General features: G+C 66.2%; 119 protein-coding genes, 2 tRNA genes and 2 pseudogenes (1 of these 123 cut by a window edge). 35 read left to right on the forward strand and 88 right to left on the reverse strand.

Going from position 1 to position 109492, the window contains the following annotated elements; genetic code table 11:
- Positions 1-136 precede the first annotated feature (136 nt).
- Entirely contained in the window at positions 137-331 is a 195-nt protein-coding gene (locus BMZ69_RS31215; protein ID WP_139219094.1) for a hypothetical protein, read from the forward strand.
- A 59-nt stretch (positions 332-390) separates the two neighbouring features.
- Here BMZ69_RS31215 and BMZ69_RS18915 read toward each other — a convergent pair whose 3' ends face one another.
- Positions 391-828: a DUF1489 family protein gene (locus BMZ69_RS18915; RefSeq protein WP_092159460.1), complete on the reverse strand. Its 438-nt coding sequence runs from the start codon at positions 826-828 to the stop codon at positions 391-393.
- Between the two features lie 260 nt (positions 829-1088).
- Here BMZ69_RS18915 and BMZ69_RS18920 point away from each other — a divergent pair, with 260 nt between their 5' ends.
- Entirely contained in the window at positions 1089-1868 is a 780-nt protein-coding gene (locus BMZ69_RS18920; RefSeq protein ID WP_092159462.1) for an SDR family NAD(P)-dependent oxidoreductase, read from the forward strand.
- Between the two features lie 105 nt (positions 1869-1973).
- Complete coding sequence (locus BMZ69_RS18925) at positions 1974-2813, forward strand: aminoglycoside phosphotransferase family protein (protein WP_092159464.1); 840 nt, start codon at positions 1974-1976, stop codon at positions 2811-2813.
- Positions 2814-3005: 192 nt separating this feature from the next.
- Here the strand turns inward: BMZ69_RS18925 and BMZ69_RS18930 are convergent, their stop codons facing one another.
- Together BMZ69_RS18930 and BMZ69_RS31660 are read right to left on the reverse strand one after the other, a co-directional pair.
- Positions 3006-4991, reverse strand: coding sequence for an acetyl/propionyl/methylcrotonyl-CoA carboxylase subunit alpha (locus tag BMZ69_RS18930; protein ID WP_092159466.1), 1986 nt, complete (start codon positions 4989-4991; stop codon positions 3006-3008).
- A gap of 27 nt (positions 4992-5018) precedes the next feature.
- Entirely contained in the window at positions 5019-5702 is a 684-nt protein-coding gene (locus BMZ69_RS31660; protein WP_092159468.1) for a cation efflux transmembrane domain-containing protein, read from the reverse strand.
- Between the two features lie 218 nt (positions 5703-5920).
- Between BMZ69_RS31660 and BMZ69_RS18940 the strand changes: the two genes are divergently transcribed.
- Positions 5921-7324, forward strand: a complete 1404-nt coding sequence (locus BMZ69_RS18940; RefSeq protein WP_092159470.1) for an alanine/glycine:cation symporter family protein — start codon at positions 5921-5923, stop codon at positions 7322-7324.
- A gap of 51 nt (positions 7325-7375) precedes the next feature.
- On the opposite strand, the gene BMZ69_RS18945 is transcribed toward BMZ69_RS18940, so the two are convergent.
- Together BMZ69_RS18945 and BMZ69_RS18950 are read right to left on the reverse strand one after the other, a co-directional pair.
- Positions 7376-8137 (reverse strand): SDR family oxidoreductase, encoded by a 762-nt coding sequence (locus BMZ69_RS18945; RefSeq protein ID WP_092159472.1) that lies wholly within the window; start codon positions 8135-8137, stop codon positions 7376-7378.
- Between the two features lie 115 nt (positions 8138-8252).
- The gene (locus BMZ69_RS18950) at positions 8253-9512 is read right to left on the reverse strand and encodes a DUF2254 domain-containing protein (protein ID WP_092159474.1); all 1260 of its coding nucleotides are present in this window, start codon (positions 9510-9512) and stop codon (positions 8253-8255) included.
- A gap of 106 nt (positions 9513-9618) precedes the next feature.
- Between BMZ69_RS18950 and BMZ69_RS18955 the strand changes: the two genes are divergently transcribed.
- Positions 9619-10704, forward strand: a complete 1086-nt coding sequence (locus BMZ69_RS18955) for a Kelch repeat-containing protein (RefSeq protein WP_092159476.1) — start codon at positions 9619-9621, stop codon at positions 10702-10704.
- On the opposite strand, the gene BMZ69_RS18960 is transcribed toward BMZ69_RS18955, so the two are convergent.
- Positions 10691-11659, reverse strand: a complete 969-nt coding sequence (locus BMZ69_RS18960) for a nucleoside recognition domain-containing protein (RefSeq protein WP_092159478.1) — start codon at positions 11657-11659, stop codon at positions 10691-10693. The two genes, BMZ69_RS18955 and BMZ69_RS18960, sit on opposite strands and share 14 nt — an antisense overlap.
- A 114-nt stretch (positions 11660-11773) precedes the next feature.
- Here BMZ69_RS18960 and BMZ69_RS18965 point away from each other — a divergent pair, with 114 nt between their 5' ends.
- Together BMZ69_RS18965 and BMZ69_RS31665 are read left to right on the forward strand one after the other, a co-directional pair.
- Complete coding sequence (locus tag BMZ69_RS18965) at positions 11774-12226, forward strand: Lrp/AsnC family transcriptional regulator (protein ID WP_092159480.1); 453 nt, start codon at positions 11774-11776, stop codon at positions 12224-12226.
- Between the two features lie 72 nt (positions 12227-12298).
- Positions 12299-12442: a hypothetical protein gene (locus BMZ69_RS31665; protein ID WP_175506870.1), complete on the forward strand. Its 144-nt coding sequence runs from the start codon at positions 12299-12301 to the stop codon at positions 12440-12442.
- 107 nt (positions 12443-12549) lie between these two features.
- On the opposite strand, the gene BMZ69_RS18970 is transcribed toward BMZ69_RS31665, so the two are convergent.
- Positions 12550-12972: a GNAT family N-acetyltransferase gene (locus tag BMZ69_RS18970; protein ID WP_092159482.1), complete on the reverse strand. Its 423-nt coding sequence runs from the start codon at positions 12970-12972 to the stop codon at positions 12550-12552.
- A gap of 220 nt (positions 12973-13192) precedes the next feature.
- On the opposite strand from BMZ69_RS18970, the gene BMZ69_RS18975 reads away from it, so the two are divergent.
- Positions 13193-14158 carry a tripartite tricarboxylate transporter substrate binding protein gene (locus BMZ69_RS18975; RefSeq protein WP_175506871.1) on the forward strand — a complete coding sequence of 322 codons (966 nt, stop codon included), beginning with the start codon at positions 13193-13195 and terminating at the stop codon, positions 14156-14158.
- A 131-nt stretch (positions 14159-14289) separates the two neighbouring features.
- Here the strand turns inward: BMZ69_RS18975 and BMZ69_RS18980 are convergent, their stop codons facing one another.
- From BMZ69_RS18980 to lipB, 3 genes are all read right to left on the reverse strand, one after another.
- The gene (locus BMZ69_RS18980; RefSeq protein ID WP_244543441.1) at positions 14290-15888 is read right to left on the reverse strand and encodes a carboxyl transferase domain-containing protein; all 1599 of its coding nucleotides are present in this window, start codon (positions 15886-15888) and stop codon (positions 14290-14292) included.
- A 116-nt stretch (positions 15889-16004) separates the two neighbouring features.
- A complete protein-coding gene (locus BMZ69_RS31670) occupies positions 16005-16202 on the reverse strand; it encodes a hypothetical protein (RefSeq protein ID WP_175506872.1) in 198 nt (65 codons plus the stop codon).
- Positions 16203-16269: 67 nt separating this feature from the next.
- The gene (lipB, locus tag BMZ69_RS18990; protein ID WP_092159500.1) at positions 16270-16974 is read right to left on the reverse strand and encodes a lipoyl(octanoyl) transferase LipB; all 705 of its coding nucleotides are present in this window, start codon (positions 16972-16974) and stop codon (positions 16270-16272) included.
- A gap of 136 nt (positions 16975-17110) precedes the next feature.
- On the opposite strand from lipB, the gene BMZ69_RS18995 reads away from it, so the two are divergent.
- From BMZ69_RS18995 to BMZ69_RS19010, 4 genes are all read left to right on the forward strand, one after another.
- Positions 17111-17380, forward strand: a complete 270-nt coding sequence (locus tag BMZ69_RS18995; RefSeq protein WP_092159516.1) for a FliM/FliN family flagellar motor switch protein — start codon at positions 17111-17113, stop codon at positions 17378-17380.
- A 123-nt stretch (positions 17381-17503) separates the two neighbouring features.
- A tRNA-Leu gene (locus tag BMZ69_RS19000) sits at positions 17504-17588 on the forward strand.
- Between the two features lie 181 nt (positions 17589-17769).
- On the forward strand, positions 17770-19176 hold the full coding sequence (gene mgtE, locus BMZ69_RS19005; protein WP_092159524.1) for a magnesium transporter: 1407 nt from the start codon (positions 17770-17772) through the stop codon (positions 19174-19176).
- Positions 19177-19263: 87 nt separating this feature from the next.
- Positions 19264-20199 carry a glycoside hydrolase family 25 protein gene (locus BMZ69_RS19010; RefSeq protein ID WP_244543436.1) on the forward strand — a complete coding sequence of 312 codons (936 nt, stop codon included), beginning with the start codon at positions 19264-19266 and terminating at the stop codon, positions 20197-20199.
- A gap of 4 nt (positions 20200-20203) precedes the next feature.
- On the opposite strand, the gene BMZ69_RS19015 is transcribed toward BMZ69_RS19010, so the two are convergent.
- Positions 20204-20923, reverse strand: a complete 720-nt coding sequence (locus BMZ69_RS19015; RefSeq protein WP_092159527.1) for a CDP-alcohol phosphatidyltransferase family protein — start codon at positions 20921-20923, stop codon at positions 20204-20206.
- Between the two features lie 105 nt (positions 20924-21028).
- On the opposite strand from BMZ69_RS19015, the gene BMZ69_RS19020 reads away from it, so the two are divergent.
- From BMZ69_RS19020 to BMZ69_RS31230, 3 genes are all read left to right on the forward strand, one after another.
- On the forward strand, positions 21029-22012 hold the full coding sequence (locus BMZ69_RS19020) for a glycoside hydrolase family 25 protein (protein WP_092159528.1): 984 nt from the start codon (positions 21029-21031) through the stop codon (positions 22010-22012).
- A 66-nt stretch (positions 22013-22078) separates the two neighbouring features.
- On the forward strand, positions 22079-23080 hold the full coding sequence (locus BMZ69_RS19025; protein WP_092159529.1) for a CorA family divalent cation transporter: 1002 nt from the start codon (positions 22079-22081) through the stop codon (positions 23078-23080).
- A 289-nt stretch (positions 23081-23369) separates the two neighbouring features.
- Positions 23370-23855, forward strand: coding sequence for a hypothetical protein (locus BMZ69_RS31230; RefSeq protein ID WP_139219098.1), 486 nt, complete (start codon positions 23370-23372; stop codon positions 23853-23855).
- A 45-nt stretch (positions 23856-23900) separates the two neighbouring features.
- On the opposite strand, the gene BMZ69_RS19030 is transcribed toward BMZ69_RS31230, so the two are convergent.
- Entirely contained in the window at positions 23901-25151 is a 1251-nt protein-coding gene (locus tag BMZ69_RS19030; protein ID WP_175506873.1) for an OmpA family protein, read from the reverse strand.
- Between the two features lie 186 nt (positions 25152-25337).
- Between BMZ69_RS19030 and BMZ69_RS19035 the strand changes: the two genes are divergently transcribed.
- From BMZ69_RS19035 to BMZ69_RS19045, 3 genes are all read left to right on the forward strand, one after another.
- Complete coding sequence (locus BMZ69_RS19035) at positions 25338-26510, forward strand: isovaleryl-CoA dehydrogenase (RefSeq protein WP_092159533.1); 1173 nt, start codon at positions 25338-25340, stop codon at positions 26508-26510.
- Between the two features lie 138 nt (positions 26511-26648).
- Positions 26649-27197 carry a gamma-glutamylcyclotransferase family protein gene (locus BMZ69_RS19040; protein WP_092159535.1) on the forward strand — a complete coding sequence of 183 codons (549 nt, stop codon included), beginning with the start codon at positions 26649-26651 and terminating at the stop codon, positions 27195-27197.
- A 144-nt stretch (positions 27198-27341) separates the two neighbouring features.
- Positions 27342-27851, forward strand: coding sequence for a DUF3592 domain-containing protein (locus BMZ69_RS19045; protein WP_092159537.1), 510 nt, complete (start codon positions 27342-27344; stop codon positions 27849-27851).
- 59 nt (positions 27852-27910) lie between these two features.
- On the opposite strand, the gene BMZ69_RS19050 is transcribed toward BMZ69_RS19045, so the two are convergent.
- The 4 genes from BMZ69_RS19050 to BMZ69_RS19060 form a co-directional block, all read right to left on the reverse strand.
- The gene (locus BMZ69_RS19050; RefSeq protein ID WP_092159539.1) at positions 27911-29707 is read right to left on the reverse strand and encodes an ABC transporter ATP-binding protein; all 1797 of its coding nucleotides are present in this window, start codon (positions 29705-29707) and stop codon (positions 27911-27913) included.
- A 329-nt stretch (positions 29708-30036) separates the two neighbouring features.
- Entirely contained in the window at positions 30037-31080 is a 1044-nt protein-coding gene (locus tag BMZ69_RS19055) for a linear amide C-N hydrolase (RefSeq protein ID WP_244543442.1), read from the reverse strand.
- Positions 31081-31168: 88 nt separating this feature from the next.
- The gene (locus BMZ69_RS31675) at positions 31169-31342 is read right to left on the reverse strand and encodes a hypothetical protein (RefSeq protein ID WP_175506874.1); all 174 of its coding nucleotides are present in this window, start codon (positions 31340-31342) and stop codon (positions 31169-31171) included.
- Between the two features lie 9 nt (positions 31343-31351).
- The gene (locus BMZ69_RS19060; RefSeq protein WP_092159540.1) at positions 31352-31762 is read right to left on the reverse strand and encodes a rhodanese-like domain-containing protein; all 411 of its coding nucleotides are present in this window, start codon (positions 31760-31762) and stop codon (positions 31352-31354) included.
- A gap of 111 nt (positions 31763-31873) precedes the next feature.
- Here BMZ69_RS19060 and BMZ69_RS19065 point away from each other — a divergent pair, with 111 nt between their 5' ends.
- From BMZ69_RS19065 to BMZ69_RS19090, 5 genes and pseudogenes are all read left to right on the forward strand, one after another.
- A complete protein-coding gene (locus tag BMZ69_RS19065; RefSeq protein ID WP_092159541.1) occupies positions 31874-32569 on the forward strand; it encodes a DUF599 domain-containing protein in 696 nt (231 codons plus the stop codon).
- A 30-nt stretch (positions 32570-32599) separates the two neighbouring features.
- Positions 32600-32884 (forward strand): DUF3253 domain-containing protein, encoded by a 285-nt coding sequence (locus BMZ69_RS19070; protein WP_092159542.1) that lies wholly within the window; start codon positions 32600-32602, stop codon positions 32882-32884.
- 13 nt (positions 32885-32897) lie between these two features.
- Positions 32898-33101: pseudogene (locus BMZ69_RS19075) on the forward strand (transposase); the annotation flags it as partial.
- Between the two features lie 260 nt (positions 33102-33361).
- Positions 33362-33581 (forward strand): annotated as a pseudogene (locus tag BMZ69_RS19085) (transposase); the annotation flags it as partial.
- Between the two features lie 290 nt (positions 33582-33871).
- Entirely contained in the window at positions 33872-35104 is a 1233-nt protein-coding gene (locus BMZ69_RS19090) for a glycosyltransferase (protein WP_092159544.1), read from the forward strand.
- A gap of 98 nt (positions 35105-35202) precedes the next feature.
- Here the strand turns inward: BMZ69_RS19090 and BMZ69_RS19095 are convergent, their stop codons facing one another.
- The 10 genes from BMZ69_RS19095 to BMZ69_RS19140 form a co-directional block, all read right to left on the reverse strand.
- Positions 35203-36012, reverse strand: a complete 810-nt coding sequence (locus tag BMZ69_RS19095) for a YdcF family protein (RefSeq protein ID WP_092159545.1) — start codon at positions 36010-36012, stop codon at positions 35203-35205.
- Between the two features lie 178 nt (positions 36013-36190).
- On the reverse strand, positions 36191-36718 hold the full coding sequence (locus tag BMZ69_RS19100) for a lysozyme inhibitor LprI family protein (RefSeq protein ID WP_139219102.1): 528 nt from the start codon (positions 36716-36718) through the stop codon (positions 36191-36193).
- A 45-nt stretch (positions 36719-36763) separates the two neighbouring features.
- A complete protein-coding gene (locus tag BMZ69_RS19105) occupies positions 36764-37384 on the reverse strand; it encodes a glutathione S-transferase family protein (RefSeq protein ID WP_092159548.1) in 621 nt (206 codons plus the stop codon).
- A 211-nt stretch (positions 37385-37595) separates the two neighbouring features.
- Positions 37596-39596 (reverse strand): acetyl-CoA carboxylase biotin carboxylase subunit, encoded by a 2001-nt coding sequence (locus BMZ69_RS19110; RefSeq protein WP_092159550.1) that lies wholly within the window; start codon positions 39594-39596, stop codon positions 37596-37598.
- A 147-nt stretch (positions 39597-39743) separates the two neighbouring features.
- On the reverse strand, positions 39744-40184 hold the full coding sequence (locus tag BMZ69_RS19115) for a hypothetical protein (RefSeq protein ID WP_092159552.1): 441 nt from the start codon (positions 40182-40184) through the stop codon (positions 39744-39746).
- A gap of 378 nt (positions 40185-40562) precedes the next feature.
- A complete protein-coding gene (locus BMZ69_RS19120; RefSeq protein WP_092159554.1) occupies positions 40563-41237 on the reverse strand; it encodes an HAD-IA family hydrolase in 675 nt (224 codons plus the stop codon).
- 72 nt (positions 41238-41309) lie between these two features.
- Positions 41310-41807, reverse strand: a complete 498-nt coding sequence (locus BMZ69_RS19125; protein WP_092159556.1) for a hypothetical protein — start codon at positions 41805-41807, stop codon at positions 41310-41312.
- A gap of 106 nt (positions 41808-41913) precedes the next feature.
- Positions 41914-43230 (reverse strand): RluA family pseudouridine synthase, encoded by a 1317-nt coding sequence (locus BMZ69_RS19130; RefSeq protein ID WP_092159558.1) that lies wholly within the window; start codon positions 43228-43230, stop codon positions 41914-41916.
- Positions 43227-43610 carry a fluoride efflux transporter CrcB gene (crcB, locus tag BMZ69_RS19135; RefSeq protein ID WP_092159563.1) on the reverse strand — a complete coding sequence of 128 codons (384 nt, stop codon included), beginning with the start codon at positions 43608-43610 and terminating at the stop codon, positions 43227-43229. Before crcB ends, BMZ69_RS19130 begins: the two co-directional genes overlap by 4 nt.
- 78 nt (positions 43611-43688) lie before the next feature.
- Complete coding sequence (locus tag BMZ69_RS19140; protein WP_092159572.1) at positions 43689-44324, reverse strand: TetR/AcrR family transcriptional regulator; 636 nt, start codon at positions 44322-44324, stop codon at positions 43689-43691.
- Positions 44325-44423: 99 nt separating this feature from the next.
- On the opposite strand from BMZ69_RS19140, the gene BMZ69_RS19145 reads away from it, so the two are divergent.
- Both BMZ69_RS19145 and BMZ69_RS31680 read left to right on the forward strand, forming a co-directional pair.
- Positions 44424-45086, forward strand: a complete 663-nt coding sequence (locus BMZ69_RS19145; RefSeq protein WP_175506875.1) for a DUF998 domain-containing protein — start codon at positions 44424-44426, stop codon at positions 45084-45086.
- A gap of 140 nt (positions 45087-45226) precedes the next feature.
- Positions 45227-46555: a hypothetical protein gene (locus BMZ69_RS31680; RefSeq protein ID WP_175506876.1), complete on the forward strand. Its 1329-nt coding sequence runs from the start codon at positions 45227-45229 to the stop codon at positions 46553-46555.
- A gap of 132 nt (positions 46556-46687) precedes the next feature.
- On the opposite strand, the gene BMZ69_RS19160 is transcribed toward BMZ69_RS31680, so the two are convergent.
- On the reverse strand, positions 46688-47995 hold the full coding sequence (locus BMZ69_RS19160; protein WP_092159577.1) for a replication-associated recombination protein A: 1308 nt from the start codon (positions 47993-47995) through the stop codon (positions 46688-46690).
- A 1-nt stretch (position 47996) separates the two neighbouring features.
- The gene (locus tag BMZ69_RS19165) at positions 47997-49427 is read right to left on the reverse strand and encodes a DegQ family serine endoprotease (protein ID WP_092159578.1); all 1431 of its coding nucleotides are present in this window, start codon (positions 49425-49427) and stop codon (positions 47997-47999) included.
- A 156-nt stretch (positions 49428-49583) separates the two neighbouring features.
- Between BMZ69_RS19165 and BMZ69_RS19170 the strand changes: the two genes are divergently transcribed.
- Positions 49584-50003 carry a BLUF domain-containing protein gene (locus BMZ69_RS19170; protein WP_175506877.1) on the forward strand — a complete coding sequence of 140 codons (420 nt, stop codon included), beginning with the start codon at positions 49584-49586 and terminating at the stop codon, positions 50001-50003.
- Positions 50004-50006: 3 nt separating this feature from the next.
- On the opposite strand, the gene BMZ69_RS19175 is transcribed toward BMZ69_RS19170, so the two are convergent.
- The 6 genes from BMZ69_RS19175 to BMZ69_RS19200 form a co-directional block, all read right to left on the reverse strand.
- Positions 50007-50963 carry a tripartite tricarboxylate transporter substrate-binding protein gene (locus BMZ69_RS19175; RefSeq protein ID WP_092159582.1) on the reverse strand — a complete coding sequence of 319 codons (957 nt, stop codon included), beginning with the start codon at positions 50961-50963 and terminating at the stop codon, positions 50007-50009.
- Positions 50964-51178: 215 nt separating this feature from the next.
- Positions 51179-51598: a 50S ribosomal protein L17 gene (rplQ, locus tag BMZ69_RS19180; protein ID WP_092159583.1), complete on the reverse strand. Its 420-nt coding sequence runs from the start codon at positions 51596-51598 to the stop codon at positions 51179-51181.
- Positions 51599-51712: 114 nt separating this feature from the next.
- Positions 51713-52729 (reverse strand): DNA-directed RNA polymerase subunit alpha, encoded by a 1017-nt coding sequence (locus BMZ69_RS19185; RefSeq protein ID WP_091842218.1) that lies wholly within the window; start codon positions 52727-52729, stop codon positions 51713-51715.
- Positions 52730-52821: 92 nt separating this feature from the next.
- A complete protein-coding gene (gene rpsK, locus BMZ69_RS19190) occupies positions 52822-53211 on the reverse strand; it encodes a 30S ribosomal protein S11 (RefSeq protein WP_043237079.1) in 390 nt (129 codons plus the stop codon).
- Between the two features lie 122 nt (positions 53212-53333).
- The gene (gene rpsM, locus BMZ69_RS19195) at positions 53334-53702 is read right to left on the reverse strand and encodes a 30S ribosomal protein S13 (RefSeq protein WP_092159584.1); all 369 of its coding nucleotides are present in this window, start codon (positions 53700-53702) and stop codon (positions 53334-53336) included.
- A gap of 275 nt (positions 53703-53977) precedes the next feature.
- Positions 53978-55174, reverse strand: a complete 1197-nt coding sequence (locus BMZ69_RS19200; protein ID WP_092159585.1) for an ABC transporter substrate-binding protein — start codon at positions 55172-55174, stop codon at positions 53978-53980.
- A 276-nt stretch (positions 55175-55450) separates the two neighbouring features.
- Here BMZ69_RS19200 and BMZ69_RS19205 point away from each other — a divergent pair, with 276 nt between their 5' ends.
- Both BMZ69_RS19205 and BMZ69_RS19210 read left to right on the forward strand, forming a co-directional pair.
- Positions 55451-55687, forward strand: a complete 237-nt coding sequence (locus BMZ69_RS19205; RefSeq protein ID WP_092159586.1) for an antitoxin — start codon at positions 55451-55453, stop codon at positions 55685-55687.
- The gene (locus BMZ69_RS19210; RefSeq protein WP_092159588.1) at positions 55684-56085 is read left to right on the forward strand and encodes a type II toxin-antitoxin system VapC family toxin; all 402 of its coding nucleotides are present in this window, start codon (positions 55684-55686) and stop codon (positions 56083-56085) included. The genes BMZ69_RS19205 and BMZ69_RS19210 overlap by 4 nt, the downstream gene beginning before the upstream one ends.
- Before the next feature lie 11 nt (positions 56086-56096).
- On the opposite strand, the gene BMZ69_RS19215 is transcribed toward BMZ69_RS19210, so the two are convergent.
- From BMZ69_RS19215 to BMZ69_RS19405, 39 genes are all read right to left on the reverse strand, one after another.
- Positions 56097-56399, reverse strand: coding sequence for an alkylphosphonate utilization protein (locus BMZ69_RS19215; RefSeq protein WP_092159590.1), 303 nt, complete (start codon positions 56397-56399; stop codon positions 56097-56099).
- A 76-nt stretch (positions 56400-56475) separates the two neighbouring features.
- Entirely contained in the window at positions 56476-57057 is a 582-nt protein-coding gene (locus BMZ69_RS19220) for an adenylate kinase (protein WP_092159592.1), read from the reverse strand.
- Positions 57057-58394 (reverse strand): preprotein translocase subunit SecY, encoded by a 1338-nt coding sequence (gene secY, locus BMZ69_RS19225; RefSeq protein WP_092159593.1) that lies wholly within the window; start codon positions 58392-58394, stop codon positions 57057-57059. Before secY ends, BMZ69_RS19220 begins: the two co-directional genes overlap by 1 nt.
- A 223-nt stretch (positions 58395-58617) precedes the next feature.
- Positions 58618-59091, reverse strand: a complete 474-nt coding sequence (gene rplO / locus BMZ69_RS19230; protein WP_092159595.1) for a 50S ribosomal protein L15 — start codon at positions 59089-59091, stop codon at positions 58618-58620.
- Positions 59092-59104: 13 nt separating this feature from the next.
- The gene (gene rpmD, locus BMZ69_RS19235) at positions 59105-59299 is read right to left on the reverse strand and encodes a 50S ribosomal protein L30 (protein WP_092159754.1); all 195 of its coding nucleotides are present in this window, start codon (positions 59297-59299) and stop codon (positions 59105-59107) included.
- Positions 59300-59309: 10 nt separating this feature from the next.
- The gene (gene rpsE, locus BMZ69_RS19240; protein ID WP_092159597.1) at positions 59310-59870 is read right to left on the reverse strand and encodes a 30S ribosomal protein S5; all 561 of its coding nucleotides are present in this window, start codon (positions 59868-59870) and stop codon (positions 59310-59312) included.
- A 134-nt stretch (positions 59871-60004) separates the two neighbouring features.
- Entirely contained in the window at positions 60005-60367 is a 363-nt protein-coding gene (gene rplR / locus BMZ69_RS19245; RefSeq protein WP_092159598.1) for a 50S ribosomal protein L18, read from the reverse strand.
- An 11-nt stretch (positions 60368-60378) separates the two neighbouring features.
- The gene (gene rplF, locus BMZ69_RS19250; protein WP_092159599.1) at positions 60379-60912 is read right to left on the reverse strand and encodes a 50S ribosomal protein L6; all 534 of its coding nucleotides are present in this window, start codon (positions 60910-60912) and stop codon (positions 60379-60381) included.
- A 35-nt stretch (positions 60913-60947) separates the two neighbouring features.
- Positions 60948-61346 (reverse strand): 30S ribosomal protein S8, encoded by a 399-nt coding sequence (rpsH, locus tag BMZ69_RS19255; RefSeq protein WP_092159601.1) that lies wholly within the window; start codon positions 61344-61346, stop codon positions 60948-60950.
- Between the two features lie 12 nt (positions 61347-61358).
- The gene (gene rpsN, locus BMZ69_RS19260) at positions 61359-61664 is read right to left on the reverse strand and encodes a 30S ribosomal protein S14 (RefSeq protein ID WP_092159603.1); all 306 of its coding nucleotides are present in this window, start codon (positions 61662-61664) and stop codon (positions 61359-61361) included.
- Positions 61665-61700: 36 nt separating this feature from the next.
- Positions 61701-62267: a 50S ribosomal protein L5 gene (gene rplE / locus BMZ69_RS19265; protein WP_092159605.1), complete on the reverse strand. Its 567-nt coding sequence runs from the start codon at positions 62265-62267 to the stop codon at positions 61701-61703.
- Positions 62260-62577: a 50S ribosomal protein L24 gene (gene rplX / locus BMZ69_RS19270; RefSeq protein ID WP_057193254.1), complete on the reverse strand. Its 318-nt coding sequence runs from the start codon at positions 62575-62577 to the stop codon at positions 62260-62262. Before rplX ends, rplE begins: the two co-directional genes overlap by 8 nt.
- Positions 62577-62945: a 50S ribosomal protein L14 gene (gene rplN / locus BMZ69_RS19275; RefSeq protein ID WP_057193256.1), complete on the reverse strand. Its 369-nt coding sequence runs from the start codon at positions 62943-62945 to the stop codon at positions 62577-62579. Before rplN ends, rplX begins: the two co-directional genes overlap by 1 nt.
- A 111-nt stretch (positions 62946-63056) precedes the next feature.
- Complete coding sequence (rpsQ, locus tag BMZ69_RS19280) at positions 63057-63299, reverse strand: 30S ribosomal protein S17 (RefSeq protein WP_091842255.1); 243 nt, start codon at positions 63297-63299, stop codon at positions 63057-63059.
- Positions 63300-63312: 13 nt separating this feature from the next.
- Positions 63313-63525 (reverse strand): 50S ribosomal protein L29, encoded by a 213-nt coding sequence (gene rpmC, locus BMZ69_RS19285; RefSeq protein WP_092159607.1) that lies wholly within the window; start codon positions 63523-63525, stop codon positions 63313-63315.
- 10 nt (positions 63526-63535) lie between these two features.
- Positions 63536-63949 (reverse strand): 50S ribosomal protein L16, encoded by a 414-nt coding sequence (rplP, locus tag BMZ69_RS19290; RefSeq protein WP_057193262.1) that lies wholly within the window; start codon positions 63947-63949, stop codon positions 63536-63538.
- Between the two features lie 18 nt (positions 63950-63967).
- On the reverse strand, positions 63968-64684 hold the full coding sequence (rpsC, locus tag BMZ69_RS19295) for a 30S ribosomal protein S3 (RefSeq protein WP_092159609.1): 717 nt from the start codon (positions 64682-64684) through the stop codon (positions 63968-63970).
- A 10-nt stretch (positions 64685-64694) separates the two neighbouring features.
- A complete protein-coding gene (gene rplV, locus BMZ69_RS19300) occupies positions 64695-65078 on the reverse strand; it encodes a 50S ribosomal protein L22 (protein ID WP_091842262.1) in 384 nt (127 codons plus the stop codon).
- Between the two features lie 3 nt (positions 65079-65081).
- Positions 65082-65360 (reverse strand): 30S ribosomal protein S19, encoded by a 279-nt coding sequence (rpsS, locus tag BMZ69_RS19305; RefSeq protein ID WP_092159618.1) that lies wholly within the window; start codon positions 65358-65360, stop codon positions 65082-65084.
- Positions 65361-65368: 8 nt separating this feature from the next.
- Positions 65369-66211: a 50S ribosomal protein L2 gene (rplB, locus tag BMZ69_RS19310; RefSeq protein WP_092159636.1), complete on the reverse strand. Its 843-nt coding sequence runs from the start codon at positions 66209-66211 to the stop codon at positions 65369-65371.
- Between the two features lie 14 nt (positions 66212-66225).
- The gene (locus BMZ69_RS19315; protein WP_092159641.1) at positions 66226-66534 is read right to left on the reverse strand and encodes a 50S ribosomal protein L23; all 309 of its coding nucleotides are present in this window, start codon (positions 66532-66534) and stop codon (positions 66226-66228) included.
- Positions 66531-67151, reverse strand: coding sequence for a 50S ribosomal protein L4 (rplD, locus tag BMZ69_RS19320; RefSeq protein WP_092159652.1), 621 nt, complete (start codon positions 67149-67151; stop codon positions 66531-66533). Before rplD ends, BMZ69_RS19315 begins: the two co-directional genes overlap by 4 nt.
- On the reverse strand, positions 67151-67885 hold the full coding sequence (gene rplC / locus BMZ69_RS19325) for a 50S ribosomal protein L3 (RefSeq protein ID WP_092159653.1): 735 nt from the start codon (positions 67883-67885) through the stop codon (positions 67151-67153). Before rplC ends, rplD begins: the two co-directional genes overlap by 1 nt.
- A 69-nt stretch (positions 67886-67954) precedes the next feature.
- Positions 67955-68263: a 30S ribosomal protein S10 gene (gene rpsJ, locus BMZ69_RS19330; RefSeq protein WP_043237115.1), complete on the reverse strand. Its 309-nt coding sequence runs from the start codon at positions 68261-68263 to the stop codon at positions 67955-67957.
- A 67-nt stretch (positions 68264-68330) separates the two neighbouring features.
- A complete protein-coding gene (gene tuf / locus BMZ69_RS19335; RefSeq protein ID WP_092159654.1) occupies positions 68331-69521 on the reverse strand; it encodes an elongation factor Tu in 1191 nt (396 codons plus the stop codon).
- A 50-nt stretch (positions 69522-69571) separates the two neighbouring features.
- On the reverse strand, positions 69572-71647 hold the full coding sequence (gene fusA, locus BMZ69_RS19340) for an elongation factor G (protein WP_092159656.1): 2076 nt from the start codon (positions 71645-71647) through the stop codon (positions 69572-69574).
- Positions 71648-71683: 36 nt separating this feature from the next.
- Positions 71684-72154: a 30S ribosomal protein S7 gene (gene rpsG / locus BMZ69_RS19345; RefSeq protein ID WP_092159657.1), complete on the reverse strand. Its 471-nt coding sequence runs from the start codon at positions 72152-72154 to the stop codon at positions 71684-71686.
- A 71-nt stretch (positions 72155-72225) separates the two neighbouring features.
- Positions 72226-72597, reverse strand: coding sequence for a 30S ribosomal protein S12 (rpsL, locus tag BMZ69_RS19350; protein WP_057189964.1), 372 nt, complete (start codon positions 72595-72597; stop codon positions 72226-72228).
- A 396-nt stretch (positions 72598-72993) separates the two neighbouring features.
- The gene (locus BMZ69_RS19355) at positions 72994-74991 is read right to left on the reverse strand and encodes an ABC transporter ATP-binding protein (RefSeq protein ID WP_244543437.1); all 1998 of its coding nucleotides are present in this window, start codon (positions 74989-74991) and stop codon (positions 72994-72996) included.
- A 55-nt stretch (positions 74992-75046) separates the two neighbouring features.
- Positions 75047-77134 (reverse strand): FAD-dependent oxidoreductase, encoded by a 2088-nt coding sequence (locus BMZ69_RS19360; RefSeq protein ID WP_092159658.1) that lies wholly within the window; start codon positions 77132-77134, stop codon positions 75047-75049.
- Between the two features lie 298 nt (positions 77135-77432).
- Positions 77433-78515 (reverse strand): helix-turn-helix transcriptional regulator, encoded by a 1083-nt coding sequence (locus BMZ69_RS19365; RefSeq protein WP_092159659.1) that lies wholly within the window; start codon positions 78513-78515, stop codon positions 77433-77435.
- Positions 78516-78774: 259 nt separating this feature from the next.
- A complete protein-coding gene (gene rpoC, locus BMZ69_RS19370) occupies positions 78775-82959 on the reverse strand; it encodes a DNA-directed RNA polymerase subunit beta' (protein WP_092159660.1) in 4185 nt (1394 codons plus the stop codon).
- 129 nt (positions 82960-83088) lie between these two features.
- On the reverse strand, positions 83089-87207 hold the full coding sequence (gene rpoB, locus BMZ69_RS19375) for a DNA-directed RNA polymerase subunit beta (RefSeq protein ID WP_092159661.1): 4119 nt from the start codon (positions 87205-87207) through the stop codon (positions 83089-83091).
- Positions 87208-87446: 239 nt separating this feature from the next.
- Positions 87447-87830 carry a 50S ribosomal protein L7/L12 gene (gene rplL, locus BMZ69_RS19380; protein ID WP_092159662.1) on the reverse strand — a complete coding sequence of 128 codons (384 nt, stop codon included), beginning with the start codon at positions 87828-87830 and terminating at the stop codon, positions 87447-87449.
- A 51-nt stretch (positions 87831-87881) separates the two neighbouring features.
- Positions 87882-88397 (reverse strand): 50S ribosomal protein L10, encoded by a 516-nt coding sequence (rplJ, locus tag BMZ69_RS19385; RefSeq protein WP_092159663.1) that lies wholly within the window; start codon positions 88395-88397, stop codon positions 87882-87884.
- Between the two features lie 504 nt (positions 88398-88901).
- Entirely contained in the window at positions 88902-89600 is a 699-nt protein-coding gene (gene rplA / locus BMZ69_RS19390) for a 50S ribosomal protein L1 (RefSeq protein WP_091843782.1), read from the reverse strand.
- A 13-nt stretch (positions 89601-89613) separates the two neighbouring features.
- Complete coding sequence (rplK, locus tag BMZ69_RS19395) at positions 89614-90045, reverse strand: 50S ribosomal protein L11 (RefSeq protein ID WP_057189972.1); 432 nt, start codon at positions 90043-90045, stop codon at positions 89614-89616.
- A gap of 155 nt (positions 90046-90200) precedes the next feature.
- Positions 90201-90617 carry a ribbon-helix-helix domain-containing protein gene (locus BMZ69_RS19400; RefSeq protein WP_092159664.1) on the reverse strand — a complete coding sequence of 139 codons (417 nt, stop codon included), beginning with the start codon at positions 90615-90617 and terminating at the stop codon, positions 90201-90203.
- A gap of 78 nt (positions 90618-90695) precedes the next feature.
- Positions 90696-91298, reverse strand: coding sequence for a DJ-1/PfpI family protein (locus BMZ69_RS19405; protein WP_092159666.1), 603 nt, complete (start codon positions 91296-91298; stop codon positions 90696-90698).
- A gap of 198 nt (positions 91299-91496) precedes the next feature.
- Here BMZ69_RS19405 and BMZ69_RS19410 point away from each other — a divergent pair, with 198 nt between their 5' ends.
- Positions 91497-92171, forward strand: coding sequence for a hypothetical protein (locus tag BMZ69_RS19410; protein ID WP_092159667.1), 675 nt, complete (start codon positions 91497-91499; stop codon positions 92169-92171).
- Between the two features lie 12 nt (positions 92172-92183).
- Here the strand turns inward: BMZ69_RS19410 and BMZ69_RS19415 are convergent, their stop codons facing one another.
- The 8 genes from BMZ69_RS19415 to BMZ69_RS19450 all read right to left on the reverse strand — a co-directional run bounded on the left by BMZ69_RS19415 (position 92184) and on the right by BMZ69_RS19450 (position 98271).
- Positions 92184-92708, reverse strand: coding sequence for a cytochrome b (locus BMZ69_RS19415; RefSeq protein WP_175506878.1), 525 nt, complete (start codon positions 92706-92708; stop codon positions 92184-92186).
- Positions 92709-92710: 2 nt separating this feature from the next.
- Positions 92711-94309, reverse strand: coding sequence for a methyl-accepting chemotaxis protein (locus BMZ69_RS19420; protein WP_139219106.1), 1599 nt, complete (start codon positions 94307-94309; stop codon positions 92711-92713).
- Positions 94310-94436: 127 nt separating this feature from the next.
- On the reverse strand, positions 94437-94970 hold the full coding sequence (gene nusG, locus BMZ69_RS19425; protein WP_092159670.1) for a transcription termination/antitermination protein NusG: 534 nt from the start codon (positions 94968-94970) through the stop codon (positions 94437-94439).
- A 16-nt stretch (positions 94971-94986) separates the two neighbouring features.
- Positions 94987-95181, reverse strand: coding sequence for a preprotein translocase subunit SecE (secE, locus tag BMZ69_RS19430; protein ID WP_092159672.1), 195 nt, complete (start codon positions 95179-95181; stop codon positions 94987-94989).
- 157 nt (positions 95182-95338) lie between these two features.
- A complete protein-coding gene (locus BMZ69_RS19435) occupies positions 95339-96070 on the reverse strand; it encodes a class I SAM-dependent methyltransferase (protein WP_092159673.1) in 732 nt (243 codons plus the stop codon).
- A 19-nt stretch (positions 96071-96089) separates the two neighbouring features.
- A tRNA-Trp gene (locus tag BMZ69_RS19440) sits at positions 96090-96165 on the reverse strand.
- 282 nt (positions 96166-96447) lie between these two features.
- Positions 96448-97638 (reverse strand): elongation factor Tu, encoded by a 1191-nt coding sequence (gene tuf, locus BMZ69_RS19445; RefSeq protein WP_092159654.1) that lies wholly within the window; start codon positions 97636-97638, stop codon positions 96448-96450.
- 126 nt (positions 97639-97764) lie between these two features.
- A complete protein-coding gene (locus BMZ69_RS19450; RefSeq protein ID WP_092159674.1) occupies positions 97765-98271 on the reverse strand; it encodes a DUF2165 family protein in 507 nt (168 codons plus the stop codon).
- Positions 98272-98458: 187 nt separating this feature from the next.
- Here BMZ69_RS19450 and BMZ69_RS19455 point away from each other — a divergent pair, with 187 nt between their 5' ends.
- On the forward strand, positions 98459-98770 hold the full coding sequence (locus tag BMZ69_RS19455; RefSeq protein ID WP_092159675.1) for an Rdx family protein: 312 nt from the start codon (positions 98459-98461) through the stop codon (positions 98768-98770).
- Positions 98771-98849: 79 nt separating this feature from the next.
- Here the strand turns inward: BMZ69_RS19455 and cysE are convergent, their stop codons facing one another.
- Positions 98850-99698, reverse strand: coding sequence for a serine O-acetyltransferase (cysE, locus tag BMZ69_RS19460; protein WP_092159676.1), 849 nt, complete (start codon positions 99696-99698; stop codon positions 98850-98852).
- Between the two features lie 173 nt (positions 99699-99871).
- Positions 99872-100639: an alpha/beta fold hydrolase gene (locus BMZ69_RS19465; RefSeq protein WP_092159677.1), complete on the reverse strand. Its 768-nt coding sequence runs from the start codon at positions 100637-100639 to the stop codon at positions 99872-99874.
- Positions 100640-100770: 131 nt separating this feature from the next.
- On the opposite strand from BMZ69_RS19465, the gene BMZ69_RS19470 reads away from it, so the two are divergent.
- The 4 genes from BMZ69_RS19470 to BMZ69_RS19485 all read left to right on the forward strand — a co-directional run bounded on the left by BMZ69_RS19470 (position 100771) and on the right by BMZ69_RS19485 (position 103759).
- On the forward strand, positions 100771-101748 hold the full coding sequence (locus BMZ69_RS19470; protein ID WP_175506879.1) for an acetyltransferase domain-containing protein: 978 nt from the start codon (positions 100771-100773) through the stop codon (positions 101746-101748).
- Positions 101749-101866: 118 nt separating this feature from the next.
- On the forward strand, positions 101867-102121 hold the full coding sequence (locus tag BMZ69_RS19475) for a zinc-finger domain-containing protein (RefSeq protein WP_092159679.1): 255 nt from the start codon (positions 101867-101869) through the stop codon (positions 102119-102121).
- A gap of 38 nt (positions 102122-102159) precedes the next feature.
- On the forward strand, positions 102160-103356 hold the full coding sequence (locus BMZ69_RS19480; RefSeq protein ID WP_092159680.1) for an FAD-dependent monooxygenase: 1197 nt from the start codon (positions 102160-102162) through the stop codon (positions 103354-103356).
- A 91-nt stretch (positions 103357-103447) separates the two neighbouring features.
- Positions 103448-103759 carry a hypothetical protein gene (locus BMZ69_RS19485; RefSeq protein WP_092159682.1) on the forward strand — a complete coding sequence of 104 codons (312 nt, stop codon included), beginning with the start codon at positions 103448-103450 and terminating at the stop codon, positions 103757-103759.
- Here the strand turns inward: BMZ69_RS19485 and BMZ69_RS19490 are convergent.
- From BMZ69_RS19490 to BMZ69_RS19510, 5 genes are all read right to left on the reverse strand, one after another.
- Positions 103756-104388 (reverse strand): pyridoxamine 5'-phosphate oxidase family protein, encoded by a 633-nt coding sequence (locus tag BMZ69_RS19490; protein WP_092159684.1) that lies wholly within the window; start codon positions 104386-104388, stop codon positions 103756-103758. The genes BMZ69_RS19485 and BMZ69_RS19490 overlap by 4 nt on opposite strands.
- Positions 104389-104492: 104 nt before the next feature.
- Positions 104493-105038 (reverse strand): carboxymuconolactone decarboxylase family protein, encoded by a 546-nt coding sequence (locus BMZ69_RS19495; RefSeq protein WP_092159686.1) that lies wholly within the window; start codon positions 105036-105038, stop codon positions 104493-104495.
- A 123-nt stretch (positions 105039-105161) separates the two neighbouring features.
- The gene (chrA, locus tag BMZ69_RS19500) at positions 105162-106559 is read right to left on the reverse strand and encodes a chromate efflux transporter (RefSeq protein ID WP_092159688.1); all 1398 of its coding nucleotides are present in this window, start codon (positions 106557-106559) and stop codon (positions 105162-105164) included.
- A gap of 34 nt (positions 106560-106593) precedes the next feature.
- Complete coding sequence (locus BMZ69_RS19505) at positions 106594-107388, reverse strand: chromate resistance protein ChrB domain-containing protein (RefSeq protein WP_092159690.1); 795 nt, start codon at positions 107386-107388, stop codon at positions 106594-106596.
- Positions 107389-107628: 240 nt separating this feature from the next.
- Positions 107629-108891 (reverse strand): hemolysin family protein, encoded by a 1263-nt coding sequence (locus BMZ69_RS19510; RefSeq protein WP_175506880.1) that lies wholly within the window; start codon positions 108889-108891, stop codon positions 107629-107631.
- Between the two features lie 108 nt (positions 108892-108999).
- On the opposite strand from BMZ69_RS19510, the gene BMZ69_RS19515 reads away from it, so the two are divergent.
- Positions 109000-109492, forward strand: the 5' portion of a protein-coding gene (locus tag BMZ69_RS19515; protein WP_092159694.1) for a DUF938 domain-containing protein. The gene runs 116 nt beyond the window's last position; only the first 493 of its 609 coding nucleotides appear in the window; the start codon lies at positions 109000-109002; the stop codon falls past the right edge of the window.

The raw sequence follows: 109492 nt of genomic DNA on the forward strand, positions 1-109492 counted from the left end.
ATTGCTCGTCATTCAACCAAAACAAGCGGCTCATGGAACTTACCTCTCCCATGACCTGCTTGAATCACAAACTGGCCGTTGAGTTTAGACCCTAGTGGGCGGCGATAGCGGTCTTGCCCCGGGGCAGCGCCTTGAGATGACCGACAGCAACTGGCCGGGCGCCGGCGAGAGCCGTCAGCCCAGCCAATCGCCGGCCGCGGATCTCGACGCCGCGTGTCAGGCGCGCGTTGAGGCGTTTGGCGAAAGCGGCAATGCGAGCAAAAATCCTGAACATGGTGGTTCACGTCACATGCGCCTGACCGCGATGGGTGGCGCTTCCACCATGATGTAGGAACCTCGGCATAAGGCTTCGAAGCGTTTCGCAGCCGCCAGCCTAAGCGTTCCGTAAAGTTACAGCAGCCCCAGCTCCGCCAGCTCCCGGCGCATCTGCTCCGGCATGACGCCGAGATCGCCGCCGCGCTCGGAGATGTCGCGCGGCGCGTCCTTGTCCTGCAGGTAGCGCCAGCCCTGGAACGGCCGGAACGGCCTCGGCTCGACCGGCACCACCACCGGCTCCATCACCAGATGGCAGCGCCCGATGCCCTCGCCGTCGGTGAAGGGGCGGATGTCGATCAGGCGCTGGCGCGCCGAGACCTGGCCCTTGATCACCCAGTAGAGCGAGCCGCCGTTGACGATCTCCTCGATCCGCTTCGGCACCATGCGGGTGGTGTGCAGCTGCTCCAACGGCTCGCCGCGAGCGCGGCGCTGCGTCTGCCGCTCGACGATCCACGCTTCGAGATCGCTGATCGATTCGGCGCCGACGCAGAGCTTGAGGATATGGAGCGGCATGGCGGGCAACCTAATCCTCACTGAGGCGCCTCGCCAGAGCCCGGAGCCTTTCTCCACAAGCCGACGAACCCTTCCCCGTCATGGTCGGGCTTGTCCCGACCATCCACGTCTTTCCTGATGCAACGCGGTGTCCGAGACGTGGATGCTCGCCACAAGGGCGAGCATGACGGCAGAGACGCCGGGGTGGCCCGCGCCAGCGCGGCCATGACGGCGCCGCTCGCGCAGGCTACTAAGGCCACCGACCCGAACGGAGGCACGACATGCGCGGACTGCAAGGCAAGGCCATTCTCGTCACCGGCTCCTCGACCGGCATCGGCTATGCGATGGCCGAACGCTTGATCGCCGAGGGCGCCAAGGTGTTGATCCATGGCCGCGAGCAGAACGAGGTCGATACCGCCTGCCGCAAGCTCGGCCCCGCGACCTCTGGCGCGATCGGCGATCTCGCCGAGCCGGCGACGGCCCAGACACTGGTCGATGCGACGCGAAAGGCCTTCGGCCGCATCGACGGCCTCGTCAACAATGCCGGCATCTATCCGCGCGGCGTGCTGGGCGAGACGACGGCTGCGTTCTTCGACCATATGTTCGCGATCAACACCCGTGCGCCGCTGCTCTGCGCCGAGGCGGCGATCCGCGCCTTCCGCCTGCAGAAATCCGGCGGCTCGATCCTCACCGTCGGCTCGATCAACGCCTGGTGCGGCAATTCCAATCTCACCGTCTATTCGATGTCGAAGGGAGCGCTGATGACGATGACGCGCAACCTCGCCAACACGCTCGGGCGCGAGCATATCCGGGTCAACCAGCTCAATGTCGGCTGGACCTTCACCGCCAACGAAGATGCAACCCAGCAGCGCGAGGGCAAGAAGCCGGGCTGGGAGAAGGAGGTGCCGCTCGAATTCGCCCCCTTCGGAGAGATCATGCAGCCGGCCGAGATCGCCGCCCACACCGCCTTCTGGCTGTCGGAGGAGAGCGGCCATGTCTCCGGCCAGATCTACGAGGTCGAGCAATACCCGCTGCTGGGCCGCGGACGGGCGGCGGACTAAGCTCTGACGTCATTGCGAGGAGCGCAGCGACGAAGCAATCCAGAGCGCCCGCACAATCCCTCTGGATTGCTTCGCTTACGCTCGCAATGACGGAATAGGCAGACGATGCCGACCGACGCCTTTTCGCCCTGGCTCACCCGCTGGACCCTCGAACCCGCCGGTGAGCCGATCAGAACCCATGCCAGCCGGCTGTTGCCTGTCCTGCAGGATGGCCGGCCGGCCATGCTGAAACTGCCCGAGGTCGAGGATGAGCGCCGCGGCTACCTGCCGCTCGAATACTGGAACGGCGACGGCGCCGCCCGCCTCCTCGCCCGCAGCGAACATGGCGAGGCGATGCTGATCGAGCGCGCAACCGGTACGCACTCGCTCGCGGCCATGGCCCGCGGCGGCGCGGCCGGCGACGACGAGGCCACCGCCATCCTCTGCGACGCCATCGCCGCCTTGCAGAAGCCGCGCGGCCCGGCGCCCTCAGGCCTGATCCCGCTGGAGACTTGGTTCAATGACCTGTTCCCGGCGGCAGCCCAGCACGGCGGCATCCTTGCGCGCTCCGCCATACTGGCAAGCGAACTCCTGCCCACGCAGCGCGAGATCATGCCGCTGCATGCCGACCTGCACCACGACAATGTGCTCGATTTCGAAGGGAGGGGCTGGCTCGCCATCGACCCGAAATCGGTGATCGGCGACCGCGCCTTCGAATACACCATCCTGTTCTGCGATCCTGATCTCGCCGATCCGGAGCCGCCCGTCGCGACCGTGCCGGGCCGCTTCGAGCGCCGGCTGGAGATCGTGCTGGCCAAATCCGGCCTGGAGCGCGAGCGCCTGCTCAAATGGGTCCTGGCCTGGTGCGGGCTCTCGGCCGCCTGGTTCGCCGAAGACGAGGACCCATTGGCGCAGATCAACCTCAGCGTGGCCGAGCGGGCCATCGTGGCGTTGGACAGCCCGTAGCCGGCAGCCGAAACAGGCGCGGGATCCCCTCTCCTGGAAGGAGAGGGGTAGGGGTGAGGTGTTCGGCAGCTGAATCGTTGGCTGGAACGTAACAACGCGACCGCTCGCGGAACTGGTCAAACGGCCTACACCTCACCCTGCCCTCTCCTTCCAGGAGAGGGTTCCCCGCGCCTCCGCTGTCAGGGGGAGCGCTCACTCCCCGAGCACCACCACCTTCGCGCCCTCGGCCACCTGCGCCCCCGGCTCGGCGCCGAGTTCGGTGACGGTGCCGTCGCGCGGGGCGGTCAGGACGTGCTCCATCTTCATCGCTTCGACGATGGCGAGCCGCTGGCCCTTCACCACCGCCTCGCCAGCCGTGACGAAGAGCGCGATCAGCTTGCCGTGCATCGGCGCCTTGATCACGCCGCCCGCCCCCGCCTCCGCATCGAGATCGACGCTGAACGGGTCGAACAGCGCGACCGCCGTCTGCCGGCCGCGATGCAATGCGAGATAGGTTCCGCCTTCGGCCCGGGCGAGCGTCACCTCATGCTCGCCCTCATCGAGCGGATGGCCCGGCAAAGAGACGCGCGCATCGTCGCCGTTCCACTCGATCTTGGCCTCGATCCGCTCGCCATCGACCAGCAGCGGCAGGCCGAGCGCCGGGCGCGGCATCAGCGAGAAAGCATCGGCGTCGAGCCAGGGCGACTTGGCCTCGTCGCCGGTCCGCTCTACGGCAAGGTCTAGTACAGCCACCTGGCGCTCCTCCTCAAGCTGCAAGGCTGCCGCTGCGACCGCCGCCGCATCGAGCGGCTGCGGCTCGGCCCCGAGCGCCGTGATGTTGCGCTCGATGAAGCCGGTATCGAACGGCCCCTTCCGGAAGCCCTCCGCCTCGGCCAGCTTCTTCAGGAAGGCGAGATTGGTACGCGGCCCGGCGACGATGGTCTCGCCGAGCGCGAAGGCGAGATGGTCGAGCGCCTCGTCGCGGGTGCGGCCATGCGCGATCACCTTGGCGATCATCGGGTCATAATACGGCGTCACCGAATCGCCGGCCTCGACGCCGGTATCGATGCGGATGTCCTCGCTCTGCGGGAATTGCAGCGCCCAGAGCTTGCCGGTCGAGGGCAGGAAACCCTTCTCCGGGTCCTCGGCATAGAGCCGCGCCTCGACGGCATGGCCCTCGGCCCGGACATCCTCCTGCGTGAAGCCGAGCGGCTCGCCGGCGGCGACCTTGAGCTGGAGCTCGACCAGATCGAGCCCGGTGATCGCCTCGGTGACGGGATGCTCGACCTGGAGGCGAGTGTTCATCTCCATGAAGTAGAAGCGGTCGGCGCGCAGGCCGTCGCGCCCGTCGGCGATGAACTCGACCGTGCCGGCGCCGACATAGCCGACCGCCTTGGCCGCTTCCGTCGCCGCCTTGCCCATGGCGGCGCGCACCTCCGGCGTCATGCCTGGTGCCGGCGCTTCCTCGATCACCTTCTGGTGGCGGCGCTGCAGCGAGCAGTCACGCTCGTAGAGGTGGACGACATTGCCGTGGCTGTCGCCGAACACCTGGATTTCGACATGGCGCGGCGAGAGCACGTATTTCTCGACCAGCACGCGCGCATCGCCGAAGGCGTTCTTGCCCTCGCGCTGGGCGCTCGACAGAGCGTCGGCGAAGTCCTCGGGCCGATCGACCTTCTTCATGCCCTTGCCGCCACCACCGGCGACCGCCTTGATCAGCACGGGATAGCCGATGCGCTCGGCCTCCTGGCTTAGGAAATCGACGCCCTGCTCGGCGCCGTGATAGCCCGGCACGACCGGGACATTGGCCTTCTCGACCAGCGCCTTGGCCGCGTCCTTCAGGCCCATGGCGCTGATGGCGGAGGCCGGCGGGCCGACGAAGACGATGCCGGCGGCCGCGCAGGCCTCGGCGAATTCGACATTCTCGGAGAGGAAGCCGTAGCCCGGGTGAATGCAGGCGGCGCCAGACTCCTTCGCCACGGCGAGAATTTTCTGCGCATCGAGATAGCTCTCGCGCGCCGGCGCCGGGCCGATCCGATAGGCCTCGTCCGCCATCTCGACGAACAGCGCCTCGGCATCTGCGTCGGAATAGACCGCGATGGTGCGCAGGCCGAGCCGCTTGGCGGTGCGGATCACCCGGCAGGCGATCTCGCCGCGATTGGCGATCAGAATGGAGGGCAGTTTGGCGGCAATCGACATGAGGGCATCCTTCGACCGATGCCCTCGTTATAGCCCGGCTTGCGCGCCTGTCTCTGCCTTGTTGCGCACGTCGGACTTCGCATCGGCACGCGTCGCCCGCCAGATCGCCCAGCTCGCCTGGAAGCAGAGGAAGGCGACGAAGACGTCGAACAGGTATTCGGGCCAGCGTACCGGCAGCAGCCGCGCGGCGAGGCCGAGCAGCGCAAAACCCGTCGTCGAGATCGCGTCGTTGCGCGAGGACAGCCAGGTCGCCTTGATCACCGGATTCGTCTCGGCCCGGAAGCGCCAGAGTACGCCGATGATGAGATAGGCGATCAGGATCGCGCTCGCCGCCGAGAAGCCGAGCGTGAAGAGCTCGATCGGCCGCGGCCGCAGGATCTTGTCCCAGAGATCGTAGAGCGTGTGGAAGCCGGCGACGGCCATCACCGCGCCGATGCCGAGCGCCGCCAGCTTCTCGGCCCGCTCGTCGCGGCCGAAGACCAGCGCGGCGATGCCGTAGAGCGCGACGTCGTAGACCCAGTCGACGCCGTCCTTGAACAATTGGTTGTTGCTGACGGCAATCGCCCAGAGCACGACATTGCCGGCGAAGATCAGGATGCCGAGCGCGATGCCCCAGATCGTCAGGCGATAGGCTCGCCCGACCTTGGGATCGACCGGTGCGGCATGGCCCTGCTCGCTCTGAATCTCTGCTGAACGCTCAAGGCTCGCCACTGGAAGCTCCGCACCGCGTCACGGCCACTCTCGCCCAATCAGCCTGCACAGCAAGCCAAACTTCCTTTCCAACGCACCGGGCGCATGTTTAGCTGGCACGACGCAACCTCAGGGAGAAAGTCACTTAGGCACCGCTTATCGAGCGCGACGCTGTAGGCGGCCGCGACGAGACGATCGGATCGAACTTTCAGAACATTCTTTGGCGGGGGCAAATCGGCATGACTGCGATCATTGGATTCCTCAACACCGTCTTCTGGGGCTACGTGCTGATCTACGGCCTGCTGGCGGTCGGCATCTTCTTCACCCTGCGGCTGAAATTCGTTCAGATCCTGCATTTTCCAGAGCTCTTCCGCTCGGTGCTCAATGCCCCCGTCGAGGACAAGAGCGGCATCACCCCGTTCCAGGCGCTGTGCACCAGCCTCGCCTCGCGCGTCGGCACCGGCAATCTCGCCGGCGTCGCGGTCGCTCTCTATCTCGGCGGCCCCGGCGCGATCTTCTGGATGTGGATGGTCGCCCTCGTCGGCATGGCCACCGCCTATTCGGAAAGCACGCTCGCGCAGCTCTACAAGATCCGCGACGAGAACGGGCAATATCGCGGCGGCCCGGCCTTCTACATCGCCAAGGGGCTGAACGCGCCCTGGGCGGCCGTGTTGTTCTCGCTCTGCCTGATCCTGGTCTTCGGCCTGGTCTTCAATGCTGTGCAGGCCAACTCGATCGCCGACGCCATGCAGGGCGCCTTCGGCTTCGACAAGATCTATGTCGGCGTCGCGCTCGCGGTGCTCTCGGCCGTCGTCATCTTCGGCGGCATCAGCACGATCGCCCGCGTCGCCGAATATGTCGTGCCGTTCATGGCCATCGCCTATCTCCTGGTCGCGATCTACGTGCTGGTCGTGAACATCGCCGAGGTGCCGGCGATGTTCGCCCTCATCGTCAAGAGCGCCTTCGGGCTGGAGGCCGCTGGCGGCGGCATCGCCGCGGCGATGCTGAACGGCGTCAAGCGCGGCCTGTTCTCCAACGAGGCCGGCATGGGTTCGGCCCCCAACATCGCCGCGGTGGCGACGCCGAACCCGCACCATCCCTCGTCGCAAGGCTTCGTCCAGGCGCTCGGCGTCTTCATCGACACGATCCTGATCTGCACAGCGACGGCGATCATGATCCTGCTCTCGCAAAAGCTGGTGCCCGGCTCCGGCATCACCGGCACGCCGCTGACCCAGGAGGCGATGACGGTGCATATCGGCGCGGCCGGGCGCTATTTCATCGCGGTGGCGATCTTCTTCTTCGCCTTCACCTCGATCATCGGCAACTACGCCTATGCCGAGAACGCGATGACCTATCTCGGCGCCAATGGGCCGACCGGACTGACGATCCTGCGGCTCGGCTCGCTGGCGATGGTGATCTGGGGCGCCTATGAAAGCGTCGCGACCGTGTTCGACGCCGCCGATGCGGTGATGGGCCTGATGGCCTCGATCAACCTGATCGCGATCGTGCTGCTCTCGGGCACGGTGGCGAAGCTGACCGCCGACTTCCTGGCCCAGCGCAAGACCGGAACGCCGCGCTTCGATGCGGCGCAGTATCCCGAGCTCGCCGGCAAGATCGACCGCCAGATCTGGGACGAGAAATAGGCGCGAAACCAGCCGGCGCCGCCCTGGCGGCGCCGGTTGGCGATGAGCGTCTCAGCCGCGGCCGACGAGCGGGGCCTTGGTCGCCATCACCGTGACGAACAGAATGTTGGCGTCGAGCGGCAGGCCGGCCATGTGCAGCACCGTGGTGGCGACATGGCCGACGTCCATCACCGGCTCGACCTTGATCGAGCCGTCCGGCTGCGGCACGCCGGTGGTCATCTTCTTCGCCATCTCGGTCAGCGCATTGCCGATATCGACCTGACCGACGGCGATGTCGTATTTGCGTCCGTCGAGCGAGGCGGTCTTGGTCAGGCCGGAGATGGCGTGCTTGGTCGCGGTATAGGCGGCCGAATTCGGCCGCGGCACCTGTGCCGAGATCGAGCCGTTGTTGATGATCCGCCCGCCGCGCGGCTCCTGCGACTTCATCGCCTTGAAGGCTTCCTGCGTGCACAGAAACGGGCCGGTCAGATTGGTGTCGACCACCTTCTGCCAATCCTCCAGCGAGAGGTCCTCGAGCAGCACGCCGCCCGGCGCATTGACGCCGGCATTGTTGAACAGCACGTCGACGCGGCCGAACTTGTCCTTGGTCTTGGCGAACAGCGCCTCGACGGACTTCTTGTCGGTGACGTCGGTCGAGACCGCGAGCGCCTGCTCGGCCGGCGCGCCCGAGAGCTTGATCGTCTCTTCCAGCGCATCGATGCGGCGCCCAGCCAGCACGGTGCGGTAGCCATCCTTCAGGAAGGCGATGGCGACGGACCGGCCGACGCCCGAGCCGGCACCGGTGATGATCGCGACCTTGTTATGCCCAGACATGCGCTTCCTCGTCTTTTTGCAATTTCAACCGTTTCAAGTGCCGCACGATAACAGCGCATGCAGTATGCTGAAGCGGACCCGCCGCGCAACCGCGATGCCCGCGCTGCGTGCCGGCTCAGTCGCCCAGCTTCGCCGCAGCGCGCACCCTTGCGGAAAGTTCGACCACTGCGCGCCGGTCCGGTTCGAACGTCAGCGCCGCCACGGCACGTGCCGCCGCGAGTTCGGCGTGGCGCAGCGCAGCCGGCGTCAGCCGGCCCGAGCCGGCGGCTGCCAGGATGGCGAGCGCCTTCTGCACCCTGATGCCGACTTCGACCAGCGCTGCCCCGTCGCGCGCCAATGGCGTGAACACGTCGTCGAGCAGGTCGTGCTCGTCGAGGCCGGGGACCGTGACATGCCGGCAGGCCGGCGCCTCGTCCGCGCCCTCCCCGGCCCAAATCGACAGGATCCGCACTGCGCGCCCGATCACGTCGATCGCGGTACCCGGATCGTTGACCGCCGGCGACAACGCCCGCGAGGCGATCTCGGCGAGGACCGACAGGCCGAAGCGCGGGTCCTGGTCGAAGGAGCGCATGTCGCCGATGCTGAAAGCTTTTTGCACGGCCCCGAGTTGCTCCTCTTCCAGCCGGCGGCTCGAGCGGGCGAGGATGCTCTCGCGCGCCACGAATGCGCCCGGCAGTACCAGCACGTCGATGCGCCCGCCGGCCGCCTGCGCCAGCTTGTCGAGCGCCGCGACGTCGAGATGCTGGAGATAGCCGGTCTCGCTCGCAAGGATCGGCACGCCCTCCGGCATGCCCCCGGCTGGCGGCGGCAAGGCACCCAGATGCGGCTTTCGCCGGCGCTCGCGCAACGCCTCGGCTGCGGCCTCCTCGACCCGCCGGGTCGTTTCCCCGAGCCGCCCGAGGCGCGACAGGTATTCGATCCAGCGCAGCAGGGTGACCACCACGAGGGCGATCACAGCGATGGTCGCGATGAAGAGGACGGCGCGCCCCTCGCCGCCATAGACGCCGGTGCTGAGCGCCACGATGCCGACGATGCTGAACAGGAAGGCGCCGATGAACGTCGAGAGCGCGTTCTGGGCCTTGGTGTCCTGCAGCAGCAGCATCGTCGCCCGTGGCGTGACGCCGGTCGCCGCAGCGGCGTAGGCCGAGACCATGGCGCCGAGCGAGAAGGTCGTCACCGCCAGCATGCTCGATGCCATGATGCCGAGCACATTATCGACGGCGTCGGCGCCGATCCGGACCGAGAGGGCCGGCGGAATGAACGGCTTCAGCCAGATCGCCACGAGCGCCGTCAGCGCGCCAAGCAGCGAGAACAGGGCCGAGCGCACCCAGAGCCGTCGCGTGAACTGCGCCAGAAGCCATTGCCAGCGCGTCATGCGGCTCGCCTTTCACCAGGTCGTGATTCCATCGCCAGCTTGCACGCCGGCGGGACCCATTGCCAACGCCCGTGCGGGCCGTAGGTTCACCATGGGAGGACGCATCATGACCAGCCTGAGCCGCCGCAGTTTCATCGCCGCCGGGGCCGCCGGTCTCGCCGCCCAGGTCTTCGCCCAGCAACCGGGCCACGAGCATCATGGCGGCCATTACGAGCGGCTGAACCAGCCCGGCCGCATCGGCAAGCCCGAGCTCGCCGCCTCGCAGAACGTCTTCGATTCACCGGTGCCCAAGGCCGCCAATCCGGGACGCTGGAGCACGAAGGCGCTGCTGCCGCTGCCGCGCTCGGAAATGGCCTGGGCGGCGGCGCATGACGACCGCATGCACATCGTCGGCGGCTATGGCGAGCAGCGCACCGACCGGGCCTACCACCATGTCTACGATCCCAAGGCCGACAAATGGAGCGACGGCGCGCCGTTGCCGCAGGGCGCCAACCATGTCGGCGTAGCCTTCCTCGACGGAAAACTCTACGCCATCGGCGGCTTCCTGGAGCAGAACCGCAAGCCGCATCCGCAATGCTTCGTCTACGATCCCAGGGCGGACAAGTGGGCGCAGATCGCCCCGCTGCCCCGCCCGGTCGGCTCGGCCGCGATCGTCGGCCTGAACGGCGTGCTGCACGCCATCGGCGGCGCGATCGGCGACACCACCGACACCAAGACCTCGGTCGCCTGGCACCGCGTCTACGATCCGAAGGCCGATGCCTGGAGCGAGCGCACGCCGATGCCGACGGCGCGCGACCACACCGGCACGCTCGTGATCGGCAATCTGATCCACGTCATCGGCGGCCGCGTCGACTCGTTCCACACCAATTCGAACCTGCACCACGCCTATGACCCGGCGACCGACAAATGGGCGCCGCGCAACCCACTGCCGACCGCCCGCTCCGGCCATGGCGCCGTGCTCTATCGCGGCAAGGTCTTCATCATGGGCGGCGAAGGCACCAACCGCGTCTTCGGCCAGATGGAGGCCTATGACCCGGCGAGCGACGGCTGGGAGCAATACGCCCCGATGCTGACGCCGCGCCACGGCCTCGGCGCCGCCTTGGTCGGCGACGCCATCCACGTCGCCGGCGGCGGCCCGGTCATGGGCGGCGGCGTGCAGAGCGCCGTGCACGAGGCGTTCAGTTTGGGTTAAAGCGGCTCGCAGTGTCACCCTGCGCGACCGGAGCGCTGGAAAACCTGTCGAGGACGAAGGCGATGGCCGCCGTCGCCACGATCGCGAACAGCAGTCGTCCGAACAGGACGGTGGTCAGGTCCGCCCCTAGCGCGACCACGACCAGCGTGTCCTCGATCAGGCTGTGGGCGAAGCCCATGAAGACGCTGGCAAGAAAGATCTGGCGCGGCTCGATCGGCTGCCGGCGCACCTCGGCCAGCATCAGCCCGCTGCCATAGGAGATGCCGAGCAGCAGGCCGACGGTGGTGAAGGGCAGCGCCTCCTGGCGCAGGCCGACCAGCCGGAACAGCGGCGCGAGCGCCTTGTAGAGCAGATCGAGGATACCGGCCGCCCTGAGCAGCTCCATCGCCCAGGACAGAGCGAGCAGGACGGCGAGCATCACGACCAGCGTCTTGGCCAGCCCGTAGAAGAAACCGAGCCAGCCGGCCTCGCCCACTGCGGGCGTCCAGACCGGGGCCATCGGCTGCGACAGCCAGCCGGTCGCGGCAAAGAGCTGGTGCAGCAACGCGGCGAAGACAATCGCCCCGGCGATGCGGATGATCGACGTCGCCCAAAAATTCGGCCCAGCCCTGGCGACGATGCGCTGCTCGACCGGGATGGCATGCGCCAGCAGCAGCAGGGCCGAGAACACCGTCATGTCGGCGCTGCTGAGCGTCAGCGTCGGGATCAGCGTGAACAGCACGACGATGCCGCCCCACATCCCGACCAGCAATCCGGTCAGCCAGGCCAGGGCCAGCTCCGGCGGCAGGCCGAAAAGCTGCATCGCCGGCGCCAGCCAAGGCGAGACGGCCTTGATAACCCCGAACTCGGCCAGCGCCTGGGTCGCGATCGCGATCGGCACCATGACCACGACGAGCTCGCGGTAGACGACAAAGGTCTCGATCGTCTTGCGCTGGAATTGGGTCTGGAGCGGCATCGGCGGCAATCCTCGCTTGGTGCCGGGACGCTAGCGCCGATGCATGCGCGGCAGTGGTCAAAATCGCCGACTTCGTGCAATTTTATTGCACGACGCTCACCGAGGTTCGCCGTGATGGATCGCATCGACAGAAAGCTGCTGAACCTGCTGCAGGCCGATGCCTCGCGCACCAATGCGCAGCTGGCCGACGAGGTCGGGCTCGCCCCGTCGAGCTGCTTGCGGCGGATCAGGCGCCTGGAACAGGCCGGGCTGATCCTGCGCACCGTCGCGATCCTCGATCCCGTCAAGGCGGGCAAGAATCTGAAGGTGATCATCGCCGTCGAGCTCGCGCGGCATGACGAGCCGAGCCGGCGACGTTTCCTCGAATTGGCGGCGCGCCAGCCGGCTGTCGTCCAGGCCTATGGCGTCACCGGCCAGACCGATGTGATGCTGATGCTGCGCGTCGCCGACATGGACGAGGTGACGGCGCTGTGCGAGCTGCTGTTCGGCGAAGGCAGCAATGTCACGCGCTACTACACCATGGTCGTGAACAAGACCGCGAAGGAGACGACGGCGGTTCCGCTATGACCCGAGGACAAGCTCGCGCGACGATCCGGACTCTCCGAGCCTGATGAGAACGACCAGACCAGGAGTGACGGGGTGAAGATCTGGATGATCGGCATTGCGATCGTTGTTTTCATCTGCCTCGCGGCGATCGCACTGACTATGCTCGCGGACTTCGCGGACGTTCCCTGCCAGGATGGTGTCTGGGACAATGTCAGGAAGACCTGCGTGCCCACGTGAGACCAGGCCGCTCAGCCCCTCGCGAATGGCCGCACCCGGCCTGCGATCGGTGCGATGCGGTTCCCGGTGGCACACCATTGCGGCCGGGTTACCGCAGTCCGGCAGCCTCACCCCCGCCCGAGCAGCTTCTTCATCGACGGCGCGGGATGGAAGGCGTAGCGCTCGCGCTCGTAGAACGGGATCGCCTCGCGGCGTGCGTCGAGAAAGACGGCGGTAAGGCCGCGCGCTCGCGCATCCTCCTCGGCGAAGGCGAGCAGCGCCTTGCCGATCCCGCCACTGCGGACCCGCTCATCGACCACGAGATCGTCGACATGCAGATGCGGCCCGCGCGCCAGCGTATGGACCGGGCGCATGCCGAGCACCCCGACCAGCGCGCCATCGTGAAAGGCGCCGACGAGTTCATAGCCGGAGAAGGATTGCCGCTGCACGCGGCTCAGGAACTCGGCCTCGTCGAGTGCGGCCCGCAACTGCGCGACGACGGGAAAGGCCTGTGTCCATTCCGCCGGAACCAGCCGTCTGACTGAAACCATCGTGGTCCCCCATGCCATTGGCAGCGCTGCGCCTGCTCTTTTGGTGCTGAATTTCGTATCGCGCCGGCCGGCGGCGCGCCATTGCGACCAGGCGATCGCCGCCATGCGAGGACGCTCTGCGATATCCTGCATACAAAATTCCGCATACACTCTTGCCGCAGAGACAGGAGCGCTCTACTCCTTGCATGCAAGAGACAATGACAAGCACGGGAGGAGTAAGATGAAGGGATTCCGCACGCTCGCCTTGGCCCTGGGCGCGCTCGCCATCGGCGTTGCGCCGGCCTACGCCTTTCCGGACCGGCCGGTGCAGTTGATCGTGCCCTGGGCCGCCGGCGGCGGCATGGACGCGGTGATGCGCATTTTCGCCAACGGGCTGGAGGCGGAGCTGAAGCAGCCGGTCAACGTCATCAACCGCACCGGCGGCGGCGGCGTCACCGGCCATACCGCGATCGCGACCGGCGCGGCGGACGGCTACACCATCGGCGGCGTCAGCCCGGAGCTGTCATTCTTCAAGACGCTAGGCCTCGGTGACCTGACAGTCGACAGCGTCGACATGTTCTCGCGCGTCTCGCTCATTCCGGCCGGCGTCACCGTCAAGGCCGACGCGCCCTACAAGACCATCGCCGACTTCATCAAGGCGGTGAAGGACAGCCCGAAGGGCACCTTCACTTCATCGGGCACCGGCACCGGCGGTTCCTGGCACATCGCCTCCGGCGGCCTGATGAAGGCGGCCGGCCTGCCGGCCGACCAGATCCGCTGGGTGCCCAGCAATGGCGGCGCCCCGGCGCTGCAGGACCTCGCCGCCGGCGGCATCAGCGCCTTCACCGGCTCGCCGATCGAGGCCAAGGCGATGCTCGACGGCGGACGGGTCCGCACCATCCTGATGATGACCGAGGAGCGTCATCCGAACTTCCCCGACGTGCCGAGCGCCAAGGAGGCCGGCCTCGACTGGACCTATCAGAACTGGTTCGCCATCGCCGCGCCCAAGGGCGTGCCGGCCGACCGGCGCAAGATCCTCTACGAGGCGGCCGAGCGCACGATGAAGCGCGAGGATGTCCGCAAGGGCATGGCCGACCGCGGCATCACCCCGGTCTGGGACACGCCGGCGCAGCTGCAGGCTTATGTGAAGAGCTTCGGCGAACGCGGCAACGGCGTGCTGAAGGATCTCGGCCTGGCCAAGAACTGACGGCCTGGCCGTCATTCTCGGGCGAAGCGCAGCGCAGACCCGAGAATCTCATGACGAGAAGGCACCTATCGGAGCCTTCTCCTGCCTGAGATGCCCGGGTCTAGCCCGGGAATGACGCCTGTGGGGCGCGCTCACATCCGGAACACGCCGAAGCGGGTCTCCGGCACCTCGGCGTTGAGGCAGGCGGAGAAGGCGAGCGCCAGCACCCGGCGCGTCTCGGAGGGCAGGATGATGCCGTCGTCCCAGAGCCGGGCGGTGGCGTAATAGGGGGAGCCCTCGGATTCGATCTTGTCGCGGATCGGCGCCTTGAAGGCCTCCGCGTCTTCGGCGCTCCAGGGCTTGCCCTCGGCTTCGAGATTGTCGCCGCGCACGGTCGCGAGCACGCTCGCCGCCTGCTCGGCACCCATCACCGAGACCTTCGAATTCGGCCAGGCAAACAGGAAGCGCGGCGAATAGGCGCGCCCGCACATGCCGTAATTGCCGGCGCCGAACGACCCGCCGACCAGCACGGTGATCTTCGGCACCCGCGCCGAGGCGACCGCCGTGACCAGCTTGGCGCCGTCCTTGGCGATGCCGCGCGTCTCCGCCTCGCGCCCGACCATGAAGCCGGTGATGTTCTGGAGGAACAGCAGCGGGATGCGGCGCTGGCAGCAGAGCTCGATGAAATGCGCGCCCTTGAGCGCGCTCTCCGAGAACAGGATGCCGTTATTGCCGATGATGCCGACCGGGATGCCGTGGATGCGGGCAAAGCCCGTCACCAGCGTCGAGCCGTAGAGCGGCTTGAACTCGTCAAGCTGCGAGCCGTCGACCAGCCGGGCGATGACCTCGCGGATGTCGTACTGCTTCTTCAGGTCGGTCGGCACGACGGCATCGAGTTCGTCCGCGCCGTAGAGCGGCTCGACCGACTCGGCGAGATCGATATCGGGCCGCTTGACGCTGTTGAAATTGCTGGCGATGCGCCGCGCGATCGCGAGCGCATGGGTGTCGTCGCCGGCATAATGGTCGGCGACGCCCGAGAGCCGGGCATGGACGTCGGCGCCGCCGAGATCCTCGGCCGAGACGACCTCGCCGGTCGCAGCCTTCACCAGCGGCGGGCCGCCCAGGAAGATCGTGCCCTGGTTACGGACGATCACCGTCTCGTCCGACATCGCCGGCACATAGGCGCCGCCGGCGGTGCAGGAGCCCATCACCACCGCGACCTGCGGGATGCCGAGGCCCGACAGCGTCGCCTGATTGTAGAAGATCCGGCCGAAATGCTCGCGGTCCGGGAAGACCTCGGTCTGGTGCGGCAGGTTCGCGCCGCCCGAATCGACCAGGTAGATGCAAGGCAGCTTGTTCTCGCGCGCGATTTCCTGGGCGCGCAGATGCTTCTTCACCGTCATCGGGTAATAGGTGCCGCCCTTGATGGTGGCGTCGTTGCAGACGACCATCACCTCGCGCCCGGAAACCCGGCCGATGCCGGCGATCATACCGGCGCCGTGCACATCCTTGTCGTACATGTCGTATGCGGCGAGCGAGCCGATTTCGAGGAAGGCCGAGCCGGGATCGAGCAGGCGCAGCACGCGCTCACGCGGCAGCAGTTTTCCGCGCGCCGTATGGCGTTCGCGCGAGCGGGCATTGCCGCCGAGCGCGGCTGTGGCGCGCCTTTCCAGCAGTTGATCGCGGAGCGTGCTCCAGGCCGCGACATTGGTGCGCGCCTCGGCCGAATTGAGATCGACCTTGCTCTCGATGACCGCCACGGCGCGCTCCCTCACGACAATTCTTCAGTGCGGGTTATGGCGCGCCGGGCGCAAAAGGCAAACAGGCGACGGCGCGCAGATGCGCCGTGCGTGTTTCTGCGGAAGTGCTACTCCCGCATCCGCTTGACCGAGCCGGTCACGGTCGGAGCGGCGAAGGCGCCGACCGCACCGCCCGCGACGGCGCCGATCGGCCCGCCGATGATCGCGCCCGTTCCTGCCCCGGCGGCAGCGCCCGCAATGCGTTCCTCGGTGGTGGAGCAGGCTGAAAGCAGGGCTGCCAGGCAGCCCGCGAAGATGAGCTTCATCGTCATCGTCCCCGTGGTTTCGTCACGGGGAAAAGCATCCCGGCCGATGGTCAATGCGAGGTAAACGTCAGGAAACGGCGATAGTCGGCCCGAAAATCTGCTCGAATTCGGCCCGCAGCGCGCTGTCGACCTCCGGCATCGTCAGCGGCAGGCCCAGATCGACCAGTGAGGTCACGCCCTGGTCGGAGACGCCGCAGGGCACGATGCCGTCGAAATGCGCCAGCTCCGGCTCGACATTGAGCGAGATGCCATGAAACGAGACCCAGCGGCGGACGCGGATGCCGAGCGCCGCGATCTTGTCCTCGGCGCCCTCACCCTTCTCCGGCCGGCGCACCCAGACGCCGACGCGCTCCTCGCGCCGCTCACCGCGGACGTTGAAGGCGGCGAGCGTGCCGATCAGCCAGGCTTCCAGCGCCGAGACGAAGCGGCGCAGGTCCGGCTCGCGTCGCTTCAGGTCGAGCATGACATAGGCGACGCGCTGGCCGGGGCCGTGATAGGTGAACTGCCCGCCGCGCCCGGTGCGATGCACCGGAAAGCGCTCCGGCGTCAGCAGGTCCTCGTCCCTGGCCGAGGTCCCGGCCGTGTAGAGCGCCGGATGCTCGACCAGCCAGACGCGCTCGCGTGCCTTGCCGTCGGCGATAAGCGCGGCGCGCGCCTCCATCTCGGCGACGGCCGCCTCATAGCCGACCGGCTCGTCGGCGATCACCCATTCGACCGGCTCGGAACCCGCCTCGGGCAGGAACGAGACCGCAAGCGCCTCGCGCGTCTTCACGTTGGCTTAACCTAGTTTGTTCAAGTCTTGGAAACTGGTGTCGCGCCCGTTTCGCTTCGCCGCTGCTCATGCGCCGGTTTCCGCGTCGCTGGCAAGTTCGTGGAATTGTTTTCAGGTAAGTCTGCGGAGGCAGGTTTTGAAGGCCGATCTCGACAACGTCGCGGTAGAGCTCACGGTGGTGCTCGGCTCGGCGCAGATGCCGATCTACAAGCTGCTGCGCATGGGTCGCGGCGCGATCATCGAGCTCAACGCCACCGAGAACGACGAAGTCCAGATCCTCGCCAACAACCACCCCTTCGCCAAAGGCCATGTCGTCGTCGCCGGCACGCGAATCTCGGTCGAGATCACCGAGATGCTGATGCGGCCGACTGTCTACACCCTCGAAACCGTCGCCGACGCCGCCTGAGCCGGGCCTTCCCACAGCCCTGACGATTTTCCTGACTGCGGCTCTTGTAGCCGGGAACTCGATTTGCTAGACCCGCGCCGCTCCGGAGTTCTCCGCCACAGTGCGGCGGCCTTCAGAGCCGCTGCGGTCATGGCGGAATTGGTAGACGCACTACCTTGAGGTGGTAGCGGGGAGACCCGTGGAGGTTCGAGTCCTCTTGACCGCACCAGTTTAGGACGCAGGTCCGCGAAACGGCGATCCCCTCGGGATCGCCGTTTTTCATTGCGGATGCATCGAATCCGCTCCCGGCGCGTTGCCATGAAGCCGGGGCGCTGACACAAGGGCGCTGACGCGTTCCGGCGCGAATCCCCTGCCCCCGAACTCCCTGCCCTCGAATCGCGGAGCGACCCATGGTGGAAGCCGAGCCCGCTCCGGACGGGACGCTGGAGCGCAAGATCCGCGACGACGACGGCGCGATCGACGCCGGATTCGTCGAGCAGGTCTCGCAGGCTGTGCTGCTCTCCGATGTCACCGCCTTGCGGGAGCTCGTCGCCGAACTCCATGAAGCCGATCTCGGCGACCTGATCGAGGCGCTCGACGCCGATGAGCGGCCCAAGCTGATCTCGCTGCTCGGCAACGATTTCGACTTCGCCGCTTTGACCGAGGTCGACGACGCCGTCCGCGAGGAGATTCTCGACGAGCTCTCGCCCGAGACCGTCGCCGAGGGCGTGCGCGATCTCGACACCGACGACGCGGTCTACATCCTCGAAGACCTCGACGAGGCCGACAAGCGCGAGATCCTCGACAAGCTCACGCCGGCCGAGCGCACGGTGCTGCAGCAGGGTCTCGATTATCCCGAAGGTTCGGCCGGGCGGCGCATGCAGCCCGAGGTGATCGCGGTCCCGCCCTTCTGGACCGTCGGCCAGACCATCGATTTCCTGCGCGAGACCGAGGACCTGCCCGAGCGCTTCTTCGAGATCTTCGTCGCCGACCCCAGCCATCATTTCGTCGGCACGGTCCCGCTCGACCGCCTGCTGCGCACCAAGCGCCCGGTCAGCGTCGTCGACCTCGTCGAGGATGATCGCCGCGTCGTCCAGGCGACCGACGATATCGAGGACGTGGCGCGCATGTTCCAGCGCTACAATCTCGTCGCGGCTCCTGTAGTGGATTCGGCCGGACGCCTCGTCGGCGTCATGACCATCGACGACATCGTCGACGTGATCGAGGAAGCCGGCGACGACGACGTCAAGCAGCTCGCCGGCGTCGACGCGGAAGAAGAGATCTCGGATTCGGTGCGCCAGGTCGCGCTCGGCCGCTTCCGCTGGCGCTTCATCAGTCTGATCGCCGCCTTCATCAGCGCCTCCGTGATGGCGATGTTCGAGCAGCAGCTCGGCAAGCTCGTCGCACTCGCCGTGCTCGCCCCGATCGTCGCCAGTCAGGGCGGCAATGCCGCGACCCAGACGATGACGGTCGCGGTGCGCGCGCTCGGCACCGGCGAGCTCGGCGGCTGGAACATGGGCCGCTTCTTCCGGCGCGAGATGATCGTCGGCGTGCTCAATGGCTTCGCCTTCGCGCTGATCACCGCTCTGGTCGCCGGCTTCTGGTTCGGCAATCCGATGCTCGGCGTGGTCATCGGCCTCGCCATGATCGCGACCCTGATCATCGCCGCGCTGGCCGGCGTCGCCGTGCCATTGGCGCTCGACAAGGCCGGCATCGACCCGGCGATCTCGTCGGGCACCTTCGTCACCACCATCACCGACGTGGTCGGCTTCTTCTCCTTTCTGGGCATCGCGACATTGTTGTTGCGGCTGACCTGATAAGACCTGACAGCCAGGGAAAAACCGGTAACGTAAACCGGGCGTCAAGCTTTCTCCATAATTGTTCGAGAAATGACCGCCCGCCGCATGAAATCCTTTTCCCTGGCCCCCTTCGCGCTGCTCGCCGCCCTGACGGCTCTGGGTGGCTGCGTTGCATTGGACAACTACCCCTCCAAGGGCGATGCCCGGCCGCATCCTGGGGTCGAGGCTGCCAGGAGCTATCCGATCCAGGGCATCGACATCTCGCGCTGGCAGGGCGAGATCGACTGGGCCTCGGTCAAGGCCGCCGGCACGCGCTTCGTCTATATCAAGGCGACCGAGGGCGGCGATCACATCGATCCGGCCTTCCTCAGGAACTGGGAAGGCGCCCGCCGCGCAGGCATCCCGCGCGGCGCCTACCATTTCGTCTATTGGTGCCGCCCGGCCCATGAGCAGGCCGTCTGGTTCAAGCAGCACATCCCGAACGATCCCGACGCGTTGCCGCCGGTGCTCGACCTCGAATGGAACGGCCACTCCAAGACCTGCCCGAAGAAGGTCGAGCGCTCGCTGGCGCTGGAGAAGATCCGGCTGATGCTGACCGAACTCGAGCAGCTCACCGGCAAGAAGCCGGTGATCTACACCGACATCACCTTCCACAAGGACATCCTGGAAGGCGAGTTCAACGACTACCCCTACTGGATCCGCTCGACCGCTGCGAAACCCGAGGTCCGCTACCACAACCGGCCCTGGGCCTTCTGGCAGTTCACCACCACCGGCCGCATTCCCGGTATCAAGGGCGATGTCGACCGCAATGCCTTCTATGGCAATGAGGGCGAGTTCGCGGGCTGGCGCGAGGGCCGTTTCGACATCGGCACCAGGACCTGGACCCGCGAGCGCAAGGTGCCACCGCAACCGAGCCCGGGCCCCGAGCACACGCCGGTAGCGACCATGCCGGGCGCCAGCAGGACGGTGGCCGCAGCTGCCTTCCAGCCGGCGCCGCTCGGCCAGGTCGTCGAGGACGAGACGACGCCGGAATCCGAGTGAGCGCCTATCCGCGCGGCACCCTGGCGCGCGCCAGCCCGAGCCCGACGAAATAGCAGGCCGCCAAGGCAAGGCCGGCCTTGCTCCAGATATCCGGCACCATGCCCTGCCAGAGCGTCGCCCCCGCCGCGATCGCCCATACCCCCAGCATCGCCATTGTCAGCCCGCGCCAGCGCCGCACGCGCACCGGGTGCACGAACACGACCGGCAGGAACATCAGCGCGGTCGCGATCATGATGACCGCCAGCGCCAGCGAGGACGGCGGCGCGAAGGCGACGATGTAGAACACGACGATGTTCCAGACCGCCGGGAAGCCGCGGAACCACCAGTCATCGGTCTTCATGCCGGTGTCGGCGAAATAGAGCGCGCTCGCCAACGTCACGACGAGACCGGCGATCACGCCATAGGGCTGCGTCATCACCTCCGGCCGCAGCAGCATCGCCGCCGGCACGAAGACATAGGTGACGAAATCGACGACGAGGTCGAGCTGCGCTCCGTCATAACGCCGCGCCCGCTCCGTCACGGCGAAGCGCCGTGCCAGCGGCCCGTCGACCGCATCGACCACCAGCGCCACGCCGAGCCAGACGAAAGCCTGGGTGAGATCGCCCGTGAACACCGCCTGCAACGCCAGGAAGCCGAGCGCGGCACCGAGTGCGGTCAGCACATGCACACCATAGGCCAGGATCTTGCTGCCTTTGCCTTCCCCCTCTCCGCCGGAATCGTCCATCGCCAGCCTCCCGCCGGTTAACCAAGCCTGAAGCCGGTCGCTCGAATGCTAACCACCTCTTAACCTGGCGGCCGCCTATCGTTGTCTCGCGAACAGGAGACAAGCATGGCGCCCCGCGCTGAGACCAGACCAGAAGCGCGGCGCATGGCGAAATCCACCGGTCGGCTGGCGATCTGCGCCCTGCTCGGCCTGTTCGGCGCCGAGCCGGCCTTGGCGCTCTATCCCAAGAAAGGCGATTCGGACCCCCATGGCGGCGTACGCGATGCGCGCCGCCGCGTCATCCAGGGCATCGACGTCTCGCGCTGGCAGGACGAGATCGACTGGCAGAAGGTCAAGGACGCCGGCACCCGCTTCGCCTTCATCAAGGCGACCGAGGGCGGCGACCATCTCGACCCGATGTTCCGCAAGAACTGGGCCGGGGCGAAGGCGGCCGGCGTGCCGCGCGGCGCCTACCATTTCGTCTACTGGTGCCGCCCGGCCAAGGACCAGGTTCGCTGGTTCAGGCGCCACATCCCGCGTGATCCCGACGCCCTGCCGCCGGTGCTCGACGTCGAGTGGAACGGCGAATCCGCCAAATGCGGCAAGAAGATCCCGCGCGAGAAGGCGCTCGCCAAGATCCGCGAGATGCTGAAGGGCCTGCAGGAGCACACCGGCAAGAAGCCGATCATCTATACCGACATCACCTTCCACGAGGACGTGCTGGAAGGGCAGTTCAACGACCATCCCTACTGGCTGCGCTCGACCGCCGCTCCGCTGCACCACCGCTATGAGCGCAAGCAGTGGGAGTTCTGGCAATTCACCACCACCGGCCGCGTTCCCGGCATCACCGGCGATGTCGACCGCAACGCCTTCTTCGGCTCCGAGCACGAATTCGCCGCCTGGCGCGACGGCCGCTATGACATCGGCGCCCGCAAATGGCGTGGCGGCGAGCCCAAGGTCGCGACCACGCCCAAGCCGCCGGCCACCCCGGCCGGCCTGCGCACGCCGAAGGCAGCTGGCGCCACGCCGCTCAAATTCCTGCCGCCGGGCAGGATCCCGCGCTCGGCGCGCGCCGAGGTTGCGACCACCGGATCGATCGCCCGAGACTGACGCCGTCGCAAAACCGTCATCTGCCGGTGCTGATGCAGACGGATGTTTCTTTGAATTGGACGCCCCGTGCCGCTCCCGCCGGATATCCAGTCGCAGACCGGCATCGTCTGGGCCTATCGCTTCGCCGCCGACGGCACGCCGACGCTGATGCCGCGCAACGAAGCGCCGACGCTCACGCCGGAAGACGGTTTCGTCTGGCTGCACCTCGACCTCGTTCACACCAGGGCGCAGGCCTGGATCGACGAGCGCAAGGAGCTGCCTCCGGCGGCGCGTGAGCTCCTGCTCTCGCGCGAGACGCATCAGCGGCTCGACCATACCGGCAGCCTGGTCTGGGGCATCGCCCATGACCTGACCCGCGACATAGTCGACCGCACCGACACGATCGGGACGCTGGCCTGGGCCGTCGGCGAGCGCTTCCTTTTGACCGGACGGCGCGAGGCGCTGCAATCGGTGCGCAAGGCGGTCGAGGCGCTCAATGCCGGCGAGCGGATCGCTTCGCCGGCCGAGCTCTTCGAGCATCTGATCGAATATCTGATCGACGACGTCACCGACGCGGTCGTCAGGCTCTCGGACGAGACCGACAGCGTCGAGGACCAGATCCTGCTCGACCGGCTCGAGGACGGCCCGCAGCGGGTCGGCGCCGTGCGCCGCTCGGCCGTGCAGCTGCACCGCCAGCTCGCCGGTCTGCACCTGCTGTTCCGGCGTTTCGCCGAGACGCCTTCCGGACGCTCGGCGCCGGAAGCGGTGCGGGCGAGCGCGCTGCGGCTGCTGCTGCGGGTCGACACGCTGCGCCAGGACATCCAGTCGGTACAGGACCGCGCCCGCCTGCTCCAGGACGAGATCGCCGTGCGCTCGGCCAACCAGACCAACCGGCAGCTTTATGTGCTCTCCATCCTGACGGCGCTGTTCCTGCCGGCGACCTTCATCACCGGCCTGTTCGGCATCAATGTGAAGGGATTGCCCTGGGTTGAATGGGACCTCGGCGCCGGCTTCGTCGCCCTCGCCTGCCTCGCCGCCTCGATGCTGACCCTGTTCCTGCTCAGGCGGCGCGGGGTGATCGGGCGGTAGGGCAGACGGCGAGCCTGCGGCTCTGGCTACGCGACGCGAACAATCTCATCCTCGCGGCATGGAACCCGTAGATCGCTGCCACGCGGCGCTCACTGACTCGGCATCAGGCGTACCCGATCGACGTGCTCGACTCACCATCGGACATCACCTACCGTCACCAGGCACGAATTTGTACGCAGGCACGGTGCGAGACGACGCCGGAAGCGACAGCAAGTACAGCGATTTGCCGGATAATGATTTTACTCGGGAGACAGGACCGCCTGCGGCGCGCGTAATCTTGGAGGAACCAATGTATACTTTGGCTGGATGCATCGAAAACCGATCACTCCTTGGCATATATTGCGCCTACTCGGCTCCAAACCCTAATGGCGGCGACGATATTTGGAAGGTTTCAATACTCAATCCAGGCCGGGCTTCCGATGGAGTTGATATTGATTACATTCGTACAACAGACGACAGGAACTATCTCTGTTGGGCCGGGGGGTTCGGCGGAATTGTCAAAAACCCTGCCTGGAAATCGAACAACTGGATTAAAGTTCGTCAACTCGTGACGACGGAAATTCAACTTGATCGAAACCGACCAAAACTTGGCTTTCTCTATATGATGGTTACCATCTTCGGCACGCCCGCAGACGCATTGCGGGAAGCGAAATCATATGATGGCGGCTGGAGAGAAGCATCTCGCGGAACAGCTGCCGTTAAAGGCGCAATTTCAGAATGGGAAGATTTGATCAAAAACGGACCGATTTCACAATTGCCGACTCGATATCTTTAGATCGCGACATGATCCAACGAATCATAGCGCTCGATCCGAGGACGCTCACGGTTTCTTTGTGAGCGTATCGGCACGATCCAGAACTGAGACTATGCTGTCATGAATCTTCGGTTGCGCCAGCTTCGAACAGTCACGGTGCATATCGTTTACATCCGTACTGATGATCGAAATTGTCAAATCAACATCGACCATTCCGTCAATCGAGCCATGAATTTCCTTTTGATCCATTTTACTACTGTATATTGTGACATTTCTGAACAATAGATCTTCTTTGTCATTACCTTTGGTTTGAAAAAAATTCTGCGTTTGACCGGCAGCTATTTTTCCCGCATTGAATGCGGGGGTTGGAAGCTTGGCCGTTCCTTTCGGAAAGGTCATCGGTCTGGCGTCAGGAGGGAAGAACGCCGCGTCCGAGACCGCGAGATAGGTGATGCCGAAACCCGCTGCATCCATCTCCTGTGCCATCTCGATCGCATTGCGACCGCCGGAACTCGCCCCGAAAATGCAGACCACACCGAGATCGTCGGCGCCGCGCAGCTTCCGGATCTCATCCAAAAGATCGGAGCGGGTTTTGGCGGTAGCTTTTCCGAATCCTGTCGTCTGGTGGCCGAGCCGGTGAAGCTTACGGTTCGGCAAGGCCTTGTATTTCTGAGCAGTTGCAATCACCTTATCGGGGACCACATTGTCCGGATCTATTTTCTTTGGATTATCAAGAACGCCGGAAAATCGAACAATGAAATCGGCAATGTTCTTTTGCGGCGCCGGTTTTGGCGGTGCTTTTTGGATCTGAATGATCACGCCGCGAAAAGTCTCGTCATTGGTATCGTTCTTGATGCCTGCGCCGCGCGCCAAGGCTTCGCCATGCCCGGAAGACCCGATCAGAGTGAATTTGTTCGGAGACTCTTTGCGGAGAAAATCGAGAACATTAGCGACACGGCGATCCGACAGAGCGATGTTGTGCTCGTCTGAGCCGGTCGTATCCGTTATCCCCTGGATCGCAATGCTGGCTCCTGCTTTGAGTTCGGAGACGACATTGCGCCGCAGGAAGGTTTGATGCTCGCTCTTCAGCTGGTCCCCGTCGATGTCGAAGTTGAAGATCAGAAATCCGTCGAATCCCGACAGGGGGCGCCCCTTGCCTGGCCCGGTTGGCTTTGCTGCCATCGTCGTACCCTGCGGAAGATGCGGGATTGGGCAATTCAAATCGGTGGCCGGCATAGGCAGACGGCGACTATGTGAGGACGCAGACGCGAAGTAAACTGCAAGCGCGCCCTGCAAACGGCCGTTCGGCGCAGCCATTGGCGGGCGAACTCGGTACAACCCAGTCGGCACAACGCAGAAGGCTTCTGCGGGCGCGTCACAGCTTTGCCATGCCGATGCGAGCATGGGCATCCGCGCAGGGCGGAGATCGAGTCTCACCCGCTGACTTGGCCGCCAACCGCGCTATAACCGGGCAAACGCTCCGATCCGAGCCGGGAGGACATCATGCTCGCCAACGCGCCCCGCCCCTTCAATTTCGACCTCGGCGAGACCGCCGACGCGATCCGCGACACCGTCCATGCCTTCGCGCAGGAGAAGATCGCCCCGCGCGCCGAGGAGATCGACCGAACCAACCAGTTCCCGCGCGATCTCTGGCCTGAGATGGGTGCGCTCGGCCTGCACGGCATCACCGTCCCGGAGGAATATGGCGGCGCCGGCCTCGGCTATCTCGAGCATTGCGTCGCGATCGAGGAGGTCAGCCGCGCCTCCGCCTCGGTCGGCCTCAGCTATGGCGCCCACTCCAATCTCTGCGTCAACCAGATCGCTCGCAACGGCAACGATGCGCAAAAGCGGAAGTATCTGCCCAAGCTGATCTCCGGCGAGCATGTCGGTGCGCTCGCCATGTCGGAGCCGGGCTCGGGCTCCGATGTCGTCTCGATGAAGACCAAGGCGGTCAGGAAGGGTGACCGCTATGTCCTGACCGGCAACAAGATGTGGATCACCAACGGCCCGATCGCCGAGACTTTGGTGGTCTATGCCAAGACTGATCCGGAAGCCGGTCCCAAGGGCATCACCGCCTTCCTGATCGAGAAGGGCATGAAGGGTTTCTCGACCCATCAGAAGCTCGACAAGCTCGGCATGCGCGGCTCCGACACCTGCGAGCTCGTCTTCGAGGACTGCGAGGTTCCCGAGGAGAACGTGCTCGGCTCGGTCGGCCGCGGCGTCAACGTGCTGATGAGCGGGCTCGACTATGAGCGCGTCGTGCTCTCGGCCGGCCCGCTCGGCATCATGCAGGCGGCGATGGACATCGTCCTGCCCTATATCCACGAGCGCAAGCAGTTCGGCCAGTCGATCGGCGAGTTCCAGCTCGTCCAGGGCAAGGTCGCCGACATGTATGTCGCGATGAACTCGTGCAAGGCCTATGTCTACGCCGTCGCCAAGGCCTGCGACCGGGCCGAGACAACCCGCGAGGACGCCGCCGGCGCCATCCTGATCGCCGCCGAGAAGGCGACGCAGCTCGCCCTCGACGCGATCCAGCTGCTCGGCGGCAACGGCTACATCAACGACTACCCGACCGGGCGCCTGCTGCGCGACGCCAAGCTCTACGAGATCGGCGCCGGCACCAGCGAGATCCGCCGCATGCTGATCGGGCGCGAATTGTTCAACAAGACGAGGTGACGCGCTCGCAGGGCGCGTCATGCTCGGGCTTGACCCGAGCATCTCGGGACGAGAAGCCTGCGCGGACAACAAGCGCCCTCCCGTCCTGAGATTCTCGGGTCTGCGCTTCGCTCCGCCCGAGAATGACGTGGTGCCGACATGCCCCTCTACTTCGCCTATGGCGCCAATATGGACGTCGCCGGCATGCGCGAGCGCTGTCCGCGCTCGACGGCGCTCGGCCTCGCCCGCCTGCCGCGCCACCGCTTCATCATCACCACGGACGGCTATGCCTCGGTGCTCCGCGACCCGCGCGAAAGCGTCCATGGCGTGCTCTGGGATTGCGCGCTCGGCGATATCCGCACGCTCGACAAGTTCGAGGAGCTCGCCAGCGGCCTCTATATCAAGATCAACCAGCCGGTCGTGGTCGAGGGTGGCGCCAAGCGCGCGCTGATCTATGTCGGGCGCAGCGCGCAGATCGGAAAGCCCCGCCCAGGCTATCTCGAAAGCGTCATCGCCAGCGCCAGAAACTGGGCTTTGCCAGAGACTTACCTTACCGGCATGACTCGCTTTCTGAGCAAGCCGATTCCGGATGGCAAGTCGTTGAATCAGGACATGAGCGAACAGCCGCCGGCCGGCCCGGTCGCCGGCGTCAGGCCGCGCGCCGCCGCGCCGAGCTCGGCGATCCGGGCCGGAAAAGCCTCCGAATAGTTCGACTTTCGAAAGATTGACGCTCGCGCATGCACGCCATGCGCGAGGCCTTCCTACCTGCGAAAATCGCGCTGGCCCGGACAGGCGGCAGCGTCCGGAGGCAGCTCCGGGCTCCTTTCTCGAACTGTCTCGATGGAGGCCCCAATGAGCGGAATCGTCGGCTGGATCACCGGCAAGATCAAATGGCTGCTGCTGATCGCAGCGATTGGAGGACCAGTCCTCGCCTTCTTCAGCTGGCAGGATGGCGAGCGCGTCAGGACGATCGCAGCCAAGGGCATCGAGGCGCAGGCCTCGGTCGAGGGCGCGACCCGCACCAAGCGCCGCCGCGGCGGCACCAGCTACAGCGTCGACCTCGCCTGGAAGGATGCCACCGGCAAGGATCGCACGGCCGAGAAGATCTCGGTCTCGACCCAGTTCGCCAACCGCATCATCAGCAACGACAAGCTCACCGTCGATACGCTGAAGATCAAGTATCTGCCGGACGAGCCCGGCAAGGATGCGGTAATCATCGCCGACGATGCCGCCAAGCAGGCCGACCAGGACAGCGAGATGATCTATGTCGGCGCCGGAGCCGGCGCGATCGGCATCCTCGGCTCGGGCCTGTTCTTCTTGCTCGGTCGCCGTCGCTCGGACAGCGAAGAGCAGGCCGCCTGATCGTAACGATCTCGACATGAAAAAGGGCCGCTCGCGCGGCCCTTTCCGTTTGCGTGGGGTCAGTCCACCAGCCCCTTGGCCAGCTCGCTGACCTGCTTCTCGAACAGTGCCCGGTAGATGCCGCCGTCATGGCTCAGCAGCGCCTCATGCCGGCCCTCTTCCACGACCTTGCCGCGGTCGAAGACCAGGATGCGGTCCATGGCGCGCACCGTCGAGAGCCGGTGGGCGATGACGATGGTGGTGCGGCCTTCCATCAGCCGCTCCATCGCCTCCTGGATCAGCGCCTCCGATTCCGAATCGAGGCTCGAGGTCGCCTCGTCCAGGATCAGGATCGGCGCATCGGCCAGGAAGGCCCGCGCCAGCGCCACCCTCTGCCGCTCGCCGCCCGAGAGCTTGACGCCGCGCTCGCCGACGAGCGTGCCGTAGCCCTTGGGCAGGCGCATGATGAACTCATGCGCATTGGCGAGCTTCGCCGCCTGCTCGATCTGCGCCAGGCTGGCGCCGGGCCGGCCATAGGCGATGTTCTCCGCCAGCGAGCGGTGGAACAGCACCGGCTCCTGCTGGACGATCGCGATCTGCGCCCGCAGACTGGCCTGCGTCGCCGAGGCGATGTCGCGCCCGTCGATTGCGATGCGCCCGTCGGTGACGTCGTAGAGACGCTGCACTAGCTTGACGAAGGTGGTCTTGCCGGAGCCGGAGCGCCCGACCAGGCCGACCTTCTCGCCCGCTTTGATCGTCAGCGAGAAATCGCGATAGAGCGGTTCGATGTGGCCTCCATAGTGGAAGGTCACCCGCTCGAAGGCGATCTCGCCGGCGGTCACGTCCATCGCCGAAGCACCCGGACGATCCGGCACGCCGAAGGGCAGCGCATGCATCGCGACCAGCTCCTCCATGTCGTTCACCGAACGCTGGAGGTTGTGCACGTGCTGGCCGACATCGCGCAGATAGCCATGCACCACGGCATAGCTGGTCAGCACGAAGGCGACGTCGCCGGGCGAGGCCTGGCCATTGGCCCAGAGCCAGATCACCAAGCCGATCACCGCGGCCCGCAGGGCCAGCAGCACGACCTGCTGCGCGGTACCCGACCAGGTTCCACGCACCCAGGTTCGCCGCGTCCGCCCGGCCCACTTCGCCAGCACGCCCGAGAGACGGCTGTCCTCGCGGGTCTCGGCGCCAAAGGCCTTGACCACCGGGTTGCACGAGATCGAGTCGGCCAGCGCGCCGCCCAGCCTGGTGTCCCAGCTGTTGGCGAGCGTCGCCGCCGGCGCGACGAAGCGCAGCGACAGCACCATCGTCACGGCGCAGTAGATCACCGCGCCGGCAAAGACGACCGCGCCCATCGCCGGCCAATGCCAGGCCAACAGCACCGTCGTGCCAAGCAACACGATCAGCGAGGGAAGCAACGCGATCACGATCGTGTCGGTCAGCAGGTCGAGCGCCCACATGCCGCGTGTGATCTTGCGTACTGTCGAGCCAGCAAAGTTGTTGGCGTGCCAGTCGGTAGAGAAGCGCTGCAGGCGAGCGAACGCCTCGCGCGCCACGTCGCTCATGGTGCGCAGCGTCATCGCGGTGATGCCGATGAAGGACAGGTGCCGGAAGAACACCGTGCCTGCCCCGAGCGCGATTATCATGGCGAGCGCGACGAGCGCGGCATTGAGCCCGCTCACCTTCTCGCCTGCGACGGCATCGACCAGCCGCCCGGCATAGAGCGGCATGAACAGGTCGGCCGCGGTCGCCGCCATCACCGTGAAGACGACCCCTGCGACACGCCAGCGCTGGCGACCCCAATGCGAAAATGTGAAGCCGAGAACGGCACGGAACGGCTCCTGCCGCTCCGTCTTGGGAGAAAGAGACATGAAAGCATCCGGTCCCGAGAGACCGGCTCCAAATTCAGGCGAAGCGCAGCAAAGGCCGCGGCTTCAGAAAACAAGTTTGGAAATGATGGCTCGGGCCGCCGAAGAGGCGGGCCTCGTGCTGATCCGACCTAGTGGCGGCGGGACCGCATGGCGGGAGCGACGATGGTTGCGAATTCCATTCAGCCCTCCCTTTCCTGAGTTGGAGCCAAGGCAGGCAAGATGCCCGATGCCCGCCTATTGTGCAAGCCGCGTCCGATGCATGGGGTGGTTGCAACCGAAACCGATCGAACTTCGCAATGCGGTCACAATGGATCGGGCTGAAGCTTCGGCTATGGCAATCCGAGGAACTGGAACGGAACAGCGTCCTGGAAACTCCCGCTCGCTTCACCGGCGAAGGTGCGGGTCTGGTTCTCGCCGAGATCGAGCTTCATCACCTTGCCGCGCTCAGGTGAGAAGTCGATCTTGCGCAGATCGACCCAGAACGTGTTCGGCGTCAGCGCGGACTCGAAGAAGTAGAGCTTGCGCTTGTGGTCGATCACCGTGCGCCAACGCGTCGAGGAAATATTGGGCTCCTCGGCCGTGGTGATCCCAAAAGGCACCGAGGCGTTGCGAATCACGCTGAAGACGCTGGCCACCGCGATGTTCGGATCGTCGAATTTGGGAATGGCGTTGATGTAGAAGGACGCTCGCGCGAAGCGATCGGCCGCGCGATTGGTTCCCGGCAGCATGACCGTGCCGCCGATCTGCTTCCAGTATGCGTTCAGCGCCAGCTGCTCGTCGAAGATCGGCGAGTTGGTCATCACCTGATAGGCCGGGCCGTGATGGATGACGAGCTTGCCCGCGATGTATTCGAAGATGGCGCTGTCACCGCGCGCGTCGGACAGCGAGAGATGCAGGGTGGCGAGCCGGTTCTCGCCCGGAACCTTGTCGGTCACGATGACGAATGGCTCGGCGCGCAAAGCGGCGACCGCTTCCTCGACCGTCGCGAAGTTGTCGAGCGCATATTGGGCCCAGGCGGCAATGCTAAGCCCCGGCTTCGATTTGTCGAAGACCGGATATTGCGACTCGACCAGCCACAGCACATTCGCGGCCAGACCCGCCTCGTTGAGACCGTCGGTCGTCGAGATGTCGTAGCCGGAGGCGATCACACTGCCATAGCGCGACCTCCAGCGCAGCGAGTTAGGACCGGCCTCGCCACTCCGCTCCATGCCCCTCGGGAAAATCCAGAGATTGGTCGCGATGTCGTTGCGCCAATCCATCGAGCGGGCGGTGATCACAATCCCGTCGCGGCCGAGATAGACCGCACGCGTGCAGGCTTCAGCCTGGGCCGAAGCCGCGATCGCCAGCGCTAGCGACAGCGCCGCGGCGCGCATGCCCTGCCAAGACCTAACGAACATGGCGTGATCTCCTGCGATCCCGTCGGCGATCATAGCGTCCGGACGCTTGATCGGCCACGGACAGCTACCACAGCAGCGCCAGCAGCCTCATCCCGATCACCAGCAGGAACGCAGCGATGATCGTGCCGAGCACGCGCTGGCGTTTGACCCGGTCCGGGAATTGTTTCGCCAGCAGCCGGCCGAGCGGCTTGCGGAAGACAAAGCAGATGACGAGAAAAACGATGACGAAATGGGACAAGCGGCGCGCTCAGCCTTGCTTCGGCGCCGGCGCATCCACCGGCGCGCCGGCCTTCTTCCAGGCGCTAAAGCCGCCTTCGACATGCGCGACCGGCTTCAGCCCCATATCCTGCGCCGTCTTCGCCGCCAGCGCCGAGCGCCAGCCGCCGGCGCAGAAGAAGACGAACTGCTTGTCCTCCTGGAAGACCGGCTTGGCATAGGGGCTGTCCGGATCGATCCAGAATTCGAGCATGCCGCGCGGGCAATGGAAGGCGCCGGGCATGCGCCCTTCCCGCTCCAGCTCGCGCGGGTCGCGCAGATCGACGAAGACGATGTCGTCGCGCCCGACCATGCTTTTCGCCTCCTCGACCGAGAGCGTCTTCACCGCCGCTTCCGCCTCGGCCAGCAGCGCCTTATAGCCCTTGGTGATCGTCTGCGGCATGGCCGGCCCTTCCCTTGCGAGGCCGGCAAGGTGGCGGCTGTGACGGCTCGCGTCAATCGATAGGCTTGCAGGCGCAGGCCGGCCTCGCCAATCTGCCGCCCGGAGGGGCACATGGCTGGATTCGGACCACTCGACCTGATCGCGATCGCCTTCTTCGCCGCCGCCTGGATCGGCTATCTCCTCGCGGTCGAGATCGGCCCGCATTCGAAGCGCAGCCTCAACACGCTGATGAACGAGCGCCGAGAGCGCTGGATCATGGAATCGGTCAAGCGCGAGAACCGGATCATCGACACGCAGGTGATGAACGGCCTACAGAACGGCACCGCCTTCTTCGCCTCGACCTCGCTGATCGCGATCGGCGGCTCGCTGACGCTGCTGCAATCGGCCGATCGCGTCGTCCAGATCTTCGCCGACCTGCCCTTCGCCACGCAGACGACGCGCACCGCCTGGGAGATCAAGGTCATCGGGCTCGCGGTGATCTTCGCCTATGCCTTCTTCAAGTTCGGCTGGGCCTACCGGCTGTTCAACTACTGCGCCATCCTGATCGGCGCGATCCCGCCCCATACCGAGGCCGACAAGCCGGAGACGATCGCCGCGGCGCGCGAGGCGGTGAGGATGAACATCGTCGCGGGCCTGCACTTCAACCGTGGCCAGCGCGCCTTCTTCTTCGCGCTCGCCTATCTCGGCTGGTTCATCTCACCCTGGCTCTTCCTGATCGCCACCGCAGCGGTGCTGACCGTGATGTGGCGCCGGCAATTCGCTTCGGATTCGGCGGCGGCCGTCGGCGCAGGCAGCAAGGCCGCTTGACGCAGCCTGCCTGGCAGCTCAGCAAGCGACATGACCAGACCGACAGACGACGACCTCGCTGAGACGATCCTGCGGCTAGCGGCCGAGCGCGGCGACGAGCGCACCCTCGGCCCGATGGATGTCGCCCGCGCCCTCGGCGGTGACCATCCCGATGGCTGGGGCCCGCTGATGCAGCCGATCCGCCGCGTCGCCGTGCAGTTGATGAAAGACGGCCGACTTGTGATCACCCGCAAGGGCCGCCCGGTCGACCCCGACGATTTCCGCGGCGTCTATCGGCTGCGCCTGCCGGGCAACGATGCGGCCGGCCAGGATTAGGGTCAGGCAGCGCGGCGCTTTCGCCAATATCCCGCCGAAGGCAAACCGGACGTGGAAGAACTGCTTCTCGCCATATCGCTATCGGAACCGCAACGCCATCGAGCGCATGTTCTGCAGGCTCAACGACGTCCGCCGCATTGCAGCCGGACACGATCGACTGGCTACAAACTTCCTCGCAGCGGTCTGCATCGCAGCAACCGTCAGCTACTGGTTATGAGTCCGGCCCCTCGGACTGGGGAGGTTTCAAGCGTCCCCTGAACAGTGCGCGCAGGATCAACCAAATCACTACGATACAGAAGATCGAAATCGGCCACGTGTAGTAGATCATCCCCACAGCGAATAGTCCGTACGCCGGATCGATGGCCGACGCTATGCCAAGCCCGACTACGTAGAGGATGATTGCGAGAATGAAGTACATTGTGTGACGTTTTAGCGGATGCTGATTGACATGAAAACGACGAACCTGTCGCCGAAGATCAGGTCAAAGAGCGCGGCGCTTTCGCCAACATCCCGCCGAAGGCAAACCGGACGTGGTAGAACTGCCTCTCGCCGCACCTCTACCGGAACCGCAACGCCATCGAGCGCATGTTCTGCAGGCTCGAGGACGTCCGCCGCATCGCCCCTCCGATACGATCGACTGGCTACAAACTTCCTCGCAGCGGTCAGCATCGCAGCAACCGTCAGTCACTGGTTATGAGTCCGGACCCCAGGCCGTCCGCCCAGCATCCGGATCGGCCCGCTGCGACCGCCATCATCGGGCAGCGACAAGCCACGGCCGTCACACGATGTCTGTGATGCTTGAAGCTGTGTTCGGGGCGCCAGCCACCTCGCCAGGAGCGGTCTCGACTGCAACAAAAAAGGCAGGGGAACGCCCCTGCCTCTTGCCATGATCATCGTCTAACGCACCCCGGGGCTTGCGGCAAGTCCCCCTCCATGTCCTAGGAACGCTGCCCTCGGCCTGACCCCCAGGCCAAAGGGAGTAGAAAAATGCGCATCTTGTTATCGACTTACGGCTCGCGCGGCGATGTGGAGCCTATGGCGGCGCTGGCCGTTGAGTTGCAGGCGCTCGGCGCAGAAGCCGTGGTCTCCGCCCCGCCGGACGAAGAATTCGCCGAGTTGCTGGCGCGGGTTGGCGTGCCCCTCGCGCCGGCCTTCACGCCGGTTCGCCAATGGATCGAAGCGGCCAGACGCTCACCGTTCGATCTGCCCACACTCGCAGCCCGGATGATCGCGGCGCAATACGAAGCCATCGGTGCGGCCGCCGCGCGCTGCGATGCGATCGTCGCGACCGGCCTCATGCCATCGGCCGGCGCAGCGCAATGCGTGGCCGAGATGCGAGGAATCGCCTATCTGCATGCGAGCTTCTGCCCGCTGTTCCTGCCGTCGGAGCACCATCGGCCCTATCCCTATCCCGGCCATCCCCTCCCGCCGGACGTGACCGACAATCGCGCCTTGTGGGATCTGAACATCGGCGTGATGAACGCCCTGTTCGGCGGAGCGATCAATGGCCAGCGCGCTGCGATCGGCTTGCCGGAGGTGACGAACATCCGCGATCACATCTTCACAGGCCGGCCATTGCTGGCCTCCGACCCGGTGCTCTGGCCCTGGCGGCCGACGGAACTCTGCGACGCCGCGCAAACCGGCGCCTGGATCCTGCCGGATGCCCGTCCGCTGCCGGCCGGGCTGGAGGCGTTCCTCGCAGCCGGCGCGCCGCCGATCTATGTCGGCTTCGGCAGCATGGCGATGGATGCGGCAAGAGAAGCAGCGCGGGTGGCGCTCGCGGTTGTTCGCGCGCAAGGGCGTCGCGCCGTGCTGTTGCGGGGCTGGGCCGAGCTGGCGCCGATCGATGATGCGGACGACTGCCTCGTCATCGGTGACGTCAACCAGCAGGTCCTCTTCCCGCGGATGGCGGCCGTGATGCACCATGGCGGCGCCGGCACGACGACAGCGGCGACCCGCGCCGGCGCGCCGCAAGTGATCGTCCCGCAGGTCGTCGACCAGCCCTTCTGGGCCGCCCGGGTGGCACGGTTGGGCATCGGCGCGGCACATGATGGCCCGACGCCGACTTTCGACTCGCTGTCCGCAGCGTTGGCGATCGCCCTGTCTCCGCAGACCCGGGCGCGAGCCATCCAGGTCAGCGAGACGATGCGCTCCGACGGGGCAATGGTCGCCGCGAGAGGGGTCCTCGACGCGATCGGCCAGGAAGGGCGGCAGCTCTAGCGCATTTTCGAGTGAAGTGGACACCGGTCCGCGTGAAGAGAATGCGATAAAACAAGGACCTAGAACATTTCCGCGATTCGAAGAATTGCGGAATTGCTCTAGCGCGGCGTCGCCGCCTGCGCCGGTCCAGGGAACAGCGCGTCGGTATACCCCGCGAGGTAATAGGCGACGAGCCCGGCCCATTCCTTGAAGCCGTCATCGGCGATGTCGAGCCCGCGCGCCGCCTTGCGATAGGGCCGGACATAATCGGCCGGGGTGCCGGCGGAGAGGAAATCGACGGGAAAGGCCTCGACCTGGAAACCTGCCTTGCGGAACACGCCCATCGCCCGCGGCATATGCCAGGCCGAGGTCACCAAGAGCCAGCGCTCGCCGGGCTTGGGATCGACCAGGCGACGGGTGAACACCGCATTCTCGACGGTGTTGCGCGACTTGTCCTCGAGGACGAGGCGATGTTCCGGCAGGCCGAGCCCGAGGAAAAGCAGCCGCGCCCCGTCGGCCTCGGTCTTCACCACCGACGAGAGCAGATTGCCGCCGCCACCGGCGAAGACCAGCTTGGCCTCCGGATGGGCCCGGGCGAGCTCGACCGCCTTGGTCATTCGCGCTGCGGCATTGTTGAGCACGATGTCCTCGCGCGCCACGCCGATCGCGCCGCCGAGCACGATGATGCCGTCGACCTTGCCTGAATTCACCGCCTGCTGCGGGAAACGATCCTCAAGCGGCCGAACGATGATGCGCGCCAGCGGGCTGAAGGCGAGCAGGCCGAGAACGAAGACGCAGATCAGGCCCAGCCAGCGCCCCGGCCCGGAAAAGCGCGTGAAGGCGAGCAGGCTCGCCAGCACCAGGCCGGCAATGGCGAGGTTCACCGGTGAAGCCAGGAACCAGAGGATCTTTGAGAGTGCGAAGAACATGATTTTCTTGAACAGACCCGCCTCCCCTTACGCGCAGAAAGCTGACAGGCCGTTAGGAAACGGCTGGGGGCGGCCCAGGTTCGATGCAGGATTGCGTTCACGTTGCGGTGAAGGCGCCGACCGGTGCTTCCTGCGGCCAGAGATGCTCGGGTCAAGCCCGAACATGACGAGCCATGCGCTACCGGATGATCTGCGGCGGCTGTGCCGGCGGACGGCGCGTCTGCCGCGCTGCGAAGCGCTCGACTTCGAGCGCCCGCTCGGCGACCTCGCGCAGTTCGCAGCCGGCCTGCAGCCCGGCCGAGCGCGCCGGCGGCTGGGCAGAGCCGTAGAAGGCGCATTTCTGCACGGCATAGCTCTGCCAGGCGAGCTGCAGTGCGGCGAACTGGCTGCGCGCGCCGGCATCGAGCGTCCGGCCCAACGCCGCGCCCGCCAGCGTCAGCCGCTCGCGCCAGACCGCCTCCTCGCGCCGCGCACAGCTGATCTCGGCCTGGGCCCGATCATTCACCGAGGCGGCACTGACGCAGGGCACGGCGACGAGGCCGATGCAGGCCGGGCTCGACGTCAGTCCCTGCCGCACGCAATTGGCCACCTGCATCCGATCGGCCGATTGGACCGGATTGCTCGGCGCCTGCGCAAGCGCTGCCGCACAGCCGAACTGCGCCCAAACGACGGGAATGACGAGGAAACCGCGCATGGCGGCGATCATGACGGCCAAATCGGCCGGGTCAAGCGCGGCTGGCCGTTGCCGTCCTCACGAGATCGGCAACGGCATGGCCGGACCGGCAGCGGGCCGCGCCGAGACCTGTGCATACCAGCGACGGATATTGGGCCAGTCCTTCAGCTGCACCGGCATGTGCAGCCAGCGATGTGCGCCGAGCGCCACCGTGATGTCGGCCATGCCGAAGCGCTCGTTGGCGAGGTAGGCTCGCCCCGCCAGATGCGCCTCCAGGATATCGAGCTTGGCCTGCGCCTTCGCGACCGAAGCCGCGATCACCGCCTCGTCGGTATAGCCTGGCGTCTTGCGGATCAGCCCCCAGAAGGCAGGGGTCATCGACGGCTGCAATTCGGACAGCATCCAGTCCATCCAGCGATCGGCTTCGGCCCGCCTCGCCGGGTCCTCCTCCCAGATCCAGCCGGCGCCGTAGCGAGCGGCGAGATAGCGCACGATACTGTTCGATTCCCAGATGACGAGCTCGCCATCCTCCAGCGTCGGAATCTGCCCGTTCGGATTCTTGGCGAGATAGGCCGGTTCGCGATTGCCGCCGAACTGGCCGCCGACATCGATGCGCTCGAAGGGCTGGCCGACCTCGCCGGCGGCCCAGACCGCCTTTTGCACATTGATCGAGCTGATCCGCCCCCAGATCGTCAGCATGTCCGCCACCTTCCCATGATAGGGCGGCGACAATCATCCGGCCGCCCCGCGAAGGCAAGCGCCTCAGCCAGCTGAGGCTGCTCGAGACTTCGCTGGGGAGAGCCGATTGGCGTGGCTGTCGAGAACCGGAGCGGAGCGTACATCAGTACGTGAGCAACGGAAGCGCAGACGGCCGCGTCAGGCGGCCGCCCCAGTAGAAGTCTCGCGCGCCTCAGGCGAATTCCATGATGACGGCGTCCACCGCCAGCGAATCGCCCTCTTTCGCCAGAATCTTGGCGATGGTGACGTCCTTCTCGGCGCGCAGCACGTTCTCCATCTTCATCGCCTCGACCATGGCGAGCGGCTCGCCCGCCTTGACCTCCTGGCCGACGCTGACGAGCAGCGCCTTGACCAGGCCGGGCATCGGGCAGAGCAGCACCTTGCCGGTGTCGGCCGCAGCCTTCTCCGGCATCAGCGCCGCCAGCTCCGCCTCGCGCGGCGTATAGACATGCGCATTGGCATAGGCGCCGGCATGGCCGAGCGAAACGCCGTTCAGGATCGGCCGGACCTGCGCCGCAATCGCGACGCCGTCGACCGTACCACGCCAGACCGGCTCGCCCGGGCGCCAGTCGCTGGCGATCGTCAGGCTGCGCTCGGGGAACGCGATCGTCACCGCCCCGCCCTGCTCCGAGACCTGCCCTTCGAAACGCTCGCCGCCGAGCGAGACGATGCGGGTGCGCTCGAACTCGACCTTGCGCCAGCCCTCCATCTGCGCCGAGACGTGGCGCTTGCGGCTGTTCAGGCGATGGTCGCAGGCGATCGCGATCGCCGCCATGCGCAGCGCGATCTCGCCTTCCGGCTGCGGCAGGGAGAAGCCCTCGGGGAACTCCTCGGCGATGAAGCCGGTCGAGAGATTGCCCGAGATCCAGCGCGGATGCTGCATCACCGCCGCGACGAAGGGGATGTTGTGGCGGATGCCGTCGATGGCGAAGGCGTCGAGCGCCCGCGCCTGCGCCTTGATCGCCGCCTCGCGCGTCGGCGCGTGCGTCACCAGCTTGGCGATCATCGGGTCGTAGTAGATCGAGATCTCGCCGCCCTCGAACACGCCGGTGTCGTTGCGCACGGTGGCGTCGCCATCCGGCCCCTCGCTCGGCGGGCGATAAGTGACGAGCCGCCCGGTCGACGGCAGGAAGTTGCGGGTCGGGTCCTCGGCATAGACTCTGGATTCCACTGCCCAGCCATTGAGCTTCACGTCGGCCTGGCTGATCGCGAGCCTCTCGCCATAGGCGACGCGGATCATCTGCTCGACGAGATCGATGCCGGTGATCATCTCGGTGACGGGATGCTCGACCTGCAGCCGGGTGTTCATCTCGAGGAAATAGAAAGACTTGTCCTGGCCGGCGACGAACTCGACCGTGCCGGCGCTGTCATAGCTCACCGCCTTGGCCAGCGCGACCGCCTGCTCGCCCATCTTGCGGCGGGTTGCTTCGTCGAGCAGCGGCGACGGCGCCTCCTCCAGCACCTTCTGGTTGCGGCGCTGGATCGAGCATTCGCGCTCGCCGAGATAGATGACGTTGCCGTGCTTGTCGCCCAGCACCTGGATCTCGATATGGCGGGGGTCGACGATGAACTTCTCGACGAAGACGCGGTCGTCGCCGAAGGAGGACGCCGCCTCCGACTTGGCGCGGGCGAAGCCCTCGGCGACCTCGCCGGCCGAATGGGCAATGCGCATGCCCTTGCCGCCGCCGCCGGCCGAGGCCTTGATCATCACGGGATAGCCGATCTCGTCGGCGATCTTCACGGCATGCTCGGGGTTCTCGATCACGCCGAGATAGCCCGGAACCGTCGAGACCTTGGCGGCGGCCGCCGCCTTCTTCGATTCGATCTTGTCGCCCATTGCGGCGATGGCGCCGGGATTGGGGCCGATGAAGACGATGCCGTTCTCCTTCAACGCCTGGGCGAAGGCCTCGCGCTCGGAGAGAAAGCCGTAGCCTGGATGGACGGCCTCAGCCCCCGTCTGCTTGCAGGCAGTGATGATCTTGTCGATCTGGAGATAGGATTCGGCAGCGGGAGCGGCGCCGATATGCACGGCCTCGTCGGCCATCTCGACATGGAGCGCATCGCGATCGGCGTCGGAATAGACCGCCACCGTCTTGATGCCCATGCGCTTTGCCGTCTTGATGACGCGGCAGGCGATCTCGCCACGGTTCGCGATCAGGATCTTCGAGAACATGCGTGGCGTCCCCCCGGCCCGGAGCATTGATTGTGCAGTGCGGGCTTTACGGGAGGCAAGCGCATCCGTCCACTGATGCGAAAGTTTTGTAACGTGCGCAAACGCCCGGCGGCGGCCGGGCGTGAACGCTCAGTGTTCTGGATGGCCTCAGCTCGCCAGCACCACGCGCTGGGCGATCGGGGCGGTGGAAATCCGGGCATCGGCCTTGCGCAGGGCGAAGCCGACCAGGGCCTCGTCGCAGGACTCGGCTTCGCGGACGATCTCGAAGGCGATCTTCTGCGCCAGCGGCGTCGGGCCATCGCCGGCCGAGAGCGTCGTCACCAGCCAATGCGCCTTGTCGCGGTCGACCCGGCCGGTCGGGCGGCTTTCCCAGACCGAGAAGTCGACGCAGAACGCCAGCAGCACATCGGCGAAGAGCGGCGACTTGTCAGCGACGGCACGGTCGAGCGCCACCAGCACATCGATGATGTCGCGGGTGAGCACGATCTCATGCAAGATCTCGCGCTGAAGAATTCGGACGTCTTCATCGTCGATCACGCGCCTGTCCATCACGTGATCGACGAATTCGCGAAGTTCGTGGCCAATCATCGTTCAACCCCTGTCCGACGTTGTTTCGTGTCGGTTTGTCCCTGTCGTGTGAAGACGATGCGACCGGGCCAGTCAGCAGGTGGTTAACACGCAAATCTGAACGCCTGTTCAGGTTAAACGGTCCTGAGTCAGCGTGGTTGCGAGGAGATTACCGGAGCAGATGACGCAGCCACCGCAAAGGCGATGACAACGGCCAAACACGCGACGCTCCACGCCACATCATTGTCGGGCAGAGTCCTCGGGTCGGACTTCGACCGGCCCACGGATTGATCCGCGAAGACCCGAGGACGAAACGGGGCCGATAGCAGTCTCGCCTGTCCGACATGCTCGGATCGAGCCCGCGCATGACGCGCAATCGGCGCGCCGCGCTCCTTCGGCTCAGGCCGCCAAGGACGGAGCGCCGATCAGCGCCGTGAGCTCGGCGCAACTCTCGATCACATGCCGCGCGCCGGCCGCCTGCAATGCCGCGACCGGCTGGAAGCCCCAGGAGACCGCGACCGGGGTCACGCCGGCCGCCACCGCCATCTCCATGTCGAAGGTGCTGTCGCCGACCATCAGCGTGCGCTCAGGACTGGCGCCGGTCTCAGCCATCGCTCGCAGGATCATGTCCGGATGCGGCTTCGAGATCGCGTCGTCCGCGGTCTGGATCGTCTTGAACATCGGCGCCCAGCCATGGCGCTCGACGATGTAGTCGGCGCCGCGCCGCGACTTGCCGGTGGCGATACCGAGCACAGTCGCCGGCCGCTGCGACAGCCCCGCCAGCAGCTCGATGACGCCGGGGAAGAGCGGCTCGGCCAGAGCCGGATCGCTCTCCGCCCGCTGGCGCATGCCGTTGAAGACATCCCGGTAAGTCTGGGTCAGCACGTCGTCCGGCTCGGTGAGCCCGGCGACACGCATCAGCGCGATGTCGAGGGTGAGCCCGATCACGCCGAGACCGGCTTCCCGGCCAGGATGGACGCGGCCGCAGCGCGCGAAGGTCTCGTATTGCGCGCCGAGGATGATCGCCTCGGAGTTGATCAGCGTGCCGTCGAGGTCGAAGATGATGAGGTCCATGCCCGGCGCTCTACAGGAGAAGGCAGCTGCCCGCCATCTCCGCCGGCGCAAGGCTCTCATGCCGCAACGGCCTCACCCTTGCGGACTGCGGCCGCATTCGGCGATCGCGGCCTTCAGGGCGTCGCCATCGAGCCCCTTGCCGCGCGCCTCCTTGCGGCATTCGGCCCGCTGGGCGAGATCCGGCCGCTTGCCGTTGAAGCAGGCGACCAGCGCCGCCGTCCGCTCGGCGCCCTTGAGCCCGGTCGCATCGGCCTCCTGCTTGCAGACCGCGCGCGCCGTCGCCGCGGTCGGCTTGCCGTCGCGGGTCAGACCGTCGCTGGCATAGAGCTTCACGCCGGGAAAGCGCTCCTGCATGCACTCGCGCATGGCGCGGCGCAGATCGTCGCCCGAAAGCGCGATGTTCTCGGCATAGCAGTCGCGTCGCGCCTCGGCGCGAGCGGCACGCGGCACCGGCTCGTCAATGGGTCCAGCGACCGCTTGCGGCGCGGCCGGAGCGGGCTGCGCCTGGGCGAAGCCGGTGGAGGGGAAGGAGAGAACGAGGCCGGCGGCAAGCAAGGCGATGCGCAACATGGAAAGCCTCCCGTGATAAAGAGTTCACAGGAACAAACTTAGAACATATCGCGTTTTGTTCAGCAAGTGTTCTTACCTGAGGTCACGCAACTTTTTCGCGCAGGCCTCACTCGTCCGGCGCGTCGACGATCGGGTCGTAAGGCGCATCCTCAAAGCCGAGCAGATTCCAGCTCTGGCGCATATGCGGCGGCAGCGGCGCACTGACGTCGATCGTGCCCTTGCCGCGGGGATGCGGCAGCACGATCCGCCGCGCCAGCAGGTGCAGCTTGTTCTGGATGCCGCCAGGCATCTCCCAGTTCTGTATGTCGAAGTACTTCGGATCGCCGACGATCGGATGGCCGATATGGGCAGCGTGGGCGCGCAGCTGATGAGTGCGCCCGGTCACAGGCTTGAGCGAGAGCCAGGCCAGCTTCTGCGCCGCGGTCTCGACCACGGCGTAATAGGTCACCGCGTGCATCGCGCCCTCGCCGCCATGCTCGGCGACGGCCATGCGCTGGTCGCCGTCATAGGCTTCCTCGCGGGCGAGATAGGTCGAGATTCGGCCCTGCTTCACGCGCGGAACATGATAGACCAGCGCCCAGTAGACCTTGCGGGCGGAGCGCGAGCGGAAGGTCTTGGCCAAAGTCGCCGCGGCGAAGCGCGACTTGGCGATGACGAGGCAGCCGGCGGTGTCCTTGTCGAGCCGGTGGACGAGGCGCGGCTTCTGCCCGTCCTTGCCGGTCAGCGCCGCCAGCATGCCGTCGACATGCCTGGTCGTGCCGGAGCCGCCCTGGACGGCGAGGCCGGCCGGCTTGTTGAGGACCATGACGTCCTCGTCCTCATAGAGCGTGATCGAGCGCAGGAAGCCGATCGTATCGGCGTCGGCCTTGGCCGAGCGCGGCCGCTCCGCCGCCTGCTCCAGCTTCAGCGGCGGGATGCGCACGGTCTGGCCGGCCTCCAGCCTGTCCTTGCTGTCGGCGCGTTTGCCGTCGACGCGCAATTCGCCTTTCCGGACGATGCGCTGGATATGGCTGAAGGAGAGCTGCGGGAAGCGCGCCTCGAGGAAGCGGTCGATCCGCATCTCGTTCTCGTCCTGCGTCACCACGAGCTGCTGCACGCCGGTCGAGAGCACCTCGGCGGTGACGGCCTTGACCTCGGCGCGGGTCGGCGCATCCGTGATCGGCGGCTTGCGTGTCGCCGGCTTGCGCGGAGCTGCGGCCCTTGGCGCCGGATGATGCGGCTTCGGGTTGCGCGTCGGCTCGGTGCGCACGACCTCGTCCTCCGCCGGACGCGGCCTGGCCCGGGCCGAGCGGCGCGCATCATGGCTCGGGCGCTTGCCTTTCGGCGCGCCGGAGGCTGGCGGCCTGCCGCCGCGCTTCGGGCCGTTGCCCCGCGGGGGGCCGCCCGTTCCCTTGCCGCCTGTTCCCTTGCCGCCGGTTCTCATGACAGCCCCCTGACCAGAGCGAGCCCCGCGACCAGCGCCGCGAGCGACAGGACGACCGAGCCGATGACGTAGACCGCCGCCAGCATCGCCTCGCCGCGCTCCCAGAGCAGCACCGCGTCGAGCGAGAAGGCCGAGAAGGTGGTGAAGCCGCCGAGGACGCCGGTGGTCAGGAACAGTCTGGCGTGCTGGCTCCAGCCCTCGCCCGCCTTGAAGGCGAGCCAGCCGGCGACGAGGCCCATCAGGCCGGAGCCGAGGATGTTGATCGCCATCGTGCCATAGGGGAACGAGGCGCCAAGCCATTTCAGCGAGACGAGGTTGACGCCGTGCCGGAGCACGCCGCCGATGCCGGCGCCGAGAAAGACGAGAGCGGTGGAAAGCATCCCCGAGGCATAGAGCGCCCTGCGACCGCAGACAAACGAAATCCGCGGCGGATGCCTCGTTCCAGTCTGGTCTGCTGCTTACCTCACCGTTTCCGTGCCATAGCCCCGCAGGAATGCATCGACCCCGGCCTGCGCATAGCGGGCGAGCTCGGCCGGATCGCTATCGCACTTGCCGCTGAACATGGCGCGGTTCAGCGGGATCCAGAGCAACAGCCCGGCGAAATGGTTGGCTGCCATCAGCGGGTCGTCGATCCGCAGGCGCCCCTTGGCGGCATAGCGCTGGAAGGCGGCGGAGAGCGTCTCCAGCACGCGTTCGAAGCCACCAGAGAACCAGCCCTGCCCGACCTCGGGGAAGCGCTCGGCATTGGCGATCACCAGCCGGCGCAGGCGCAGCAGGTCCGGCTGCATCAGCGCGGTCAGGAACTTGCCGGCGAGCCGGCTCAGCCCTTCCCTGGGGTCGTGTGAGGCCGCAAGCTCCTCGGCCACCAGCCGCAGCAAGCCGTCGATATTGTCCGTCGTCGCCGCGACGATCGCCGCATAGAGCCGCTCCTTGTCGGCGAAATAGCGGTAGAGCGTCGGCTTCGACACAGCCGCAAGCGCCGCCACCTCGTCCATGGTGGTGCCGTCATAGCCCTTCGCCAGGAACAGGCTCGTCGCCGCCTCCAGCACGGCGCCGCGCTTGCGTTCGGAGCGATCGAGAACGGCTTGCGACATGGCGGCTCCATGGGTCTTGACATCAGAAATAAAACTACACAGTTTAGTTGTACTAAACCGTTCAGTTTTACTCTATCCCTTCCGCTCCCGGAGAGCCAGATGCAAACCGCCCCCTCTTCTCTCGACCGCGCCCTCCTCGCCTGCGGCGTGGCGAGTGCCCCTGTGTTCTACGGCCTCGCCGCGCTGCAAGTGGCGCTCAGGCCCGGCTATGACATCCGCACCCAGCCGATCAGCTTCCTCGCGCTCGGCGAGCTCGGCTGGATCCAGGTCGCGAATTTCGTGGTCACCGGTGCCCTGGCGCTCGCCGGCGCGCTCGGCTTGCGCCATGTCCTGCGCGGCCAGCGCGGAGGCACGGCGGGCCCGATTCTCGCCGGCCTCTACGGTCTCGGCATGATCGGGGCAGGGCTGTTCGGGCCCGATCCCCTGCCCGCCCCCGGGCAGGCGCCACAGATGAGCGCGGCCGGCGCCGTGCATATGGTCGCCTTCCTTCTCTCGTTCCTGTCGCTGATCGCGGCCTGCTTCGTCTTCGCCCGCCGGTTCAACGCCGTCGGCAAGAGCGGCTGGGCGCTCTACAGCGTCGTAACCGCCCTGGTCGCTCCCGCGCTCGTCGCCACGAGCATGGCGAACCCGGCTTTCGCCGGGCTGATCGTCGGCGCCGCCGGTCTCGTGCTCTTCGGCTGGTTCTCGCTCATCGCCTTCGAGGTTCGCAATGAAACCTCGGCTCTCCCGGCGTTCCCGCCCCAGGCGCCTGCCGCTGCCTGAGCAGCAGCAATGATCATGCGGCCTGCGATCTTCCGCTGGCCGCTCCCACGCAGAAGCACCTCCCGCTCCACCCGGACGATTGACTTGCCACCTCCCCGACCGGCAGAAACATCGAGACGCAGGGGGTGGTCGTCGCGCCAATGGCATGCGGTTCTGTACCAGGAGGCGAGCTTGTCGGCGCGGCGTTCTGGCGCGCGGCGCTGCCTGCCGGCCTCGGACTCGCCCTGCTGTCGCAGATCGCCCTCGCAGCGCCGGCGCGCTTGCAATCGCGCCCGGCGCAGGCCCCGAGCTTTGCCCGCGCCTGCACGATTGCCTTGCCCGAAACTCCGCCGCTCTTCGCCGGCAAGCCGGCAGAGCCTGCGGCTTCGGGCGAGGACGAAGCAGATGACGACAGCGACGACGAGGAGGACGAGGACGAGGACGACGAGGACCCGCCGGAGCGCGGCCTTGTCCTGCCCGGCGCGGCCACCTGCCTCTCGATCACCGGCACGGTCAGCGCCGGCATCCAGCGCGATTCCTTCCGCGCCTCGCGCAATGGTCCGCCGCCGCCGTCGAGCGCGACCTCCTTCCCGATCAGCGCCGCCTTCCGGATCGCGACCTCGCACGAGCTCGCCTCCGGCCTGCGCGTCGGCACGGCCTTCGGCTTCACCATGTACGGGCCGGTCAACGGCACCAGCGAGACCACGATCGACGAGGCGACGATCCTGGTCGGGCCCTGGACCTTCGGGCTCGACACGTCGCGCTTCGCCTTCTGGACCGGCGACGAGTTCATCTTCTCGACGCGCGTGCCCTCGCGCACCGTCGGCCTCATCGCGCTGGAACTGCCGCTGACCGAGAGCTGGACCGCGACGCTCGCTGTCGAGGACCCGGCGCTCGGCAACGCCTCCGTGACCGCGCCGGTTCAGACCGGGCGACGCATACCCGATACGATCGGCCGGCTGGTCTACGAACAGGGCGGCTGGACCGTGCATGCTGCATTCGCCTTGCGGGAGATCCCCGGTACGCCGTCGCGCTTCGGCCGGGCCGGCATTCTCGGCGCGACCTATGAAGGCGAGGCGTTCGGCAAAAGCTGGAGCCTGACGGCGCAGCTCGCCGGTGCGATCGACGGAGCGCCCTATCTCGGCTCGCAGCTCGACGCCCGCATCGTCAACCGCGTGCTCGTGGCGACCGACGCCACCCGCGGCTTTTCCACCGTCGTCTCCGGCCGCCTGGAATGGACCGACGAGCTCGCCAGCAACCTCTATCTCAGCCGGTATTGGCTCGAAGTGCCGCTCGCCAACCAGGTCCGCGGCGAGATCAGGATCGACCGCTTCGCCGCCAATCTGGTCTGGACCCCGGTCGAGGGCCTCAAGCTCGGCATTGAGAACTCGATCGCCTGGGCGAAGATCGCGCTGACCGGCCGCGAGATCGCGGCGGGGTTGGCGGGGCGACAGATCTCGACGCAGCTTTTCATCGAGCGGAGTTTTTGAAGAGAACGTCATTCTCGGGCGGAGCGAAGCGCAGACCCGAGAATCTCGTGGCGAGAAGGCGTTGATTGGTGCCTCTTCCGGCCTGAGATGCTCGGGTCGAGCCCGAGCATGACGCGGGCTGAAGCCGGCCCCCTACTCCCCCCGCTCCTGCCGCAGCTTCTCCCAGTACTCCAGCCGCTTCCTGATCTCGCGCTCGAAGCCGCGCTCCGGTGGATCGTAGAAGAGCTGCCGGCCGAGTGCGTCAGGCCAGTAGTTCTGGCCGGAGAAGGCGTCTGGTGCGTCGTGGTCATAAGCGTAGTCGGCGCCGTAGCCCTCCTGCTTCATCAGCTTGGTCGGGGCGTTCAGGATCGTCTTGGGCGGCGTCAGCGAGCCGGCTTCCTTGGCGGTGCGCATCGCCGCCTTGTAGGCGACGTAGGCGGCGTTCGATTTCGGCGCGGTGGCGAGATAGATCACCGTGTTCGCCAAGGCGAGCTCGCCCTCGGGCGAGCCGAGCTGCTCATAGGTCTCGGCGGCGGCGCGGGCATGGACCAGCGCCTGCGGGTCGGCGAGGCCGATATCCTCGACCGCCATGCGCACCAGCCGCCTCGCCAGAAAGCGCGGGTCCTCGCCGGCATCGAGCATGCGGGCGAAATAATAGAGCGCCGCATCCGGATCGGAACCGCGGATCGTCTTGTGCAGCGCCGAGATCAGATTGTAGTGCCCGTCCTGCGCCTTGTCGTAGATCGGCGCGCGCCGCTGGATCACCTCGGAGAGCCCGGCTTCGTCGAATATCTCTCCTGACTTGGCGGCGCGCCAGGTCTCCTCGGCCAGCGTCAGCACCGCCCGCCCGTCGCCATCGGCGAAGCGCGCCAGTGCGAGCCGCGCCTCCGGTGTCAGCGGCAATTCGCGGTTCTCCAGCGCCTCGGCCCGGCCGAGCATGAAGAGCAGCGCACCCTCGTCGAGCGCCTTGAAGGTCAGGACGCGCGCCCGCGACAGCAGCGCCGCGTTGAGCGCGAAAGACGGGTTCTCGGTGGTGGCGCCGACCAGCGTGATCGTGCCGTCCTCCATCACCGGCAGGAAAGCGTCCTGCTGAGCCCGGTTGAAGCGGTGGATCTCGTCGACGAACAGCAAGGTGCCCTTGCCGCCGAGCCGGCGGCCACGGGCGGCGTCGAAGGCCTTCTTCAGGTCGGCGACGCCGGAGAAGATCGCGCTGATCTGCTCGAAACCGAGATCGGTCTGCCCCGCCAGCAGGCGCGCCACCGTCGTCTTGCCGGTGCCGGGTGGGCCCCAGAAGATCAGGCTGCCGAGCGAGCCCGAGGCGATCAGCCGGGTCAGCACCCCATCCTCGCCGGTCAGGTGCTCCTGTCCCGCGACCTCGCCGAGCGTCGTCGGCCGCACCCGGTCGGCGAGCGGACGCGGGCCGGATTTGTCGAGACCCGAGGCGGAGAAGAGGTCGCTCACCTCACCCGCCGAAGGTCGAGGTCACCGTCTGGCCGCCGCGCGAGATCGTCACCTCCCAGGCGCGCTTGCGCTCGCGCGTCGCCAGCTCGATCTCGCGCGAGGCGGCGATGCGTTCGCCATTGATCGCGAGGATCAGGTCGCCCTTGCGGAAGCCGACGCGCGCGGCCGGGCTGCCCTCCTCGATCTCGCTGACGACCACACCTTCGGTCGAGAGGTCGATCGAGAGCTCCTCGGCCACCGCCGGCGACAGGTTGAGCACGGTCAGGCCCGTGAAGGGCGAGCGGCCGGCGACCTTGACCGGCTCGCGCGGACGCGTCTCCGGCGCCGGCGTCAGCTTGATCGGGACGGTGATGCGCTTGCCGCCGCGCAGCACGGTGAGCTGCGTCGTGCCGCCGATCGGCCGCGTGGCAAAACGGTAGCCGAAGCTCTCGGGATCGTCGACGCCGACGCCGTCGACGGCGAGGATCACGTCCGAGCGCTTCAACCCGGCTTCCGCCGCCGGCCCCGAATCGACCACGCTGGCGACGACCGAGCCGGCCGGCCGGTCGAGCCCGAGCCCGTCTGCGACCTCCTGGGTCAGCGCCTGCAGCCGCGCCCCGAACCAGGGCCGCTTCACCAGCTTGCCGCCGGACTTGGCGCTCTCGACCACGACGCGGACCATGGCAGAGGGAATCGCGAAGCCGATGCCGTGGCTGCCGCCCGAGCGCGAGAAGATCGCGGTGTTGATGCCGGTCAGGCGCCCCTGCATGTCGACCAGCGCGCCGCCGGAGTTGCCGGGGTTGATCGCGGCGTCGGTCTGGATGAAGGACTGGGCATCGCCGACGCCGACTTGCGTGCGCGCCAGCGCCGAAATGATGCCCTGCGTCACCGTCTGGCCGACGCCGAAGGGATTGCCGATCGCCAGCACGAGATCGCCGATCTGCAGCGTGTCGGAATCGCCGACCTCGATCGCCGTCAGCTCCTTGGCGCCCTTGACCTTGAGCACGGCAAGGTCGGTGCGTGGATCGCGCAGCACGATCTCGGCCTCGAACTCGCGCTTGTCGGCGAGCGCGACCTTGACCTCGGTCATGCCCTCGATGACGTGGTTGTTGGTGACGACGAGGCCGCCGGCATCGACGATCACGCCCGAGCCGAGCGAGCGCTGCACCTGCTCGCGCGGCAGGCCGAAGCCGCCATCGCCGAAGAAGCGGCGGAAGAACGGATCGTCCATGAACGGGTTCTGCGGCCGCCGCTCGACGCGCGCGCCATAGACGTTGACGACCGAGGGCGAGGTCTTCTGCACGACGGGCGCGAAGGACAGTGTGATCTGCTGGCGCGCTTCCGGAACCTGGCGGGCCTGAGCGAGCGCCAGCGACGAAGCGCCGATGGACAGCGCAAGACCGAGGCTCAGCGCGACAAACCGGCTGCGCTTCGGCATGATGGAACGGCGCATGCCGATCTCCTTCTTGAAACAAAATAGCTGCCTTGGAAGTTCAGTATCTGAACCATACCCCCGCGGCAGCATCCCGGACACTGTCGAGAACACGCGCTGCGCGTTCCTGTTCCGGGTCGCGAGACACCCCACCCTGCTCCCGAAAGGACCAATGACGTGAGCCTCGTTCGCCTTGTTTATGCCAGCCGCAGCCGACTCGTCGAGGTAGATCGACGTGTGGAGCTCGCGCGCATTCTCGAGACGGCGCGGCGGCTCAATGCCGAGAGGCATGTCACGGGTTTCCTGATGGCGACGCCGGGCGGATTCGCCCAGATCCTCGAAGGCGAGGCCGGTGCTATCGCGGAAACCTATGGCCGGATCATGGTCGATCCGCGCCATGACGAGCTGCGCCTGCTGGCACAGGACGTCGTCGAGCAGCGGCAGTTCGCCGGCTGGGCGATGGCCTTCGCCGAGCGCGACGAGACGACGGAGTTCATCTTCGGGCTCTATGGCGTCTCGCCAGACACCGAGATTTTCGAGCAGCCGCTGGACGTGCTGCTCGATCTCGCCGGCGAACTCGCCAACGCGAAGGGCTGAGGCCTATTTGCCGTCGCTAAGCAGCACCTTGTACTTCTCGATCTCGGCCGGGACCATCTTGGCGACGAACTCCGGCGACATCTCCTCCTTCTCGGGCAGCACCGAGGAGAGCTCCTTGAAGCGCGCATGCAGCTTCTCGCTGGAAAGCGCGGTGCGCAGCGCCTGATTGAGCTTGTCGATCACCGGTTGCGGCGTGCCCTTCGGCGCGAAGATCGCGTTCCAGCCCTGCGCCTGGAAGGCCGGCAATCCTGCTTCGGTCGATGTCGGCACGTCCGGCAGGCTCGGCAGGCGTTGCGGCGTCGCCACCACCAGCGCCTTGACCTTGTTGCCCTGGACCGCGCCGGACAGCGAGGTCGCCGCATCGCAGACGCCGTCGATCTGCCCGCCCATCAGGTCGTTCAGCGCCGGCCCAGCGCCGCGATAGCTCACCAGCGCCACGTCGAGGCCCGACGCCTTCAGGAAGTTGCGGCAGATCAGATAGTTCGACGAGCCGACGCCGGCATGGCCGAGGCTGATCTTGCCCGGGTTCGCCTTGGCATAGGCGAGGAACTCGTTGAGGTCCTTGGCCGGGAAGCCGAGCTTCAGCGCGATCATCGGCGAGGTCTTGGCGACGAGGCCGATCGGCACGAAATCGGCGGGCGTGTATTTGAGATCGTTATAGATCGTGTAGGAGGCGGCGTTGGTGCCGCTGTTGCCGATCACGATGGTGTAGCCGTCCGGCTCGGCCCTTGCCGCCCGCGTCAGCGCGGTCGCGCCGCCGGCCCCGCCCATGTTCTCCATCACGATGCGCTGGCCGAGCACCTGGGCCATCTCCTCGCCGACGAGCCGGGCGATCACGTCGGAGGAGCCGCCGGCCGCGAACGGCACCAGCATGTTGATCGGCTTCGACGGATACTTGTCCTGGGCCTGCACCGGCAGGACGGCGATGGCGGCGAGCATGGCCAGAGCAGCGCGCTTCATGCGAATATCTCCCTCGACGCCGGGCCTGTTTCCAAAGCGGCGTTGCACCGCCCTGCCCGGTTCGGGCAGACGCTAGCACCCCCCTGACGCAGGGAAAAGCGCGAGCGGGCGCAACAATCTCGCGCAGCAATCGCCTCTCGCTTCTGATCTGCACAGGCAACGAAAAAGGGCGGCCCGAAGACCGCCCTTTCGTAAGCTTGGATGCCTTGAAAAACTCAGGCCGCCTGCTCGTCATCGGCCGTGAAGACCGGACCGGAATCCTGGCCCTTGGCGTCGACGTCGCGATCGACGAACTCGATCACGGCGAGCGGCGCGTTGTCGCCGAAGCGGAAGCCCGCCTTCATGATGCGCAGATAGCCGCCATTGCGCTCCTTGTAGCGCGGGCCGAGGACCGCGAAGAGCTTGCCGACCAAAGCGACGTCCTTGATCTGCGCGATCGCCTGGCGGCGGGCGTGCAGGTCGCCGCGCTTGCCGAGGGTCACCAGCTTCTCGACGACCGGACGCAGGTCCTTGGCCTTCGGCAGCGTGGTGGTGATCTGCTCGTGCTTGATCAGGGCCTGGGCCATGTTGGCGAACATCGCCTGGCGATGCTCGGCAGTGCGGTTGAAACGACGACCGCGGAAACCGTGACGCATGTTTGGCTCCTTCGTTGCTTACGGCCGCCGTGCCACGGAACGGCCGTCCTTTATGCTCCGGAGTGATGTCACGCCGGGCGGGGGATGGCGCGGGAGATGTCCCGCGCCAGGGTCTCAGTAGTGCTCTTCGAAGCGCTTCGCCAGCTCTTCGATGTTCTCCGGCGGCCAGCCCTGCACGTCCATGCCGAGATGGAGGCCCATGGTGGCGAGCACTTCCTTGATCTCGTTCAGCGACTTGCGGCCGAAGTTCGGGGTGCGCAGCATCTCGCCTTCCGACTTCTGGATGAGGTCGCCGATATAGACGATGTTGTCGTTCTTCAGGCAGTTCGCCGAACGGACCGACAGTTCGAGCTCGTCGACCTTCTTGAGCAGGGCCGGGTTGAACGGCAGCTGCGGCGCGGTCGAGACGGCCTCTTCCTTGCGCGGCTCTTCGAAGGTGATGAAGACGGCGAGCTGGTCCTGCAGGATGCGGGCGGCCAGCGCCAGCGCGTCCTCGGGGCTGACCGAGCCGTTGGTCTCGATCTGCATGGTCAGCATGTCGCGGTCGAGGTTCTGACCCTCGCGGGTGTTCTCGACGCGATAGGAGACCTTCTTGACCGGCGAGTACAGGCTGTCGACCGGGATCAGGCCGATCGGCGCGTCCTCGGGACGGTTCTGCTCGGAGGGGACATAGCCCTTGCCGGTGTTGACCGTGAACTCCATGCGGATCTCGGCCCCGTCGTCGAGCGTGCAGAGCACGAGTTCGGGGTTGAGGATCGAGACGTCGCCGATGGTGTTGATGTCGCCGGCGGTGACGGCGCCAGGGCCGGTCTTGCGCAGGGTCATGCGCTTGGGACCCTCACCCTGCATCTTGATGGCGATCGCCTTGATGTTCAGGACGATGTCGGTGACGTCCTCGCGCACGCCCGGAATCGACGAGAACTCATGCAGCACGCCGTCGATCTGGACGGCGGTGACGGCAGCGCCCTGGAGCGAGGAGAGCAGCACGCGACGCAGCGCGTTGCCGAGCGTCATGCCGAAGCCGCGCTCGAGCGGACGCGCGATCACGGTGGCCAGACGCTTCGGGTCGTCTCCGACCTTGACTTCGAGCTTGTTCGGCTTGGACAGATCCTGCCAGTTCTTGCTGATCACGACCGCACTCCTGGTGCTTCAATAATGGCGGCGGCGGGCCGCCCCGTACCGGCGCCCGCCCCTGCGGGCGCCGCTTCGATCCGGCGCTGGCTTTAGACGCGGCGGCGCTTGCGCGGCCGGCAGCCATTGTGCGGGATCGGCGTCACGTCGCGGATCGAGGTGACGGTGAAGCCGGCGGCCTGCAGCGCGCGCAGCGCCGACTCGCGGCCCGAACCCGGACCGGTGACCTCGACCTCGAGGGTGCGCATGCCGTGCTCGGCAGCCTTGCGAGCCGCGTCCTCAGCCGCGACCTGGGCGGCATAGGGGGTCGACTTGCGCGAACCCTTGAAACCCATCGTGCCGGCGGACGACCACGAGATCGTGTTGCCCTGCGCGTCGGTGATGGTGATCATGGTGTTGTTGAACGAGGCGTTCACATGCGCGACGCCGGAAACGATGTTCTTGCGTTCGCGACGGCGGACGCGTTGGGCTTCCTTGGCCATAGTCTCTTTCTTTCATCCTTCAGGCGCGCCCGTGATGCCAGGCGCTGGGGATATCGCCTGCCCGCGAGCGGGTCAGGCGACGCAAAACAAGATAGCGAGCCGGTCGCCCGGCCCGGCGAAACTCACTTCTTCTTGCCGGCGATCGGCTTCGCCTTGCCCTTGCGGGTGCGGGCGTTGGTGTGGGTGCGCTGGCCGCGCACCGGCAGCGAGCGGCGATGGCGCAGGCCGCGATAGCAGCCGAGGTCCATCAGGCGCTTGATGTTCATCGAGACTTCGCGGCGCAGATCGCCCTCGACGAGATAGTCGCGGTCGATCGTCTCGCGGATCTGCAGGACCTCGGCGTCGGTCAGCTGGTTGACCCGGCGCTCGGCGGCGATGCCGACCTTGTCGCAGATCTCCTGGGCCTTGTGGGCGCCGATGCCGTGAATGTACTGCAGACCGATGACGACGCGCTTGCCGGTCGGAATGTTGACGCCCGCGATACGAGCCATGTTCTTCACCTCTCCATGCGGCCGCAGCGCCAGGCGCCACGGCAATGACGATAACTCCGCGTCCGGTGGAGGCCGGCCCTTGCGGAGCGTTGAACTTGGTCCATACGCAAATGCGACGCCGTCCCTTCTCCCGAAGGCATCGGCATCGCTCATATGAAACCGGATGGCGGCTCCTTAAAGGGTCGGGTGCAACGAGTCAACCCATTGCACCCAAGAAACATGCCAAGGCCGGCAAAGCCGCCCTTCCCTTTATCTCTCTGCGCGCAGAATGCCCTCTATTTCTTCACCAGCGGGCACTTGCTCTCCGAAAGCGGCGCGATGATTTCCGCCGCCGGGATCTTGCGGACCACCTTGAAATAGTCCCAGGGCGCCTTCGATTCGGCGGGAGCCTTGGCCTCGACCAGCAGCATGTCGTTCAGCAGCCTTCCGTCCTCGCGGATCTTGGCGCCGGGCGCATAAAAGTCGTCGACCGGCAGCTCCTTCATCTTGGCCGCGACTGCCGGGCCCGCCGCCGTGCCTGCCGCCTTCACCGCCTTGAGATAGTGCAGCACCGAGGAATAGACGCTGGCCTGGATCATGCCCGGCATCTTCTTGGTCCGCGCCATATAGCGGTCTGCCCAATCTCGGCTCGGCTTGTCGGCGTCATGGTAGTAGGCGGTGGTGGTGATGAGCCCCTTGGCCTTGTCGAGGCCGAGCCCGTGCACGTCGCTCAGCACCACCACCATCGCTGCGAGCTTCTGGCCGCCATCGACGAGGCCGAACTCGCCGGCCTGCTTGATCGAGTTGATCGTGTCGGTGCCGGCATTGGCGAAGGCGACGATCTTGGCCTTGGAGGCCTGCGCCTGCAGCAGGAAGGAGGAGAAGTCCGGCGTCGACAGCGGCGCGCGCACCGTGCCCAGCGTCTTGCCCTTGTTGGCCGCGACGATCGTCTCGATATCGGCGGTGAGCTGATGGCCGAAGGCATAGTCGGCGGCGATGATGTACCAGCTGTCGCCGCCCTCGCGCAGGATCGACAGCGCCGTGCCCTTGGCCGAGGTCGCGGTGTCGAAGGTCCACATGAAACCGGTGGCGCTGCAGTCCTCGTTGAAGAGGCGCGTCGTCGCCGGCCCGTTATAGAGCGTGACCTTCTGCTTCTCCTTGGCAATGCCGGCGACCGCCAGCGCGACCGCCGAATTCGTCAGGTCGGCAATCGCGGTGACGCCGTCGACATCGTACCAGCGCCGCGCCAGGCCCGCGGCGACATCCGGCTTGTTTTGGTGGTCGCCCGAGACGATCTCGATCGGCTTGCCCAGCACCGAGCCGCCGAAATCCTCGATCGCGAGCTTGGCCGCCTCGACCGAGCCGAGACCGCCGAACTCGGCATAATTGCCCGATTGGTCGTTGAGGATGCCGATCTTGACCGCGTCCTGCGCCCGCGCGGTCGCCGCAGTCGCCAGCAGCGCAGCCGCCACAAGGCAAGCAACCCGTTTCATGCTGTCCTCCCGTTTGCCGGTCGGTCGGCCAGCCGGCGATGGCTGATGCCACCGGCCTAAGGCTGCCGCCGCCATGTCTTGGCCGCTACCGGCCTCAGCGGAGTTCAGTCGGCGGGAGAAGATGTGTCAATTGCAACCGCGGCGCGCGAAATCGCGCCTGCGCTGGCGCAAATGCGCACGGGCACATTGGGCTGAGCCATCCCCCGGGCCCAAGCCTTGCGATCGGTATCGTCGAGGCATATGCTCCGACATATGCCAACAGCCGGAGTGACGCGAATGAACGAGATTCGACACGTCAGGCTGTTTCGCAATGGTCGCAATCAGGCTGTTCGCATCCCTGTCGAGTTCGAGCTTCCCGGGGATGAAGCCCTGATGCGCCGCGATGGCGACCGTCTCGTCATCGAGCCTTTGGCCAAACGGGGTCTGTCCGCCCTCCTCGCCAGCCTGGAACCGCTCGACGAGGCCTTCCCGGAGATCGTCGATCCCCCACCGGCGCCGGAACGCGACCTTTGACGCGCTATCTGCTCGACACCAACATCATCTCCGATCTGGTGCGCCAGCCGCAGGGCCGTGCTGCGAAACGCATCGCGGAGATCGGCGACCGTCAAATCCTGACGAGCGTGATCGTCGCAGCTGAATTGCGCTATGGCTGCAGGAAAGCCGGCTCGGCGCGCCTGTCGGCAACCGTCGAAGCTCTGCTTTTTGAGATCGCGACGATTCCGTTCGACGAGGCCGCCTCGCGTGCCTATGCCGATCTGCGCACAGCCCTCGAAGCCAGGGGCCAGCCGATCGGCGGCAACGACATGCTCATTGCCGCGCAGGCTCTGGCGCTCGGGTGCGTCATGGTCACGGCGAACACTGACGAATTCGCCCGCGTCGACGGGCTCAAGGTCGAGAACTGGCTGGCCTGAGCTCTGCCCCCTCACCGCTTGCGTACGAACTCCGTGCGCAGCACCAGCCCCTTGATGCTCTCGTGGCGGCAGTCGATCTCCTCGGGATTGTCGGTCAGCCGGATCGAGCGGATCACCGTGCCCTGCTTCAGGGTCTGGCCGGCGCCCTTGACCTTGAGGTCCTTGATCAGCGTCACCGCGTCGCCATCGGCCAGGATGTTGCCGGAGGCGTCGCGGACCTTGAGCTTCTGCGCCGCCGCGGCTGCCAGTTCCGAGGCCGGGCGCCACTCGCCGGTCGCCTCGTCGTAGACATAGTCGTCATCGCCATCGGCCATGGGCTCGGCTCCTTCGCCAAGAAAAAACCGCGCGGCGAGAACCGCGCGGCCTCTGAATTTCCAATCGGGCTGGTGATCAGCCCGCCAGCGCCTGCTCGATCGCCGAGGAGACATCGTCGATCGGCTGCATGCCGTCGATCGGCGTCAGCTGGCCGCGCTTCTCGTAATAGGGCGCGACGATCGCGGTGTCGCGGTTATAGGCCTCGAGCCGGGTCTTGAAGACCTCCGGATCGTCGTCCTTGCGCACCGGCTGGCCGGCGGCCTTGGCCTCCTCCGCGCGGCGCACGATCCGGTCGACGAGCTTGCTCTGGTCGACCCGGAGCTCGAGCACCTTGTCGAGCTTCAGCCCCTTGCCGGCCAGCATCGAGTCGAGCGCCTCGGCCTGCGCCAGCGTGCGCGGGAAACCGTCGAGGATGAAGCCCTTCTTCGCATCGGCTTCCTCGATGCGGTCGGCGACGATGCCGATGACGATCTCGTCCGAGACCAGCCCGCCGGCATCCATCACCGCCTTCGCCTTGAGACCGACCGGGGTGCCGGCCGCCACCGCGGCGCGCAGCATGTCGCCGGTCGAGAGCTGCGGAATGCCGTGCTTCGCGACGATCCGCGTCGCCTGAGTGCCTTTGCCCGCCCCCGGCGGCCCCAGGAAAATCAGCCTCATCAGCGCCTTGCCCCCCTCAACTTCGCCTTCTTGACCAGCCCCTCATACTGATGGGCCAGCAAATGACCATGGACCTGAGCCACCGTGTCCATCGTCGTCGTCACCACGATCAGCAGCGAGGTGCCGCCGAGCAGGATGATCGGAATCTGGGCATAGGTGATCATGAACTCGGGGATCAAGCAGACGATAGTCAAATAGGCGGCGCCGAGCACGGTGATGCGGGTCAGCACCCGGTCGATATGCTCGGCGGTGCGCTCGCCGGGACGGATGCCGGGCATGAAGCCGCCATGCTTCTTGAGGTTGTCCGCCGTCTCGACCGGATTGAACACGATCGCGGTGTAGAAGAAGCAGAAGAAGATGATCAGCGCCGCATAGAGGATCATGAACAGCGGCCGGCCATGCGCCAGATAGGTCGCGAGCGTCGACAGGATGCCCGTCCCGCCCGAGGCTTGGCTGAAGCTGGCGATCGTGGTCGGCAGCAGCAGCAGCGACGAGGCGAAGATCGGCGGGATCACGCCGGCGGTGTTGAGCTTCAGCGGCAGGAACGAGGTCTGGCCCTCATACATGCGGTTGCCGACCTGGCGCTTCGGATAGTTGATCAGCAGGCGGCGCTGGGCGCGCTCGACGAAGACGACGAAGGCGATGACGCAGACCGCCATGACCAGCACCAGCAGCAGGAGGCCGGTCGAGATCGCGCCCTGGCGGCCGAGCTCGAGCGTCTGGGCCAGCTGCGCCGGGAACTCGGCGATGATGCCGGCGAAGATGATCATCGAGGTGCCGTTGCCGATGCCGCGGCTGGTGATCTGCTCGCCGAGCCAGAGCAGGAACATGGTGCCGCCGACCAGCGTGATCGTGGTCGAGATCAGGAAGAACGGCCCCGGCTCCAGCACGAGATTGCCCGAGCCTTGAAGACCCACGCCGATGCCCCAGGCCTGGAACAGTGCCAGCACCAGCGTCAGATAGCGCGTGTACTGGTTGAGGATCTTGCGACCCGCCTCGCCTTCCTTCTTCAGCGCCTCGAAGGTCGGGACGACGCTGGAGAGCAGCTGGATGATGATCGAGGCCGAGATGTACGGCATGATCGCCAGCGCGAAGATCGCAAGCCGGCCGACGGCGCCGCCGGAGAACATGTTGAACAGGCCGAGCACGCCCGACTGGGTCTGCTTGAACAGGTCGGCGACCGCATCCGGGTTCATGCCGGGCAGCGGGATATAGGTGCCGAGCCGATAGACGATCAGCGCCCCCAGCGTGAACCAGATCCGCTTCTTCAACTCGTCGGCCTTGGCCAGCGCGCCGAAGTTCAGGTTTGCCGCAAGCTGTTCAGCCGCCGATGCCATGCGTCCGGTCCTTGGGTGTAGAATTCTGGTCTAGACAGTCGAACGGCGGCCAAGGCTTCGGGCCCGGCCGCCGCTCGCGTTAGTCATGTAAGCGCAAGAGCCGGATGCTTCCAGATGGCTGCACGCAGTGCAGTCATCTGGAAGCTGAATCCGTCTCTCATCAAAAAGTTGGAGCAGGATTCATGCGAAAAACCGGTTCCCACTTTTTCGCATCCTGCTCCGGTCACGCCTGTGAAGCGGCGGCCGCCAGGATTTTGACCGTGCCGCCAGCCTTCTCGATCGCCTCGACGGCCGACTTCGACGCACCAGCCACCTCGAAGGCGAGCTTCGCCTTGAGCTCGCCGACGCCGAGGATCTTGACGCCGTCGCGCGCCGCCTTCGAGATCACGCCGGCAGCGACCAGCGACTCGATGGTGACGGTGCCGTCCAGCTTGCCGGCTTCGACAGCCTGCTGGATGCGGCCGAGATTGACCTCGTTCAGCTCGCGGGCGAACAGGTTGTGGAAGCCGCGCTTCGGCAGGCGCCGATAGAGCGGCATCTGGCCGCCTTCGAAGCCCTTGACCGCCACGCCGGCGCGAGCCTTCTGGCCCTTGACGCCACGCCCGCCGGTCTTGCCCTTGCCGGAGCCGATGCCGCGGCCGACGCGAATACGCGACTTGCTCGCGCCTTCGTTGTCACGAATGTCAGTGAGTTTCATGGTTCGCCCCTCCTCACTTCGCGTCGGCAACGCGGACGAGGTGCTTGACCTTCTCGACCATGCCACGCGCAGCCGGCGTGTCCTGCAGGGTCGATTGGCGGCGGATCTTGTTCAGGCCGAGACCGATCAGGGTCTGGCGCTGCGAGGCGTCGCGGCGGATCGGCGAACCGATCTGCTCGACGGTGAAGGTCTTCTCAGCCTTTGCCATCGAACCCTCCTCACGCGTCCGCGCCGGCATCCGCGCCGGCATCGCGGCGGCGGGTCTGCAGGGCCGAAACCTTGAGCGAGCGACGCGCAGCGACGCTGCGCGGCGAATCCTCGTTCTTCAGCGCATCGAAGGTGGCGCGCACGAGGTTGTAGGGGTTCGAGGAGCCGAGCGACTTCGAGACCACGTCCTGCATGCCGACCGCCTCGAAGACGGCGCGCATCGGGCCGCCGGCGATGATGCCGGTACCGGCCGGGGCAGCGCGGAGCACGACCTTGCCGGCGCCGTGACGGCCCTGGACGTCGTGATGCAGCGTGCGGCCTTCGCGCAGCGGGATGCGGACGAGGCCGCGCTTGGCGGCTTCCGTCGCCTTGCGGATCGCCTCGGGAACTTCACGGGCCTTGCCGTGGCCGAAGCCGACGCGGCCCTTCTGGTCGCCGACGACGACGAGGGCGGCAAAGCCAAAGCGACGGCCGCCCTTCACCACCTTGGCGACGCGGTTGATGTGGACCAGCCGGTCCACGAATTCCGAATCGCGCTCTTCGCGATCGCGATCACGAGGTTCTCTCGCCATGTCTTCCTCTTACTTGCGCGGACGGTGCCGATCCTGGCCCGCCGCTCGCTCGAGCGCTCCGGAATGGAGCGACTTCCCAAATGCGACATGCGGGAAGCCTTTTGGGCCTCCCGCATCCCGCGGTGTTCAACCAATCAGAAGCTCAGCCCGCCTTCGCGAGCGGCCTCGGCCAGCGCCTTGACGCGGCCATGGTACATATAGGCGCCACGGTCGAACACGACCTCCTTGACGCCGGCCTTGATGGCGCGCTCGGCAAGGATCTTGCCGATCTGCGCCGCGGCCTCGACATTCGCGCCCGACTTGATGTCGGCGCGGATATCCTTGTCGAGCGACGAGGCCGAAGCGAGCGTCAGCCCCTTCGTGTCGTCGATGACCTGCGCGTAGATCTGCTTGCCGGTGCGGTGCACCGACAGGCGGGCGCGGCCATTGGCCACTGCCTTGATCGCGCGGCGGACGCGGGCCTTGCGGCGCGCAGTCGCAACTGTCTGCTTGCTCATGGCTCCGGTCCTTACTTCTTCTTGCCTTCCTTGCGGAAGATGAATTCGCCGGCGTACTTGACGCCCTTGCCCTTGTAGGGCTCGGGACCGCGATAGTCGCGGATCTCGGCGGCGGTCTGGCCGACGACCTGCTTGTCGATGCCGACGACGACGATTTCCGTCGGCTTCGGCGTCGTGATCGTCACCCCGGCCGGGATTTCATAGTCGATGTCGTGGCTGTAGCCGAGCGAGAGCTTCAGGACCTTGCCGGCGACAGCGGCCTTGTAGCCGACGCCGTTGATCTCGAGCTTCTTCTCGAATCCGGCCGTCGTGCCGACGACCAGGTTGTTGATGCGGGCGCGCGAGGTGCCCCAGAGCGCGCGGGCGCGCTTGGTCTGCGAGCGCGGCTGGACGGCGATGGCGCCGTTCTCCAGGGCGACCGAGACCTCCTCGGGAACCACGAAGGACAGTTCGCCCTTCGCGCCCTTGACCTTGACCAGCTGGCCCGAGACGTTGGCGGTGACGCCAGCGGGGACCGAGACGGGCTTCTTACCGATACGAGACATTGGATCTCTCCTGATGAGCAGCTGTGCGTGAAAGGTCAGAAGACCTTGCAGAGCACTTCGCCGCCCACGTTCTGCTCGCGGGCAAGGTGATCGGACATCACGCCGCGGGGCGTGGAGACGATGGTGACGCCGAGGCCGTCGGCCACGCGCGGCATGGTCTCGACCGAGGAGTAGACGCGACGGCCGGGCTTCGACACCCGCGAGATCGACCGGATGACCGGCTGTCCCTCGTGGTACTTCAGCTCGATGTCGAACTCGGTGCGGCCGTTGCCGAACTCGGTGGTCGAATAGCCGCGGATGTAGCCTTCCGACTGCAGCACGTCGAGGACGCGGGCGCGCAGCTTCGAGCCCGGGGTCGTGACGCGCGACTTGCGCCGCATCTGCGCATTGCGGATGCGGGTCAGCATATCGCCAAGCGGATCGATGATCGCCATGATGCTACCTCCTCACCAGCTCGACTTGACGAGGCCGGGAACCAGCCCCTTGTTGCCGAGCTCGCGCAGAGCAACGCGCGACATTTTCAGCTTGCGATAGAACGCGCGCGGGCGGCCGGTGACTTCGCAACGGTTGCGCACGCGGATGCCGGCGGAATTGCGCGGCAGTTCGGCCAGCTTCAGGCGAGCGAGGAAACGCTCGTCCATCGACTGGTTCTCGTCATTGGCGATCGCGAGAAGGCGCGCCCGGCGGCCCGCGAACTTCTTCACGAGCGCCTTGCGGTGGTTGTTCTTCTCGACGGAGCTCTTCTTAGCCATCGATATCTCCTGGTTTCCGCGTATGAGCCCGAAGGCTCACTGCCGGAACGGGAAGTTGAAGTGCTTGAGCAGGGCGCGGGCCTCGTCATCCGACTTCGCAGTCGTGCAGACGATCACGTCCATGCCCCAGACCTGGTCGACCTTGTCGTAGTTGATCTCGGGGAACACGATGTGCTCCTTGATCCCGAGCGCGAAATTGCCGCGCCCGTCGAACGACTTCGGGTTGAGACCACGGAAGTCGCGCACCCGCGGAAGAGCGATGGTCACGAGCCGGTCGACGAACTCGAACATCCTGGTCTTGCGCAGCGTGACCTTGCAGCCCACCGCCATGTTCTCGCGCAGCTTGAAGCCGGCGATGGCGAGGCGGGACTTGGTGATGACCGGCTTCTGGCCAGCGATCATGGCGAGGTCGCCGGCGGCGTTGTCGACCTTCTTGCGGTCGGCAGTCGCTTCGCCAACGCCCATGTTGATGACGACCTTCTCGAGGGTCGGCACTTCCATGACGTTCTTGTAGCCGAATTCCTTGATCATCGCGGGACGGACGACGTCCTCGTAATGCTTCTTCAAACGCGGCGAGAGAGCCGCCTGCTGAGCCTCAGCCATCGATCAGATCTCCCGAACGCTTGGCGAAACGGACCTTGCGGCCGTCATCGAGCACCTTGAAGCCGACGCGGGTCGGCTTGCCGTCCTTCGGATCGGCGACGGCCAGGTTCGACAGGTCGATCGTGGCCTCCTTGCTGATGATGCCGCCCTCGGACTGGGCGGTCGCCTTGGTGTGCTTCTTGACCAGGTTCACGCCGCGCACGACGGCGCGGGCGTCCTTCGGCAGGACCTGGAGCACTTCGCCGTTCTTGCCCTTGTCGCGGCCGGCGAGCACGACGACCTTGTCGCCCTTCTTGATCTTCGCAGCCATCACAGCACCTCAGGAGCGAGCGAAATGATCTTCATGTGGTTCTTGGCGCGCAGCTCGCGCGGAACCGGTCCGAAGATACGGGTGCCCACCGGCTCCTTCTGGTTGTTGATCAGCACGGCCGCATTGCGGTCGAAGCGGATCACCGAACCATCGGGACGCTTGATGTCCTTGGCCGTACGAACGACGATCGCCTTCATGACGTCGCCCTTCTTCACGCGGCCGCGCGGGATGGCTTCCTTGATCGAAACCACAATGATGTCGCCGATGCGGGCATAGCGCCGCTTCGAGCCGCCGAGAACCTTGATGCACATCACGCGGCGGGCGCCGGAATTGTCGGCGACCTCGAGATTCGTCTGCACCTGGATCATGGCCTTGATCCTTCCATTCCATATCAGCGCGGTTTCCGGACAAAGGCGGAGTGCCTAAGCCCGGACTACGACTGACGGGGGTCGATCGCCCCCTGGCCTCAATGATTCGACTTACGCCTTGGGAGCGTTGTCGAGCACAACCCAGCTTTTCAGCTTGGAAATGGGCTTCGACTCCTCGATCCAGACCGAGTCACCGACCTTGAACGACCCCGCCTCGTCATGGGCGTGATAGTTCTTCGAACGGCGCACCGTCTTCTTGAGGAGCGGGTGCGTATAACGCCGCTCGACCTTGACCACAACTGTTTTGTTTTGCTTGTCGCTGACGACGACGCCCTGCAGCACGCGCTTCGGCATGGTCCCCTACTCCTCAGGCGCTCACTGCCGCGGTCTTCGACCGCTGCAGTGTCTTGATGCGGGCGATCTCCTTGCGCACCTGGGTGACCCGAGCGGTGTTCTCGAGCTGGCCGGTGGCGCGCTGGAAACGCAGGTTGAACTGCTCCTTCTTGAGCTTGAGAAGCTCGTCCTGGAGCTGGTCCGTGCTCATCACTTTGAGATCGGACAGGCGTTGAGTCGATTTCATCTCGCCCTCCTTACTCGGCGATGCGCTGGATGAAGCGGGTCTTGATCGGCAGCTTGGCGGCGCCGAGACGCAGCGCCTCGCGGGCGATGTCCTCCGGCACGCCGTCGAGCTCGAACATGATCCGGCCCGGCTTGACCTTGGCCGCCCAGAACTCGGGCGAACCCTTGCCCTTACCCATGCGGACTTCGGTCGGCTTCTTCGAGACCGGCACGTCCGGGAAGATCCGGATCCAGACTCGGCCCGCGCGCTTCATGGCGCGGGTGATGGCACGACGGGCCGCCTCGATCTGGCGGGCCGTGACGCGCTCCGGCTCCTGGGCCTTCAGGCCGAACTGGCCGAAGTTGAGGTCCGTACCGCCCTTGGCGACGCCGGAAATGCGTCCCTTGAACTGCTTACGGAACTTAGTGCGCTTTGGTTGCAGCATGGCTCTTCTCGATCAGCCTTACGCAGCCTGCTCGCGACGTTCGCGGCGCTCACCACCGGAGCGGCCGCCCTCGTCCGAGAGGCGCTTGTCCTGGGCCATCGGGTCGTGTTCGAGGATCTCGCCCTTGAAGATCCAGACCTTGATCCCGCACGTGCCATAGGTCGTGAAGGCGGTGGCGACGCCGTAATCGACGTCGGCGCGCAGCGTATGCAGCGGCACGCGGCCCTCACGGTACCATTCGAGGCGCGCGATTTCCGCGCCGCCCAGACGGCCCGAGCAGTTGATGCGGATGCCCTCGGCGCCGAGACGCATCGCCGACTGTACGGCGCGCTTCATGGCGCGACGGAAGGCGACGCGGCGCTCGAGCTGCTGAGCGATCGAGTCGGCGACCAGGGTCGCGTCGATCTCGGGCTTACGCACCTCGACGATGTTGATCGTCACGTCGGCGTTCGTCAGCTTCGCGACCGTCTTGCGCAGCTTCTCGATGTCGGCGCCCTTCTTGCCGATCACCACGCCCGGACGAGCCGAATGGATGGTGACGCGGCACTTCTTGTGCGGACGCTCGATGATGATCTTCGAGACGGCGGCCTGCTTCAGCAGCTTCATCAGGGCGGCGCGGATGGCCATGTCCTCATGGAGCAGCTTGCCGTACTCGCCCTTGTTGGCGAACCAGCGCGAATCCCAGGTCCGGTTGATGCCGAGACGAAGGCCGATCGGATTGATTTTCTGACCCATCGTTCTCTCCTCAGGCCTTCGCCGCCTGAACTTCGCGCACCACGATCGTGATGTTGGCGAAGGGCTTCATGATGCGGGCGCCACGGCCGCGGGCGCGGGCATGGAAGCGCTTCATGACCAGCGCCTTGCCGACGAAAGCCTGGGACACGACGAGATCGTCGACGTCGAGATCATGGTTGTTCTCGGCATTGGCGATCGCGCTCTGCAGGCACTTGCGCACATCGGTCGAGATCCGCTTGCGCGAGAACTCGAGGTCGGCGAGCGCGGTCGAGACCTTCTTGCCGCGGATGAGCTGGGCGAGAAGGTTCAGCTTCTGCGGGGAGACGCGCAGGTTGCGCGCCACCGCCTTGGCCTCGTTCTCGGGCAGCGCACGGGGGGCGGAGGGCTTACCCATGGCTTACTTCCTCTTCGCCTTCTTGTCGGCTGCGTGGCCGGGGAAGGTGCGCGTCGGCGAGAACTCGCCGAACTTGTGGCCCACCATCTCCTCGGAGACGTTCACCGGCACATGCTTGTGGCCGTTGTAGACGCCGAACGTCAGACCGACGAACTGCGGGAGGATCGTGGAGCGACGGCTCCAGATCTTGATGACTTCAGAGCGGCTCGAGGTACGGGCGACCTCGGCCTTCTTCAGGAGGTATCCGTCGACGAACGGACCTTTCCAAAGCGAACGCGCCATGACGGACCTCAGTTCTTCTTCTTGCGGGCGTGACGGCTCGACACGATGAAGGTGTCGGTCCGCTTATTCGAGCGAGTCTTCTTGCCCTTGGTCGGCAGGCCCCACGGGGTGACCGGGTGGCGGCCGCCCGAGGTGCGGCCTTCACCACCGCCGTGCGGGTGGTCGACCGGGTTCATCGACACGCCACGATTGTGCGGACGCTTGCCGAGCCAGCGATTGCGGCCGGCCTTGCCGATGTTGATGTTCATGTGGTCGGGGTTCGAGACCGCGCCCACGGTGGCATAGCACAGGCCGCTGATCAGGCGCTGCTCGCCCGAGTTCAGGCGGACGATGACGTAGCCCTGGTCACGGCCGACGATCTGGGCGTAGTTGCCCGCCGAGCGCGCCAGCGCCCCGCCCTTGCCGATCTTGAGCTCGACATTGTGGACGATCGTGCCGATCGGCAGCGAGCCCATCGGGGCGGCGTTGCCGGGCTTCACGTCGACGCTGTCGCCGGCGACGACGGTGTCGCCCACGGCCAGACGCTGCGGCGCCAGGATGTAGGAGAGCTCGCCGTCCTGATACTTGATCAGGGCGATGAAGGCGGTGCGGTTCGGATCATACTCGATCCGCTCCACGGTCGCCGGCACGCCGGCCTTGCCCCGACGCTTGAAGTCGATCAGGCGCAGGGTGCGCTTGTGGCCACCGCCGCGGAAGCGGACGGTGACGCGGCCGAGGTTGTTGCGGCCGCCCGAGGACGACTTGCCCTCGGTCAGAGCCTTGACCGGCTTGCCCTTGTAGAGCTCGCTGCGGTCGACGATCACGAGCTGGCGAAGGCTCGGCGTGATCGGCTTGAAACTTTTCAAAGCCATGATGACGATCCTTCTCAGAGGCCCGTGGTGACGTCGATGGAGTGGCCCTCTTCGAGGGTCACGACCGCCTTCTTGACGTCAGAGCGCTGGCCGAGACGGCCGCGGAAGACCTTGACCTTGCCCTCGGTGACGAGCGTGTTGACGCTCACCACCTTGACGTCGAACAGCTTCTCGACGGCCGCCTTGATCTGCGGCTTGGTCGCGGTCTTGGCGACTTTGAAGACGACCTTGTTGTGCTCGGAGAGCATCGTCGCCTTCTCGGTGATCACGGGGCCGACGATGACGTCGTAGTGCCGCGGATCGAGGTTCTTGGACTGGCTCATTTGAAGCGCGCCTCCAGCGCATCGACAGCCGAGCGCGTCAGCACGAGCTTGTCGCGACGCAGGATGTCATAGACGTTGATGCCCTGGACCGGCAGCACGTCGACGTTCGGGATCGAACGCGCGGCCAGGCCGAAGTTCACATCGATCTCGGCGCCGCCGATCACCAGCGCGCTCGACAGGTCGAGCTTGCCGAAATGGCCGAGCAGGATCTTGGTCTTCGGCTCCGCGAGCTTCGCGTCGTCGATGATGATCAGGCCGGCGTCCTTGGCCTTCGACGAAAGCGCATGGCGCAGGGCCAGGGCCTTCACCTTCTTCGGCAGCTCGTGAGCATGGTCACGAACGACCGGGCCGAAGGCCTTGCCGCCGCCGCGGAACTGCGGAGCGGAAGCCGCGCCGTGGCGAGCGCCGCCGGTGCCCTTCTGCTTGTAGATCTTCTTGCGCGAGCGATCGACTTCCGAGCGGCCCTTGGTCTTGTGCGTGCCGGCGCGGCGCTTGGCGAGCTGGTAGCGCACCATGCGGGCGAGCAGGTCGGCGCGCGGCTCGAGGCCGAAGATCGCGTCGGACAGTTCGAGCGAGCCGGCGTTGCCGCCGTCAAGAGTGACGATATCGAGTTTCATCACACGTTCTCCTCAGCCTGGGCCGCAGGAGCCTCGACAGTTTCGGCCTTGCTCTCGCCGGAAACCTTGAACTTGCCCGGCAGCGGGGCGTCCTTCGGCAGCGAGCGCTTGACGGCGTCACGGACGTGGATCCAGCCGCCGGCAACGCCGGGGACGGCGCCCTCGACCAGGATCAGGCCGCGCTCGGCGTCCGTCTGGACGACGCGCAGGTTCTGCGTGGTGACGCGCTCGGTGCCGAGATGGCCCGGCATCTTCTTGTTCTTGAAGGTCTTGCCCGGGTCCTGACGGCCACCGGTCGAACCGATCGAGCGGTGCGAGATCGAGACACCGTGCGTAGCGCGCAGACCGCCGAAGTTCCAGCGCTTCATGCCGCCGGCGAAGCCCTTACCGGTGGTCGTGCCGGAGACGTCGACGAACTGACCGACGACGAAGTGGTCGGCGGTCAGCTCGGCGCCGACCGGAATCAACGCGTCGTCGCTGACGCGGAACTCGACCAGCTTCTGCTTCGGCTCGACCTTGGCAACGGCGAAATGGCCGCGCTGCGCCTTCGAGACGTTCTTGACCTTGGCACGGCCCGTCCCGAGCTGCACGGCGACATAGCCGTTCTTGTCCTTCGTGCGGTGCGCGACGACCTGGCAGTTGTCGAGCTTCAGCACGGTGACCGGGATGTGCTCGCCGGCATCGGTGAAGATGCGGGTCATCCCGACTTTCTGTGCAATCACACCGGAACGCATCGGTGCATACCTTCCTTTGGGGTCATGTCCATCCGGGGACACCGGAAACAGAGGACCCGTTTAATCGGATCAGAGCTTGATTTCGACGTCGACGCCGGCGGCGAGATCGAGCTTCATGAGGGCGTCGACCGTCTGCGGGGTCGGGTCGACGATATCGAGGACCCGCTTGTGGGTCCGCATCTCGAACTGCTCGCGCGACTTCTTGTCGATGTGGGGCGAGCGGTTGACGGTGAACTTCTCGATCAGCGTCGGCAGCGGGATCGGGCCGCGCACCTGGGCGCCCGTCCGCTTCGCGGTCGAGACGATCTCTCGCGTCGACGCATCGAGAATGCGGTGATCGAACGCCTTAAGGCGGATCCGGATGTTCTGACCGTTCATGGTCCTGGTGTCTCCGTGACGTGAAAAGGCGAAAGCCCCGAAGGGCTCTCGCCCTCACGAAAACGCGTTACGCGATGATGCTGGCGACGACGCCGGCGCCGACGGTGCGTCCGCCTTCGCGGATGGCGAAGCGCAGCTTCTCTTCCATCGCGATCGGCACGATCAGGTGCACTTCCATGGCGATGTTGTCGCCCGGCATCACCATCTCCGTGCCCTCGGGCAGGTGCACCACGCCGGTCACGTCCGTCGTGCGGAAGTAGAACTGCGGGCGATAGTTGGTGAAGAACGGGGTGTGGCGCCCGCCCTCCTCCTTCGTCAGGATGTAGGCCTCGGCCTTGAACTTGGTGTGCGGCTTCACCGAGCCCGGCTTGCACAGCACCTGGCCGCGCTCGACGTCCTCGCGCTTGGTGCCGCGCAGCAGCGCGCCGATGTTGTCGCCGGCCTGGCCCTGGTCGAGCAGCTTGCGGAACATCTCGACGCCGGTCACCGTCGTCTTCACCGTGTCCTTCAGGCCGACGATCTCGATTTCCTCGCCGACCTTGACGATGCCGCGCTCGACGCGGCCGGTCACCACCGTGCCGCGGCCCGAGATCGAGAACACGTCCTCGACCGGCATCAGGAACGGCTGGTCGATCGGGCGCTCCGGCTGCGGGATGTAGTCGTCGACCGTCTTCATCAGCGCGATCACCGCGTCATGCCCGATCTCCGGGGTCACGCCGTCCAGCGCCGCCTTGGCCGAGCCCTTGGTGATCGGGATGTCGTCGCCCGGGAAGTCGTACTTCGACAGAAGCTCGCGAATCTCCATCTCGACCAGCTCGAGCAGCTCGGCGTCGTCGACCAGATCCACCTTGTTCATGAACACCACCAGGGCGGGAACGCCGACCTGGCGCGCCAGCAGGATGTGCTCGCGGGTCTGCGGCATCGGGCCGTCGGCAGCCGACACAACCAGGATCGCGCCGTCCATCTGCGCCGCGCCGGTGATCATGTTCTTCACATAGTCGGCGTGCCCGGGGCAGTCGACGTGAGCGTAGTGGCGGGCCGGGGTCTCGTACTCGACATGCGCCGTCGAGATCGTAATGCCACGGGCCTTCTCCTCAGGCGCCTTGTCGATCTGGTCATACGCCGTGAACGACGCGCCGCCAGACTCAGCCAGAACCTTCGTGATCGCAGCCGTCAAAGACGTCTTGCCATGGTCGACGTGACCAATCGTACCAATGTTGCAGTGCGGCTTCGTGCGAGCAAACTTCTCTTTGGCCATCGTAGCCTCCGTCAGATCTCTTCAAGTGTTCCGTGTAATGCGTTCTTATATCAGGCGTATTTGGCCTGGACCTCGGCAGCGACCGCGGACGGCACCTGCTCGTAATGGTCGAACTGCATCGTGTAGTTGGCGCGGCCCTGGCTGAACGAGCGCAGCTGGTTCACATAGCCGAACATGTTGGCCAGCGGCACCATCGCATTGATGACGACCGCGTTGCCGCGCATGTCCTGGCCCTGGATCTGGCCGCGCCGGGAGTTCAGGTCGCCGATGACCGAGCCGGTATAGTCTTCCGGGGTCACGACTTCGACCTTCATGATCGGCTCGAGCAGCACCGAGCCGCCCTTCTGCAGACCTTCACGCAGAGCGGCGCGCGAGGCGATTTCGAAGGCCAGAGCCGACGAGTCGACCTCGTGGAAGGCGCCGTCGATCAGCGAGACCTTGACGTCGACCACCGGGAAGCCGGCGAGCACGCCGGAGCCGATGACCGAGTTGAGGCCCTTCTCGACGCCGGGGATGTACTCCTTCGGCACCGCGCCGCCGACGATCTTCGACTCGAACTCGAAGCCCTTGCCGGTCTCGTTCGGCTCGATCACCAGCTTGACGCGGGCGAACTGGCCGGTACCGCCGGTCTGCTTCTTGTGGGTGTAGTCGACCTCGGCCTTCTTGGTCAGCGTCTCGCGATAGGCGACCTGGGGCGCGCCGATATTGGCGTCGACCTTGTAGGTGCGCTTCAGGATGTCGACCTTGATGTCGAGATGCAGCTCGCCCATGCCCTTCAGGATGGTCTGGCCGCTCTCCTGGTCGGTCGAGACGCGGAAGGACGGATCCTCGTTCGCGAGCTTCGACAGGGCCAGGCCCAGCTTCTCCTGGTCGGCCTTGGACTTCGGCTCGATCGCGATCGTGATGACCGGCTCGGGGAACTCCATGCGCTCCAGGATCACAGCCTGGTTCGGATCGCACAGCGTGTCGCCGGTGCGGACGTCCTTGAGGCCGGCCAGGGCGACGATGTCGCCGGCATAGGCCTCCTTGATGTCCTCGCGGTTGTTCGCGTGCATCAGCAGCATGCGGCCGACACGCTCTTTCTTGTCGCGCGTCGAGTTGATGACGCCCTGGCCCGCCTCGACCTTGCCCGAATAGACGCGGCAGAAGGTGATCGTGCCGACGAAGGGGTCGTCCATGATCTTGAAGGCGAGCATGGCGAAGGGAGCTTCGTCGGTGGGCTCGCGGGTGGTCGGCTCTTCGGTCTTGAAGTCGATGCCTTCGACGGCGCCGCGATCGACCGGCGACGGCAGGAAGTCGACGACGGCGTCGAGCAGGGGCTGCACGCCCTTGTTCTTGAAGGCCGAGCCGCAGAGGACCGGGTGGAAGGCGCGGCGCTGCACGGCCGTGCGCACCAGGCGGCGCAGCGTGTCGGCGTCAGGCTCGTTGCCTTCGAGATAGGCTTCCATCGCCGCATCGTCCATCTCGACGGCGGCTTCGACCAGCTTCGAGCGATACTCGGCAGCCTTGTCGGCGAGATCGGCCGGGATCTCCTTCTCGTCGAAGGACGCGCCGAGCGCCTCGCCGTTCCAGACGATCGCCTTCATCTTGATGAGGTCGATCACGCCGGCGAAGTTCGACTCCGAACCGATGGGGATCTGCAGGCAGACGGGCTTGCCGGCGACGCGGTCGATGATGTCCTGGACGCAGCGATAGAAATCGGCGCCGATCTTGTCCATCTTGTTGACGAAGACGACGCGCGGGACGTCGTACTTGTCGGCCTGACGCCAGACGGTCTCGGTCTGCGGCTCGACGCCCTGGTTGCCGTCGAGCACGCACACGGCGCCGTCGAGCACGCGCAGCGAACGCTCGACTTCGATGGTGAAGTCGACGTGGCCGGGGGTGTCGATGATGTTCAGGCGGTTGTCGCGCCAGAAGCAGGTCGTCGCAGCCGAGGTGATCGTGATGCCACGCTCCTGCTCCTGCGTCATCCAGTCCATGGTCGCGGCGCCGTCATGGACTTCGCCGATCTTATGGCTCTTGCCGGTGTAGAAGAGGATGCGCTCGGTCGTCGTCGTCTTGCCGGCATCGATGTGGGCCATGATGCCGAAGTTGCGATAGCGATCGATAGGATGAGAACGGGGCATGGGAATGCTCTGTCTTTCCGGGTCGTAACGGACGAATTACCAGCGATAATGCGAGAAGGCGCGGTTGGCTTCCGCCATCCGGTGCGTGTCTTCGCGCTTCTTGACGGCGTTGCCACGGTTGTTGGCGGCGTCCATCAGCTCTGCCGAGAGGCGCTCGACCATGGTACGGTCGTTGCGGCCGCGGGCAGCGGCGATCAGCCAGCGGATGGCGAGAGCCTGGCGGCGCTCGGTGCGAACCTCGACCGGGACCTGATAGGTCGCGCCGCCGACGCGGCGGGAGCGGACCTCGATCGCCGGGGCGACGTTCTCGAGCGCGGTCTTGAAGACGGCGAGCGGATCGCTCTTCAGCTTGCCTTCGATGATATCGAAGGCGCCGTAGACGATGCCTTCGGCGGTCGACTTCTTGCCCTCGTACATGACCGAGTTCATGAACTTGGTCACGACCACGTCGCCGAACTTGGCGTCGGGAATGATCTCGCGCTTCTCTGCACTATGGCGGCGGGACATCGTCTAGTCTCCGGTCAATTCTTCTAAAACGGCGAACCGGCTGGGCCCCTGCCCGGCCGGTCCGACACTGATTACTTCGGACGCTTGGCGCCGTACTTCGAACGGCGCTGCTTGCGGTTCTTGACGCCCTGCGTGTCGAGCACGCCGCGCAGGATGTGATAGCGCACGCCGGGAAGATCCTTCACGCGGCCGCCACGGATCATGACGACCGAGTGTTCCTGGAGGTTGTGACCCTCACCCGGAATGTAGCCGATGACCTCGAAGCCATTGGTCAGGCGCACCTTGGCGACCTTACGCAGCGCCGAGTTCGGCTTCTTCGGGGTCGTCGTATAGACGCGTGTGCAGACGCCGCGCTTCTGCGGGCAGTTCTCGAGCGCCGGCGCGGTGTTGCGCGCCTTGACCGGCGAGCGCGGCTTGCGGATCAGCTGGCTGATTGTCGGCATTTAAGGCCTCTCGCTCCCTTGAGCGCTAGATGAATTTCGTGTCCATTCCGGCGCCGAGCGAGGCCATGACCAAACGAAGCCGCGCCATCGGCGCCCAATTACGGGGCCTCAGGCGCGTTCGCCATGCAGAGGAACACGGAACGAGCCCGCATTCATGCGTCCTGCCATGTCGTCGTTAGACGCTGGAATTCCGATGGAGTTTCGGTCGCGAACCTCGCTTGCAACAAAGGCAAGCGACAAACGTGTCCGACAGCCATCGACAGTGGCGCGCTTATGACTCAGGTAAGGATTCGCGTCAACCCCGGATTTGCCCCTTTGGACCCGTTCCGGTCAGCTTGTTCTGCAGGCTGAGCCGCGAAGCAGTCTCTGGGCTGAAAGTGAGAGGCGGATTCAGCTTCAATCGTCGTCATCCTCGGCGCTCGCCCGCATCTGGTCGTTCCAGAGCCTGCGGTAGAGGCCGCTGCGCTTGCGCATCAGGCTCGCATGGTCGCCGCGCTGCACGACTCGGCCGGCCTCCATCACGATGATCTCGTCCATGTCGGCGACCGAGGTCAGCCGATGCGTCACGAACAGCAGGCTGCGGCCGCGGCCGATCTTCTTCAAGGTGCGGTTGATCGCGGCCTCGGTCGTCTGGTCGAGCGCCGAGGTCGCCTCGTCGAGCAGGAGAATCGCCGGATCGCGCAGCAGAGCACGGGCGATCGCGATGCGCTGGCGCTGCCCGCCCGACAGGGTCTCGCCGCGCTCGCCCACGATGGTGTCGTAGCCCGCGGGCAGGCTCATGATGAACTTATGAATCTCGGCCTTCTTCGCGGCGGCCTCGACCTCGGCGTCCGATGCCTCGAGCGAGCCGAGCCGGATGTTCTCGCGCAGCGAGGTGTGGAACAGGACATTGTCCTGGAACACCACCGCCATCTGGGCCCGCAGCGAATCGCGGGTGACGCTGGCGATGTCGACGCCGTCGATCGTAACTCGCCCCTGCTGCGGATCGTGGAAGCGCAGCAGCAGGCTGAGCAGCGTGCTCTTGCCCGCCCCGCTCGGCCCGACGATGGCGACGCGCGTGCCGGCGGGAATGGCGAGGTCGAGCCCGTCGATCTGGGCGCCCTCCCCGCCATAGGAAAAGCGCACGCCTTCGAAGCCGATCTCGCGCGCGATCCGCGGGCACTCGACCGCGTCCGGCCGATCGGAGACGCGGATCGGCTCGTCGAGGATGTCGCGCATGTGCCGGACGGCGCCGGAGGCGTCGATCACCACCGGAATGTACTGCGTCAGGTGGTTGAGGTTGTAGGTGATCTCCCAGAACACCGCCTCGAAGGCGACGAAGGTTCCGACCGTGATCACGTCGTTGAAGGTGAGATAGGCGCCGATCGCCAGCACGATCAGGTGCAGCCACAGCACCACGATGGTGATCGAGCGCTCGACCATGGTGTTGAGGAAGGTCGAGCGCGCCTGCGCCGCCCGCAGCACGCGATTGCGCTGGCCGAACCAGCGCTGCGAGATGCCGACGAGACCAAAGGCCTTCACCACCGGCTGGGCGCCGATATTCTCCTGGACGACGCCGAGTTCGCCGGCCTGAGCGCGCTTGACCTCATAGCTGGCGGCGACCGCCTTCGGCGTGATCAGCCGCGGCCCGATCAGCGCGATCGGGATGATCAGCAGCGCCAGCAGGCCAAGCTCGGTGTTGAGGTAGATCAGCAGGGCGATGCCGGCCAGCAGCTCCAGCAGCGGCAGCGCGCCCCAATTGGCGAAATGGATGACCGCCTCTTCATAGGTGGTCATGTCGTTCGAGAAGCGCGACAGGATCTCGCCGCGGCGATGGCGCTCGTAGAAGCTCAATGGCAGCTTCTGGATATGCTCGAACAGCGAACGGCGCACATCAGTGGTGATCGCCGCCGTCACCTTGGCGTCGATCCATTCATACCAGATCGCAACCACCGAGGTGATGATCCCGGCAACGCCGAGCACGCTGAGGATGAAGATCAGCTCGCTGCGATCCTTGTCCTCGAAGACTTCGTCGAGAAGGTATTTGAGCGAGAGCGGCATCAGCACGTTGAAGGCCATCTCGACCAGCAGGCCGAGCCCCACCAGGGCGATGCCGAGCCGATGCGGCCCGAGATGCGGCCAGGTGAAGGAGAGGACGCCCTTCAGCGCCCCCGCGGCTTCGCCGGCGGTGTAGACGACCGGACCGTCATCGTCCTCGTCGTCCTCCTCCTCGTCATCCTCGTCATCGTCGTCCGCGTCGTCTTCCGCCTCGGCCGCGCCGGCCTGCAAAGCGCGCCGCTTCGGCTCCTCGGGCGGACGCGGCGCCGGCCGCTTCGCCGCGCCGGTGGCCTTCGCCGCCGGATCGGGCACGGCACCATTCTCGCCCGTGCCCGGCTTGACCTCGTCGTCGCTCACTGATCACCGGCGGGGCTGGACCAGCGCCCGCCGCTCCCTCTCGGATCGGATTGGCTCAGGCGCTATCGGGCGCGATGCGGTTGAAGAAGCAGTAGCGCAGGCTCTCCGCATCCTCGTACCAGCGGCCTGGCCCCTTGTCGGCGGCGAGCGTGCGCGCCCAGACCGCGTCGAGCATCTCCTGGCTCTGGATCGCCATGTCGAAATCCTCGTCGAAGAACAGCTCCGACCATTCCCACCAGGTCGCGAGCTTCTTCACCCCGCGCAGCAGATCGTACATGTCGCAGACCTCGGAGGTGAGGTCGGCCGTCACCGAGCCGAAATAGACGCCGCGCGTCGCCACCCGGTGCAGTTCGCTGAGCGCATCGCCGACGCCGCGCTTGCCGAGATGGGCGAGGCAGCTCTCATAGACGATGTCGAAGGAACCATCCTCGAAAGGCAGGTCCGTAACCGTTCCGAACAGATTGTACTTGGTCAGATGCGCCGGCGTGCGGCCATGGATGTAGCGGTTGTTCTCGATGCCCCAGGCGTCGATGCCGAGCTCGCGCAACGCTCCGACGAGCTCGCCCGAAGCAGAACCGGCGACCAGCAGCTTGAAGCCGGGCTCGGGCTGCCAGACCAGATCGATCAGGTCGCGGATATAAGAGGGGTCGCTGAAGCGGCTCCAGACCTCGCCATAGGCCCCGGCGCCGCGATAGGCGTCGAAATAGCCACGATCGATCCGCAGCGAGGGCTCAGGCACGGTGATGCCGCCCGCCTGCCCTGCGCTTCTGGCGAGCCCGGTGGCGTAGCGCTGGCGCATCACCTTGCTCAGCATCAGGTCGCTGGCGATGTCGGCGGAATCGAGCACCCCGTTCAGGGTGGAGTCGAACAGGTAGTCGCCGACGACGATCAGCCCGTCATGCTCCTTCGGCTCCGGCATGTGGTTCGTCACCACGTCGCGCACCGGAACGCCGCCAGGAATCGCGTTCACCGAAGCCATCCAGCGATGGACCTTGGCCTCGATCAGATGCTCGAAGGGATCGCCCAGTGAGGCCGGCAACGACTTCAGTGCCGCCTTGGTCAGCGCCTCGTCGTCGAGATTGGCATAGGACAGCGCGTCGATGCCGGCGATCAGCCAGTTGAGCACGCCATGGCGGCCGACATCGTGCCGGGCGCCCTCGATATAGACACAGCAGCCACCGAAGCTCTCCGACATGAACCAGGCGCCCTCGATCTGGCCCTCCCAGAACGGCTTGTCGAACAGGGCGGCGACGCGCAGGTAGTGCGCCGGCCGGTCGAAATGGGCGAGATGGCGGCTCATGCTCCGGCGCAGCCGGCCCTCGCCGAAATCGATGGTGCCGAGCCAGTTGTGCGGCAGGCACATCAGCACGAAGTCGAATTCGCGCGTCTCCGGCCCCTTGCCGTTCATCATGTCGAGCTTGTAGCGGCCGCCCTCCGCCTTGCCGACGCGGAGCACGCGATGATTCAGGAAGACTTCGGCGTCGAGACCGGCACTCAGCCCCTCGACCAATTGCTCGTTGCCGTTCTGGATCGAATAGACGTCGATATAACCGTCGACATCCATCAGATAGTTCTTCAGCGCGTTGAGGCCGTTGCTGAGATGGCCTTCCGAGGCGATGTCGGAGCGCGCCATCGCCCGGAAGAAGCGTCGCGCCACCGGATCGGCCACCTCCTGCTCGAGCACCTCGTCGGCGCTCATGAACATCCAGGGATGGTTGTTGTCGTGCTTGCCGGCGCCTTCATAATAGGCCTGCTGCGACATCAGCTCGATGCAGCGCGCTCGGAACGCCAGGATGGCGTCGGCGGTGGCATCACCATAGCGCCGGCGCATGCCTTCGACGCCGTCGACCAGCTTGCCGTCGAGATGAAGGGCCTGCGAATCCATCGGGATGGTCTGGAAGCCGAAGCCCTCGATCATCTCGCGCAAAGGATCATGACCGAGCTGAGAATAGCCATAGATCTCGGCGACACCAGCCTCGTAGAGGGCCGGCGCACTGTCGAAGCGGCGCGAGACGATCTTGCCGCCGAGCCGCTCGGACGCTTCGAACAGCGTCACCCGGCACAGGCCCTGCATCTTCTTGCGCACTTGCCAGGCCGTCATCAGCCCGCCGGGACCGCCACCGACTATTGCAACTTCCAGCATTCTACCCGCCCTGCCCCAGCGTCTCGCGCGTCATGCTCTATGATGAGGACTATAGCGCCACGGAGTTGCCATAATTTTACCGCCGCGACCATGCCTCTGTTTCGGTGTGAGCCGTCTCGCCACGTCCTTCCGGCATGCAGGCCGCCCGTCCCCGATCAAGCTCCCCGGTGAGGAAGCAGAATCGCTTCTGGAACGAGTGCGGAATCGACCTGGACGGCCTGGACACACCGGGAAGACCCTTGCGACCGCCAGTGCAACAATCGCACCGTAAGACGCCTGCCCGGTCGACCCCTTTGGCCTAGTCGCGCCCCGAAACGCCGGCGCCGCGCAACAGGCCGATCAGGTCGGCCTGGCGGTGCAGGCCGGTCTTGGCCATGACGCGCTTCAAGGTCGAGCGCGCGGTCTCCTCCATCACGCCGAGCGCCGCCGCGGCCTCGCGCGGGCGGTGCCCGGCGGCGATCAGCGCGGCGAGCCTCGCCTCGGCCGGCGTCAGGTCGAACAGCCCCTGCACGACATCGGCGGTCGGCACGTCCTTCACCACCACCGGCGTCACCACCAGGATGCTCGCGGCCCGCGAGAAGATGTCGTGGGCGACGCCACGGATCGGCGTCAGATGCAGAATAAAGGGCGGCTGGTTCTGCCGGCGCGCCACCGGGATCGACCGCACCGTCGCGCCGGCGATCTGTCCCCTTGCCTGCAGGGCCGCCACGAGCAGGCTGTCGGCCGCGGCATCGACCAACCCCAGGCGTGACGGGCGATCGATCGCGACGGAAGGGATCAGCGCCTCGAAACGGGGGTTGAGCGCGAGCGTGCGGCCCTCGCGATCGAGGATGGCGGCCGGCAGGCCGATCGCCTCCAGCGCCCGGGCAGCGCCCTGCGCCCGCTCGAATTCGAGCCGGGCCGAGAGCAGCATGGCCCGCGCCAGGTGCGGCCGCATCAGATCGAAGCGCGCGATCAGCTTGTCGTCGACATGGCCCTCCTCCCGTGCACGCTCGGCATGCAGGATGAAGGCCTCGCCGGTCGGTGACGCGATCGAGGTCGCGACCCCGATCCCCAGGCCCTGTGGCAGCAGGAAATCGCGATAGACCGGCTCGCTCGCCATTTCGTCGTCGGAGAGAATGTCGATGTCGCGCAGGAAGCCGGCATGGCGGCGCTCGAGCAGACGCCGTGTCCGCTCATTGCCAGGGAACCGGTTGAAATGGGTCGCGACGACCTGATCGAACTCGGCCGATGAGGAAATCCAGCGACTGGAGCTCGGCGTCACCGCGACCAGCACGGCTCCGGCGCCACGCGCGATCTCCTGGAAACGCCGCAGAACCTGCGGCCACAGTTCCGGCACCACCGCCGCTTCGTAAAGTCCGTCGAGAAACTTTTCGTCCATAGCCCCGGTCGCACCCAGGCATGGTCCGCTGAACGGGGCTCCCATTCGCCGACCATGCCTCCGCATGGCGTGTCAGCATGCCCTTCGTCACTCGGCCGCTTCCGGCCGCACAAAGAAAGACACCCTGGCGCATCGCTGCCCCCCCGACAGGTTTCGCAACGTAAGCTTAGCCCAGCTGTACTAGAAAAGGTCAAGAGTGCTGAAACGAGAACGGCCGCCCGAAGGCGGCCGTTCCACAAAGTCAGCAAGTTCGCCGGTATTACTCGGCCGCAGGCAGCACCGCCGCAGCGGCAGCCGCGGCCTTGGCCGCCGCATCCGCCTTCTGGCCGACGATGAGATCGTCGCGACGCGTCGCCACCTGCTTGATGCGGGCGACCTGCGCGCCGGTGCCGGCCGGGATCAGCGAGCCGACGATGACGTTCTCCTTGAGGCCTTCCAGCATGTCCATCTTGCCGTTGACCGCCGCCTCGGTGAGGACGCGGGTCGTCTCCTGGAAGGAGGCGGCCGAGATGAACGAGCGGGTCTGCAGCGAGGCCTTGGTGATGCCGAGCAGGACCGGAACCCCGGATGCCGGCTTCTTGCCCTCCTCGCGCAGCTTGGCGTTGACCTCTTCCAGCTCGATCCGGTCGATCTGGTCGCCGGTCAGAATGTCGCTGTCACCGGATTCGGTGATCTCGACCTTCTGCAGCATCTGCCGGACGATGACCTCGATGTGCTTGTCGTTGATGGTCACGCCCTGGAGGCGGTAGACCTCCTGGATTTCGTTGACCAGGTAAGCGGCAAGCTCCTCGACGCCCTTGATCGCCAGGATGTCGTGCGGCGCCGGATTGCCGTCGAGGATGTAGTCCCCGATCTCGACGACGTCGCCATCCTGCAGGTGGATGTGCTTGCCCTTCGGGATCAGGTACTCGACCGCATCCGTGCCGTCATGCGGGGTCAGCGTGACGCGACGCTTGTTCTTGTAGTCGCGCCCGAAGCCGATGACGCCGGCCTTCTCGGCGATGATCGCGGCATCCTTCGGACGACGCGCCTCGAACAGCTCGGCAACGCGCGGCAGACCGCCGGTGATGTCACGGGTCTTGGCCGAGTCGGTCGAGACACGCGCCAGCACGTCGCCGGCCTTCACCGACGAGCCCGGCTCCACCGAGATGATGCCGTCGACCGGCAGGATGTAGCGGGCGTCGCCACCACGGGCGAGCTTCGCGATCTTGCCGTCCGAGCCGTTCAGGATCATGGCCGGGCGCAGGTCCGAGGTACGGGCCGAACCACGCCAGTCGATCACCAGACGCTTGCTGATGCCGGTCGCCTCGTCGGTCGTTTCCGTCATCGACATGCCGTCGACCAGGTCCTCGTAGCCGACCTTGCCGTCGACCTCCGCCAAGATCGGGCGGGAATAGGGATCCCACTCGATCAGGCGCTGGCCGCGCTTGACCTTGTCGCCCTCATCGACGCGCAGCTTCGAGCCGAACTGGACGCGGTGAACCGCGCGCTCGGCGCCGTCCGGGCCGGTGATGACGATGGCGAGGTTGCGCGCCATCGCGATCAGGTCGCCATCCGAGTTCCGCGCGACGTTGCGGTTGCGGATCTTGACCGTGCCCTCGAAATTCGACTCGACGAAGGACTGGTCGGCGATCGTCGCCGCGCCGCCGATGTGGAAGGTACGCATGGTGAGCTGCGTGCCCGGCTCGCCGATCGACTGCGCCGCGATGACGCCGACGGCCTCGCCCATGTTGACGGGCGTGCCGCGGGCCAGATCGCGGCCGTAGCAGGTCGCGCAGACGCCGTTCTTGGTCTCGCAGGTCAAGACCGAGCGGATCTTCACCTCCTGGACGCCGGCGGCGTTGATCTTGGCGATGTGGCTTTCCTCGATCACCGCGCCCTTGGCGACCAGGACGTTGCCGTCGAGATCGACCACGTCCTCGGCCGCCGAGCGGCCCAGGATACGCATGCCGAGCGAGGCCACGACCTGGCCGGCATCGACGATGGCGCGCATCTTGATGCCGTTGTCCGAGCCGCAATCGACCTCGGAAATGATCGCGTCCTGCGCCACGTCGACGAGACGGCGGGTCAGGTAACCCGAGTTCGCCGTCTTGAGCGCCGTGTCGGCAAGACCCTTACGGGCGCCGTGCGTCGAGTTGAAGTACTCGAGAACGTCGAGGCCTTCCTTGAAGTTCGAGATGATCGGGCTCTCGATGATCTCGCCCGACGGCTTGGCCATCAGGCCGCGCATGGCGGCGAGCTGGCGCATCTGCGCCGGCGAACCACGGGCGCCCGAGTGGCTCATCATGTAGATCGAGTTGATCGGCTTGTCGCGACCGGCATCGTCCTTCTTCACGGTCGAGATGCGGGCCATCATCTCCTGGGCGAGCTTGTCGGAGCACTTCGCCCAGGCGTCGACGACCTTGTTGTACTTCTCGCCCTGGGTGATCAGGCCGTCCTGATACTGCTGCTCATAGTCCTTCGCCAGGGTACGGGTCGCATCGACGATCTCCCACTTGTTCTCGGGGATCACCATGTCGTCCTTGCCGAACGAGATGCCGGCCTTAAACGCGTGCTTGAAGCCCAGCCCCATGACGCGATCGCAGAAGATCACCGATTCCTTCTGACCGCAGCCGCGATAGACGGCGTCGATCATGTTGGAGATTTCCTTCTTGGTCATCAGCTTGTTGACGACGTCGAAGGTCATGGCCGGGTGCTCGGGCAGCGCGGTCGAGAGAATGACGCGGCCCGGCGTGGTGTCGTAGATCTTGGTGTAGGGCTGGCCGTCCCGGCCGACACCGGTCCAGCGATACTTGATCTTCGAATGCAGCGTGACGACCTTCTCGTGCAGCGCGTATTCGAGCTCGCCGAAGTCGCCGAAGATCTTGCCCTGGCCCGGCTCGCCATCCGAGATGATCGAGAGGTAGTAGAGGCCGAGCACGATGTCCTGCGACGGCACGATGATCGGCATGCCGTTCGCCGGGTGCAGGATGTTGTTGGTCGACATCATCAGGACGCGCGCTTCCAGCTGCGCTTCGAGCGACAGCGGGACGTGCACGGCCATCTGGTCGCCGTCGAAGTCGGCGTTGAACGCGGCGCAGACCAGCGGGTGCAGCTGGATCGCCTTGCCCTCGATCAGCACCGGCTCGAAGGCCTGGATGCCGAGGCGGTGCAGCGTCGGAGCGCGGTTCAGCAGCACCGGATGCTCGCGGATGACCTCGTCCAGGATATCCCAGACCTCGGGCTTCTCCTTTTCGACCAGCTTCTTGGCCTGCTTGACCGTGGTCGAGTAGCCCTTGGCGTCGAGGCGCGCATAGATGAACGGCTTGAACAGCTCGAGCGCCATCTTCTTCGGCAGCCCGCACTGGTGCAGCTTCATCTCTGGGCCGACGACGATGACCGAGCGGCCCGAATAGTCGACGCGCTTGCCGAGCAGGTTCTGCCGGAAGCGGCCCTGCTTGCCCTTCAGCATGTCGGCGAGCGACTTCAGCGGACGCTTGTTGGCGCCGGTGATGACGCGGCCGCGACGGCCGTTGTCGAACAGGGCGTCGACCGACTCCTGCAGCATCCGCTTCTCGTTGCGGATGATGATGTCGGGCGCGCGCAATTCGATCAGCCGCTTCAGGCGGTTGTTGCGGTTGATGACGCGGCGATAGAGGTCGTTCAGGTCCGAGGTCGCGAAGCGGCCGCCGTCGAGCGGCACGAGCGGACGCAGATCCGGCGGGATGACCGGGATCACGGTCATCACCATCCATTCCGGCTTGTTGCCCGACTCCTGGAAGGCCTCGATGATCTTGAGGCGCTTCATCAGCTTCTTCGGCTTGAGCTCCGACGTGGTCGTCGCGATCTCATGCTTCAGGTCGGCATTGATCTGGTCGAGGTCGAGCGCGCGCAGCATCTCGCGGATCGCTTCCGCGCCGATCATCGCCGTGAAGGTGTCGGCGCCGTACTCTTCCTGGGCGCGGACATACTCTTCTTCGGTCAGCAGCTGGCGATCCTTGAGCGGGGTCAGGCCCGGCTCAAGGACGACATAGGATTCGAAGTAGAGGATGCGCTCGAGATCCTTGAGCGGCATGTCCATCAGCAAGCCGATGCGCGAGGGCAGCGACTTCAGGAACCAGATATGCGCGACCGGGGCGGCGAGCTCGATATGGCCCATGCGCTCGCGCCGGACCCGGGCCAGCGTCACCTCGACGCCGCACTTCTCGCAGATCACGCCCTTGAACTTCATGCGCTTGTACTTGCCGCACAGGCACTCGTAGTCCTTGATCGGCCCGAAGATGCGGGCGCAGAACAGGCCGTCGCGCTCGGGCTTGAACGTGCGGTAGTTGATCGTCTCGGGCTTCTTGATCTCGCCGAACGACCAGGATGCGATCTTCTCAGGGCTGGCGATCGAGATCTTGATCGCGTCGAACGCCTGCTGCACCGGCTGCTGGCCGAAAAGGTTCATGACCTCTTGCTTCATAGCCTGTCTCCTATGGCCGGTGGGATTTCAAGGGAAACCGCCCTGCCCGACCTTTGATCCATCGGCCGGCGGCGCCACTGCCGCCGGCATGAGTAACGAACGCCGTCGCGCCCTTGCGGGCGTGACGCCTTACTCGGCTGCCTCGGCGGGGACTTCGCCCGGCTTCGGCTTGGTGTTGACCAGCTCGACGTTGAGGCCGAGCGAGCGCATCTCCTTGACGAGCACGTTGAAGCTCTCGGGGATGCCGGCTTCGAAGTTGTCCTCGCCGCGCACGATCGACTCATAGACCTTGGTGCGGCCGGCGACGTCGTCCGACTTCACCGTCAGCATCTCCTGCAGCGTGTAGGCGGCGCCGTAGGCTTCCAGCGCCCAGACCTCCATCTCGCCGAAGCGCTGGCCGCCGAACTGGGCCTTGCCGCCGAGCGGCTGCTGGGTGACCAGCGAGTACGGGCCGATCGAGCGGGCGTGGATCTTGTCGTCCACCAGGTGGTGCAGCTTCAGCATGTAGATGTAGCCCATCGTGACCTTGCGGTCGAAGGGCTCGCCGGTGCGCCCGTCATAGAGCGTCGACTGGCCGGACGAGTGAAGACCCGCCTGCTCCAGCAGCCGCTCGATGTCGGTCTCCTTGGCGCCGTTGAACACCGGCGTCGCGATCGGAACGCCGCGGCGCAGGTTCTGACCCATCTCGATCAGCTCGGCGTCGTCCATCGAGGCGATGATCTCGTTGTCCTCATACACGGCATCGAACGACGCGCGCAGGGCCTTGGAGTCATGCGCCTTGCGATAGGCGTCGATCGCCTTGCCGATCTGCTTGCCGAGACCGGCGGCAGCCCAGCCCAGATGCGTCTCCAGGATCTGGCCGACGTTCATGCGCGAGGGCACGCCGAGCGGGTTCAGCACGATGTCGGCATGGGTGCCGTCCTCGAGGAACGGCATGTCCTCCGCCGGCACGATGCGCGAGACCACGCCCTTGTTGCCGTGACGGCCGGCCATCTTGTCGCCGGGCTGGATCTTGCGCTTAACCGCGACGAAGACCTTGACCATCTTCATCACGCCCGGGGGCAGCTCGTCGCCGCGCTGCAGCTTCTCGACCTTGTCGAGGAAGCGCTGCTCGAGGCGCTTCTTCGACTCGTCGTACTGCTTCCGCATCGCCTCGATTTCGGTCATCAGGGCGTCGTCCGCCGTGGCGAACAGCCACCACTGCGAGCGCGGGAACTCGCTCATCACCTCGCGGGTGATGACCGTGTCCTTCTTGAAGCCCTTCGGACCGGCGAGGCCGGTCTTGCCGGTCAGGATCTCGGCCAGACGCGCGAAGGTGTTGCGGTCGAGGATCGCCTGCTCGTCGTCGCGGTCCTTGGCGAGACGCTCGATCTCCTCGCGCTCGATCGCCTGGGCGCGCTCGTCCTTGTCGACGCCATGGCGGTTGAACACGCGAACCTCGACGATCGTGCCCTGGACGCCCGGCGGCACGCGCAGCGAGGTGTCGCGCACGTCCGAAGCCTTCTCGCCGAAGATGGCGCGCAGCAGCTTCTCTTCCGGGGTCATCGGGCTCTCGCCCTTCGGCGTGATCTTGCCGACGAGGATGTCGCCAGCAGCCACTTCGGCGCCGATATAGACGATGCCGGCTTCGTCGAGGTTCTTCAGCGCCTCTTCCGACACGTTCGGAATGTCGCGCGTGATTTCCTCAGGACCCAGCTTGGTGTCGCGGGCCATGACCTCGAATTCCTCGATATGGATCGAGGTGAAGATGTCTTCCGAGACGATCTTCTCCGAGAGCAGGATCGAGTCCTCGAAGTTGTAGCCGTTCCACGGCATGAACGCGACGAGCACGTTCCGGCCGAGCGCCAGCTCGCCGAACTCCGTCGACGGGCCATCGGCGACGATGTCGCCCTTCTTGACGACGTCGCCGACGCGCACCAGGGGACGCTGCGTGATGCAGGTCGACTGGTTGGAGCGCTGGAACTTCTGCAGACGATAGATGTCGACGCCCGGCTTGGTCGGGTCCATCTCGTCCGAGGCGCGGATGACGATACGGGTCGCGTCGACCTGGTCGACGACGCCGGCGCGGCGGGCCGCGATGGCGGCGCCGGAGTCACGGGCGACCGCGGCCTCCATGCCGGTGCCGACGAAGGGCGCGTCGGCGCGAACCAGCGGCACCGCCTGGCGCTGCATGTTCGAGCCCATCAGCGCGCGGTTGGCGTCGTCGTTCTCGAGGAACGGAATCAGCGCCGCGGCGACCGAGACGACCTGCTTGGGCGAGACGTCCATGAAGTCCACCTTGTCGACCGGCACGACGATGACCTCGCCGGCGCGGCGGCAGACGATCAGGTCGTCGGTCAGACGGCCTTCCTTGTCGACGGCGGCGTTCGCCTGGGCGACGTTGTACTTCGCCTCCTCCATGGCCGAGAGATAGATGATCTCGTCGGTCTGCTTGCCGTCGCGGATGCGCCGGTACGGGCTCTCGATGAAGCCGTACTTGTTGACGCGCGCGAAGGTGGCGAGCGAGTTGATCAGGCCGATGTTCGGGCCTTCCGGCGTCTCGATCGGGCAGATGCGGCCGTAATGCGTGGTGTGGACGTCGCGCACCTCGAAGCCGGCGCGCTCGCGGGTCAGGCCGCCCGGGCCGAGCGCCGAGAGACGGCGCTTGTGGGTGACCTCCGAGAGCGGGTTGGTCTGGTCCATGAACTGCGAGAGCTGCGACGAGCCGAAGAACTCGCGCACCGCGGCGGCCGCGGGCTTCGCATTGATCAGGTCCTGCGGCATCACGGTGTCGATGTCGACCGAGGACATGCGCTCCTTGATGGCGCGCTCCATGCGCAGGAGGCCCAGACGGTACTGGTTCTCCATCAGCTCGCCGACCGAGCGCACGCGCCGGTTGCCGAGATGGTCGATGTCGTCGATCTCGCCCTTGCCGTCGCGCAGGTCGACCAGCGCCTTGACGACCGCGAAGATGTCCTCCTTGCGCAGGATGCGCACGGTGTCTTCGGCGTCGAGGTCGAGACGCATGTTCATCTTGACGCGGCCGACGGCCGAGAGGTCGTAGCGCTCCGCGTCGAAGAACAGCGACTGGAACATGTTCTCGGCGGTCTCGAGCGTCGGCGGCTCGCCCGGGCGCATCACGCGGTAGATGTCGAACAGCGCCTCTTCACGGCGCGAGTTCTTGTCGACCTTGAGCGTGTTGCGGATGTAGGGGCCGACCGTGATGTGGTCGATGTCGAGCACCGGCAGCTCGTCGAAGCCGGCGTCGAGCAGCGCCTTCAGGCTCTTCTCGTCGATCTCGTCGCCGGCCTCGGCGAAGACCTCGCCGGTCTGCGGGTTGACCAGGTCCTCGGCGATGTACTGGCCGTAGAGGTCCTCGTCCGTGGCGCGCAGGAACTTCAGGCCCTTCTCGGCGAGCTGACGGGCGGTGCGCGCGACCAGCTTTTTGCCGGCCTCGATCACGACCTCGCCGGTGTCGGCGTCGATCATGTCGACGGTCGCCTTGAAGCCCTTCATGCGCTCGGCGTCGTAGGGAACGCGCCAGCCGTCCTTGTCGCGGACATAGCTCAGATGGTTGTAGAAGCGCGCGAGGATCTCCTCGCCGTCCATGCCGAGGGCGAACAGTAGCGAGGTGACCGGGATCTTACGCTTGCGGTCGATGCGGGCGTAGACGATGTCCTTGGCGTCGAACTCGATGTCGAGCCAGGAGCCGCGATAGGGGATGATGCGGGCGGCAAAGAGCAGCTTGCCCGAGGAATGGGTCTTGCCCTTGTCGTGGTCGAAGAACACGCCCGGCGAGCGGTGCATCTGCGAGACGATGACGCGCTCGGTGCCGTTGACGATGAAGGTGCCGTTGTCCGTCATGAGCGGCATCTCGCCCATGTAGACGTCCTGCTCCTTGATGTCCTTGACCGACTTGGCCTGGGTGTCCGGGTCGATATCGAACACGATCAGGCGCAGCGTCACCTTGAGCGGCGCCGAGAAGGTCATGCCGCGCTGGCGGCACTCGTCGACGTCGTATTTCGGCGGCTCGAAGGTGTACTTGACGAACTCCAGCAGCGAGGCGCCGGAGAAGTCGCCGATCGGGAACACCGACTTGAAGACCGACTGCAGGCCCTCGTCGCCACGGCCGCCCTTGGGCTCCTCGACCATCAGGAACTGGTCGTAGGACGCCTTCTGAACCTCGATGAGGTTCGGCATCTCCGCCACTTCCTTGAGCTTGCCGAAGAACTTGCGGACGCGCCTGCGACCCTGGAGGGAAGTTACCATCATGTTCCTCGCAATCTCGGACGGCTCACCCGGGGGTCCGGGCCTTGGCGGAACGGGCCGCCGGGTGAGCCGCTCGGCGCTCATGCGCGCCGACGTTCAAACTGGATCGACCTGCATCATGGCAGGCCCTGCACCACGTCGCTCCGGTTGCCGGAAACGACGCAACAGCCCCGGAGGCGGCGAGCCGCCCCGGGACTGTCCTTGTCGACTAGATACGGACCGGCATCAGCCGGCCCGGCTCACTTGAGCTCGACCTTCGCGCCGACGGCCTCGAGCTGCTTCTTGAGCTTCTCGGCCTCGTCCTTGGCGACGGCTTCCTTGACCGGCTTCGGAGCGGCTTCGACCAGATCCTTGGCTTCCTTGAGGCCCAGGCCGGTGATGGCGCGGACTTCCTTGATCACCTCGATCTTCTTGTCGCCGGCCGAGGCCAGGACAACGGTGAACTCGGTCTGCTCTTCAGCAGCGGCAGCGCCGGCGCCGGCGCCAGCAGCCGGGCCAGCGGCCACGGCGACGGCAGCAGCGGCGGAAACGCCCCACTTCTCTTCGAGCATCTTGGCGAGGTCAGCAGCCTCGAGAACGGTGAGCGACGAGAGTTCGTCGACGAGCTTGGCGAGATCGGCCATTGTTTAGCTTCCTGATGTAAGAGGTTCGAACGATTGAGGACTGTCGGCTGCTCAGGCAGCGTCCTTGTCGGCATATGCCTGGAACACGCGCGCGAGCTTCGCAGCAGGCGCGGTCGAGAGCTGGGCGATCTTGGTCGCAGGGGCCTGCAGGAGGCCGAGCAACTTGGCGCGCAGTTCGTCGAGCGAGGGCATCGTGGCCAGAGCCTTGACACCATCGGGGTTCAGGGCGGTCTTGCCCATCGCGCCGCCGAGGATGACGAGCTTGTCGTTCTCCTTGGCGAAGGCGGTGGCGACCTTCGGCGCCGCGACCGGATCGCTGGAATAGGCGATCAGGGTGGGACCCGTCAGCAGCTTGCTGATGGACGCGACGTCGGTGCCTTCAAGAGCGATCTTGGCCAGCCGGTTCTTTGCGACCTTCACGGTGGCGCCATTGGCCTTCATCTCGCGACGAAGCTTCTGGAACTGGGCCACCGTCAAGCCCGCATAGTGGGCCACGACAACGACCGACGTCTTCGAGAAGACGTCGTTCAGTGACGCGACGGCATCAGATTTTGCCGCTTTATCCACTGGGCTCTCTCCGGTAGGCGACAGGCTTTGAGACCCGCCGCCAGTTGCACGTGCCGCTCTGGAAGTGGCCGGTTGACACCGACCCCTCACCGGAGCGACGCTCAGTGCCCTGTCCCCTGCCATGGCGTGACGCCGTGATAGGGCGAGATGGTTCGAACCTCTTTCGGCACCCTTGGGCGCCGGAAAAGTTCTTGCACCGTCTATGCAGGCCTCTTGGCGAAATTATGCCCCCTGGCCGGAGCCAAAGGCGCACCTGCAGTCTCAGACAGGACTGGATGCCTGGCCTTCGGAGATCGCTCTCCTCGACCAAGACACCCATTCTTCGATGGCGAACCATCGAAAAACGCGAAAATGGACCTCCTCGTGCCAAGCACGCGGAAGCCCCGTCACTCATGGAAACGCGGATGAGGCTATAGACCCTCCCCCGGCTTCTGCCAAGTGGTAATCCTCGCGCCAAAGCGCAAGGTGGGGCCGCGACCGCCGCAAGAGCGATCGCCGCGCTAATCAGCCGCCGAGAACGGTGTTCGGCTCGATCTTGACGCCCGGACCCATGGTCGAGGAGATCGCGACGCGCTGGATATAGGTGCCCTTGGCGCCGGCCGGCTTCGCCTTCGAGACCGAATCGACGAAGGCCTTGATGTTCTCGCCGAGCTTGTCGGCGTCGAACGAGGCCTTGCCGACGGCGGCGTGGACGATGCCCGCCTTCTCGACGCGGAACTCGACCGAGCCGCCCTTCGAGGCGGCGACGGCGGCGGTCAGGTCCATGGTGACCGTGCCGACGCGCGGGTTCGGCATCAGGCCGCGCGGGCCCAGCACCTTACCGAGACGGCCGACCAGGCCCATCATGTCCGGGGTCGCGATGCAGCGGTCGAAATTGATTTCGCCCTTCTGCACGGTCTCGACCAGATCCTCGGCGCCGACGATGTCGGCACCGGCCTTCTTGGCCTCCTCGGCCTTGGCGCCGCGGGCGAAGACGGCGACGCGCAGCGTGCGGCCCGAGCCGTTCGGCAGGTTGCAGACGCCGCGGACCATCTGATCGGCGTGACGCGGATCGACGCCGAGATTCATCGCGATCTCGACGGTCTCGTCGAACTTGGCGTTGGCGCGGGCCTTGACCATCGCGACGGCCTCGGCGAGCGGGTAGAGCTTGATGCGGTCGATGCCTTCACGGCCCTTGACGACGCGCTTTCCGACATGTGCCATTGTCAGTTCCCCCTCAGCCCACGACTTCCAGGCCCATGGAACGGGCCGAGCCACGGATCATCGCCACCGCCGAATCGACGTTGTCGCAGTTGAGATCGGCCATCTTCTTCTCGGCGATCTCCTTGAGCTGAGCCGACGTGACCTTGCCGACATTGCCGCCCTTGCCCGGAGTCTTCGAACCCGAGGTCAGGCCGGCGGCCTTCTTCAGCCAGTACGAGACCGGCGGCTGCTTCATCTCGAAGGTGAAGGAGCGATCCTGATAGGCGGTGATGATCACCGGGATCGGCATGCCCTTTTCCATCTGCGCGGTCTTCGCATTGAAGGCCTTGCAGAATTCCATGATGTTGAGGCCGCGCTGACCGAGCGCGGGACCGATCGGCGGCGACGGATTGGCCGCGCCCGCCGGAACCTGAAGCTTCACGTAGCCCGTGATCTTCTTTGCCATGATGGCTGCTCCTGTCGTCCGCCCCGGTGCCGACCGGAACGACGACGCCCCGCCCGCGAGCTGCTATCGCTCCGGATCGGGGTGTTGCAGGGCGTGGTGCGACGAGGAACTCCGGCTGGCTGACCGGCACGCCTCCCACGCATGTGAGGGCCGCCCTATGGCACAGGACGCTCCGAAAGGGAAGCCCCGGATGCGCTCGCGCGCTGCGGAGAGCGTGGCGCAGGCGCGAGCCGCCGCGCCTCGCGCGCCAGGATGCCGTCCGCATCGAGCTCTCGGATCGAGCGGTCGAGCTCGCGCGGCACTTCGCCGGCGAGCTGCAGCATCAGGTAGCGGCCGCAGCAGACGCGCAGGAAAGAGGCGAAGTTCTCGCCATCGCCATGGGTCTCGATCAGCTCGCCATGCAGCCTGGCAAGGAGCTGTCCGAGGCTCATGCCGTCACGGCCGGCGATTTCTTCCAACACCCGCCAATACAGGTTTTCGAGCCGCACGCTGGTCGAGAAGCCGTTGAGCCGCACCGATTTCAGGCGCGTGCGCCAGAGATCAGCATCGGCATTGATGAAGAGCTTGCACATGGCGCCCTCCCCGTGCGCAACCGCCGCACATCACAGCGCGGCGTTCCGCCAAGCATTCTACGGCCTGGATAGCCGGGCTCAAGCAGCGTGGCGCAGCCCGCCATGGCTGATCTGCGTGCCGAGCACGGCCAGGAACTGGGAGAGCCAGGCCGGGTGCGCCGGCCAGGCCGGGGCCGTGACCAGATTGCCGTCGGTCGTCGCCGCATCGATCGCGATGTCGGCATAGCGCCCGCCGGCGAGCTCGACCTCGGGGCTGCAGGCCGGATAGGCCGAGCAGCTGCGCCCTTTCAGCACATCGGCGGCGGCGAGGATCTGCGCTCCGTGGCAGATCGCGGCGACCGGCTTGTTTGCCTCGAAGAAGTGCCGGACGATTCCGATCACCTGCTTGTTCAGGCGCAGATATTCCGGCGCCCGGCCGCCCGGCAGCACCAGCGCGTCGTACGCGGCCGCATCGACATCGGCGAAGCTGGAGTTGAGCGTAAAATTGTGACCGCGCTTCTCCGAATAGGTCTGCTGGCCCTTGAAATCATGGATCGAGGTCGCGACGCTCTCCCCCTTGGCCTTGTCGGGGCAGACGGCGTCGACCTTGTGGCCGACCGCGAGCAGGGCCTGAAACGGCACCATGATCTCGTAGTCCTCGCCGAAATCGCCGACGATCATCAAAATGCGCTTGCCGCTCATCATTGTCCTCCCTGGCATCCGGTTGTGGATCGCAAGGATAGGCGCGGCGCAGGCGGCGCGGGTGTTATCCAGTTAACGCAGCGTGGCGAACCGCTGCCGCAGATGGTCTCCCGCCCGTCAGGAACGGGCTCCGGTCGTGCATTGTCTGGAGACCGGTCCATGATCCGCCCTCCGCAAGCCCAGCCCAGATGGATGTCCATGGCAACTGACGTGAGAACGACGCCGCGCCGCCGCACCACCGGGCTGCGGCAGTTTCTCGATCCCGAGCTGCAGCGCGACTGGATCGAAGGCAAGGCGGACCTGGCCGACGCTGAGGAGCGCTCGGAATCGCTCGAACTGCGCTTCAAATACCTCCCGCGCTTCCAGAAGCTGCTGCGTCGCCCGCAGGCGCAGGACGTTCTGGAGATTCTCTCGCTCTACGGCCGGAACTGCATCCCCATTCCGCGCAGGAGCGAGCGTCAGTATTGGTCGGTGTCCTGCCTGCCATCGACATCGGACAAGCCGCTCACCCGCGTGAATGCGAGCTGGATGGAGCTTTTCACGCTTTATGCGGACGGCGAAGGCATTCGAGCCAGAGCCCTGGTGCATCTCTCGGACTTCACCACCGACCATTCGGCTGTGCAGGACCGTCTGGACGGGGCTCTTCTCGAGCGCAGCGTCGAGACGCCGGACGATGTCGGCTATTTCTTCACGCGCAGCGCGGACATGTTCGGCATCAATGTACGGGGCGCCGCCTCGATCCGCCGGTTCCTTGCAGAGCGCCGCGTGCTGAGCGCCATTCGGACCTTCAACCTGACGCATATGAACAGGGGCCGGAACGCCTACCAGGCGAGTCACTGCTACAGCCTGGCGGACCATATGCTCGCAAATTGAGTTGATGCAGGCTCAGTCGGCCTTGGCGTCCCGGGTCAGGTAGTCGCCGAGCGCCACGCCGATATGGACAACCACCAGCGCGATCAGGCCGAAGGCGAACCAGGCATGGATCGTCAGCAGCAGCTCGGCATGGCCGGCCTCCGGCGACCAGATCTCCGGCAGGGAGAGACCGAAGAGCAGCTGCCGCGCACCGAAGCCGGAGGCGCCGGCCCAGCCCAGCAGCGGCACGATCAGCAGGCCGAGATAGAGCAGCCCATGCACCAGCCGGCTCGCCGCGCCCCTCTGCCAGCGGCCGGAGAGTTGCGCGAACAGGCGGTAGCCGATGCGGACCAGCACGAGGCAGAGCAGCAGGGCGCCGGTGGTCTTGTGGGCGAGATAGAGCAGATCGGCGACATGGCCTTCGCCGATTTGCTTCATCATCACGCCGGTGCCGAACAGGCCAAGCACCAGCGCCGCGGTCAGCCAGTGCAGCGCCTGGGCGATGATCGGCAGGGACGGCGCAGCCACCGTCTTCGCCTCGCCTCCTGGAATCGCCATGCTCATGCGCCCACCAGCTCCCTGCGCGTGATGAAGCCGTCGACCGCCTGCCGCAGCTCCGCGGCCTGCCGGTCGAGATCGGCCGAGGCAGCGGTGACCGAGCCGGCGGTCTGGCGCCAGCTCGCCAGCGTGCCGGCGAGCTGCTCGACCTGCTCGGCGACGAGCCTGACATCCCCTGCCGTCCGCATCGTCGCCTCGCTGATCGAGCGCGAGCCGACATCCTGGCGCGCGGTCAGTTCGGCGATCGAGAGCGCCGCCTTGTCGACTTTCTCGACCGAGGTCACCAGCGCGCCGACGCGCATGGTGATGCGCTGGGCCGCGATATTGATCTGATCCAGCCCCTTGCGGACATCGTCGGTCGCCTCGGCGGTGCGGTGCGCCAGCTGTTTCACCTCGCCGGCGACGACGGCGAAGCCCCTGCCCGCCTCGCCGGCTCGCGCCGCCTCGATGGTGGCGTTCAGCGCGAGCAGGTTGGTCTGGCTGGCGACGGCCCCGATGACGTCGATCACCCTGACGATCTTGCCGACCGCCTCGCACAGGACCACCGTATCGGCGGTGGCCTCGTCGACCAGCGCCTTCGCCGCGTCGGCGACGTCGGAGGTGCGCTGCGCCTCGCTGGCCGCCGTGGCGAGCAGCGACGACACCTCGGTGATCGCGCCGGCGACGTGATCGACATGGCCGGAGACGCGCTGCGTCGACTGCGTCGCCGCCCCGGCTCGCTCGTCGACCACGCCGGAAAGCTGCGCGAATTCACCGGCTGCCTGGGACAGGCGGGAGCCGTGCTGCTCCAGAGCCTGGGCGATCAGGGCGATCCGCTCCTGGAAAGCGGCGTTGCGCGCCTGGGCGGCCTCCTGCCGCGCGACCTCGCCCGACAGCACCGCGACGCGCGCCCGGGCGGCTTCCTGCTCGGCCTCCCGTCCATGCAGATGCGCCAGCAATGCCTGGCCGAGCATGCCGATCTCGTCACGCCGCATGGCGAGCTTGTCGAGTTCGCCATCCTGCTGCCGGCTTTCCGCCAGGGCCCGCGCCATGCCGGTGATCGGGCGGACCAGCCAGCGATGCTCCAGCACCACGATGAAGATCAGGCTGAACAGCCCCAGCAGCGACAGCAGGACCTTGTTCTGATGCGCGCTCTCGACATGGTGCGACAGGCTGGCGCTCAGCCGGCCGATCTCCTCGCCGAGCCCGCGCCGCAAAGCCGAGCGCTTGTCGGCGATCACCCTGAGCTCGGCCCGGGCGGTGGCGATGTCCGGGGCCTCGCGCATCGCCAGGGCGCGCCCCGCGATCGTCAGCGCATCGACCTCCAGCTTGCCGTCCAACCGGCTGGCGATGTCCTCGGCGCCGATCGCGAGCACCTCCAAGTCGGGCGGCTCGGCTCGGGTGCCCGAGAAGATCGCGACGCTGATGCGCTCGAAGACCATCGTCGTCGCTTCGAGGCGCCGGGCGAGGTCGCTCTGCGCCGCCAGGGCCTGCGTGAAGCCGTTGAGCTTGCGCGAGCCGACCAGCTCGGTCGCGACATAAAGGCAGGAGAGCGCGCCGAGCAGCACGCCCCACAGCGCCAAACGCTGTCCGACCGTCGCCTTGAATGTTCTGGGAAACATGCCCGCCCGCGTCGATAGCCGGCGGGACAATGTCACACACGCCTGAAGGAGGCGTTAACTACGAGATTCACGCAAAAAGGGTGCCGTCTCCGGCACCCTTTGGCATTGTCTCGACCTGAGTCTAGCCTCAGAGCTTCTCGACCTGGCCGTATTCCAGCTCGACCGGCGTGGCGCGGCCGAAGATCGAGACCGCGACCTTGAGGCGGGCGCGAGCATGGTCGACATCCTCGACGACGCCGTTGAACGAGGCGAACGGGCCATCGGCGACCTTCACCTGCTCGCCGACCTCGAACACCACCGTCGGCTTCGGCCGCTCGATGCCCTCGGCGACCTGGCCCTTGATCCGCATCGCCTCGTGCTCGGGGATCGGCATCGGCTTGGCCTTGTCGGCGCCGAGGAAGCCGGTGACCTTGGGCGTGTTCTTGATGAGGTGGTAGACCTCGTCGGTCATCTCGCACTTCACCAGGACATAGCCCGGGAAGAACTTGCGCTCGGTGTCGACCTTGCGGCCGCGGCGGACCTCGACGACCTTCTCGGTCGGAACCAGCACTTCATCGAACTTGTCGGAGAGGTTGCGCTGCGCGGCCTGGTCCTTGATCGACTGCGCGACCTTGTTCTCGAAGTTGGAGTAAGCGTGGACGATATACCAGCGGGTGCTCACGTTCGTATGCTTTCGTTCAACGCGCGCCGAGGATGAGGGCGAGCCCCCAGCGGATGACCGTATCGGTGAAGAGGAAGAACAGGCTCGACATCAGCACCATCAACAGCACGAGACCGGTGGTGATCAGCGTCTCGCGGCGCGAGGGCCAGGTCACCTTGTTGGCTTCGTTGCGCACTTCCTGCAGGAACTGGAAGGGATTCGTCTTCGCCATCGGGCTCGTCACCTCGGTTCCGGATCGTCGCTTTGGAGCTGCGATTCGGTGGTCCTGAAAGATTCGCGGCGCGGGGCTCAGGGAGCCGCGCGCCGTCGTTAAGGGCTTCTTACAACGCGATTGCCCGCTCGCCAAGCGGTTTTGACTCAGGCCCGGCTCAGGGCTTCTCGGCGGCGATCAGCAGGAAGGCCGGGCGCTCGCGCTCCCTGGCCCAGTCCGGCTCGGCGGCGACCTGCTCGGGCGTTGGCCCCCATTCCTCGACATGCCGCAAACTGAGGCCGAGCCCGATCAGCTGGTTGAGATAGCTCGCCAGCGTGCGGTGCTGCTTGACCACACCCTCGGCCAGCCAGTCGGTGACGCGGCGGCCCTCCTGGAGATAGGCGCCGACCGGCCAGACCGGCAGACCCGATTGGTCCTCGCCCCATGTCTGGTGGCGCGGGGCCGTCATGATCGGATGCTCGACCGAGAAGACAAGGCGTCCGCCCGGCTTCAGCGCCTGCGCGACGCGGCCGAACACCGCCGGCAGGTCGACGAGGTAGTGGAAGGCGAGCGAGGAATAGACGAGGTCGAAGCGCTCCACCGGCGGCTGGTAGCTTTCGAGATCGGCCTGCTCGTAGCGGACGCTTCCAGCCGACGTTTCCGCCATCGCCCGCGCCAGCATGCGCTCGGAGACGTCGACGCCGACGGTTTCAGCCGCGCCCTCGCCGGCCACGAAGCGGCAGAACCAGCCGAAGCCGCAGCCGAGATCAAGGACACTCGCCCCTGCGAGCGAAGGCAGCAACGCGCGCAGCGCCGGCCATTCCGGCGCACCGTCGAGCCCGCGCTGCGAGCGCGGCAACTGGCTGTAGTTCTGGAAGAAGCCGGCGTCGTCGTAGATGTTCTGGGTCATCGCGGATCTGACGGACGGCTGGCAGGGGCGGCAGGGCTCGAACCTGCGACACCCGGTTTTGGAGACCGGTACTCTACCAACTGAGCTACACCCCTGTAGCGCCGGTTGCTTAGCCTGAACCCTGCCGGCTTTTCAAGTCGAAATCGTCAAGGCGGCGACGGAAGTTGACTCAGTTCGTCAGCCCGCTGCGCCAAGCCCTTGGCGCAGCGGGACATCGCGTCTCGCAGCGAGCACGAAAGTCTGTGCGCAACGAAAAAGGGCGGCGTTGCCGCCGCCCTTCCCCAGTTTCGGATTGTGCCGAAGCTTACGCGATGATGCTGGCGACGACGCCGGCGCCGCAAAGTTTGCGGTTTCCGCGAACGTCGTTGTTGCTTCGATCACGCGATGATCGAAGCAACGACGCCTGCTCCAACCGTGCGTCCGCCTTCGCGGATGGCGAAGCGCAGCTTCTCTTCCATCGCGATCGGCACGATCAGGTGCACTTCCATGGCGATGTTGTCGCCCGGCATCACCATCTCCGTGCCCTCGGGCAGGTGCACCACGCCGGTCACGTCCGTCGTGCGGAAATAGAACTGCGGGCGGTAGTTGGTGAAGAACGGCGTGTGGCGCCCGCCCTCCTCCTTGGTCAGGATGTAGGCCTCGGCCTTGAACTTGGTGTGCGGCTTCACCGAGCCCGGCTTGCACAGCACCTGGCCGCGCTCGACGTCCTCGCGCTTGGTGCCGCGCAGCAGCGCGCCGATGTTGTCGCCGGCCTGGCCCTGGTCGAGCAGCTTGCGGAACATCTCGACGCCGGTCACCGTCGTCTTCACCGTGTCCTTCAGGCCGACGATCTCGATTTCCTCGCCGACCTTGACGATGCCGCGCTCGACGCGGCCGGTCACCACCGTGCCGCGGCCCGAGATCGAGAACACGTCCTCGACCGGCATCAGGAACGGCTGGTCGATCGGGCGCTCCGGCTGCGGGATGTAGTCGTCGACCGTCTTCATCAGCGCGATCACCGCGTCATGCCCGATCTCCGGGGTCACGCCGTCCAGCGCCGCCTTGGCCGAGCCCTTGGTGATCGGGATGTCGTCGCCCGGGAAGTCGTACTTCGACAGAAGCTCGCGAATCTCCATCTCGACCAGCTCGAGCAGCTCGGCGTCGTCGACCAGATCCACCTTGTTCATGAACACCACCAGGGCGGGAACGCCGACCTGGCGCGCCAGCAGGATGTGCTCGCGGGTCTGCGGCATCGGGCCGTCGGCAGCCGACACAACCAGGATCGCGCCGTCCATCTGCGCCGCGCCCGTGATCATGTTCTTCACATAGTCGGCGTGCCCGGGGCAGTCGACATGCGCATAGTGGCGGGCCGGGGTCTCGTACTCGACGTGAGCCGTCGAGATCGTGATGCCGCGCGCCTTCTCCTCAGGCGCCTTGTCGATCTGGTCATACGCCGTGAACGACGCACCGCCAGACTCAGCCAGAACCTTCGTGATCGCAGCCGTCAAAGACGTCTTGCCATGGTCGACGTGACCAATCGTACCAATGTTGCAGTGCGGCTTCGTGCGAGCAAACTTCTCTTTGGCCATGACACCTTGTTCCTGACGACGCCCGCGCAGGGCCGGAAAACGCGGTCGCATTAGGGGGTTTTGGGGCGGGATGCAAGCTGGAGCGAGTTTCGGCACAATTCGAGGCGATTGCGATCGATTTCCTGCTCAGCTTCCGGACGCCAGTTGTCCGGCATTCAGCACGACAAACCCCACAAGGCCCCAGAGCGCGAGGAGCAGTTGCGTCAGCAGAAGCCCCTCCTGCCTGATCCAGAAGCCGAACCACAGGCCGGAGGTGAACATCAGCGACCAGCACAGCAGGAACGGCGCCAGGCCAAGATTGAAGACTGCGCTGAGGGCAGTGGTCGCAGGCAGCCCGGGCGACGCGATCAGAAGCACCGTGCCGGCCAGCAGCGGGATCGCGCTGGCGATCTGAAGGATGATGACGCCGACGAGCGCGGCTGCGTGCAGCGCTGTCGATTCGACGGCGCGCTTCAGGAACGGCAGGTCCCGGAACGGTTCCTCCCGCAGCAGCGTCATCGCCATCGTCAGCCCGACCGCCCCTTTCGAGGCGGTAAAGCCCTGCAGATTGTTGATCACCGCCACGATCATCCACAGCGCCAGGCCGAACGCCGTCGCCAGCTGGAAGAGCCACAGGCTCGCGGAGTAGCTCATCAGAAAGGCTCCATATTCAGAAAGGAGCCTTGCTAGCTGGTTGCAGAAACCGGGTGTAGCCAGCCAGAATTGAACACCCTATTGCTGAAACAGCAACAGCGAGCATCTCGGATCAGTGGCGAGCCCCTCTAGCGTGCGATACTGGCCGCAGCTTATGAGAACTTTCCTACTCGTTCAGGACCGTCCGATGACCGAACCCAAGCCCGGCCCGCGCATCGCCATCACCTATTGCAGCATGTGCAACTGGCTGCTCCGTTCCGCCTGGATGGCGCAGGAGCTGCTCCAGACCTTCGGCCAGGATCTCGGCGAAGTCGTTCTGATCCCGCGCACCGGCGGCATCTTCCAAATCCACTACAATGGCGAGCTGATCTGGGACCGCACGGTCGATGGCGGCTTCCCCGATGTGAAGCAGCTCAAGCAGCGCGTGCGCGACCGGCTCGATCCCGACCGCGATCTCGGCCATCTCGACGACCACAAGAAGAAGCTCGTGCAGGGCTGATCAGCCCTGCACCCGCCATAGTCCTGAAGACGACCCTGAGGCCGTCAGGCGGCCGTTGGAGTAGAGTTTCGGGATGGCCTCAGATGCCGCCGCCGCAATCGCCGGCGAGGATCTGGTCCATCGAGCGCGACGGCTCGGCACAGCCGGCCTCGCCGACCACCTTGGCCGGCACGCCGGCGACGGTGGTGTTGCGCGGCACCGCCGCGAGCACGACCGATCCGGCGGCGACGCGGGCGCATTGCCCGACCTCGATGCTTCCGAGGATCTTGGCGCCGGCGCCGATCAGCACGCCCTTGCGAATCTTGGGATGGCGGTCGCCGCCCTGCTTGCCGGTGCCGCCCAGCGTCACGTCCTGCAGCATCGAGACATTGTCCTCGATCACCGTGGTCTCGCCGACGACGAGGCCGGTGGCATGGTCGAGGAAGACGCCCTTGCCGATCTTCGCCGCCGGGTTGATGTCGGTCTGGAACACCTCGGAGGAGCGGCTCTGCAGATAGAGCGCGAAATCGCGCCGATCCTGCCGCCACAGCCAATGCGCCAGGCGGTGCGTCTGCAGCGCGTGGAAGCCCTTGAAATAGAGCACCGGCTCGATCAGCCGGTAGCAGGCGGGATCGCGGTCGAGCACGGCGAGGACATCGGCACGGATGCCCTGCCCGATCTCGGGATCGGCGTCGATCGCCTCGTCGAAGGCCTGGGCGATCAGCTCGGCCGGCACGGCGCCATGGCCGAGCCGCGCCGCGACGCGATGGCCCACCGCCGCCTCGAAGCTCGGCTGGTTGGAGATCGTCGCCAGGATGAAGCTCGCCATCGCCGGCTCGCTCGCGATCGCCTGCTCGGCCTCGTTGCGCAGGCGCGACCAGACCGGGTCGAGCCGGTCGAGACCGGTGGCGGGATCGCGGATCTCGATGTTCGGGCGCCCGGATGGCATGGCGTTCTCCGCTGCGGTTCGCTCGTAGATCAATCTGGCACGATGAGCGCGCGCCAGAGCACATGGCTCCGCCTTCTAGCTGAATCAAGCCGCGAAGAACAAGAATCGATTTGCGAGACAAGTCTCGCAAGCCATTGCCGTAGAATAATATTCTACCTGAGTAGATGATTCTTCTACGGTCGGCGCGCCAGGAACTCGACCACTGCCTGCTTGTGCGTGCGGTCGCCCACCGCGAGATTGTGATCGCGCCCTTCGATGGCAAAGCTTTGCGCGCCGGGGATTAGTGCCGCCAGCTCCGGGCCGGAGCCGGAGACGTCGTCCCTGGTGCCGACGCTGACCAGGGTCGGCACGGCGATCTTGCCGACCTCCTCCTTGCTCAGCGTCTGGCGCGTACCGCGAATGCACGCCGCGAGGGCCCGCAGATCGCTGCCGGTATTCTCGGCAAAGGCGCGGAACATGCGCTGCATCGGGTCGGTCAGATCGGCGAGCGAAGGCGCCTCCATCGCGTCGGCGATGCCGAGCGGCAGCCCCACGCCCTCGACCAGATGGATGCCGAGCCCACCCAGGAGCAGCGAGCGCACGCGGTCGGGATGGGCGAGCGTCAGATGCGATGAGATCCGCGCACCCATCGAATAGCCCATGATGTCGGCGCGCTCGATCGCCAGATGGTCCATCAGCCGGCGCGCATCCTCGGCCATGATGTTGGAATGGTAGGCCTCGGGATCGTAGAGCTTCTGGCTGCGGCCATGGCCGCGATTGTCGTAGAGCACGACGCGCCGGCCGGCATGGGTCAGCGTCTTCGTCCATTGCGTGTTGACCCAGTTCACCGCATGGCTCGAGGCGAAGCCATGGATCAGCACGATCGGGTCGCCAGTCCCCTCGCCGGTCGGGGCGAGGTCGAGATAGGCGATGGACACGCCGTCGGAATCGAATGTCTGCATGGCCCTGCCGCCGGCTGCTCTGGTCTCAAGGCAGGTCTGCCACGGCGGCGCGGCTTTGGGTAGCAGGCTTGGCGGTTCGCAGGTGCGGGCCACCCCTTCCCCAGCTGCATCGCGCCGCTTATGACGAAGCCATGAGCGAGCAAGCCCAATCTCCGGCCGGCGGCCGTATCGAACTGGTCGATCTGGCCCGCGGCATCGCGCTTCTCGCGATGTTCGTCTACCACTTCGCCTATGATCTCTCCTATTTCCGGCTGATCAGTGTCGATGTCGTCAGCGATCCCGGCTGGCGCATCTTCGCCCGGCTGATCGCCGGCTCCTTCCTGGCGATCGTCGGCTTCAGCCTCGTCCTCGCGGCACAAAAGGGCTTCGATCGCGGCAACTATCTGCGCCGTGTCGCCCTGATCGCCTGTGCCGCGGTCCTCGTCACCTGCGCGACCTGGTTCGCGCTGCCGGACGTCTTCATCTTCTTCGGCATCCTGCACCACATCGCGCTCGCGAGCGTGCTGGCCCTGCCCTTCCTGTTCCTGCCGACGGCGGTCATCGCCATCACGGCGGCCGTCGTCTTCGCCCTGCCCTTCATCCTGGGTCACGACCTCTTCACCCAGGACTGGCTCGCCTTTCTCGGCTTCGGCCCCTGGCCGCTCACCGCCGATTTCGTCCCGGTCTTCCCCTGGTTCGGCTGCGTGCTCGCCGGCATGGCGCTGGCCCGGATCGCGCTGCCGAAGGCGCAGGGCAGCGGCTGGGCGAGCTGGCGGACGACGTCTACCCCCGCCAAGGTCGTCGTCCTCGGGGGCCGCAACAGCCTGTTCGTCTATCTCGTCCACCAGCCGCTCTTCATCGGCGCGCTGTTCCTGTTCATGCAGGCGACCGGGCAGATGGCCGGCTCGAAGCTGCCCGATGCCGAGGCGGCGCCGTTCCTGACCGCCTGCCAGCGCTCCTGCACCGGAACCGGCACGCCGAAGGAGGCCTGCGAGCGCGTCTGCTCCTGCTCGATGGACGGGCTCAAGCAGGCCAATCTCTGGGTGAAGGCCACCGCCGACGCCTTGAGCCCGGCCGAAACCGAGCAGGCCCGCGAGATCGGCATGACCTGCGCCCGCCGCTCCCAGTGATCTTGCCGCGCGCAGCGGCGACAGGTCACGGCAGGATACGTCGCGATCTATCAAGCGTGCACTGGCGCACCGGCGGTCGAGCGACTATCGTGCCGCCGAACTTGCAAGGACGAGAACCATGGCCGATCACGGCACCCCGCATTTCCACAACGATCCCGGCGTCGCCGTGATCCATGTCGGCGCGCGCGAGTTCATGTGCATCGGCGCCAAGCCGCCCTTCGACCACCCGCATGTCTTCCTCGACATGGGTTCGGACGACGAGATCGTCTGCCCCTATTGCTCGACGCTGTTCAAATACGAGCCCTCGCTCGGCCATGGCCATTGCAAGCCGGCCGAGTGCGAATACCACGACACCGCCGCCAAGGCGGCGTGAGGGACGCCTCCCGCCGGGGGCGCGGCGGGGCTGAACCAATGGCAACGCTACCCATCCTCATCGCGGGCGCCGGCATCGGCGGCTTGACCGCCGCGATCGCACTCGCCCGCCGCGGCATCCCCGTCGCCATCGCCGAGAAGCGCACCCGCTTCGACGAGGCCGGCGCCGGCATCCAGGTCTCGCCCAATGCCGGGCGCGTTCTCGAATCGCTCGATCTCGGCCTGGCTCTGCGCCGCGCCGCGATTCGGCCCGAGGCGCTGGCGATCGGCCATTGGCGCGGTGGCAAGCCGCTGCTCGCCATGCCCTTCGCCCCGCCAGTCGAGGGCGCGACGCCCTCGCGCTCGCTGAAGCGGGCCGACCTGCACCAGTTGTTGCTCGATTCGGCCAGGACCCTGCCGAACATCCGCTGGATCATCGGCCGCGGCCTCGTCGATGCGCATGAGACCGAGGAAGGCGTCACCGTCACGCTCGGCAGCGAGAGCGGTGGCACCGAAACGGTCGAGGCCATGGCCCTGATCGGCGCCGACGGGCTCTGGTCGCGCGCCCGCGCCCTCCTCGGCGATGCGGGCGAGCCCGGCTTCACCGGCTGGGAGGCCTGGCGCTCGCTGATCCCGGCGGACGAGCTGCCGGAGGCGCTGCGCCGCCCGGCGGTAGCGCTGCATCTCGGCGCGGCCCGCCATGCGGTGCATTATCCTGTCTCCGGCGGCAAGGATATCAATCTCGTCCTGATTCGCGCGGCGCGCGAGGCACGGCCTGGCTGGTCGCGCGAAGGCGAAGCCTCGCAGCTGACCGAGATCGCCCGCAAGGCCGGCCCCAGCTTGCGTGACTTGATCGAGCGCGCGCCAAACTGGCGGATCTGGTCGCTCTACGACCGAGCCCCCGCCCGGATGGCGAAAGGCCGCATCGCTTTGCTCGGCGATGCCGCCCATCCGATCCTGCCCTTCCTCGCCCAGGGCGCGGCGCTGGCCATCGAGGACGCCGCCGTGCTGGCGCATGAGCTCGCGACGCGGCTAGGGAGCGAGGGAACGGCTTCCGTACCCGCGGCGCTGGCGGCCTATGCCAAGGCGCGCGGCGAGCGCGCGGCGCGGGTCCAGCAGGCCAGCCGCAAGAACGGAGAGGCCTATCATCTCGGCCGGCCCTGGAGCTTCGCGCGTGACTTCGCCATGCGCCGCATGGGTCCCGACGGCATGCGCAAGCGCCATGCCTGGATCTATGACTGGCGCGCGCCGGGCTGACGAAATCGTCATCGACTCGTCCCTCCTCATCTCGTCAACGCCGCATTCGCTTCCTAGATTATCGGCGGGTGACACGACACGAAACGAGCCGATGATCCGTATCGACCTCAACAATGCTGCCAGCGCCCGCCTGGTCCGCTTGCCCCGCTGGGCGAGCTGGCTGGTCATGGCCGGTGCCTTTGTCGTCGGAGTGCTGATTTTCCTGGTCGCGGCCAGCCTGGCGCTGATCCTCGTGCCGCTGGTCATCGCCGGCGGCGCCTTCGCCGCCTGGCAGATGCGCCGCCGCATGCGTGCCGCCGGCATCGATCCGCAGAATCCGTTCGAGCGCAGGCCGCAGGACGCCGCCCGCGGCGAGATCGTCGACGCCGAATACCGGGTGATCGAGCCGGGCGAGCGGCGTTAAGCGTCGGCGCGGGCAGCCAGCTCGGCTCGTAGCCGGGCGTTCTCGATTTCCAGCTCTTCCATCCGCCGCCGCACCGGAGCGAGCGCCGGCGCCAGCTCGGCCTCGCTGAAGCGCGGCGTGATGTGCTGCGGGCAATTCCAGTCGAAGGCCTCGACCTTGATGGTGACGCCGCGCTCCGGCACGGCGCGATAGTCCGGCACGATCAGGCGCTGCGCCAGCTCAGGTTCGACCGCGAGATCGTGAAAGCTGGCCCGGCCGAAGATCTTGAGCCGCGCCCGGTGGCCGTAATCCATCAGGAACAGGCAAAGCCGGTCGTCGGCCATGAGATTGCCGAGGCTGAGATATTGCCGGTTGCCGCGCAGGTCGGCGAAGCCGAGCGTCGTCTCGTCGAGCACGCGCAGGAAGCCTTCCGGCCCGCCGCGATGCTGCAGATAGGGCCAGCCCGTCTCCGACACGCTCGCCAGATAGAACGAATCGCGCGCTGCGATGAAGCCGGCCTCGGCCTCGCCGAGCCTATCATGATGCGGCTCGCCCTCCTCCTGCCTTGCATAGCTGCGCCGGCTGCCCTGTGCCTCCTGGGCAGCCTTCACGGCCGGTGTCGTCGCGATCTCAAGGAAACGGTGGGTCATCTCATCCCTCCACGACAGGGTGAGCACGCGGCCTCTATCTGGCCGGGTGCGGAGGCAAGGTCCAAGGCGATGGCAGCCCCGCTCGTTCGGACGTGCCGCCGATATCAGGCTGCTTCCGCGGCGAGCACGACCGGAAAATCGATGTCGGTTTCGGCGACGTTGTTGAGATAGTTGGTGAAGACGTTGACCGCGACGAGCCCGATGATCTCGACCAGCTGCGCCTCGCTGAAGCCGGCACGGCGTAATTCGGCCAGATCGTCATTGCTGACGCGTCCTCGGGTTTCGACGACCCGTAGCGCAAAGCGCAGCGCCGCTTCCGCCTTTGGATCGCTGGATGCGCCGGCGCGATTGCGGGCGATTTCGGCAGCATCGAGCTTGGCCAGATTGGTGCCGAGATAGCTGTGGGCCGAGAGGCAGTAGTCGCAGCCATTGCTCTGCGCCACGGCCAGCGCAATGCGTTCACGCGTGCGGCCGTCGAGCGCGCGGCCGAGCGCGCCGTTCAGCCCGAGAAAGCCTTCAAGGGCCGCCGGGCTCAACGCCAGCAGCCGAAACAGATTGGGCACCGATCCGAGCTGCTTCTCGACAGCATCGAGCAGCGGCTGCGCTGCTTCTGGCGCCTCGGCGCGCGCGGGCATGGCAATGCGGGACATGGTGGTCTCCTGATGACTGGCAGCGGCCGATCGTTGGCAGCCATCAGGATATGTCTCCGCACGCTCGGGAAAATAATCAGCGAGCCAGACAGTTCAGAATTCCATTTTTTGAAACAATCTCCGTCACGCCGTGAACCGCACCAGGACGACGCCCGCCGCTGCGCAGGCCGCCAGCACCGGCATCATCCCGAGCTTGAAGCGCAGCAGCGCGATCATCGCCGACGCTGCCAGCAACCCGGCCCGCCAGTCGAGCGAGGCCAGCACCGGCAGGTCCGGCGCCAGTGGCCCGACCACGACCGGCTGAACCATGCGGAACAGCACATGCAGCCCGAACCAGAGCGCCAAATTGGCGATGACGCCGACGACCGCAGCGGTGATCGCGGTCAGCGCCGCCGAGAGCGCCTTGTTGCCGCGCAGGGCCTCGATGTAGGGCGCGCCGAGGAAGATCCAGAGGAAGCAGGGTGCGAAGGTCACCCAGACCGTCAGCAGGCCACCCAGGCTACCGGCGACGAGCGGATCGAGCCCGCCATGCCCGCGCCAGGCGGCGAGGAAGCCGACGAATTGCAGCACCAGGATCAGCGGCCCCGGCGTCGTCTCGGCAAGGCCGAGCCCGTCGACCATCTCGCCGGCGGCGAGCCAGCCATAGGTCTCGACCGCCGCCTGCGCGACATAAGTCAGCACCGCATAGGCGCCGCCGAAGGTGACGACCGCCATGGCGCTGAAGAACGCGCCAATCTGAGTGAAGACGTTGCCGCTGCCAAGCAGCGCCCAGAGCAGCGCGACCGGGCCGAACCAGAGCGGCAGCCAGACCGCCAGAACCCTGAGCGCCTTCCCGGTAGAGGGTTCGGCATGGGTTAGCTCGCCGCGCTCGAACATCAGGTCGACCACGCCCTTGAACTCCGGCATGCCGTCCTTGCCGACATGGCCGCCGCCGCCGAACAGGGCCGGCGCCCAGCGATTGCCGAACCAGCCGACGATCCCGGCGCCGAAGATCACCAGCGGAAACGGCGCCTTGAGCAGGAAAAGCGCAAGGAAGGCGGTGATCGCAATCGCGACCATCGCCCGGTTCTTCAGCGCCCGCTTGCTGATCCTGAGACCGGCCTCGACCACAATGGCGAGCACCGCCGCCTTGACGCCGAAGAAGAGCGCATCGACCAGCGGCACCTGGCGATAGAGCACATAGAGCAGGGACAGGCCCCACATCACCAGCGCACCAGGCAGGATAAAGAGCAGGCCGGCGATCAACCCGCCCACTGTGCGGTGCATCAGCCAGCCGATATAGGTCGCGAGTTGCTGCGCTTCGGGCCCCGGCAGCAGCATGCAGTAATTGAGCGCATGCAGGAACCGGCGCTCGCCGATCCAGCGGCGGTCCTCGACCAGCTCCTTGTGCATCAGCGCGATCTGCCCGGCCGGCCCGCCGAAGGAGAGCAGGCCGATCTTGAGCCAGACCCGCGTCGCCTCAGCGAGCGTCGGCGTGGCGGGAGCGGCCGTCACCGCCCCTTCATTCGTTGCGGCCGTCATCGTCCGCTCCTCAGTTCTTCACCGTCGCGGACGGTCAGTTATGGGTTTCCTCGCTGGCGTCGCGGCACCAGCGATAGAAGGCGTCGTAAAGCAGCATGCCGGCCTCGAGCTGTGCCAGATCGTCACGATACATCCGTGACAGGCCGAGCGAAGCGGCGAGGAAGCCGGCCGCCTGCGGCACGAGATCGAGCCTGGCCGTGTCGGCCGCCCTAACGATGGTGGCGAGCTGGTCGAGCGCTGGCGAGGCCAGGCCGAACTCCTCGATCATCGTATCGAAGCTGCAGCGCTCGCCGCGATGGCTCCAGAACACGCCGTCGATGTCGAACGGCGTCGCCCCGAAGCGGTCGGCGACATCCGCGACCTCCGAAGCCGAGACGAACAGGAAGACGGCGCGAGGATCGACGAAGCGGCGGATCAGCCAGGGGCAGGCGATGCGATCGACCTTGGGCCGGGCCCGCGTCACCCAGAGCGTGCGCCCGGCAGAATCGCACTTCGGCAGCTTGCCGGTCTCGACCAGCAGCCCGCCGGCCTCGCGCCAGGCCTCGAAGCCCCCGGCGAGGTTCTCCGCCGCGACGCCTTCATGCCGCAGCCAGGCGGCGACGCCTTCGCTGAGCTTCTGCCCCCTCTGGCAGATGACGACGACCTTGCGGCAGGCATAGGCGCCGGCCCAGTCGGGAACGTCGCGATGGCTGCGCCGCTCGCTCGCCGGCAGCAGGCGCGGATCGGCGGCGACATCCTCGTCGATGCGGACATCGAGCAGCACAGGCACATCGGGCAGGCCGACGAGCCGGGACAATTGCGCAGGCGTGATCTGGATGTTGGAAGACATGAGCGTCCATCCTTGTACCAAGGAGAGTGGACGCGATCCTTGGGCTGACGCCTCACGGGGCGGTCGCGATTGGCCCCTAAGTCAATCTTACATCAGTTGGCCTGAGCGGCGTCAACCGCCACCACCGTCATGCTCGCCCTTGTGGCGAGCATCCACGTCTTGAACACCACTTTGCCGAAGGGAAGACGTGGATGGTCGGGACAAGCCCGTCCATGACGAGGAGGACTATGCCCGCCGGCTTCAATCCACCCGGCTGACCAGCAGCTTGTCGATCCGCCTGCCGTCGAGGTCGACCACCTCGAAGCGCCAATGGCCCTTCTGGAAGCTCTCGCCGACATTGGGCAGCCGGTTCATCTCGGCCAGCACGAAACCGGCGACGGTCTGGTAGTCGGCATCGCGCGGCACATGGATGCCGAGCTCATGCGAGAACTCGTCGACCTGCATCCAGCCCGCGACCAGGAAGGAGCCATCGGCGCGCGTGACGATCGCCGGCTCCTCCTCGTCCTCGTCCTGAAAGGCGCCGGTGATCGCCTCGAGCACGTCGCTGGAGGTGATGATGCCCTCGAAATGGCCGTACTCGTCGAAGACCAGCGCAAGATGGACGCTGGACGCGCGAATGGCGCGCAGCACGTCGAGCGCGCCGCTGGTGTCGAGCACCACAGGCGCCTCGTGCACGAGGCTGCGCAGGTCGCGGCCGTCGCCGTCGGAGAGCGCGTCGAACATGTCCTTGACGGTGACGACGCCGATGATTGCGTCGGCCTCGCCGTCCTGCACCGGCAGGCGCGAGCGCCGGGTGGCACGCACCTGGGCCTTGATCTCCTCGGTGGTATCGGCGAGGTCGATCACCTCGACCTCGCGGCGGGGCGTCATCAGCGCCCGCGCCGAACGGTCGGCCAGGCGCATCACGCCCGAGATCATCTCGCGCTCGTCGCGCTCCAGCACGCCGGCGTTCTCGGCCTCGGCGATGATGGTGCGGACTTCCTCCTCGGTGACGGTCTCCTCCGCTTCACCCTTCTGGCCGAGCATGGCCAGCACCAGCTTACCCGAGGCGTCGAGCAGCCAGACCAGCGGCGCCGCGACCTTGGCCAGGATCGCCATGGTCGGGGCGACACGCGCGGCGACACGCTCGGCATCACGAAGCGCGATCTGCTTCGGCACCAGCTCGCCGACGATCAGCGAGAGATAGGTGATCAGGACGACGACGGTGCCGACGCCCAGCGCATCGGCCACGTTGTTCGAGAAGCCGTGCGTGCCGAGCCATTCCGACAGGCGCGCGCCGAGCGTCGCGCCCGAGAAGGCGCCGGAGAGCACGCCGACCAGCGTGATGCCGATCTGTACGGTCGAGAGGAAGCGGCCCGGATTTTCGGCCAGCCGGATCGCCGTCGCGGCCCCTTTGCTGCCTTGATCGCTGAGGACTTTGAGCCGTGCCGGGCGGGATGAGACGACCGCGAGTTCCGACATGGCAAGCACACCGTTGATGACGGTGAGGACGACGACGACCAATATCTCCGTAAACAAAACCGGCTCGAGGGCTGCAGGACCGCAATCTGTATCGGCCTGCTTCTAAGCCGCTTATAACGCATCGACAGCCGAACGCGATGGGAGAAGGCGATGACCCAGGACGATTCCCGGCAATTTGCTCCGGCGACACAGCGCAACCGCGAGCCGATCCTCGCCGTGCTGCGCGATGTGCTGCCGGCGCAGGGCCTCGTGCTGGAGGTCGCGAGCGGCTCCGGCGAGCATGCCGTTTACTTCGCCGGCGCCTTTCCGAACCTGATTTTCCAGCCGAGCGATCCCGACCAGGCCGCCCTCGCCAGCATCGATGCCTGGGCGGGCGAGAGCGCCCTGCCGAACCTGCGCTCCGCCATCCGCCTCGATGCCACCGCGCCGCGCTGGCCCATCGCAGCCGCGGACGCGATCCTGTGCATCAACATGATCCATATCTCGCCCTGGGCGGCGACCGAAGGGCTGATCCGGCAGGCGGCGCAGCTCCTGCCCACCGGGGGACCGCTCTATCTCTACGGCCCCTATCGCCAGCATGACGTGCCGCTGGCGGCGAGCAACGCCGTCTTCGACGACAGCCTGCGCCGGCGCAATCCAAAAT

This window comes from Allobosea sp. CRIB-10 (genome assembly GCF_900112185.1).
GTDB lineage: Bacteria > Pseudomonadota > Alphaproteobacteria > Rhizobiales > Beijerinckiaceae > Allobosea.

Bases quoted from the DNA above. Each gene is read 5' to 3' on its own strand.
- BMZ69_RS31215 (WP_139219094.1), top strand. From the start codon at position 137: ATGACCGACAGCAACTGGCCGGGCGCCGGCGAGAGCCGTCAGCCCAGC.
- BMZ69_RS18915 (WP_092159460.1), bottom strand. From the start codon at position 828: ATGCCGCTCCATATCCTCAAGCTCTGCGTCGGCGCCGAATCGATCAGC.
- BMZ69_RS18920 (WP_092159462.1), top strand. From the start codon at position 1,089: ATGCGCGGACTGCAAGGCAAGGCCATTCTCGTCACCGGCTCCTCGACC.
- BMZ69_RS18925 (WP_092159464.1), top strand. From the start codon at position 1,974: ATGCCGACCGACGCCTTTTCGCCCTGGCTCACCCGCTGGACCCTCGAA.
- BMZ69_RS18930 (WP_092159466.1), bottom strand. From the start codon at position 4,991: ATGTCGATTGCCGCCAAACTGCCCTCCATTCTGATCGCCAATCGCGGC.
- BMZ69_RS18940 (WP_092159470.1), top strand. From the start codon at position 5,921: ATGACTGCGATCATTGGATTCCTCAACACCGTCTTCTGGGGCTACGTG.
- BMZ69_RS18945 (WP_092159472.1), bottom strand. From the start codon at position 8,137: ATGTCTGGGCATAACAAGGTCGCGATCATCACCGGTGCCGGCTCGGGC.
- BMZ69_RS18950 (WP_092159474.1), bottom strand. From the start codon at position 9,512: ATGACGCGCTGGCAATGGCTTCTGGCGCAGTTCACGCGACGGCTCTGG.
- BMZ69_RS18955 (WP_092159476.1), top strand. From the start codon at position 9,619: ATGACCAGCCTGAGCCGCCGCAGTTTCATCGCCGCCGGGGCCGCCGGT.
- BMZ69_RS18960 (WP_092159478.1), bottom strand. From the start codon at position 11,659: ATGCCGCTCCAGACCCAATTCCAGCGCAAGACGATCGAGACCTTTGTC.
- BMZ69_RS18965 (WP_092159480.1), top strand. From the start codon at position 11,774: ATGGATCGCATCGACAGAAAGCTGCTGAACCTGCTGCAGGCCGATGCC.
- BMZ69_RS18970 (WP_092159482.1), bottom strand. From the start codon at position 12,972: ATGGTTTCAGTCAGACGGCTGGTTCCGGCGGAATGGACACAGGCCTTT.
- BMZ69_RS18975 (WP_175506871.1), top strand. From the start codon at position 13,193: ATGAAGGGATTCCGCACGCTCGCCTTGGCCCTGGGCGCGCTCGCCATC.
- BMZ69_RS31670 (WP_175506872.1), bottom strand. From the start codon at position 16,202: ATGAAGCTCATCTTCGCGGGCTGCCTGGCAGCCCTGCTTTCAGCCTGC.
- mgtE (WP_092159524.1), top strand. From the start codon at position 17,770: ATGGTGGAAGCCGAGCCCGCTCCGGACGGGACGCTGGAGCGCAAGATC.
- BMZ69_RS19010 (WP_244543436.1), top strand. From the start codon at position 19,264: ATGAAATCCTTTTCCCTGGCCCCCTTCGCGCTGCTCGCCGCCCTGACG.
- BMZ69_RS19015 (WP_092159527.1), bottom strand. From the start codon at position 20,923: ATGGACGATTCCGGCGGAGAGGGGGAAGGCAAAGGCAGCAAGATCCTG.
- BMZ69_RS19020 (WP_092159528.1), top strand. From the start codon at position 21,029: ATGGCGCCCCGCGCTGAGACCAGACCAGAAGCGCGGCGCATGGCGAAA.
- BMZ69_RS31230 (WP_139219098.1), top strand. From the start codon at position 23,370: ATGTATACTTTGGCTGGATGCATCGAAAACCGATCACTCCTTGGCATA.
- BMZ69_RS19030 (WP_175506873.1), bottom strand. From the start codon at position 25,151: ATGGCTGCGCCGAACGGCCGTTTGCAGGGCGCGCTTGCAGTTTACTTC.
- BMZ69_RS19035 (WP_092159533.1), top strand. From the start codon at position 25,338: ATGCTCGCCAACGCGCCCCGCCCCTTCAATTTCGACCTCGGCGAGACC.
- BMZ69_RS19040 (WP_092159535.1), top strand. From the start codon at position 26,649: ATGCCCCTCTACTTCGCCTATGGCGCCAATATGGACGTCGCCGGCATG.
- BMZ69_RS19045 (WP_092159537.1), top strand. From the start codon at position 27,342: ATGAGCGGAATCGTCGGCTGGATCACCGGCAAGATCAAATGGCTGCTG.
- BMZ69_RS19050 (WP_092159539.1), bottom strand. From the start codon at position 29,707: ATGTCTCTTTCTCCCAAGACGGAGCGGCAGGAGCCGTTCCGTGCCGTT.
- BMZ69_RS19055 (WP_244543442.1), bottom strand. From the start codon at position 31,080: ATGCGCGCCGCGGCGCTGTCGCTAGCGCTGGCGATCGCGGCTTCGGCC.
- BMZ69_RS19060 (WP_092159540.1), bottom strand. From the start codon at position 31,762: ATGCCGCAGACGATCACCAAGGGCTATAAGGCGCTGCTGGCCGAGGCG.
- BMZ69_RS19065 (WP_092159541.1), top strand. From the start codon at position 31,874: ATGGCTGGATTCGGACCACTCGACCTGATCGCGATCGCCTTCTTCGCC.
- BMZ69_RS19070 (WP_092159542.1), top strand. From the start codon at position 32,600: ATGACCAGACCGACAGACGACGACCTCGCTGAGACGATCCTGCGGCTA.
- BMZ69_RS19090 (WP_092159544.1), top strand. From the start codon at position 33,872: ATGCGCATCTTGTTATCGACTTACGGCTCGCGCGGCGATGTGGAGCCT.
- BMZ69_RS19095 (WP_092159545.1), bottom strand. From the start codon at position 36,012: ATGTTCTTCGCACTCTCAAAGATCCTCTGGTTCCTGGCTTCACCGGTG.
- BMZ69_RS19100 (WP_139219102.1), bottom strand. From the start codon at position 36,718: ATGATCGCCGCCATGCGCGGTTTCCTCGTCATTCCCGTCGTTTGGGCG.
- BMZ69_RS19105 (WP_092159548.1), bottom strand. From the start codon at position 37,384: ATGCTGACGATCTGGGGGCGGATCAGCTCGATCAATGTGCAAAAGGCG.
- BMZ69_RS19110 (WP_092159550.1), bottom strand. From the start codon at position 39,596: ATGTTCTCGAAGATCCTGATCGCGAACCGTGGCGAGATCGCCTGCCGC.
- BMZ69_RS19115 (WP_092159552.1), bottom strand. From the start codon at position 40,184: ATGATTGGCCACGAACTTCGCGAATTCGTCGATCACGTGATGGACAGG.
- BMZ69_RS19120 (WP_092159554.1), bottom strand. From the start codon at position 41,237: ATGGACCTCATCATCTTCGACCTCGACGGCACGCTGATCAACTCCGAG.
- BMZ69_RS19125 (WP_092159556.1), bottom strand. From the start codon at position 41,807: ATGTTGCGCATCGCCTTGCTTGCCGCCGGCCTCGTTCTCTCCTTCCCC.
- BMZ69_RS19130 (WP_092159558.1), bottom strand. From the start codon at position 43,230: ATGAGAACCGGCGGCAAGGGAACAGGCGGCAAGGGAACGGGCGGCCCC.
- crcB (WP_092159563.1), bottom strand. From the start codon at position 43,610: ATGCTTTCCACCGCTCTCGTCTTTCTCGGCGCCGGCATCGGCGGCGTG.
- BMZ69_RS19140 (WP_092159572.1), bottom strand. From the start codon at position 44,324: ATGTCGCAAGCCGTTCTCGATCGCTCCGAACGCAAGCGCGGCGCCGTG.
- BMZ69_RS19145 (WP_175506875.1), top strand. From the start codon at position 44,424: ATGCAAACCGCCCCCTCTTCTCTCGACCGCGCCCTCCTCGCCTGCGGC.
- BMZ69_RS31680 (WP_175506876.1), top strand. From the start codon at position 45,227: ATGGCATGCGGTTCTGTACCAGGAGGCGAGCTTGTCGGCGCGGCGTTC.
- BMZ69_RS19165 (WP_092159578.1), bottom strand. From the start codon at position 49,427: ATGCGCCGTTCCATCATGCCGAAGCGCAGCCGGTTTGTCGCGCTGAGC.
- BMZ69_RS19175 (WP_092159582.1), bottom strand. From the start codon at position 50,963: ATGAAGCGCGCTGCTCTGGCCATGCTCGCCGCCATCGCCGTCCTGCCG.
- rplQ (WP_092159583.1), bottom strand. From the start codon at position 51,598: ATGCGTCACGGTTTCCGCGGTCGTCGTTTCAACCGCACTGCCGAGCAT.
- rpsK (WP_043237079.1), bottom strand. From the start codon at position 53,211: ATGGCCAAGGAAGCCCAACGCGTCCGCCGTCGCGAACGCAAGAACATC.
- rpsM (WP_092159584.1), bottom strand. From the start codon at position 53,702: ATGGCTCGTATCGCGGGCGTCAACATTCCGACCGGCAAGCGCGTCGTC.
- BMZ69_RS19200 (WP_092159585.1), bottom strand. From the start codon at position 55,174: ATGAAACGGGTTGCTTGCCTTGTGGCGGCTGCGCTGCTGGCGACTGCG.
- BMZ69_RS19205 (WP_092159586.1), top strand. From the start codon at position 55,451: ATGAACGAGATTCGACACGTCAGGCTGTTTCGCAATGGTCGCAATCAG.
- BMZ69_RS19215 (WP_092159590.1), bottom strand. From the start codon at position 56,399: ATGGCCGATGGCGATGACGACTATGTCTACGACGAGGCGACCGGCGAG.
- BMZ69_RS19220 (WP_092159592.1), bottom strand. From the start codon at position 57,057: ATGAGGCTGATTTTCCTGGGGCCGCCGGGGGCGGGCAAAGGCACTCAG.
- secY (WP_092159593.1), bottom strand. From the start codon at position 58,394: ATGGCATCGGCGGCTGAACAGCTTGCGGCAAACCTGAACTTCGGCGCG.
- rplO (WP_092159595.1), bottom strand. From the start codon at position 59,091: ATGAAACTCACTGACATTCGTGACAACGAAGGCGCGAGCAAGTCGCGT.
- rpmD (WP_092159754.1), bottom strand. From the start codon at position 59,299: ATGGCAAAGGCTGAGAAGACCTTCACCGTCGAGCAGATCGGTTCGCCG.
- rpsE (WP_092159597.1), bottom strand. From the start codon at position 59,870: ATGGCGAGAGAACCTCGTGATCGCGATCGCGAAGAGCGCGATTCGGAA.
- rplR (WP_092159598.1), bottom strand. From the start codon at position 60,367: ATGAGCAAGCAGACAGTTGCGACTGCGCGCCGCAAGGCCCGCGTCCGC.
- rplF (WP_092159599.1), bottom strand. From the start codon at position 60,912: ATGTCTCGTATCGGTAAGAAGCCCGTCTCGGTCCCCGCTGGCGTCACC.
- rpsH (WP_092159601.1), bottom strand. From the start codon at position 61,346: ATGGCGATCATCGATCCGCTTGGCGATATGCTGACCCGCATCCGCAAT.
- rpsN (WP_092159603.1), bottom strand. From the start codon at position 61,664: ATGGCTAAGAAGAGCTCCGTCGAGAAGAACAACCACCGCAAGGCGCTC.
- rplE (WP_092159605.1), bottom strand. From the start codon at position 62,267: ATGGCTGAGGCTCAGCAGGCGGCTCTCTCGCCGCGTTTGAAGAAGCAT.
- rplX (WP_057193254.1), bottom strand. From the start codon at position 62,577: ATGGCTGCGAAGATCAAGAAGGGCGACAAGGTCGTCGTGCTCGCCGGC.
- rplN (WP_057193256.1), bottom strand. From the start codon at position 62,945: ATGATCCAGGTGCAGACGAATCTCGAGGTCGCCGACAATTCCGGCGCC.
- rpsQ (WP_091842255.1), bottom strand. From the start codon at position 63,299: ATGCCGAAGCGCGTGCTGCAGGGCGTCGTCGTCAGCGACAAGCAAAAC.
- rpmC (WP_092159607.1), bottom strand. From the start codon at position 63,525: ATGAAATCGACTCAACGCCTGTCCGATCTCAAAGTGATGAGCACGGAC.
- rplP (WP_057193262.1), bottom strand. From the start codon at position 63,949: ATGCTGCAACCAAAGCGCACTAAGTTCCGTAAGCAGTTCAAGGGACGC.
- rpsC (WP_092159609.1), bottom strand. From the start codon at position 64,684: ATGGGTCAGAAAATCAATCCGATCGGCCTTCGTCTCGGCATCAACCGG.
- rplV (WP_091842262.1), bottom strand. From the start codon at position 65,078: ATGGGTAAGCCCTCCGCCCCCCGTGCGCTGCCCGAGAACGAGGCCAAG.
- rpsS (WP_092159618.1), bottom strand. From the start codon at position 65,360: ATGGCGCGTTCGCTTTGGAAAGGTCCGTTCGTCGACGGATACCTCCTG.
- rplB (WP_092159636.1), bottom strand. From the start codon at position 66,211: ATGGCTTTGAAAAGTTTCAAGCCGATCACGCCGAGCCTTCGCCAGCTC.
- BMZ69_RS19315 (WP_092159641.1), bottom strand. From the start codon at position 66,534: ATGAGCCAGTCCAAGAACCTCGATCCGCGGCACTACGACGTCATCGTC.
- rplD (WP_092159652.1), bottom strand. From the start codon at position 67,151: ATGAAACTCGATATCGTCACTCTTGACGGCGGCAACGCCGGCTCGCTC.
- rplC (WP_092159653.1), bottom strand. From the start codon at position 67,885: ATGCGTTCCGGTGTGATTGCACAGAAAGTCGGGATGACCCGCATCTTC.
- rpsJ (WP_043237115.1), bottom strand. From the start codon at position 68,263: ATGAACGGTCAGAACATCCGGATCCGCCTTAAGGCGTTCGATCACCGC.
- tuf (WP_092159654.1), bottom strand. From the start codon at position 69,521: ATGGCCAAAGAGAAGTTTGCTCGCACGAAGCCGCACTGCAACATTGGT.
- fusA (WP_092159656.1), bottom strand. From the start codon at position 71,647: ATGCCCCGTTCTCATCCTATCGATCGCTATCGCAACTTCGGCATCATG.
- rpsG (WP_092159657.1), bottom strand. From the start codon at position 72,154: ATGTCCCGCCGCCATAGTGCAGAGAAGCGCGAGATCATTCCCGACGCC.
- rpsL (WP_057189964.1), bottom strand. From the start codon at position 72,597: ATGCCGACAATCAGCCAGCTGATCCGCAAGCCGCGCTCGCCGGTCAAG.
- BMZ69_RS19360 (WP_092159658.1), bottom strand. From the start codon at position 77,134: ATGCTGGAAGTTGCAATAGTCGGTGGCGGTCCCGGCGGGCTGATGACG.
- BMZ69_RS19365 (WP_092159659.1), bottom strand. From the start codon at position 78,515: ATGGACGAAAAGTTTCTCGACGGACTTTACGAAGCGGCGGTGGTGCCG.
- rpoC (WP_092159660.1), bottom strand. From the start codon at position 82,959: ATGAAGCAAGAGGTCATGAACCTTTTCGGCCAGCAGCCGGTGCAGCAG.
- rpoB (WP_092159661.1), bottom strand. From the start codon at position 87,207: ATGGTAACTTCCCTCCAGGGTCGCAGGCGCGTCCGCAAGTTCTTCGGC.
- rplL (WP_092159662.1), bottom strand. From the start codon at position 87,830: ATGGCCGATCTCGCCAAGCTCGTCGACGAACTCTCGTCGCTCACCGTT.
- rplA (WP_091843782.1), bottom strand. From the start codon at position 89,600: ATGGCACATGTCGGAAAGCGCGTCGTCAAGGGCCGTGAAGGCATCGAC.
- rplK (WP_057189972.1), bottom strand. From the start codon at position 90,045: ATGGCAAAGAAGATCACGGGCTACGTGAAGCTTCAGGTTCCGGCGGGC.
- BMZ69_RS19400 (WP_092159664.1), bottom strand. From the start codon at position 90,617: ATGTGCAAGCTCTTCATCAATGCCGATGCTGATCTCTGGCGCACGCGC.
- BMZ69_RS19405 (WP_092159666.1), bottom strand. From the start codon at position 91,298: ATGAGCGGCAAGCGCATTTTGATGATCGTCGGCGATTTCGGCGAGGAC.
- BMZ69_RS19410 (WP_092159667.1), top strand. From the start codon at position 91,497: ATGGCAACTGACGTGAGAACGACGCCGCGCCGCCGCACCACCGGGCTG.
- BMZ69_RS19415 (WP_175506878.1), bottom strand. From the start codon at position 92,708: ATGGCGATTCCAGGAGGCGAGGCGAAGACGGTGGCTGCGCCGTCCCTG.
- BMZ69_RS19420 (WP_139219106.1), bottom strand. From the start codon at position 94,309: ATGTTTCCCAGAACATTCAAGGCGACGGTCGGACAGCGTTTGGCGCTG.
- secE (WP_092159672.1), bottom strand. From the start codon at position 95,181: ATGGCGAAGACGAATCCCTTCCAGTTCCTGCAGGAAGTGCGCAACGAA.
- BMZ69_RS19435 (WP_092159673.1), bottom strand. From the start codon at position 96,070: ATGACCCAGAACATCTACGACGACGCCGGCTTCTTCCAGAACTACAGC.
- tuf (WP_092159654.1), bottom strand. From the start codon at position 97,638: ATGGCCAAAGAGAAGTTTGCTCGCACGAAGCCGCACTGCAACATTGGT.
- BMZ69_RS19450 (WP_092159674.1), bottom strand. From the start codon at position 98,271: ATGAGCTACTCCGCGAGCCTGTGGCTCTTCCAGCTGGCGACGGCGTTC.
- BMZ69_RS19455 (WP_092159675.1), top strand. From the start codon at position 98,459: ATGACCGAACCCAAGCCCGGCCCGCGCATCGCCATCACCTATTGCAGC.
- cysE (WP_092159676.1), bottom strand. From the start codon at position 99,698: ATGCCATCCGGGCGCCCGAACATCGAGATCCGCGATCCCGCCACCGGT.
- BMZ69_RS19465 (WP_092159677.1), bottom strand. From the start codon at position 100,639: ATGCAGACATTCGATTCCGACGGCGTGTCCATCGCCTATCTCGACCTC.
- BMZ69_RS19470 (WP_175506879.1), top strand. From the start codon at position 100,771: ATGAGCGAGCAAGCCCAATCTCCGGCCGGCGGCCGTATCGAACTGGTC.
- BMZ69_RS19475 (WP_092159679.1), top strand. From the start codon at position 101,867: ATGGCCGATCACGGCACCCCGCATTTCCACAACGATCCCGGCGTCGCC.
- BMZ69_RS19480 (WP_092159680.1), top strand. From the start codon at position 102,160: ATGGCAACGCTACCCATCCTCATCGCGGGCGCCGGCATCGGCGGCTTG.
- BMZ69_RS19485 (WP_092159682.1), top strand. From the start codon at position 103,448: ATGATCCGTATCGACCTCAACAATGCTGCCAGCGCCCGCCTGGTCCGC.
- BMZ69_RS19490 (WP_092159684.1), bottom strand. From the start codon at position 104,388: ATGACCCACCGTTTCCTTGAGATCGCGACGACACCGGCCGTGAAGGCT.
- BMZ69_RS19495 (WP_092159686.1), bottom strand. From the start codon at position 105,038: ATGTCCCGCATTGCCATGCCCGCGCGCGCCGAGGCGCCAGAAGCAGCG.
- chrA (WP_092159688.1), bottom strand. From the start codon at position 106,559: ATGACGGCCGCAACGAATGAAGGGGCGGTGACGGCCGCTCCCGCCACG.
- BMZ69_RS19505 (WP_092159690.1), bottom strand. From the start codon at position 107,388: ATGTCTTCCAACATCCAGATCACGCCTGCGCAATTGTCCCGGCTCGTC.